Source organism: Phocaeicola sp. GP0067, assembly GCF_031119655.1.
GTDB classification, from domain to species: Bacteria; Bacteroidota; Bacteroidia; order Bacteroidales; family Bacteroidaceae; genus Phocaeicola; species Phocaeicola vulgatus.
This window is the reverse complement of record NZ_JAVHZY010000010.1, coordinates 57672-164260: the sequence shown is the minus strand read 5'-3', so window position 1 is coordinate 164260 and position 106589 is coordinate 57672. Positions and strand designations below refer to the sequence as shown.

79 protein-coding genes and 1 tRNA gene (1 of these 80 only partly in view) are annotated in these 106589 nt (G+C 41.5%); 40 read left to right on the top strand and 40 right to left on the bottom strand.

Going from position 1 to position 106589, the window contains the following annotated elements:
* Positions 1-314: 314 nt before the first annotated feature.
* From hydF to RE317_RS10290, 4 genes are all read right to left on the bottom strand, one after another.
* On the bottom strand, positions 315-1505 hold the full coding sequence (hydF, locus tag RE317_RS10305) for a [FeFe] hydrogenase H-cluster maturation GTPase HydF (RefSeq protein WP_005852935.1): 1191 nt from the start codon (positions 1503-1505) through the stop codon (positions 315-317).
* 63 nt (positions 1506-1568) lie between these two features.
* Complete coding sequence (gene hydG, locus RE317_RS10300; RefSeq protein ID WP_005842339.1) at positions 1569-2987, bottom strand: [FeFe] hydrogenase H-cluster radical SAM maturase HydG; 1419 nt, start codon at positions 2985-2987, stop codon at positions 1569-1571.
* 12 nt (positions 2988-2999) lie between these two features.
* On the bottom strand, positions 3000-4034 hold the full coding sequence (gene hydE, locus RE317_RS10295; RefSeq protein WP_005842336.1) for a [FeFe] hydrogenase H-cluster radical SAM maturase HydE: 1035 nt from the start codon (positions 4032-4034) through the stop codon (positions 3000-3002).
* An 8-nt stretch (positions 4035-4042) separates the two neighbouring features.
* Entirely contained in the window at positions 4043-5509 is a 1467-nt protein-coding gene (locus RE317_RS10290; protein WP_032935130.1) for a 4Fe-4S dicluster domain-containing protein, read from the bottom strand.
* Positions 5510-5889: 380 nt separating this feature from the next.
* Here RE317_RS10290 and RE317_RS10285 point away from each other — a divergent pair, with 380 nt between their 5' ends.
* Both RE317_RS10285 and groL read left to right on the top strand, forming a co-directional pair.
* Complete coding sequence (locus tag RE317_RS10285; protein ID WP_005842331.1) at positions 5890-6162, top strand: co-chaperone GroES; 273 nt, start codon at positions 5890-5892, stop codon at positions 6160-6162.
* A 41-nt stretch (positions 6163-6203) separates the two neighbouring features.
* The gene (gene groL / locus RE317_RS10280) at positions 6204-7841 is read left to right on the top strand and encodes a chaperonin GroEL (protein WP_005842327.1); all 1638 of its coding nucleotides are present in this window, start codon (positions 6204-6206) and stop codon (positions 7839-7841) included.
* Between the two features lie 247 nt (positions 7842-8088).
* Here groL and RE317_RS10275 read toward each other — a convergent pair.
* Positions 8089-8162, bottom strand: a tRNA-Thr gene (locus RE317_RS10275).
* Positions 8163-8314: 152 nt separating this feature from the next.
* Here RE317_RS10275 and RE317_RS10270 point away from each other — a divergent pair.
* The 3 genes from RE317_RS10270 (at position 8315) to RE317_RS10260 (ending at position 11017) form a co-directional block, all read left to right on the top strand.
* Positions 8315-9667: an MATE family efflux transporter gene (locus RE317_RS10270; protein WP_008782062.1), complete on the top strand. Its 1353-nt coding sequence runs from the start codon at positions 8315-8317 to the stop codon at positions 9665-9667.
* Positions 9668-9702: 35 nt separating this feature from the next.
* Positions 9703-10287, top strand: coding sequence for a Crp/Fnr family transcriptional regulator (locus RE317_RS10265; RefSeq protein WP_005842319.1), 585 nt, complete (start codon positions 9703-9705; stop codon positions 10285-10287).
* Between the two features lie 190 nt (positions 10288-10477).
* A complete protein-coding gene (locus tag RE317_RS10260; RefSeq protein ID WP_005842314.1) occupies positions 10478-11017 on the top strand; it encodes a carbonic anhydrase in 540 nt (179 codons plus the stop codon).
* Between the two features lie 123 nt (positions 11018-11140).
* On the opposite strand, the gene RE317_RS10255 is transcribed toward RE317_RS10260, so the two are convergent.
* Positions 11141-12556, bottom strand: coding sequence for a Gfo/Idh/MocA family protein (locus RE317_RS10255; RefSeq protein ID WP_008670726.1), 1416 nt, complete (start codon positions 12554-12556; stop codon positions 11141-11143).
* A gap of 1239 nt (positions 12557-13795) precedes the next feature.
* On the opposite strand from RE317_RS10255, the gene RE317_RS10250 reads away from it, so the two are divergent.
* The 4 genes from RE317_RS10250 (at position 13796) to RE317_RS20985 (ending at position 15755) form a co-directional block, all read left to right on the top strand.
* Positions 13796-14476, top strand: coding sequence for a zinc ribbon domain-containing protein (locus tag RE317_RS10250; RefSeq protein ID WP_008670728.1), 681 nt, complete (start codon positions 13796-13798; stop codon positions 14474-14476).
* A 5-nt stretch (positions 14477-14481) separates the two neighbouring features.
* Entirely contained in the window at positions 14482-14826 is a 345-nt protein-coding gene (locus RE317_RS10245) for a DUF3795 domain-containing protein (RefSeq protein ID WP_032939656.1), read from the top strand.
* Positions 14827-14828: 2 nt separating this feature from the next.
* Positions 14829-15446 carry a DJ-1/PfpI family protein gene (locus tag RE317_RS10240; protein WP_005852953.1) on the top strand — a complete coding sequence of 206 codons (618 nt, stop codon included), beginning with the start codon at positions 14829-14831 and terminating at the stop codon, positions 15444-15446.
* Between the two features lie 102 nt (positions 15447-15548).
* Positions 15549-15755, top strand: a complete 207-nt coding sequence (locus tag RE317_RS20985) for a hypothetical protein (protein ID WP_005842303.1) — start codon at positions 15549-15551, stop codon at positions 15753-15755.
* Positions 15756-16482: 727 nt separating this feature from the next.
* Here RE317_RS20985 and RE317_RS10230 read toward each other — a convergent pair.
* The 9 genes from RE317_RS10230 to RE317_RS10190 form a co-directional block, all read right to left on the bottom strand.
* On the bottom strand, positions 16483-16983 hold the full coding sequence (locus tag RE317_RS10230; protein WP_005852955.1) for an NUDIX domain-containing protein: 501 nt from the start codon (positions 16981-16983) through the stop codon (positions 16483-16485).
* Between the two features lie 118 nt (positions 16984-17101).
* The gene (gene hutH / locus RE317_RS10225) at positions 17102-18598 is read right to left on the bottom strand and encodes a histidine ammonia-lyase (RefSeq protein WP_008670729.1); all 1497 of its coding nucleotides are present in this window, start codon (positions 18596-18598) and stop codon (positions 17102-17104) included.
* A gap of 34 nt (positions 18599-18632) precedes the next feature.
* Complete coding sequence (locus RE317_RS10220; RefSeq protein WP_005840658.1) at positions 18633-19256, bottom strand: cyclodeaminase/cyclohydrolase family protein; 624 nt, start codon at positions 19254-19256, stop codon at positions 18633-18635.
* Between the two features lie 20 nt (positions 19257-19276).
* Positions 19277-20521: an imidazolonepropionase gene (hutI, locus tag RE317_RS10215; protein WP_005852960.1), complete on the bottom strand. Its 1245-nt coding sequence runs from the start codon at positions 20519-20521 to the stop codon at positions 19277-19279.
* 46 nt (positions 20522-20567) lie between these two features.
* Positions 20568-20954 carry a GxxExxY protein gene (locus RE317_RS10210; RefSeq protein ID WP_005852962.1) on the bottom strand — a complete coding sequence of 129 codons (387 nt, stop codon included), beginning with the start codon at positions 20952-20954 and terminating at the stop codon, positions 20568-20570.
* Between the two features lie 17 nt (positions 20955-20971).
* Complete coding sequence (gene ftcD, locus RE317_RS10205) at positions 20972-21874, bottom strand: glutamate formimidoyltransferase (RefSeq protein ID WP_005852964.1); 903 nt, start codon at positions 21872-21874, stop codon at positions 20972-20974.
* A gap of 82 nt (positions 21875-21956) precedes the next feature.
* Positions 21957-23954 carry a urocanate hydratase gene (locus tag RE317_RS10200; protein ID WP_008670733.1) on the bottom strand — a complete coding sequence of 666 codons (1998 nt, stop codon included), beginning with the start codon at positions 23952-23954 and terminating at the stop codon, positions 21957-21959.
* A gap of 261 nt (positions 23955-24215) precedes the next feature.
* Positions 24216-24338, bottom strand: a complete 123-nt coding sequence (locus RE317_RS10195) for a hypothetical protein (protein WP_255323897.1) — start codon at positions 24336-24338, stop codon at positions 24216-24218.
* A gap of 141 nt (positions 24339-24479) precedes the next feature.
* Positions 24480-25697 carry an S-adenosylmethionine:tRNA ribosyltransferase-isomerase gene (locus RE317_RS10190; RefSeq protein WP_008670735.1) on the bottom strand — a complete coding sequence of 406 codons (1218 nt, stop codon included), beginning with the start codon at positions 25695-25697 and terminating at the stop codon, positions 24480-24482.
* Between the two features lie 64 nt (positions 25698-25761).
* Between RE317_RS10190 and RE317_RS10185 the strand changes: the two genes are divergently transcribed.
* Positions 25762-26850: a DUF2027 domain-containing protein gene (locus RE317_RS10185; RefSeq protein ID WP_005840647.1), complete on the top strand. Its 1089-nt coding sequence runs from the start codon at positions 25762-25764 to the stop codon at positions 26848-26850.
* A gap of 27 nt (positions 26851-26877) precedes the next feature.
* Positions 26878-27288 (top strand): PaaI family thioesterase, encoded by a 411-nt coding sequence (locus RE317_RS10180; RefSeq protein WP_005840645.1) that lies wholly within the window; start codon positions 26878-26880, stop codon positions 27286-27288.
* A 79-nt stretch (positions 27289-27367) separates the two neighbouring features.
* On the opposite strand, the gene RE317_RS10175 is transcribed toward RE317_RS10180, so the two are convergent.
* From RE317_RS10175 to RE317_RS10155, 5 genes are all read right to left on the bottom strand, one after another.
* On the bottom strand, positions 27368-27976 hold the full coding sequence (locus RE317_RS10175) for a histidine decarboxylase, pyruvoyl type (protein ID WP_005840643.1): 609 nt from the start codon (positions 27974-27976) through the stop codon (positions 27368-27370).
* Between the two features lie 458 nt (positions 27977-28434).
* Positions 28435-30141, bottom strand: a complete 1707-nt coding sequence (locus RE317_RS10170) for an acyl-CoA dehydrogenase family protein (protein WP_005840641.1) — start codon at positions 30139-30141, stop codon at positions 28435-28437.
* A 41-nt stretch (positions 30142-30182) separates the two neighbouring features.
* Positions 30183-30563, bottom strand: coding sequence for a four helix bundle protein (locus tag RE317_RS10165; protein WP_005840639.1), 381 nt, complete (start codon positions 30561-30563; stop codon positions 30183-30185).
* Between the two features lie 35 nt (positions 30564-30598).
* Positions 30599-31618, bottom strand: a complete 1020-nt coding sequence (locus RE317_RS10160; RefSeq protein WP_005840637.1) for an electron transfer flavoprotein subunit alpha/FixB family protein — start codon at positions 31616-31618, stop codon at positions 30599-30601.
* A gap of 5 nt (positions 31619-31623) precedes the next feature.
* Complete coding sequence (locus tag RE317_RS10155; RefSeq protein ID WP_005840635.1) at positions 31624-32517, bottom strand: electron transfer flavoprotein subunit beta/FixA family protein; 894 nt, start codon at positions 32515-32517, stop codon at positions 31624-31626.
* Between the two features lie 366 nt (positions 32518-32883).
* Here RE317_RS10155 and RE317_RS10150 point away from each other — a divergent pair, with 366 nt between their 5' ends.
* From RE317_RS10150 to RE317_RS10110, 9 genes are all read left to right on the top strand, one after another.
* On the top strand, positions 32884-33144 hold the full coding sequence (locus tag RE317_RS10150) for an NVEALA domain-containing protein (protein ID WP_008670741.1): 261 nt from the start codon (positions 32884-32886) through the stop codon (positions 33142-33144).
* 78 nt (positions 33145-33222) lie between these two features.
* Positions 33223-34287 (top strand): hypothetical protein, encoded by a 1065-nt coding sequence (locus tag RE317_RS10145; RefSeq protein ID WP_005840631.1) that lies wholly within the window; start codon positions 33223-33225, stop codon positions 34285-34287.
* A complete protein-coding gene (locus RE317_RS10140; RefSeq protein ID WP_005852975.1) occupies positions 34284-34862 on the top strand; it encodes a hypothetical protein in 579 nt (192 codons plus the stop codon). Before RE317_RS10145 ends, RE317_RS10140 begins: the two co-directional genes overlap by 4 nt.
* Positions 34859-35680 (top strand): signal peptidase I, encoded by an 822-nt coding sequence (gene lepB, locus RE317_RS10135; protein WP_005852977.1) that lies wholly within the window; start codon positions 34859-34861, stop codon positions 35678-35680. Before RE317_RS10140 ends, lepB begins: the two co-directional genes overlap by 4 nt.
* A 153-nt stretch (positions 35681-35833) precedes the next feature.
* Positions 35834-36376, top strand: a complete 543-nt coding sequence (locus RE317_RS10130; protein ID WP_005845164.1) for a hypothetical protein — start codon at positions 35834-35836, stop codon at positions 36374-36376.
* Between the two features lie 131 nt (positions 36377-36507).
* Positions 36508-37905 carry an efflux transporter outer membrane subunit gene (locus RE317_RS10125; RefSeq protein WP_008670746.1) on the top strand — a complete coding sequence of 466 codons (1398 nt, stop codon included), beginning with the start codon at positions 36508-36510 and terminating at the stop codon, positions 37903-37905.
* A gap of 54 nt (positions 37906-37959) precedes the next feature.
* Positions 37960-39090: an efflux RND transporter periplasmic adaptor subunit gene (locus RE317_RS10120; RefSeq protein ID WP_005852982.1), complete on the top strand. Its 1131-nt coding sequence runs from the start codon at positions 37960-37962 to the stop codon at positions 39088-39090.
* Positions 39091-39094: 4 nt separating this feature from the next.
* Complete coding sequence (locus tag RE317_RS10115) at positions 39095-42211, top strand: efflux RND transporter permease subunit (RefSeq protein ID WP_008670748.1); 3117 nt, start codon at positions 39095-39097, stop codon at positions 42209-42211.
* Positions 42212-42327: 116 nt separating this feature from the next.
* Positions 42328-43521, top strand: coding sequence for a mechanosensitive ion channel family protein (locus RE317_RS10110; protein ID WP_008670750.1), 1194 nt, complete (start codon positions 42328-42330; stop codon positions 43519-43521).
* 118 nt (positions 43522-43639) lie between these two features.
* Here the strand turns inward: RE317_RS10110 and RE317_RS10105 are convergent, their stop codons facing one another.
* Positions 43640-45136 carry a HAMP domain-containing sensor histidine kinase gene (locus RE317_RS10105; protein ID WP_005845177.1) on the bottom strand — a complete coding sequence of 499 codons (1497 nt, stop codon included), beginning with the start codon at positions 45134-45136 and terminating at the stop codon, positions 43640-43642.
* 155 nt (positions 45137-45291) lie between these two features.
* Here RE317_RS10105 and RE317_RS10100 point away from each other — a divergent pair, with 155 nt between their 5' ends.
* The 4 genes from RE317_RS10100 to RE317_RS10085 all read left to right on the top strand — a co-directional run bounded on the left by RE317_RS10100 (position 45292) and on the right by RE317_RS10085 (position 53312).
* The gene (locus tag RE317_RS10100) at positions 45292-47616 is read left to right on the top strand and encodes a TonB-dependent receptor (protein WP_117873585.1); all 2325 of its coding nucleotides are present in this window, start codon (positions 45292-45294) and stop codon (positions 47614-47616) included.
* 144 nt (positions 47617-47760) lie between these two features.
* Positions 47761-48123 (top strand): YkvA family protein, encoded by a 363-nt coding sequence (locus RE317_RS10095; protein ID WP_083829420.1) that lies wholly within the window; start codon positions 47761-47763, stop codon positions 48121-48123.
* A gap of 439 nt (positions 48124-48562) precedes the next feature.
* Positions 48563-51808 carry a TonB-dependent receptor gene (locus tag RE317_RS10090; RefSeq protein WP_008670756.1) on the top strand — a complete coding sequence of 1082 codons (3246 nt, stop codon included), beginning with the start codon at positions 48563-48565 and terminating at the stop codon, positions 51806-51808.
* Positions 51809-51821: 13 nt separating this feature from the next.
* The gene (locus RE317_RS10085) at positions 51822-53312 is read left to right on the top strand and encodes a RagB/SusD family nutrient uptake outer membrane protein (RefSeq protein ID WP_008670757.1); all 1491 of its coding nucleotides are present in this window, start codon (positions 51822-51824) and stop codon (positions 53310-53312) included.
* A gap of 322 nt (positions 53313-53634) precedes the next feature.
* Here the strand turns inward: RE317_RS10085 and scpA are convergent, their stop codons facing one another.
* Both scpA and mutA read right to left on the bottom strand, forming a co-directional pair.
* Complete coding sequence (gene scpA, locus RE317_RS10080) at positions 53635-55785, bottom strand: methylmalonyl-CoA mutase (RefSeq protein WP_005845696.1); 2151 nt, start codon at positions 55783-55785, stop codon at positions 53635-53637.
* 9 nt (positions 55786-55794) lie between these two features.
* Positions 55795-57705: a methylmalonyl-CoA mutase small subunit gene (gene mutA, locus RE317_RS10075; protein WP_005845694.1), complete on the bottom strand. Its 1911-nt coding sequence runs from the start codon at positions 57703-57705 to the stop codon at positions 55795-55797.
* A gap of 285 nt (positions 57706-57990) precedes the next feature.
* Between mutA and RE317_RS10070 the strand changes: the two genes are divergently transcribed.
* From RE317_RS10070 to RE317_RS10035, 8 genes are all read left to right on the top strand, one after another.
* Positions 57991-59661: a putative transporter gene (locus tag RE317_RS10070; protein ID WP_005845692.1), complete on the top strand. Its 1671-nt coding sequence runs from the start codon at positions 57991-57993 to the stop codon at positions 59659-59661.
* Positions 59662-59776: 115 nt separating this feature from the next.
* Positions 59777-61411, top strand: a complete 1635-nt coding sequence (locus RE317_RS10065) for an ABC-F family ATP-binding cassette domain-containing protein (RefSeq protein ID WP_005845690.1) — start codon at positions 59777-59779, stop codon at positions 61409-61411.
* A gap of 39 nt (positions 61412-61450) precedes the next feature.
* Positions 61451-62032 (top strand): RNA polymerase sigma-70 factor, encoded by a 582-nt coding sequence (locus RE317_RS10060; RefSeq protein WP_005852999.1) that lies wholly within the window; start codon positions 61451-61453, stop codon positions 62030-62032.
* Between the two features lie 129 nt (positions 62033-62161).
* The gene (locus RE317_RS10055; RefSeq protein WP_005845685.1) at positions 62162-63148 is read left to right on the top strand and encodes a FecR family protein; all 987 of its coding nucleotides are present in this window, start codon (positions 62162-62164) and stop codon (positions 63146-63148) included.
* Positions 63149-63292: 144 nt separating this feature from the next.
* Positions 63293-66709, top strand: coding sequence for a TonB-dependent receptor (locus RE317_RS10050; protein ID WP_032951797.1), 3417 nt, complete (start codon positions 63293-63295; stop codon positions 66707-66709).
* Positions 66710-66729: 20 nt separating this feature from the next.
* Positions 66730-68265, top strand: a complete 1536-nt coding sequence (locus tag RE317_RS10045; protein WP_005845681.1) for a RagB/SusD family nutrient uptake outer membrane protein — start codon at positions 66730-66732, stop codon at positions 68263-68265.
* Between the two features lie 31 nt (positions 68266-68296).
* Positions 68297-70366: a trehalase family glycosidase gene (locus tag RE317_RS10040; RefSeq protein ID WP_005845679.1), complete on the top strand. Its 2070-nt coding sequence runs from the start codon at positions 68297-68299 to the stop codon at positions 70364-70366.
* A gap of 55 nt (positions 70367-70421) precedes the next feature.
* Positions 70422-73652 carry a glycoside hydrolase family 2 TIM barrel-domain containing protein gene (locus RE317_RS10035; protein ID WP_008782067.1) on the top strand — a complete coding sequence of 1077 codons (3231 nt, stop codon included), beginning with the start codon at positions 70422-70424 and terminating at the stop codon, positions 73650-73652.
* A 186-nt stretch (positions 73653-73838) separates the two neighbouring features.
* Here the strand turns inward: RE317_RS10035 and RE317_RS10030 are convergent, their stop codons facing one another.
* From RE317_RS10030 to RE317_RS10015, 4 genes are all read right to left on the bottom strand, one after another.
* On the bottom strand, positions 73839-75656 hold the full coding sequence (locus RE317_RS10030) for a RagB/SusD family nutrient uptake outer membrane protein (RefSeq protein ID WP_008670400.1): 1818 nt from the start codon (positions 75654-75656) through the stop codon (positions 73839-73841).
* A gap of 12 nt (positions 75657-75668) precedes the next feature.
* Positions 75669-78761, bottom strand: coding sequence for a TonB-dependent receptor (locus RE317_RS10025; protein WP_005845673.1), 3093 nt, complete (start codon positions 78759-78761; stop codon positions 75669-75671).
* Between the two features lie 471 nt (positions 78762-79232).
* The gene (gene rfbB, locus RE317_RS10020; RefSeq protein WP_005845671.1) at positions 79233-80372 is read right to left on the bottom strand and encodes a dTDP-glucose 4,6-dehydratase; all 1140 of its coding nucleotides are present in this window, start codon (positions 80370-80372) and stop codon (positions 79233-79235) included.
* A 48-nt stretch (positions 80373-80420) separates the two neighbouring features.
* Positions 80421-80918, bottom strand: a complete 498-nt coding sequence (locus tag RE317_RS10015) for a metallophosphoesterase (RefSeq protein ID WP_005845668.1) — start codon at positions 80916-80918, stop codon at positions 80421-80423.
* A gap of 57 nt (positions 80919-80975) precedes the next feature.
* On the opposite strand from RE317_RS10015, the gene RE317_RS10010 reads away from it, so the two are divergent.
* From RE317_RS10010 to RE317_RS10000, 3 genes are all read left to right on the top strand, one after another.
* Positions 80976-83030, top strand: coding sequence for an RNA degradosome polyphosphate kinase (locus RE317_RS10010; protein ID WP_008670403.1), 2055 nt, complete (start codon positions 80976-80978; stop codon positions 83028-83030).
* 229 nt (positions 83031-83259) lie between these two features.
* Positions 83260-83421, top strand: coding sequence for a hypothetical protein (locus RE317_RS10005; protein ID WP_008670404.1), 162 nt, complete (start codon positions 83260-83262; stop codon positions 83419-83421).
* A gap of 398 nt (positions 83422-83819) precedes the next feature.
* On the top strand, positions 83820-84431 hold the full coding sequence (locus tag RE317_RS10000) for an outer membrane beta-barrel protein (protein ID WP_229532117.1): 612 nt from the start codon (positions 83820-83822) through the stop codon (positions 84429-84431).
* On the opposite strand, the gene RE317_RS09995 is transcribed toward RE317_RS10000, so the two are convergent.
* The 9 genes from RE317_RS09995 to RE317_RS09955 all read right to left on the bottom strand — a co-directional run bounded on the left by RE317_RS09995 (position 84397) and on the right by RE317_RS09955 (position 93785).
* Positions 84397-84978: a cysteine peptidase family C39 domain-containing protein gene (locus tag RE317_RS09995; RefSeq protein WP_005845663.1), complete on the bottom strand. Its 582-nt coding sequence runs from the start codon at positions 84976-84978 to the stop codon at positions 84397-84399. The genes RE317_RS10000 and RE317_RS09995 overlap by 35 nt on opposite strands.
* Complete coding sequence (locus RE317_RS09990; protein ID WP_008670409.1) at positions 84971-86482, bottom strand: radical SAM/SPASM domain-containing protein; 1512 nt, start codon at positions 86480-86482, stop codon at positions 84971-84973. The genes RE317_RS09995 and RE317_RS09990 overlap by 8 nt, the downstream gene beginning before the upstream one ends.
* Positions 86460-86663 carry a hypothetical protein gene (locus RE317_RS09985; RefSeq protein WP_005853025.1) on the bottom strand — a complete coding sequence of 68 codons (204 nt, stop codon included), beginning with the start codon at positions 86661-86663 and terminating at the stop codon, positions 86460-86462. Before RE317_RS09985 ends, RE317_RS09990 begins: the two co-directional genes overlap by 23 nt.
* 48 nt (positions 86664-86711) lie before the next feature.
* Positions 86712-87857, bottom strand: a complete 1146-nt coding sequence (locus RE317_RS09980; RefSeq protein WP_005853027.1) for an HlyD family efflux transporter periplasmic adaptor subunit — start codon at positions 87855-87857, stop codon at positions 86712-86714.
* Between the two features lie 48 nt (positions 87858-87905).
* A complete protein-coding gene (locus RE317_RS09975; protein ID WP_008670411.1) occupies positions 87906-90107 on the bottom strand; it encodes a peptidase domain-containing ABC transporter in 2202 nt (733 codons plus the stop codon).
* The gene (locus RE317_RS09970) at positions 90104-91018 is read right to left on the bottom strand and encodes a hypothetical protein (RefSeq protein WP_022508140.1); all 915 of its coding nucleotides are present in this window, start codon (positions 91016-91018) and stop codon (positions 90104-90106) included. The genes RE317_RS09975 and RE317_RS09970 overlap by 4 nt, the downstream gene beginning before the upstream one ends.
* A 32-nt stretch (positions 91019-91050) precedes the next feature.
* Positions 91051-91290, bottom strand: coding sequence for a hypothetical protein (locus RE317_RS09965; protein WP_005853034.1), 240 nt, complete (start codon positions 91288-91290; stop codon positions 91051-91053).
* Positions 91291-91324: 34 nt separating this feature from the next.
* Positions 91325-91738, bottom strand: a complete 414-nt coding sequence (locus tag RE317_RS09960) for a DUF3244 domain-containing protein (RefSeq protein ID WP_008670415.1) — start codon at positions 91736-91738, stop codon at positions 91325-91327.
* 163 nt (positions 91739-91901) lie between these two features.
* Positions 91902-93785: a tetratricopeptide repeat protein gene (locus tag RE317_RS09955; protein ID WP_008670417.1), complete on the bottom strand. Its 1884-nt coding sequence runs from the start codon at positions 93783-93785 to the stop codon at positions 91902-91904.
* 351 nt (positions 93786-94136) lie between these two features.
* Here RE317_RS09955 and RE317_RS09950 point away from each other — a divergent pair, with 351 nt between their 5' ends.
* The 5 genes from RE317_RS09950 to RE317_RS09930 all read left to right on the top strand — a co-directional run bounded on the left by RE317_RS09950 (position 94137) and on the right by RE317_RS09930 (position 102989).
* On the top strand, positions 94137-94298 hold the full coding sequence (locus RE317_RS09950) for a hypothetical protein (RefSeq protein ID WP_005853041.1): 162 nt from the start codon (positions 94137-94139) through the stop codon (positions 94296-94298).
* A 170-nt stretch (positions 94299-94468) separates the two neighbouring features.
* Entirely contained in the window at positions 94469-95794 is a 1326-nt protein-coding gene (locus tag RE317_RS09945) for a radical SAM/SPASM domain-containing protein (protein WP_005853044.1), read from the top strand.
* Positions 95795-95811: 17 nt separating this feature from the next.
* Positions 95812-98142: a TonB-dependent receptor gene (locus RE317_RS09940; RefSeq protein ID WP_303266237.1), complete on the top strand. Its 2331-nt coding sequence runs from the start codon at positions 95812-95814 to the stop codon at positions 98140-98142.
* A 201-nt stretch (positions 98143-98343) separates the two neighbouring features.
* Positions 98344-100653, top strand: a complete 2310-nt coding sequence (locus tag RE317_RS09935) for an outer membrane beta-barrel family protein (protein WP_008667794.1) — start codon at positions 98344-98346, stop codon at positions 100651-100653.
* Between the two features lie 29 nt (positions 100654-100682).
* Entirely contained in the window at positions 100683-102989 is a 2307-nt protein-coding gene (locus tag RE317_RS09930) for an outer membrane beta-barrel family protein (RefSeq protein ID WP_005853052.1), read from the top strand.
* Between the two features lie 17 nt (positions 102990-103006).
* Here the strand turns inward: RE317_RS09930 and RE317_RS09925 are convergent, their stop codons facing one another.
* The 4 genes from RE317_RS09925 to RE317_RS09910 form a co-directional block, all read right to left on the bottom strand.
* Positions 103007-103594 carry a cysteine peptidase family C39 domain-containing protein gene (locus tag RE317_RS09925; RefSeq protein ID WP_005845641.1) on the bottom strand — a complete coding sequence of 196 codons (588 nt, stop codon included), beginning with the start codon at positions 103592-103594 and terminating at the stop codon, positions 103007-103009.
* A 120-nt stretch (positions 103595-103714) separates the two neighbouring features.
* Positions 103715-104641: a hypothetical protein gene (locus RE317_RS09920; protein ID WP_008667795.1), complete on the bottom strand. Its 927-nt coding sequence runs from the start codon at positions 104639-104641 to the stop codon at positions 103715-103717.
* Between the two features lie 143 nt (positions 104642-104784).
* Positions 104785-105189: a DUF3244 domain-containing protein gene (locus RE317_RS09915; RefSeq protein ID WP_005845636.1), complete on the bottom strand. Its 405-nt coding sequence runs from the start codon at positions 105187-105189 to the stop codon at positions 104785-104787.
* A 158-nt stretch (positions 105190-105347) separates the two neighbouring features.
* Positions 105348-106589: the 3' portion of a tetratricopeptide repeat protein gene (locus RE317_RS09910; RefSeq protein ID WP_008667796.1), read on the bottom strand. The gene runs 615 nt beyond the window's last position; 1242 of the gene's 1857 nt are visible here — the last part of the coding sequence; its start codon lies off the right edge, out of view — the gene reads right to left on this strand; it ends in the stop codon at positions 105348-105350.

The following is a 106589-nucleotide window of genomic DNA, read 5'->3' as shown; positions in this document are numbered from 1 at the left end:
CTTTCGAGAAGACTACAGTAAAAAGGTGAAAAATGCTGCCGGAAACTTTTCGGTGGCAACAAAGATGGCGCTTACCACACTTAAGAATGAGAAAACAACAAAAGGAAGTATGAATCTGAAAAGACTAAATAAGTTTTTGTAACTGAAGTAAATAGATACAGGACACATCAAGAAGGAAAATCTATGAGCCTTCAGAAACAATGGTAAAAAGACACATACATACCGGTTAAGGGGAATTACGGAACCTTTTACACCACAAACCTTTGAAGATAAATGGTTTGTGGTGATGGAAACAAAAAAGAACAGATGTCTTTTTAATACGCTATCTTATCCAATATCCCGTTCAAGTGTGCAATAGCCACTCCATAATTAGTCATGGGAATCTGTTGCTTACGGGCATTATCAATCCGGTTTAGTACATATTTGCGATTGAACATGCAGGCTCCGCAATGAATGATTAAGTGATAGGGTGTCAAATCCTCCGGAAAGTCTGTACCTGCAACGATATCTATTTGCAACTCTTCACCTATCTTTTTACGCAACATACGTGGAAGCTTTACTCTGCCTATGTCCTCGGTGGCAGGGGCATGAGTGCAGGCTTCTGCTATCAATACCCGTGATTGTGGGGTGAGGCGGTCTATGGCTGAGGCTCCTTCCATATAATAGAGTATATCCCCTTTATATCCTGCCATCAGAACGGAAAAAGAGGTGAGAAGGCTTTCTGCCGGTTTTTGCTCATAAACGGCATGAAAAACTTGGGAGTCGGTTATGATTAGTTTCGGAGGATAGGACAGAGCCTGCAAAGTGGCGGCTATTTTATCGGTTGTACAGCTCATTACCAGACATTTTTTGTCCAATAATTCGCGCATCGTCTGTACTTGTGGAAGAATAAGTCGGCCTTTGGGAGCCTGTATGTCTTGTGGCATGACTAAGAGCACTAAATCTCCTTCTTTAACCAGATCTCCGGTAATGGTCTGTTGTCCGAAATCTGCCGGTAACTTTTCCAGAATAGCTTGAAGTATTTTCTCTATGCCCGTCTGTTCTTTTGCGCTGATAATGAGAGGATTTTGACCGCATTCTTTTTCTATACGATCCCTTGTGGATGCTATGTCTTTTCGGATATCAGCTTTGTTCAGTATCAGGATAACCGGAATATTCCTTTTATTTAACTGCTCCATCCATTGTTTTTCATCCTCGCAATTGCCGTCTTCACAAAGAAGTAAGGCAATATCTGTCCGTTCGATGGCTTTCAACGTACGGGTTATGCGCATTTCTCCCAATTCCCCTTCATCATCAAATCCGGGAGTATCGATAAAGAGACAAGGACCGATATGTTGAATTTCCATCGCTTTGCTGACAGCATCTGTTGTTGTACCGGGAATATCCGATACAAGGGCGGTGTCTTGTCCGGTCAAGGCATTGATTAGAGAGGACTTGCCGCTATTGCGTTTTCCGAACAGGACGATATGTAGCCGGTTGGCAGCGGGAGTGTTGTTTAGACTCATATTTTATTGGGCTTGAATTAGGTTCATTATCTGTATTGAAAAGGTTGCTTGACGCATGAGCGGTTAGAATCTGAAATCTCGTTTCCCTTCTTCTATCTCTTTCAGATTACGAATTGCTATTTCTTTTATTTTCGGATTGGGAATATGTTCCAACTCTTTTTTTATCAGTTGGATTCCTTTGGCTCGTGTATCCGGTGCCGCATAATCTTCCAGATACTCTTTTAGTGTCATCAATGCATTGGGGGCGCAGCAGTTGGCGATTTGTCCCGATTTGACTAATGACATAAAACGGTCGCCTGTACGCCCTGCCCGATAACATGCTGTACAGAAACTGGGGATATGCCCCAAGTCGAGCAGCCAGTTCACTACCTCGTCCAAGGTACGGGTGTCACTGATGTCGAATTGTGCTGAGTTTTCTTCCGGTGTTTCCGGAATGGCATAACCGCCTACGCTGGTCCGGGAGCCTCCGCTGATTTGTGAGATTCCCAGGTTTAAGACTTTGCGTCGGGTTGCAGCCGATTCCCTTGTAGAGATAATCATACCTGTATAAGGAACAGCGATACGGATTACCGCCACAATTTTACAAAATATATCATCTGAAATGGCATCCGGGAAATCTTGCGTGGAGATATCATCTGCCGGACAGATGCGAGGAACACTGATGGTATGTGGTCCCACTCCGAAGGTAGCTTCCAGATGTTCGGCATGCATCAATAATCCTGTAAAGTCATAGCGGTAGGTATTCAGCCCGAATAAAACACCTAGTCCTACATCGTCAATTCCCGCTTCCATGGCACGGTCCATCGCTTCGGTATGATAAGCATATTTGCTTTTCGGACCGGTGGGATGCAGGGATTCGTAATTTTCTTTATGATAAGTTTCCTGGAACAGGATATAAGTGCCGATACCTGCGTCTTTCAGCTTGCGGTAGTTTTCCACGGTAGTGGCGGCAATGTTGACATTGACCCGGCGGATAGCCCCATTTTTATGTTTGATGCTATAAATGGTTTGGATAGATTCCAGTATGTACTCAATAGGATTCCGCAACGGATCTTCTCCTGCTTCCAGTGCCAGGCGTTTGTGTCCCATGTCTTGCAAGGCAATTACCTCCTTACGGATCTCTTCTTGTGTCAGCTTTTTGCGTGCTATGGTCTTGTTCTTCAAATGATAAGGGCAGTAGACGCATCCGTTCACACAATAATTGGAAAGATATAGAGGGGCGAACATTACAATACGGTTGCCGTAAAACTTATGTTTGATTTCCTGTGCCAGCCGGAAAATGCGTTCTGTTAGATCCGGTTGGTCGCATTCCAGCAGTAATGCTGCCTCACGATGGGACAGTCCTTTGAATTGAGCAGCTTTGTCAATCAGTTGCTCTATCAGGGCACGATTGCTTTTGTTGTTGTGAGCATACTCCAAGGTATCCAGTATCTCTTGATGGTCTATGAATTCTTCAGCTATTTTAGAATCTGCTTTATACATGTTTGTTAGGGGTTAGTGATAGTCACCTCTATCTGTCGATATCCGGTAACCGATTGTTTCCAGTTGTTGTGCCAAAGCTCGTAAACCTTCGGCTGCTTCGGCACCGAAGGCGGCTTTGTTATCATACAAGGTGTATTTTTCTCTTTGCTCCCTGGGGGAGAGATTGGGCATCACTACATTAGCTCCTGCCAATATTCCTTTTTCCCGTCCGTCCGGTGACAAGGTGGCAAGGGCGGTGGTCGATGGAATCAGGGCGGACGGGTGCATTAACCGGAAAAGGGATAACAGCTTGAGGGTCATTCCTACACTTCCGGCCGGCTCTGTTCCGAATGGTGTGTCATGATGGGGGATAAATGGACCGATACCGATCATTTGGGGCTGGAATTGCTCTATGAATAACAGATCTTCCACCAGATGTGTCAGGGTTTGTCCCGGAGTGCCTACCATGATTCCTGTTCCGGTTTGATATCCAATTTCTTTTAGCCATTGCAGGCATTGGAGCCGATGCTTTAGTGACATCTCCTCAGGATGTAATTTCCTATAGTGTTCTTCGTTGTGTGTTTCGTGTCGGAGCAGATAACGGTTGGCTCCGGCACGGAAGAAACGTTCGTATGCTTCCCGTGATTTTTCTCCTAATGAAAGGGTGATGGCACAATCGGGGAATTCACAGTGGATGGCGGCAACGGTTTTTTCTATCCATTCATCTGTTAAGGCAGGGTCTTCACCGCCTTGCATCACGAAGGTGCGGAATCCGAGTGCATATCCTTCACGGCAACATTCCAAAATGGTTTCACGCTTTAATGCGTAACGGGTAATGGCGGTATTTCCTTTTCTTATTCCGCAATAATGACAGTTGTTACGACATCGGTTGCTCACCTCGATAAGTCCGCGGATAAATATCCCATTCCCGAAATGTGCCAAAGTGACTTCCCTGGCCTGTTGCTGTAAATACAGTAAAGTGCCGGTATCCTGACAGGAGAGGAGGTTGGCATATTCCTCACCTGTCAGGCTATGGTAGTGACGTAATTTGTCAATCAGTCGCTTCATGCATACCTTTAATATGTTTTTTTCTGTTTTGCCAGTTCCTGTACCAATTGGCGTTTTCCATTGTTGCTGCCGCTGTGCGTACTGGGTCCTGTGATACAACCACCCTCGCAGGCCATCACTTCGATGAATTGTCCGGGAGCTTTGCCCGATTTAGCGTAGGCGCGTAATGTTCCGATATTCTTCTTGTTTAAATCAGATACCTGTATGGCATTGATTTTGTCCGCTTCCATTTTCAGGAATGCCTTTACGGCTCCCATCACGCCGCCGGCTTGTGCGAATCCATGCGCTTCGCGAACGGAAGAGAATTCCATAGCGTATGGCTGTACAATCTCCAGGTTAATCTCGAAAGCATCGAAAATAGAGGAAATCTCTTCGAATGTCATCACAAAATCCACAGCCTCGTCACGTTGAGCTTCTTTACGTTTGGCTACACATGGTCCAACAAATACGATTTTTGCATCAGGATACTTCTCTTTGGCTATACGTGCGGCATAATACATAGGCGAGCCTGTGCCGGAAACGTATTTTTTCATATCGGGGATGTATTTGTTCACCAGCTCGATATAGGACGGGCAGCATGAGGTAGTCATGAATTTCTGTCCTTCTTCCAGTTTTTCTATCAGTTCATGCGCTTCATGTTCTACGGTGGACATGGCTCCTTGTGCTACTTCAATTATATCGGTGAAACCGATTTGTCTGAATGCACCATATACTTGTTCGATAGTTGTGCTGAATTGTCCCAAAATAGATGGCGCGACAATGGCTACCACTTGTTCTCCTTTACGGATGCGTTGCAACACATCGAATGTCTGGGATATTTCAAAAATGGCCCCGAAAGGACAGGCATTCATGCATTTACCGCAATAAATACATTTATTCTCATCAATATGCTCTATACCGTGTTCATCTTTGCTGATCGCTTTGACAGGACAAGATTCCTCGCAGGGAACGGGAATATAGACGATTGCGTGATAAGGGCAGCTTTTGTGGCAGATGCCGCAACTGATGCAGGTATCATGGTCGATCCATGCCTTGCCGGTGTCGGCATGTACATGTACGGCTCCTTTGGGACAATTGTACTGGCAACTGCGGGCGGTACATCCCCGGCATAAGTCGGTGATTTCATAATTGATCTGTACGCAGGCCGAGCATGCTTCGTCTATAACACACATAATGTTGTCTTTGGGCTTTCCATTGTTTGCACGTTCTATAGCACGTGCGGCATATTCGGATAGTGGAGTGAGCTCATCGGTTTCATCATCCATATCCAACCCCAGTAGAGGAAGGGATTTGTATTTCCATACAGCGCGTTCTTTGTGTACGCAGCAACGCCCTGCATGTTTTGAACGTCGGGGGCTGAGTTCTAATGGCAGACGGTCTATTTTGTCTGTTGTCAGTTCTCCGTTTTTCCACAATTTTACAAGTTCTGTCAGCAATCTGTGGCGGACAATCATAATGTTGTTCGTAAATGCCATATAGTTAAAGGGGTTAATTATTAGGTTTTGCAAAGATAGTGATAGTTTGTGTCCTATGGAAATATTAAAAAAAGAAAAATCACATTTTTCTCTTTTTATATTCAGATTCGTTCTGTCGCTGTGGAATGTAGCCGACTGGTTTATATATGAATCTTTGTAGGTAAAAATAATAAATTTCGTAAAAGCAACTGATAATGGCAGGGGAAGAGGAAACCATTTTAGTGAAAGATATGTTATAGCTGTGCCAATTTGGCAGAATAAAACTGTCAATTTCTCCTTTTTCATGTTTGGCACGTTTTTCGCAAGATGTTTTGCGTCACTGCTTAAAGATGACAGATAATTGATATAATTAAAAGTATAACATATAAAAATTAAGAACTATGAACATTAAACCATTAGCAGACAGAGTATTGATTCTTCCTGCTCCTGCAGAAGAAAAAACAATCGGTGGTATTATTATTCCTGATACAGCAAAGGAAAAGCCATTGCAAGGTGAAGTTGTCGCAATAGGTAACGGAACAAAAGATGAGGAGATGGTGTTGCATGTAGGTGATCAGGTATTGTATGGCAAATACTCGGGCACTGAACTGGAACATGACGGTAAGAAATACCTTATCATGCGTCAGAGCGATGTTCTCGCTGTTTTGGGATAATTAAATAGTACATTGTAAATCATTAAATTGTAAATAGAATTATGGCTAAAGATATTAAATTCAACATTGATGCCCGTGACGAATTGAAGAAGGGTGTAGACGAATTGGCTAACGCAGTGAAAGTAACCCTGGGTCCGAAAGGTCGTAATGTGATTATCGAAAAGAAATTCGGTGCTCCTCATATCACTAAGGATGGCGTGACTGTAGCTAAAGAAGTGGAATTGGCTGATGCATTTCAGAATACCGGTGCACAGTTGGTGAAATCTGTTGCTTCAAAGACAGGTGACGATGCAGGTGACGGTACTACTACTGCTACTGTGCTGGCTCAATCAATCGTAGGGGTAGGTTTGAAGAATGTTACTGCCGGAGCAAATCCGATGGATTTGAAACGTGGTATCGATAAAGCTGTTGCCAAAGTGGTTGAATCTATCAAGTCTCAGGCCGAAATGGTAGGTGACAACTATGACAAGATTGAACAAGTGGCTGCTGTTTCTGCCAATAACGATCCTACTATCGGTAAGTTGATTGCAGACGCTATGCGTAAAGTTTCTAAAGATGGTGTGATTACTATCGAAGAAGCTAAAGGAACGGATACTACTATCGGTGTGGTAGAAGGTATGCAGTTCGACCGTGGTTACTTGTCTGCTTACTTTGTAACTGATACAGAAAAGATGGAATGTGTGATGGAACATCCGTACATCCTGATTTATGATAAGAAGATTTCTAACTTGAAGGATTTCTTGCCTATCCTGGAACCGGCTGTACAGAGCGGACGTCCTTTGTTGGTTATCGCAGAAGATGTAGACAGCGAAGCATTGACTACGTTGGTTGTAAACCGTCTGCGTTCTCAGTTGAAGATTTGTGCTGTGAAAGCTCCGGGCTTCGGCGACCGTCGTAAGGCTATGTTGGAAGATATTGCCGTATTGACAGGTGGTATCGTTATCAGCGAGGAAAAAGGTTTGAAGTTGGAACAAGCTACTCTTGAAATGTTGGGTACTTGCGATAAGGTAACTGTTTCTAAAGATAATACTACTATCGTAAACGGTGCAGGCGCAAAAGAAAACATTCAGGAACGTATCAATCAGATTAAAGCTGAAATAAAGAATACTACTTCAGATTATGATAAGGAAAAGTTGCAGGAACGTTTGGCTAAGTTGTCAGGTGGTGTAGCTGTTCTTTATGTAGGTGCCGCTTCTGAAGTTGAAATGAAGGAAAAGAAAGACCGTGTGGATGATGCATTGTGCGCTACTCGTGCAGCTATCGAAGAAGGTATCGTTCCGGGCGGTGGCGTAGCTTACATCCGTGCTTCTGAAGCATTGGAAGGCCTGAAGGGCGATAATGAAGACGAAACAACCGGTATCGAAATTATCAAGCGTGCTATTGAGGAACCGCTTCGTCAGATTGTTGCCAATGCAGGTAAGGAAGGTGCAGTAGTAGTACAGAAAGTACGCGAAGGTAAAGGTGACTTCGGTTACAATGCCCGTACTGATGTTTACGAAAACTTGCACGCTGCCGGTGTGGTAGATCCTGCTAAGGTAACTCGTGTAGCTTTGGAAAATGCTGCTTCTATTGCAGGTATGTTCCTGACTACAGAATGTGTAATTGTGGAAAAGAAAGAAGATAAACCAGAAATGCCGATGGGTGCTCCCGGAATGGGTGGCATGGGCGGCATGATGTAATCTTTGCCCCATAAATGATTAACGGACTCCCTGTTGGCGAAATGTTGACAGGGAGTTTTTTATAGACCATAGTGGATTATCTTCTCAAGTTTTATTTACTCTCTAAATTTCGGCTCATCCGAGAAATTATGTTATGTGAGGAGACTGTGGATCACTCTTAAAAGATTAGTGGGGTTTATTTCAAATTGAACTGTCCTATAAAAAAGGGAGTGTTTCTGAATGTTCAGAAACACTCCCTTTTTGAGTGAGCCTCTTGTCGGATTCGAACCAACGACCCCGAGATTACAAATCACGTGCTCTGGCCAACTGAGCTAAAGAGGCATTGCTTTTTGTTTAGCGGGTGCAAAGGTAAGAATATCTTTTAAAAGAACAAATTTTTTCATAGGAAAAAATAGTTGGAAATTACCAAATGGTAATTTTTACTCCGAAATAACGCTCTATCTTTGCATCCGCTAAACAAAAATGTGAAGTTTATGAAGGATAGTATTGATTTTGGTAGTATGGAAATTCCGAAATTGTTTCGGAAATTGCTGATACCTACTGTGCTGGGGATGGTATTTTCGGCTGTGTTTGTGATAACAGATGGTATTTTTGTAGGTCAAGGGATAGGTAGTGACGCATTGGCGGCAGTGAATATTACTGCTCCTTTGTTTTTGATAAGTACGGGTATCGGACTGATGTTTGGTGTTGGCGCATCGGTGGTGGCATCTATTCATTTATCTCAGGGAAAGTTGAAAACTGCCCGTATCAATGTGACGCAGGCTGTTGTGGTTTCTTCTTTGTTTTTGGCTGTGCTGTGGGGAGTGGTATGTTTGTTTGCTCCACAAGTAGCCGTGTGGTTGGGAAGTTCGGAACGTCTGTTGCCTTTGGCGGTGGAATATATGTATTGGTTCTTGCCTTTTCTGGTATTTAGTGCTTTGCTAAGTTCAGGGATGTTCTTTGTCCGTCTGGATGGTTCTCCTAATTATGCCATGTTGTGTAATGCTATTCCGGCAGTGGTGAATATCCTATTGGATTATGTGTTCATTTTTATTCTCAAATGGGGAATGATGGGTGCGGCGCTGGCTACCAGTCTGGGGTATATTTTGGGGGCCGGAATGATTGTAGTCTATTTAAGTCGCAGAAGAAATGTGATTCATTTTTGCCGGGTGAAACTTAGCAAGAAGAGTATGCGGCTCACTTGGCGCAATGTGAAATATATGTGCCACTTAGGAGTTTCCACCTTTTTGTGCGAGGCAGCCATAGCCTGTATGATGTTTGCAGGCAATTATGTGTTTATCCATTATTTAGGCGAAGATGGAGTGGCTGCTTTCAGTATTGCCTGTTATTTCTTTCCCATTATATTTATGGTATATAATGCCATAGGACAATCGGCTCAACCCATTTTAAGCTATAACTTTGGAGCGGGTGATACCATGCGGGTACGTTCCGCTTTCCGTCTGGCACTGGGAACGGCCGTGACCTGCGGACTTGTGTTTTTTGCGTTAACAGCTTTGTTCAATCATCAGATTGTGGCTATGTTTATTGATCGTTCCTATCCGGCATACGATATTGCTGTGGCGGGACTGCCTTTGTTTGCGTCTGGTTTTATTTTTTTTGCTGTAAACATTGTTTCCATTGGCTATTTTCAAAGTGTAGAGCGGGCACGTCCGGCTATGATGGTTACAGTTTTGCGTGGGTTTGTTTTTATGGTACTTTGTTTATTGGGCTTGCCGTTGCTATTGAAGGTGCCAGGGATATGGCTGGCAGTTCCTTTGGCGGAAATACTTACTTTTTTAGTAATAATGGTAATTTATTATCGTAAACATCAATGGGTTCGCAGATGATTTTTTACTTTTGTAGTAATTAATCGGGTGGATATATGGATGCATTCATACAGAAGTTTTGTGAAAAATATAGTTTGCCGATAGCTTTGAGCTTGCAGTTGTTGGATAATATGGAGAAGTTCACTTTTCATAAAGGGGATTTTCTTGTACAGGAAGGTGGGCGGAACTCAAACTTCTATATTGTAAGTAAAGGAATCTGGCGGGGGCATTACCTTAATGACGGGGTAGATGTTTCCGTCTGGTTTGCTTCTGAAGGAGAGGCCATCTTCTCGTCATGGGGATATGTGGAAAATACAGTTTCGTTGGTTTCTATCGAAGCGATGTGTGACAGTGAACTTTATGGTATTTCGAAGGCAAAACTCGAAGTATTATATGCCGGATCTGTTGAACTGGCTAATTTTGGAAGACGACTGTTCGAGCAGCAGTTTTTAGGGCTTGAAAGTTGGATGATAACGGGAGGAAGCCCCCGGGCCAAGGAGCGTTATCTTACTTTGTTGGAAGAGAATCCGGAACTGTTGCAGTATGTACCTCTGAAGCATATCGCTTCTTATTTATGGATTACTCCACAGTCGTTAAGCCGTATCCGTGCCGAACTGGGGAGAAGGAAAAAAGACCAATGACAATTTTAGCATTTACGGGGTTGGTTCTTTCGTATGGAAACGCATTGTTCTCTTTGCTTTTTCTTGTATGGTTCATCTTTGCCTTGATGGATGGTAGAAAAGTTGGCATCCGATAAATATTTATCTTAAAAGTGTCATCGTATTTTATTTTTGTGTAAGTTTGTAGTGAATCCTAAAAAAACTTATGGCAATGATAGATGATATTTTAGAGTTCAACAAGAAATTTGTTGAGAGCAAGGGATATGAGAAATATATTACCAACAAATATCCTGATAAAAAAATAGCTATTCTTTCTTGTATGGATACCCGGTTGACGGAATTGTTACCTGCTGCTTTGGGTATCAGGAACGGTGATGTAAAAATTATCAAGAATGCAGGTGGGGTTATCTCGCATCCGTTTGGTAGTGTAATCCGTAGTCTGATGGTGGCTATTTATGAGTTAGGTGTAAAGGAAGTTATGGTTGTTGCTCATTCTGATTGTGGAGCCTGTCACATGAATAGTAATGAGATGATAGAACACATGAAAGCACGTGGCATCAAGCAGGAAACCATTGATATGATTCGTTTCTGTGGTGTAGATTTTGGAGCATGGCTGGATGGTTTTGAGGATACGGAGAAATCGGTGAAAGGAACTGTACGGGCTATTATGGAGCATCCATTAATACCTGAAGATATTATAGTGAGGGGATTTATAATTGATTCGGTGACGGGTGAACTGACAAAAGTATAAAATGTGAGTTTTTTATACACAATAATGTTCATGTGATTTTGTGTATTATAAGAAAGGGAGGTATTTCTGCCTGATGCAGAATATACCTCTCTTTTTATTGAAGTCTGTATTTGTTTCAGTTTTTTATTGAGCGAAAGCATGATGATAACCATCCACTTTGTTCCAATTGCCACGGGTAAAGTCGGGTACGGCAACAGGTGCATTTCCGTTTTCTATAGAAAGACGGGTCAATTCGGCCATACAGCACCATTCTGCTAAATCATAAACGTCCATGTCCAAAGGAAGTCCGTTGCGCAAGCAATATACCAGGCGATAATCCATAATGAAGTCCATCCCTCCATGTCCACCTATTTTCTTTGCTGTTTCTTCTAATTCTTGGTGGATAGGATGTTTGTATTGGCTCATCAAAGCTTCTTTTACTTTTTCGGGAACAGCCGAGTGCATACTCAGGTTTTCGTGATCGGGTATGCTGGTGCTGTCAATCTGATCCGGGCGGAAACAATATTGCTCGATGGGATATTTGTTGGCAAAACCTTTGGTACCGGTCAGCTGATACATACGGCTATAGGGACGTGGATTCATTACATCATGCTGTATGTGGATGGTTTTTCCGTTTTCTGTACGGATAAAAGTCATGGTATGGTCGCCGTTTTGGAAATCGGGTGCTTCTTCTTTCTGATATTGTTTTACCAGTTCGGGACCGGTTACAGCTTTGGTGTCCATGGCTACCAGTGTCTTCATGCGGTCACCGCGATGAATGTTGAGCAATTGGCAGGCAGGGCCTAGGCCGTGTGTGGCATAAACGTCTCCACGGAACTCCCGGTTGTAATCCAAACGCCAGTTGTTCCAGTAATAAGGCCAGAATTCTTCCAGATTATGGATGTATGAACCTTCTACATGGAGCACTTCGCCGAAAAGACCTTTTTGTGCCATATTCAATGTCGTCAGTTCGAAGAAGTCGTAAACACAGTTTTCAAGTTGCATACAGTGTTTACGGGTCTTTTCGGAAGTATTGATAAGTGCCCAGATTTCATCCAGCGACATGGCGGCAGGTACCTCGATGGCTGCATGTTTTCCATGTTCCATGGCATAGATACCCATTTCAGTATGGTGTTTCCAGTCTGTTGCAATGTATACCAAGTCGATATCGTTTCGCTCGCACAGTTGTTTCCATGCATCTTCGCTGCCGGAATAGAGGGCAGGGGCTTCCATACCGGCGTTAGTTACAATTTTTTGTGCTTTTTCCGCATTTTCAGGCAATAAGTCGCAAAGAGCGACAATTTTAGTTCCCGGTATGTGCGTCCAACGTTCTACCGCACTGGGACCACGCATGCCCAAACCGATGAAACCTACACGCACAGTGTCAAGTTTAGGAGTTGTTAGTTCGATTACATCCTGTTGTCCCGCAGGACGTTCGGGAACTGGAACTTCAAGAGGCGCATACTCTTTTGTTGCAGTTGTTTCTTTGGGGATTGGGGTACAGCCGGCGAGGCATGATAACGCTATACCGACGAAGAAGGTAGATAGGTTTTTAATCATGGTTCTGTTTAATTGAAATTTATAGGTTAATAGTAGATTGTTGCAAAAATAGGGAATATCGTTGGAAAAACCTCATAAAATCGGCAGATTGCAGCAACTAAAATTGATTATTTCTATTTCTAACTTTTGAGTTTGGTGCAGATATTATTTTTAAAAATCGGTCAAGGACTTTTTGTCTTTCTTTGCCTTCCTTTTCGTCTACATCTTTTGTCCAAAGATTTACACCTGCTTTAAGTTCAATAACTCGTTTTACTTCATTTTAAGATTTCATCAGTCAGTTCTCCGATTTCCCCAAATGCCAAGGCGTAAGCTGTAACAAAAATTTCGTGATAAAAATCCGTTTTATCTCCATAATCTTCTTTTATGAATGGAATTTATTTCTTAATTATTTCAGCACTTGCTCCACTATCATACAACTCCATTATATATTCATAGGTGTCGTGTGCTAAATCTCCATCAATTATTTTTACTCCGTCTGTTGCCATTTCAATTTTATGTTTTTACTATCCCGCTTGCCGATAAATACACGCAATGGATTATTTAAAATACGCAATACGTAAAAAGTATATTGCAAGTGCGAAGAGTTATCTCGTTCTAAAGGTACTAATTCTTTGGGATACAGACGTTGTTTTCCGTGTGAAACTAATATCAACTTACTTTGCTTTCCTTGATTATCTTGAAAAACATAACAAAATTTATGGAACTTCCCTTATGTGGAAAAGCTATTGCCGTTGATTGACTTCTGCCGGAACACATTGAGATTCTCGGAAAGGGTATTTTCAAATAGGTGTGAACGATGTTCCACTTGTGCAATGGTTTAGGTAGAAAGCGAATGAATGGAGAAACGGTTTGGAGACTGCATCTACTAAACAGGATAAAGGACTGAAAATATAGGATGCACCCTAAATTCTATTCTAAAAGTAAATAAAAGCATTAGAAGATAAAAGATTATCAGAAAAATATCCGATTTTTGTAGTCGGATAAAGACAATTATTTCCAAGACATACGAGAAAAAAGAAGCGTTATGTTCATCTTGTAGGTTGGAAACGTAGGAAATCTCGGACTTGGTACAAGAAATAGTATAGTGGTTCTCACGCTATAGCGTGGGCTGTTATTATCATATCTGTGCCAAAGGTTGTCTACGACCTCCAATTTAGACGCGGTAGCATTGCAGTTCCACGCTCTCGCATTTTATAACCGCCTATAAAGGGACTGATAGGCATCGAATAGAATACATATATGGAACAACAGTTTTGTCAAAGTTGTGGTATGCCCCTAACTGATGAAAACAGAGGGACAAATGCCGATGGGAGCAATAGTGAGGATTATTGCGTGTATTGTTACAAAAAAGGTGAGTTTACCCAAGATTTTACAATGAGCCAAATGATTGAGTTCTGCCTGCAATTCTTAGACCAATGGAATGTGCAGACCGAATGTAAGTTGAGTCCCGTACAAGCAAAGGAACAAATGCTTCAACACTTTCCCTACCTGAAACGGTGGAAAGAAAAAGATGAACGGACACTAATGGAAAAGGCAACCCACTTGCTTGCCCAATGTGAAAATGTGACCATTGCATCCATTGATGCTAACGGTTATCCGCGACCTGTGCAGATGTCCAAGATACATGCTAAAAGTTTTAATGAAGTCTGGATGGTGACAAGTGTCGGCTCCATGAAAGTGAATGATTTTAAGGCGAACAACAAGGCGGGGCTTTGCTATGACTATTACGGGGATGGCGTTGCCCTGCGTGGTACGGTAGAAATTATTACGGACAATACTATCCGCAAGGACATATGGCAGGATTGGTTCATTCATCATTTTCCCGATGGACCAAGTGATCCCAATTATGTACTTCTACATTTCATTGGTACGGAAGCCACCTTTTGGATAAATGGCGAATTTTCTCACTCCAACATCTGATATTTATGAGAACGATTGTACCTGATAATAAAAACATAGCCGCTTGCGGTCTTTATTGTGGAGCTTGCCGTAAGTTCTTGGCAGAGAAATGTCCCGGATGTAAACCAAATAAAAAGGCAACTTGGTGTAAAATCCGCTCATGTTGCCAAGAAAACAAGTTTAATACTTGTGCTGAATGCTCCCATGATGTCAGGGAATGCAAGTTGTTTTCCAATTGGATAAGCAAAGTATTTGCATTTCTGTTTAATTCTGACCGTTCCGCTTGCATTAGCTATATTAAGGAACAAGGTGAACAAGCCTTTGCCGAAGAGATGACAAAACGTAAATGTCAAACCATCAGAAGAAAATAAATATGAAGAACGAGGTATTATATCTATTGTTAAATAACTATGCCGACCATGAAGCCGTATTTCTGGCTTCGGCTATTGCGTGTGACGAACGTAGTATAAAAGAAAATCCCAAATACACGAACAAAGTCGTAGCTCCTACATTGGATGTTGTACGCTCATGCAGTGGTTTCCATACTTTACCCGACTATTCTTTTGAAACGATGCCCAATGATTATGCCGCATTGGTACTAATTGGTGGTTTCGGCTGGCTCGACGAACTGGAAGCAGATAAAGTCGTGCCAATCGTTCGCCGTGCCATAAAGAAAGGGATTATCGTAGGAGCTATCTGCAATGCTGCTTCTTTCCTTGCCAAACATGGTTTCTTAAATGAGATAAAACATACGGGAAATGGTTTGGAACAGCTACAATTATGGGGAGGAGGCAACTATACCAATAAGGCAGGTTATATGAATGAGCAAGCTGTGTCGGACAAACGCATTGTTACGGCAAATGGCACAGGTTACTTGGAATTTGCTAAAGAATTGTTGCTATTGCTGGAGAATGATACCCCTGAACAAATAGAAATGTTTTACTGCTTCAACAAAGAAGGATTGGTAAAGCTGTTCAGTCAATTACCTTGATTGTATGGATTTGTCAGATTGGTTCAAAGGTTTTGAGAAAGTATAGCCCGACTCTCATCGGAACAACGAGCAGCCTTCTTTTCGGAATGTAGCAAGAATTGCGTGGATGGTGGTGTGCTTTCCATTTACAGGAAACTCTACAAGGATGCCAATGGAGATATGGATGTTTTCTTCCAGATGGCAAATGAATTGCCGGGAGTAAAAAGCGAGATTGTAGAGAAAGGTCGTGTCTATCATCTTATTGCCTGCCATATTTACATCCTTAAAAGTTACCCAAACCTGCAAAGTGATGCAGATCACGGTAATTAGGCCGGTTGCCACCTCATTATCCTAAAATGAGGTGAATTTTCTAACTCTTTGATTTCAAAGAGGTATATTCTTTTTGCAGAAATACAATATATTTTTAATATTAGTGTATTGCTTGTCGGATAAATTGATTTCACTTATACTGTATTTATAATAAAAAAGCAGTCTTGAAAAGTCAAGACTGCTTTTTTATTATAATGGTAATTCAATTCCCTCAATCAAAAAGTACGGTTTTTATTTAGGTCTATAACCATACATTAATGCGGCATTAATTTCAATAGCCCTCATATATCCTTTGAAAAAACTTTTTACTCTTTTCATCCTGTTACCTTTTTTTTAAAACGTTAAAAACTAATCCTTTGTATCTTTTACTTTGTATCGTACCCCCAAGCACGGAGGGCGTCATTTCCCATATCTTTGAGACCTGCTTTGATGATCTCCTTCAACTTCTTCATAATGTTATCCTTTCTTTGATTAAAAAATAGGGTTGTTTTCTTACTTAATCCCTATACCCCAAGCTTTTACTTCGTTTTCACCCATCATAGCAAGGGCTTTCTTAAAAATACTTTTTACCTTTTTCATAATCTCGTTATCCTTTCTTTTTATGTTTTACAACACAAAATTATGCTGTTTTGTTCTAGATTGTACTCTGATAAAGATAAAATGTATGCAAAAGTGGCAAATTCTTGATGCAAGTCAAGAATTTGCCACTTTTCATTAAAAAACTATTTCAGAAGCCCAGCTTCTGAAATTCATTCTCAAAATTAGGTGTAAATATTTCTTTCCCAATATTGCTTCTGATCTCTTCTAGTGACCAAAAACGGCCGCCATCCAGTTCCTCGCTGGGAATAATGGGACCGTCATAAGTGGTTTTATGTGAGAATACCAATTCTTTTTCCCGGGTGGATTCGAATATATAGCTAGTCAGTAATTCGGGAGTAAAGTCGGTGATGCCCAGTTCTTCTTTTACTTCACGTTTCAAGGCTGTTTCCACATTTTCACCTAAATCTATGTGTCCGCCTACGGCTGTGTCCCATTTGCCTGGTTGGATATCTTTCCAGTCAGGACGCTTTTGCAAATAGAGTTCGCCTTTACTGTTGAATACATGTAAGTGGACTACCGGATGTAGCAATTTACTTCCATTATGACATTCTCCACGGGTTGCAGCTCCTGTTATGTTTCCTTGTTCATCTACTATAGGAAACATTTCTTCTTTATTATCGTAATTCATCTTCGCTATTTTTTTGTTACTGCAAAGATATGAATTCGGGCTCGGATTATATGGATCTTATAGTCTTTAATAGTAAAAAGGGATGTGAGAACTTTATAATCCGAGTCCGAAATGCCGTTTAATAATTTACTTGATGCCGTTTTAAAAAAGCTACTGTTTTATGTATTTCCTTATACATCACAATATCTTCTTTTATAAAAGGTACCTCGTTGCGGTAGTTGGCGAGAAACTTTTCAATAAACGGTGAACTGCGGAGCGGGCGGCGGAAATCCAGTCCTTGTGCAGCGTTCATCAATTCGATGGCAAGTATATGTTCCAGATTATCCATCACTTTGTAGAGCTTGGTGGCGGCGTTGGCTCCCATACTTACATGATCTTCCTGTCCGTTACTGGATACTATGGAGTCGCTGCTGGCGGCATAACAGTACATTTTATTCTGGCTTACCATGCTGGCAGCCGCATATTGGGGAATCATGAAACCGGAATTAAGTCCCGGATTGGCAACCAGAAATTCGGGCAATCCGCGAAGTCCCATAATGAGTTGTGCCACACGCCGTTCAGATATGTTTCCCAGTTCGGCCATAGCAATGGCAAGATAATCATATACCAGTGCCAAGGGCTGTCCGTGGAAGTTGCCACCTGAAATGATAAGGTCTTCATCGGGGAAGATAGTGGGGTTATCGGTAACTGAATTTATCTCGGTCAACAGTACTGAAGCTACGTGGTTGATGGCATCTTTGGTAGCACCATGAACTTGTGGGATGCAACGGAACGAATAGGGGTCTTGTACGTGTTGTTTGGGCTGTGCGATGATTTCACTGCCTTCCAGTATTCTTCGGAATGCGGCTCCGGTTTCTATCTGGCCTTTATGCGGACGCATTTGTTGGATACAGTCCATGAACGGATCGATGCGGCCGTCAAAGGCTTCCAGGGAGATGGCGGCAATGAGGTCGGCTTTCTTGGAAAGACGGAAGGCTTTGAGTATGGCATACACTCCGTTGGCACTCATAAACTGGGTACCATTGAGCAAGGCCAGTCCTTCTTTGCTTTTCAATTTGACTGGTTCCCAACCAAACTCATCAAGCACGCTGATAGCTTCGCAGCGTTTGCCTTTATAATACACGTCGCCTACGCCGATCAACGGAAGGAAGAGATTGGCGAGCGGGGCAAGATCTCCTGAGGCTCCCAATGAACCTCGGTCGTAGACAATGGGCATTACATCGTTATTGAAAAAGTCGATAATGCGCTGTACAGTAATGACTTGTACGCCACTGTGTCCCAAAGAAAGAGCATGAGCTTTTAATAAAAACATCAGCTTCACAATGACATGGGGCATTTCTGCGCCTACACTGCAAGCATGGCTTTTCACCAGGTTCTCTTGCAAAGTACTCAGTTCATCGGAAGAAATATTACGGTTGCACAGGCTGCCGAATCCTGTCGTGATGCCATAGAGAGGGACATCGGATTCCTTGATCTTTTTGTCCAGGTAATCCCGGCATTTCTGAATCCGGTCTTTGGCTTCAGGAGCCAGTTCCAATTTCAGATTTTCATTGATAATACGTTCGATGATGTCAAAAGTGAGGTCACCCGAACCTATTTGATATACATTCTTCATGGTCTGATTCTTTTTTTAACCGCGGAGGTTGGGATTAAAAAATGGTTTTCACATAGTCCAGTATTTTCTGTTCTTCGGCAATGGTCGTCTGTTCTATCATATCGGCCTCTTCACTCATCTCTTTGACGAATTTTTCGTCTTTGATAGAAGTGAGGTTGATACGTACATTCAGCAAGGCTCCCAGAATGGCAGTCCGGGCACACATCATGGACACGCAGGCATCGGTTACAGCGTTGCTGTTCCCTTTTCTGGCTACCACATCAATCATGGGCAGAATGGAATGGACGGTACGTGCCACCTCCATAGGCACTTGGGCGGCATATTTGGTTTCCTTCTGTATGGCTTCACTGCGGATAGCCTTTTCTTCATCCGTTTCTTTCGGAAGTTTGAATGCAGAGAAAACACGGTCGTATGCTTCCGAATCACGGTCTACATCGGTTATCAGCTGGCGGGTGAGTTCTTCGAAACGCACAGAAAGATCTTCCATAATTTCGTTCACTTCTACATATTTCTTGCGGCCTATGGTAAGATTGGCTACCATAGCTGCCAGTGAGGTGGCAAGGGCTCCATTGAGTGCCGAGACACTGCCGCCACCGGGGACAGGATCATTACTGAGTACTTTATTGATAAATTCTTTGATGGTAAGTTCTGTTAACATGGCTATTAGTATTTAATTGGTTAATTTGAATGTAGAATACGTCCTCCTTTGATGGTCAGCTTCACTGCGTTCATACCTGTATAATAAGGTAATATATGGGGGTTGTCGGTTCCCAGTAAAACAAAGTCTCCCTGTTTTCCGGCTTCTATGCTTCCGATGCGGTCGGCGCGTCCGAGGGCTGCCGCACCGTTCAGTGTGATGGCTGTGATAGCTTCGGCAACGGTCAGTTTCATATAGATGCAGGCCAGAGCAAAAGTCAGCGGGATGGATCCGGAGAAACAGCTGCCTGGATTTAGATCGGTGGCAAGGGCTACGGCACAGCCGCTGTCTATCATTTTCCTGCCACGGGCGTAGGGCTCTTTTAGTGTAAAGGCAGTTAGTGGTAACAGAGTGGCTACTACATTATTTTGTGCCAGGGCTTTTATGCCTTCATCGGATGCTTGCAACAGATGGTCGGCGCTGAGGGCCTTCAATTCTCCTGCCAGTTCTGCTCCTCCAAAGCTGACAATTTCATCAGCGTGTAGCTTGGTGCCGAAGCCTAGAGCTTGCGCAGCTTTCAATAGCTTTCGAGACTGTTCCACAGTGAATACTCCTTTTTCACAGAAAATATCGCAATTTTCGGCCAATTGTTTCTGATGGATCATGGGCAACATTTCGTTAATCAGAAAATCAATATATGCGTCACTTCGCCCTTTGTATTCTTCGGGTAAGGCGTGAGCACCTAAAAAAGTGGTGGCGATATCTACTTTCCGGTCGGGACATTCATTGATAGCTTGCATGACACTGAGCTGTTTCAGTTCTGTATCACGATCCAGGCCATATCCGCTTTTTCCTTCCACTGTGGTGACCCCCATCCGGCTCATGGTATCCAGAAACCATTCGGCTTTATGTTTCAGTTCTTCAAAGGAGGCTTCCCGGGTGGCACGTACAGTATTGATAATGCCTCCGCCACGTTCCATGATGCTCATATAACTGTCGCCGTTGAGCCGCCAGATGAATTCGTCGGGGCGAAATCCTCCGAAAACCAAATGGGTATGAGAATCAACGAATCCCGGCAACAATACATTCCCTCTGGCATCAAGCACTTTATAGCCGGGCTTTTCATGGCTTATACGGTTTTCGCCAACATAGGTAATAATGCCGTCGGTTACTCTTACCGTTCCGCAAGGAATGTTGAGAAGTTCGTTCATGGCTTCTCCTTTCCGGGCGGTTCTGCCTTGCGGAGTAACGATGTGGGCATTGATGATAATCAAGTTGTTGCTCATAGTTGTTAGTTTTAATGGAACGCAAATGACGCAAATGACACAAATATCAATGGTGACTGAATATTTTTCTTTTAAATTCAGGATGCTTTCCGAAGTTTAATAGATAGCCTATCTCTATGTCTGTGGCTTTCAGATAGTTTATCAGTTGAAATTCATGTTCGGGACGTAAAGCATCAGCCGCTTTCAGTTCTAATATGATGGAGTTGTTGATCACCATGTCGGCATAATATTCACCCACTTTATGATTTTTATAAAATACATTGATTTGCTTTTGCACTTCACATTTAAAACCTTGCTCTATCAATTCAAAGTAGAGGGCATTTTGATAAACCCTTTCCAAGAATCCATATCCTAATGTGTTGTACACTAGATAAAATGCTTTTAATATTTTATCTACATCTTCTTGACTTGCTATTTGCGTCATTTGTGTCATTTGCGTTCTATTCTATATTATTCCATAATCTGCGCTTCCAGCACTTGTTGCATGGAGAAGTTTTCCAATCCCAGGTAGTAAGAGGCAGTGTCTATCAAGGCCTCCATAGGAACAAGTCCTACGATTTCGCTGCCGATGATGCTTACTCCGTAGCGTTTGGCTTCAAAACGTACCATTTCGAATGCCCGGTAGATAGCGGTTTTGCTATAGTCGGTAAGATTCATGGATACCTGGGTGATACCCCGGTCCTTCAGTTCTACGCCCATGGCCTTGCAATAGCGCAGTCCGCCACCGATAAAACGGATTTTCTTGGCAATGTCATGCGCTATTTCCAGGCTGGGAGTATTGAGATTTATATTGTAGGCCACTAAGGGCATACGGGCTCCGATGGCTACAGTTCCGGCAGTGGGGTGACGTTCCGCAGGACCAAAATCGGGATGCCATTCGGGTTGGTGAATCTTTTCCTTCATTCCTTCGAATTCTCCTTTACGGATGGCAGCGAGATTTTCACGATGTGGTGCACTAGCTGATTTTTCATACAAGAATACAGGGAGATTATATTGAGAGGCCACCCGTTGCCCCACTTCTTTGGACACTGCTATGGCATCTTCCATGGTACATCCTTTGATGGGAATGAATGGAACTACATCTACAGCTCCCATACGGGGGTGCTGTCCTTGGTGATGGTTCAGGTCAATCAGTTCTACTGCTATACCGATAGCTTCTATCACGGCTTCTTTCAAGGCGTCCGGTTCTCCAACAACGGTAACTACCAGCCGGTTGTGGTCTTCATCGTTACTATAATCCAATAATTTTACGCCTGCCTTGGCACGAAACGGAGATACAATCTCGTCTATTTTCTGTAAGTCACGTCCCTCGCTGAAGTTGGGGACGCATTCCATAATTTTTGTCCAGCTCATACTCTTTAGAATTTGGTTTATAGGGAACATCCATGGATGCGGATGAATGAAACAGTTGCATCCATGGTGTTCCGGTTTTTGGTTAGTTGATTCCTTTATTTTTCAATACCTTATTAATAAGGTCATCTTCCGCTATATGCGGCAGGGTGATGTGATAACCATCGGCATGGCTCTCGTTGAATTCCGCCGAAGTTTCCATGGCATGCGGGTTGCGTGCCCACGAGCGGCGTGCCACTCCTCCCATTACATCCCATAACATGGATGAGCGGAGAATACGGTCTACCCGTTCACTGCCGTCGCATACCATTCCGAATCCGCCATTGATGGCTTTACCTATACCTACACCGCCTCCATTGTGCAAAGCGACAAGGCTCATGCCCCGGGCACAATTTCCGGCAAAGCATTGCACAGCCATATCTGCCATTACATTGCTGCCGTCCTTGATATTGGAGGTTTCCCGGAAAGGAGAGTCGGTACCGCTTACATCGTGGTGGTCACGTCCCAACATGATAGGACCTACCTCGCCCCGGCGTACCATTTCATTGAAGCGCAGTGCTATATTCATACGTCCCAGTGCGTCTTGATACAGAATGCGTGCTTGGGTCCCTACCACCAGGTTATTCTTTTCGGCGTCGCGAATCCATATCCAGTTGTCCATATCCTGTCCGCGGCGATCTTTAGGGATACACTCCATAGCGGCACGGTCGGTCTTTATCAAATCTTCCTTTTTCCCGCTCAGGCATACCCAGCGGAAGGGGCCGTAACCATAATCGAAAAGTTGAGGCCCCATGATATCCTCTACATAGGACGGCCAAATGAATCCATCCTTCTCGTCTGTTCCATTGCGTGAGATTTCTTTCACTCCGGCGTCATAAATCGCTTTCATGAAAGAATTGCCATAATCGAAGAAATAAGTGCCCCGTGCCACCAGTTCCTTGATAACATGGAAATGGCGGCGCAAAGTTTCGTTCACCATTTCATCGAAAGTTTCTCTGTCTTCTTTCAGCATACGGGTACGTTCTTCGAAGGAAATGCCTGCAGGACAATAGCCGCCTTCGTAAACGGCATGGCAGGAAGTCTGGTCACTGAGAAGTTCGATGTGGATGTTGTGATGCAATGCATACTCCAACAGATTGACTACATTGCCATGGTAGGCTATGGAACAGGGGATTCGTCGGTCTATGGCATCGGCAGCCAGCCGGTAAGCTTCAGACAAATCGGATGTGATATGCTGTACCCACCCTTGGCGGTGGCGGGTTTCTATGCGTGAATAATCCACCTCGGCTATAATGGCCACTGCTCCGGCTATCTCGGCTGCTTTGGGTTGGGCTCCGCTCATTCCGCCCAATCCGGAGGATACGAAAAGATGGCCGTTCAGGTTGCCGTCCTGCGGCACTCCTAATTTCATGCGGCCGGCATTTAATAGGGTGTTGAACGTGCCGTGTACAATGCCTTGCGGACCGATGTACATCCAGCCTCCGGCGGTCATCTGTCCATAATTGGCTACTCCCATCTGTGCGGCTATTTCCCAGTCTTTCTGGTTGTCGAACATGCCTACCATCATGGAATTGGTGATAATAACACGGGGAGCTTCGGGATGTGATTTGAATAATCCCAACGGGTGGCCGCTTTCTACGACCAGGGTTTGTTCATTCGTCATAACCTCCAGATACTGCTTGATAAGCCGGTATTGCATCCAGTTTTGACAAACTTGTCCGGTTTCGCCGTAGGTCACCAGTTCGTAAGGATAGAGGGCGATATCAAATGAAAGATTGTTGTCTATCATTACTTGAAACGCTTTTCCTTCGATACAGTTTCCTTTATATTCGTCAATGGGCTTTGCTTTCAAGTCACCTTCGGGCCGGAAGCGGTAACCGTAGATTTTACCCCGGGTGAGCAGTTCATCCATCAATTCGGGAGCAAGTTGCTCATGCAGTTCCACCGGAATGTATCGCAATGCATTCCTCAATGCCGTTTCCGTTTGGGCGGGTGTCAAGCGGTAGCCCCGGTCGGGAGCACGGCGGATGCCTTCCGTGAATGTAGGATAGGCAGGTAAATCAGTAGATAGAGTGATAGTCATAGTATGTAAGTGTTTTGTCACAAAGATAGCAAAACGATTGGAATACTATGGGTTTGGAGATATGTTTAGTGACATAAAGTTGTTTTTTATCTATAGACTTGATGTAAAGGTAAACGCACACGGATATAAAAAGCTTGCCATAATGACAAAGTAGGTTGCCTGTTCTTGTGTATAGTAAATAAAGGGGGCGGTAGAAATTTAGTGGAAGCTGGTTCTTATTTTCCCGTTCATATCTTTCTTTGGATTTTTTTAAGTAAGAACCTACCGGCGGAATAAATGAATGTCTATCATATCACAGCCTATTGTATAAGTTTTTTCTTTCTCCAGATTAAGCCTTTTTATACGGATGTATTCTATCTCCATAGCCTTTGGAGTTATCTCCATAAGCTTTGGAGTTAACTCCAAAGCCTTGGGAGATAACTCCAAAGGCTTGCGGAGATAAAACAAGCAGGAAGAAAAGCCTTAGCCATATAGTAGAAAACGATTGGTGATACGGAAAAAAGGCTTTATATCCGTGATGAAGTCTTAGGGTATCAGCAGCGAACTGTCTCCGTAGCTCAGAAACCTGAAATCATGGCCCAGTGCATAATCATAAATCCTTCGCCAGTTTCCTTTCACAAAGGCGGAAACCAATAGCAGCAATGTACTTTGCGGCTGATGGAAATTGGTAACCATCTTCTTGACTATTTTGTATGTATATCCCGGCGCGATGATAATCTGAGTACTGCTATGCAACGCTTCCATTTCGTGTCGGTTCAGATAATCCAGAATCTGTTGCAGTGCTTCCACCGGAGTCAGGTCATTCTTATCTTCGTAGGGCATCCATTGCTGTACATGCAACTCGTCCTGAGTGGCATCGGGATTGTGGCTGATAAGGACGCCGATATAATAAAGACTTTCCAGGGTACGTACTGAAGTGGTTCCTACCGCAATGGCTTCTCCATTATGGGCAATTAATTTTTCAATGGTATGCTTGCTTACAGAAATGTATTCCGTATGCATCTCATGTCCTTCTATCTCTTCACTTTTCACGGGCTTGAAAGTTCCTGCACCTACGTGTAAAGTCAGTTCCTCCCGGTCAATTCCCCGTTCGTCCAGCGCTGCCAGTACTCTTTCCGTAAAATGAAGTCCTGCGGTGGGAGCGGCGACAGAACCTTTTATTTTGGAGTAAACCGTCTGATAAGTTTCCTTGTCGCTTTCTTGTGTCTCACGGTTCAGATAGGGAGGGATGGGCAGTTCACCTGCCACTTCCAGCAGGTCGGCAAAGGTAATTGTGTCATCATCCCATGAGAAATCAATCCAATGGCTGGTTCCCTTGCACTCTCCACGGGTGGCGGACAGGACTATTTGTTTGCCTTTTACATTTACTATGCGGCTCAACGTACCTTCTTTCCATTTTTTCAGATTACCTATCATGCATAACCAGCTGCATTGGCGTGTTTGCTGGAAGTTTAACACATAGTCATTGGGCTGGACAGGTTCCAGGCAGAATACTTCTATTAATGCTCCGGTTTCTTTACGGAAATGCAGACGGGCTTGAATCACTTTGGTATTATTGAATATCATCAGTTCTCCGGATTCCAGATAGTGTGGCAAAGACGTAAAGATGTCTTCGCTCACTTCGCCGTGGCGGTAAACTAGCAGTTTGGACTGGTCGCGCGTGGCAAGGGGGAATTTGGCGATCCGTTCATCGGGTAGCGGGTAGTTGAACTCACTTATTTTGATATGTTTGGTATCTTCCATCTGAATCTATTTCTTTTTCTGCGCAAAAGTACCGATATTTGCGCTAACTAAAAAAGAAAAGAGTATGAAAATAGGAGATAAAGTCCGTTTCCTTAGTGAGGTAGGGGGCGGTGTTGTGACCGGATTTCAAGGAAAAGATATGGTTTTGGTAGAAGATGCCGATGGCTTCGATATTCCGATGCCCATAAAGGAGTGTGTGGTGATTGACACGGATGATTATAATATGAAGCGTAAACCTGTTGCTCCGGCTCCTAAACAGGAGGTTGCCGGTGCAAAGGCAAAAGGAGCGTCAGTCAAGGTGCGTCCGGATGAAGAGGAGGATGAACGTCCTGTCACTTATCGCCCGGCCGAGCGAAAGGGAGGGGATATTCTGAATGTGATGCTGGCTTTTGTGCCACAGGATCTCAAAGCTATTTCTGCAACGGCATTTGATGCATATCTTATCAACGACAGCAATTTCACCTTATACTTTACTTATCTTACAGCCGAAGGTAGTAACTGGCGGGTGCGCAGCCATGGCATGGTGGAACCGAATACGAAGTTTTATATCGAGGAGTTCGAGAAAAGCGTTTTGAATGAATTGGAACGGGTGGCCGTGCAGCTTATCGCTTTTAAGGATAACAAGAGTTTTCTGTTCAAGCCTGCCGTGTCTGTGGAATTGCGCATAGATACAGTGAAGTTTTATAAATTGCATACTTTCCGTGAGAGTATTTTCTTTGAGGAGCCGTCACTTATTTACGATATAGTGAAAAATGATGTTCCGGTAAAACAGGTGTTTGTTTCGGCAGATGATATAAAAGATGCATTATTACAAAAAAAAGTGCCGGAACCGCAGGTAGCGAAGCAGCCCCAGCAGAAAAAGGTGAAGAACGATATCATGGAGGTTGATCTCCATGCTCATGAGTTACTGGATACGACTGCCGGTATGAGCAACAGCGAGATATTGAATTATCAATTGGACGTTTTTCGTAAGACTTTGGAAGAATGCAAGAACAAGAAGGGACAGAAGATTGTCTTTATTCATGGTAAGGGGGATGGTGTGTTACGCAAAGCTATCCTGCAGGAGTTAAAATATAAATATAAAAACTATGAAAGTCAGGATGCTTCGTTCCGTGAATATGGTTTCGGGGCTACCATGGTGATTATTCATTAAGACTTTCTTATTCATATAAATTGTGATATGGCAACATTAAAAGAATTTTTGAAAGCGGATCGTTTTGCTACTTGTGCGGGAGTGGAACTTCTTGAGATAAAGCCGGGGTATGCCCGTGCGTGTATGGAGGTGACCGACCGGCATCTGAATGGTGGAGGAGTATGTCAAGGCGGCGCCTTGTTTACATTGGCCGATCTGGCTTTTGCAGCTGTAGCGAACAGCCGTAAGAAACTTACACTTTCTGTGAATGCCAATATTACTTTTCTCCGTCCTGCTAAGTTGGGTTACGTGTATGCTGAGGCTGTTGAAGTATTTAATCATCATCGTATTCCTTTTGTTGAAGTAAAGATAACAGACGGACAGGGGGAGCTGATAGCTGTATTTACTTCATCGGGGTATCGTAAAGAGTCTGATTTGCCGGTAGATGCGTTAGAATAATTTATAATAGATAAAAGCCTGTTGTTGAAAGAAGGCAACAGGCTTTTAAAATGATGGTTATCAGTGAAGACAAGGGGGCTTATCCTTCTTTGACTTTAGCCTTTCCTATTCTTCCCGGTTCTACGAATAAATATTTGTAGCCTGCGCGTATGCTTGCCAGATGCAGTTTTTCCAAACGCGCACGGCGGACAAGCAAAGCTGTCATTTCATGAATACGTCCGTTAGCATAACCTATCATTTCGTTCTCGGTCGTATCTTCAGAACCGTAAGTGCCTGCTCCTTGGACGATCATAAAAGGTGATTCGGTGCCTGCTTTATCCATCCCGACAGCAATAGCCACATAAATCCACATAGGACCATGAGCAACTACTTTACGTGCTGTGGCTGTGCGGCTTTCGCCTTTTGTCAGTGTCTTGTGGCAACAGCCTTCTATGGATTTGATTTTCTTTCCCAAATCATATACGGTTACTTTGTCATCGGCAGCATCCAAAGGTTGCTCGAACAAAATTGTGTCTTTTTTGTCCGGATAGCTGATGTGATAACATTCATATTCCGGTTGCATTCCTCTAGGTTCGTCATCGCCCACGGAACCTGCTACAAGTTTAACTTCAAGAAATGAGCCGTTCAGGGCGGTTTCATATACCGCATCCGTCAAAGCGGCGTTACTGGTTAATTCTAATTCTTTCATAAGTCAAGGTTTTTAATAAGTTTCTCTCATAACAGTAGGTGGAAAGAAAAGTTCGAAATAGTGTGATAAGGAACAAAAACGGGTGTTAATAGATGAAATAAGGAGATTGGTCGATAACTCTTGTTCCAATGATGATAAAGCTTTAATTTTACTTTTGGAAAAAGAAAAAGTTTGAGAATCAAGATCGGGTAGTAGAAAGGTAGACGGATTATTAGTTTGTCTGGATAGAGGGATTGATATAGTTGTAGGAAGGATATGAAGAGGCAGTTTATAAATACGTTAATAATAAGTTTGTTAGTAAATAAGGTCGGCTGAGGCTTTGTTTATAAGGAAAACGCTCGTTGTGAAACGGGCGTTTTTGATTTTGCATCAGTATGTGTTTAAAAGTAAATCTTATACTATAAACGACGTTCTACTCCGTGAAGAATAGAACGTCGTTTTATAGAATGGAATGAAGTTTACAAACGATAGTCAGCTAAATCATCTGCTTTGAATTTACGGATGAAATTGAAATGCTTTTCTATTTCAGCTTCTGCATAGTTTACATATACATGGGCCGACTTGGCGAACAATTCAGGTGCTTTTGTCGCATCTTGGATAAGAAGATGTGACATGATACATACGGCAGCCATTTCATAAAGACGGCGTGCAACGAAATCAAGTAACTCTTGATTCTGGGCCTCTTTTACCGCATTGGTGCATGCGTCAAATTTGTTGGCCATTTCTTTCACGCGGTCCATTAGCGGTTGCATATCTTCACTGCAAGGAATAGCTTCATAATTACGCAAGGTTGCGATATAAGAACCGTTGGTTACATAACGGATAGCGGCTACAGTCTGCAACTGGGTCGTTCCTTCGTAAATGCTGGTGATGCGTGCATCGCGATAGATACGCTGGCAAGCATATTCCATCATGAAACCTGAACCACCGTGAATCTGGATACAATCGTATGCATTCTGGTTGGCATATTCAGAGTTCATACCCTTGGAAAGCGGAGTAAAACTGTCTGCTAGCTTGGCGTAGACTTTTTGTTCCTGACGTTCTTCAGGAGTCAGTTTGCGTTCGCGGGCAATATCATCCAATGCTTTGTAAATATCCACATAGCGTGAAGTCTGGTAAAGCAATGCACGGCCTGCATCCAGTTTGGCTTTCATGATAGACAGCATGTCATATACTGCCGGGAAATCGATGATGGCTTTTCCAAACTGCTTACGTTCTTTGGCGTATGCCAATCCTTCGTTGTAAGCAGCTTGTGACAAACCTACTGACTGGGCAGCGATACCCAGACGCGCACCATTCATCAATGCCATAACGTATTTTATCAAACCGAGCTTACGGTCACCGCAAAGTTCGGCTTTCGCGTTCTTGTAAACCAGTTCGCAGGTAGGAGAGCCGTGGATACCTAATTTATTTTCGATGCGGCGTACATCTACACCTCCTTCGTTTTTGTCATAGATGAACATAGACAAACCACGTCCGTCTTTGGTTCCTTCTTCGCTACGTGCCAATACCAGGTGAAGATTAGCGTCACCGTTAGTGATGAAACGTTTCACACCGTTCAGACGCCAGCAGTTGTTGGCTTCATCGAAAGTAGCTTTCAGCATTACTGACTGAAGGTCGGAACCGGCATCGGGTTCGGTCAAGTCCATAGACATGGTTTCACCTGCACAAATACGGGGAATGAAACGGCTGTGCTGGTCTTCGTTACCGAATTCATACAGCGTTTCAATACAGTCTTGCAAAGACCAGATGTTTCCGAAACCTGCATCGGCGGCGGCAACAATTTCCGCGCACATGGTGTAGGGGGTGATGGGGAAGTTCAAGCCACCGAAACGACGGGGCATGGTCATGCCGTTCAGTCCGGCTTTGACCATCGCATCCAGGTTTTGTTTGGTTCCTGAAGCATATTCCACACGTCCGTTTCCGCAGTGAGGACCTTCTTCGTCCACTCCTTCGGCATTGGGAGCGATGGTTTCACCTGTAATCTCACCTGTGATTTCCAGAATTTTATCGTAAGAGTCCATGGCATCGGCATAATCCTGCGGTGCATAGTCGAACTCGTCTTTATCTCTATAGTCGCGCTCTTTCAGTTGGCAGATGCGCTCCATCATCGGATTGTTCAAGTGATACTTGAGTTCCGGTATATCGGTATAAAAGTTTGCCATAATTTTTAGTAGTTAGAGTGGTTAATAGTAGCTAAGGGTAGTTAAGTAGTGGGTGGCGATACATTTTTCAACAAGGCTATGCAGTAGGCGTTTAGCAGGCGGCTGATTTCGGCCGCTTGTATGCCTAATTGTTCTTTGTCTTGCAATGTGATGTATCCTAAATCTTTCGACAGGATAATGAAATTGCGTGTTTCTTCCAACGAACCTTGTGAAATGTTATAGAAACGCAGTTTGTCCTTTGAGCTGATTTTAGCATATCCTTCCGCTATATTTGCAGTGATAGAGGCTGCTGCACGGCGCATCTGGTTAACCAAGCAGAATAATTCCTCTTTGGGATATTGCTTGGTTATTTTGTAAATGGCCAATACATACGAATGTGCCTTTTGCCAAACAATCAGTTGTTCAAAGGATTGACTTTTCATTTTTTTCTACTTTGACTACTTATGACTACTACTGACTACTTTGAATTCTTTTTATAATACTTAATCAATTTCGGAACGACTTCTTCCACAGTGCCGTTAATCACATAATCGGCAATGGTGTTGATCGGAGCGTTCGGGTCACTGTTTACAGAGATGATGATACCTGCATCCTGCATACCTGCGATGTGCTGGATTTGTCCGGAGATACCGCAAGCAATATACAGTTTGGGACGGACGGTTACACCCGTCTGGCCAATCTGGCGGTCATGGTCTGCATAACCTGCATCGACAGCTGCACGGCTGGCACCTACTTCGGCGTGAAGTTCTTTGGCCAGTTCGAACAATTTGTCAAAACCTTCTTTAGATCCCATGCCATAGCCTCCGGCAATCACGATAGGTGCGCCTTTCAGGTTATGTTTGGCTTTTTCTACGTGACGGTCAATGACTTTGACTACATAGTCTGTTTCAGGAACAAACTTGGCAACGTCGTGGTTCACCACTTCACCCTTATAATTTTCATCCAGAATCTCTTTCTTCATCACTCCCTCACGAACGGTCGCCATCTGTGGGCGGTGCTCGGGGTTGACAATGGTTGCAACGATGTTACCACCGAAGGCGGGACGAATCTGATACAACAGATTTTCATAGGTGATGCCGTTCTTCTTGTCTTCGTGGGTACCGATTTCCAACTGGGTACAGTCGGCAGTCAGTCCGCTGGTCAATGCGGAAGATACACGCGGTCCCAGATCGCGGCCGATAACAGTAGCGCCCATCAGACAGATTTGTGGTTTTTCCTCTTTGAACAGATTCACCAAAATGGAAGTGTGGGGCAGTGAAGTGTAAGGGAACAGACCCGGAGCATCGAATACATGAAGTTTGTCTACTCCGTAGGGCAATACTTGTTTTTCAATTCCTGCAAGGCCGGTTCCGGCAGCGATTGCCTCAAGCTGGCAGCCTAACTGATTAGCTAATTTACGACCTTTGGTTAAAAGTTCGAGACTCACATCGGCCACTGTTGTGCCTTCAATCTCGCAATATACAAATACATTATTCATAATCGTTATCCTATTGTATGGTTAGCTAACAGTTCGACAATCAATCCTTCCACATCCTGGTCGCTTCCTGTCATGGTCTTGCTTTCTTTTGCCTGGAAGACGATGTTTTCAATCTTCTTCACTTTGGTGGGAGAGCCTGACAGACCGCACTGCTTGGTGTCGCCTTCTACATCGGCCACACTCCATTCAGTGATATTCAGGTAAGGGAATTTTTCATATAGTTCAGCGTAAGGCAGTTCAGAACCGTCTTTAGTGATGGCTGCTTTTTCCTGTGCGCCGAGAGCGCGTTTGTATTTCTGTAACAATTTGGCATTGCGCGGACGGCAGGGAGCTGCACTTCCGTTCACAGTCAGTACAATAGGCAGAGGACCTTCCACAGTTTCTACCCCTCCGTCAATGTGGCGTTTTACGGTGATGCGGCGGGCAGTTTCGTCCACGTTTAGAATTTCTTCGGTGTAAGTAATCTGGCTTAATCCCAGCTTTTCTGCTACCTGCGGACCTACCTGTGCGGTATCACCGTCGATAGCCTGACGGCCACCGATAATCAGGTCACATTCGCCTATTTTGCGGATAGCCGTAGCGATGGCGTATGAAGTGGCCAACGTGTCAGCACCGGCAAAAGCACGGTCGGTCAATAAATATCCATTGTCTGCTCCTCTGTATAAACCTTCACGAATGATTTCGGCAGCGCGTCCGGGACCCATGGTCAGGATAGTTACCGTAGAACCGGGATGTGTGTCTTTCAGTCTGAGTGCCTGTTCCAAGGCGTTCAGGTCTTCCGGATTGAAGATGGCCGGAAGTGCCGCACGGTTGATAGTACCGTCAGCGTTCATGGCATCTTTCCCCACATTGCGTGTGTCGGGAACTTGTTTTGCCAGTACTACAATTTTTAAACTCATATACTTTAATATATTTGGTATTAGTAATATTCTGGCGACAAATTTACTTAAACAATTTGAGCAACAAAAGGATATGAGGAGAAAATATGCACAAAAAGGTGAGGTGTGAGCATGAATCGAGGAGGATACAAATGTTTTTATGATAATTATATTGTAGAATAAAAGCGGAAATGTTTGTTTAAGTGGAAACTTTTTATATTCTTTGTAGAAAGTGATACTATGAAAACATTCACCTCCAAGTACAATCAAGCTAAATGGCCTTCGTGGACGGTCTGTTTCTGATGATAGGGACAGACGGTATCTTTTTCATTATACCTCTTTGAATCATCATAAGATATCCCTATTTCAAACTTTAAAAAATATATTATGAAAAGAACATTTAAAATGGCATTGATTGCCTCATTGGCAGTTGGTGGAAGTTATGTTTTGTATGGTTCTCAAAACAAAGAAGAATTGTCCGATTTAGCTTTGTCAAATGTGGAGGCCTTGACTTTAGGTACGAAGGATTGTATGTATCAACGTAATTCACGTTGTTATGAACTCGTTGTAGGTCCTCCGGGCGAACCTGTTATTATTGAAACAAGTGAGGAAGCGAATTGGGTAAATCGATATACCATTCCTGAGTAATTAGGCATTTATGTAATACGGGACAAAATAAATAGGTATTAGGCATTTGTTTTGTCCCGTTTGAAGAGTATTAAAATTATGATTAAAATAAAATTGTATTATTCGATTGTTACCATCCTTTTTTTAATTTCCTGTGTCAGTAACAAAGGAAATGACTTTTTATCTATTCCCGCCAAACCGATCTATGGCTCTTATTATGATAAAGAAATTATGTCCAATGAGTTGGTTGCATTCTCTTCTCTTGATTGTGGAATTCTTATGGTTCAACGTTGTAAACTTCCTGGTGAACCTATTTGTCAGATTCTAGAGGAACAGACAGGCGAAAGAGTGGGTAGCTTTGGAAGCAGGGGACAAGGGCCTGGAGAATTTATAGCCGCTGAATTTATTGGAAAAACAGAGGGGGACGATACTTTATATTTTGTTAATTTGCCTTCTACTGTCCTATTGTATGCACGGGAGGAAAAGGGTGCTGACTACCGTTATGTAGGAAGTGAAAAAATTAAAGTAAAAGATGGTTGTTTTACAACCCGTTTCTGTCGACTGTCCAATGGTTATAGTGTGGCGACGACTTTGTCTGGGGGTAAGGAGTTTTTCATTCTCTTTGATAGGGATTTTAAAGAAATAAAGCGTTTCGGTAATCATCCGGTGCGGGGAATGACTACTGAAGCAAATGATTTTATGCAGTTGCAGGGGGAGATGGTTTCATACAAAAACAGCTTTTATTTTGCATCTAGATTTTTTGGTTATCTTTGTCGGTATGATATATCGGATGAGGAAGATGTTACTTTGAAGTGGGAAAAAATGCTTGTTGAGCCTGTTTGCAATGTCTATGAAGCAAATCTTGCAAGAAAGAAGAATAACTTGGATGGATTTTATGGATTGACAGCCAATGATAAATATGTTTTTGTGACTTATAGTGGTGAGTTATGCTATAAAGCCTTTGAAAACTATTCAGCCTGTACACCTAAAACTTTGCTGGGTTTTTCCATCGATGGTGAACTGGTAGGCAAGTACGCATTGGAACACCAAAGCATGAGTGTGCTTCTTTCTCAATATACCCCTCAGTTGTACTTGTTAAATTGCGAATCGGAATGTAATGTTGAAATATTTGAGATGGATGATATCCTGAAAGCAAAATTATGAAAATCCTGCTTTATGTGTTGTTGGCTTTTGGGGTATTTTGTTTCTTCTCGTGTAAAAGGACAGAAAAGGAGCAGTTGACTTTTTTGATGAAAGAATGGACTCGAAAAGAAATTCTCTTTCATGATAGAGCTGTCTTTACCATACAAGGCAAAGACACATTAGATAAGTTTCCTTATGCTTCAACATATTATAAAATTGTAACTTATGTAGACTCATTAGGATGCCTTAGTTGCAAATTGCAATTATTGGAATGGATAAATTTTATAGCGGAGGTAGACTCTGTCACATCTAGGAATGTATCCTTTTATTTTTTCTTCCACCCTAGAAATAGGAAGGAACTAATAATGACATTACAGTCAGAAGATTTTATTTATCCTGTATGTATAGATCTGAAAGATACCTTTAATAAACTGAATAAGTTTCCACTGAATGATAAATTTAGGACATTCTTGCTTGACAATACTAATAAAGTGATATTAGTAGGAAATCCTATGCATCATCCTCGGATAAAAGAGATGTATATGGGACAGTTGCGTGATTGTAATAATAAGCCGGAGGTGGAGGGTGATGAATGAACCAGAGGGTAAAAGAAAAGAATAAATGGATAGACCGTTTAATAAACTTTGTATTTTATGGTTGTGTACTTGCTCTGATATGGTTGCTGTTACAAATCACGACCTTTTCTTCGTTCAGGATTCCTACTGCATCCATGCATCCTACTCTGATAAAAGGTGACTATGTAATAGTGAATAAATGGATAGCAGGCGGCAGGATATTTAATGTTTTTAATGCGGTAAAAAACAAGCATATATCAATAAAACGTATTCCGGGAATACGACGGATAAGAAAAAATGATATTCTCATTTTTAATTCACCAGTCGGGCAATATAAGAATCGAATACATTTTGATGTCATGCAATATTATGCCAAACGATGTGTGGGGCTTCCGGGTGACACTGTGGCAATTATCCTGCCTACATTATCTGCCTTAGCCGAGGATAGCCTTACGTTTTCTTTTGATCATAATTACTATGACCTGTTAGGATGGACTGCTGAAAAATTCGGTCCTCTTTATATACCTTGCAAAGGTGATCAAATCCCGATAAATAGTTTGACTGCTACCCAATATGGAAGTGTTATGGAATGGGAGACTAAACAGAAAATAGATTATAAAGATAGCGCATATTTTATAGGAAATCATCGTTTCACAAATTATCAGTTTAAGCATGATTATTATTTTATGCTGGGAGACAATATACACCATTCATTGGATTCACGACATTGGGGATTGGTGCCTGATGATTTCATTGTGGGTGTAGTACAATGGATTTGGTTTTCAAAAGATGAAGAGCAAAATTCAATTCGTTGGAATCGAATCGGTAGAGTAGATTGAAATAAGAGATGCGAAAGGTTATAGTTCTATGCTTGTTCGGATAAAAACGTATAAATGATGCGTTGTGATATATGTTGTATGAAAAGTTTTTGTTAATATTGTCATCATTATGAGTTTGTTTTTGTTGTATGATGAAATAATAACTGAAGAATTATGAAGAAAGTATTGTTTTTATTCGCCTTTTTGCTTCTGGGTATAGGAGCTATGGCACAAAAGGTAATTTATGATGAAACCAACCAGACCGGAGTGCGTACAGTGGTATGCGAGGGTATGAATCTGGGTGTTTCCAATAATATGGACGTATATGTGGCACTCGCTGGATTTCAGTATAAAAGTACCATACGTTATTCGCTGGCTGTTACTATCGGGTCGGGGCATGAGGTGGAAATTCCTAATGACAGTAAGTGTGTCCTGACGTTGGATAATGGAAAGGCATTAGAGCTGCCTACGGTAGCAGGCGGCGCTTCTGTATTGCAGCATGTAGATGTGGAGATGAGTGATGTGTATCAAAGTTTCCGCCGTTTTGCCTATTATAATATAAAGGCTAAAGAATTGAAGAAAATCGGCAAAAACGGTATCGTACAAATGGATATACAGTTATCTCCCGGAAACTATTCCATTGCATTCAACCAGGATGTCTTGGGAAGTATGCTGACCGGCTCTATGTCATTAATAAATAATATGTTTGGGAAATAACTTCTCTTTTCATATTGTATGGTGCAGCCTTTTCTTCTCAGAAGGAGAGGCTGTCTTGTTTTTGAAAGTCAAAGGGTTAAACAAAACGTTGTTTCATGTGTTTTCCTAATGTTTTTTAATGTGATAAACTTATGAGGAAAATACGTAGATGGGGAGTATGGCTCCTTTTAATCATTCCTTTGGCACTGAATGCCCAGCAGCGGGCCGAAAAATTATTGAATGTACCCTTGCCGGAACATTGGCAAGAAGAGGATGCGATGTTTCAACAACTGCTTCCGGTGGATGACCATTGGTGGACTGTATTTCAGGATGCCACACTGGATTCATTGATTCATGTGGCTGTCAGGCAGAATCCGTCTGTCCTTACAGCCTTGAATCGTATAGATATGGCGAAAGCGAATCTGAGGATAGCCAGAGGAGGCTATTATCCGGCTTTGTCATTGGATGCTGGGTGGAACCGCCAACAGACTAGTGGCAATACCGGTACGGGACAGCCTCAATCCAGAGTGGGGTATTATGATGCAACGGTTAATATGAGCTGGCAGGTGGATGTGTTCGGTTCCATCCGCCAACGGGTGAAAGCGCAGAAAGAAAATTTTGCGGCAAGTCGTGAAGAGTACAATGCGACGATGGTAAGTCTTTGTGCAGAAGTGGCGTCAGCCTATTTTAATTTGCGTGAGACCCAACAGGAACTTAGTGTGTTACAGCGCAATGCTTTATCTCAAAAGGCGGTGGTGGATATAACTGAAGTGCGTTATAATACCGGACTGGCTTCCAAACTGGATGTGGCTCAGGCTAAATCGGTTTATTATAGTACATTGGCTTCTATTCCTGCTACAGAATCCGGTATTATTCAATATATGAATGCGTTGGCTGTATTGCTCGGGCTTTATCCTCAGGATGTGACGGCTGCACTGGAAACGGGAAAACCGTTACCCGATTATATAGAGCCGGTAGGGGTCGGTCTTCCCGGACAATTACTTTTACGACGTCCCGATGTACGGGTTGCCGAACGTCAAGTCAATGCACAAGCAGCCTTGTTGGGAGCTTCCAAGACCGATTGGCTTCCCTCATTTTTTCTGAACGGTTCCTTCGGCTATGCTTCACATGATATGAAAGATTTTACTAGACGTAGCAGTATGACATGGAGTATCGCTCCCTCTATGAGCTGGACGATTTTTAATGGTGGCCAGCGTGCGAATAATGTACGCTTGCAGCGTGCACAACTGGATGAAACAATCAATCAGTTCAATACTACGGTTCTTACAGCGGTGCAGGAGGTGGATAATGCCATGAGTAGTTATAAGAATTCCATCAAACAGATTGTAGCATGTCGTGAGATGTTGAATCAGGGGAAAGAGGCATTTAAACTTTCATTGGACTTATATAAACAGGGGCTGAGCCCTTTCCAAAATGTATTGGATGCACAGCGTTCGTTACTGTCATACGAGAATTCATTGGTGCAGGCACAGGGATATTCATTGCTTTGTCTGATTCAGATGTATCAGGCATTGGGAGGAGGCTGGTAGGCTGCGACGGAAAAGCTGTTGAACTATAGAAATAATAAAAACCTAACCCAAGATATGAAAAAAATAATGATAGCTTTCGCATGGACGGTATGTGTGTTGACCGCCTGCGATAAAAATAAACCTTCTCAGACAGAAATGCAGGCATTGCCTGTAGATGTTGCGAAACCTTTGGTGGAAAATGTGACGCTGACCAAAGATTATCCCGGTTATCTGGAAGCGGAATCTACTGTAGATTTGGTGGGACGAGTAAATGGAACTTTACAATCCAAGAATTTTGCACCTGGTTCCCGGGTACGTCAGGGACAGGTATTGTTCGTTATAGAACCGACACTTTATGAAAATTCAGTGAAACAAGCGGAAGCTGAATTAAAAACGGCTAAAGCCAATCTTGAATATGCTGTCAGTAGTTATCAACGTATGAAAGAAGCGATAAAAAGTGATGCGGTGAGCCGTATACAATATTTACAGGCGGAAAGTCATGTGGCGGCTTGTGAGGCTGCCGTAAGTAATGCTGAAGCAGCTTTGAAAACTGCGCGTACCAACTTGAGTTATTGCTATGTCAAGGCTCCTTGTGACGGAGTGGTTGATGTTTCGGCTTATTCTGTCGGGGCGTATATTGGTGGTGCTTTGCAACCGGTTAAATTGGCTACTGTTTATAAGGATAACCGTATGTATTCCTATTTTAATATTGCAGATAACCAATATCTGACATACGAGCTGGCCCAGGAGGCTGCCAGCAAGATTCCTGCGGAAACTCATTTTGTAACCTTGCGTTTGGGAACTGACGGGGCACAGTCATGGAAAGCGAAACTGGATTATCTTTCTCCCAATGTGACATTAACTACAGGTACTCTTCGTTTGCGTGCGGAATTGGATAACCCTGACGGGATGCTTCGTCCCGGATTATTTGTCAGTGTCACCTTACCATACGGTGAAGCGCGGAATGCAGTGTTGGTTAATGATGCTTCTATCGGAACAGACCAGTTGGGTAAATATTTGTATGTAGTGAATGACAGTGATATAGTGAATTATCGGCATATTGAAGTCGGGCAGTTGGCGGATCATAATATGCGTGTTGTAAAAAGTGGCTTGTCACCTTCCGAACGTTATGTCACCAAGGCATTGTTGAAAGTGCGTCAAGGCATGAAAATTAAACCGATAGAACAAACCAATAAACTTCAATAGCCTTATGTTTTCAAAATTTTTCATAGAACGGCCTATATTTGCCACGGTGCTGGCTTTGTTATTCGTGGTGGCCGGACTTGTAACCCTGAATATATTGCCCGTGGCGCAATATCCCGATATTACGCCTCCTACCGTGCAAGTCAGTGCGGTATATCCGGGTGCCAATGCTGAAACTGTAGCTCAAACTGTCGGTATCCCCATTGAACAGCAGGTAAACGGTGTGGACGGAATGTTGTATATGAGTTCCAATTCCTCTGCATCGGGCGCTTATTCGCTGACAGTGACTTTCGAAGTGGGAACGGATATCGATATGGCAACTGTGATGGTACAAAACCGTGTCAGTGTAGCATTGAATTCTTTACCCGAAGCTGTGAAGGTACAGGGAGTGACGGTGCAGAAGCAGTCATCCAATATTGTGATGATGCTTACACTGAGTGGTGACAGTATTTATGATGGCCTTTATCTGACCAATTATGCCAATTTGAATCTGGTAGACCAGTTGACACGTGTACCAGGGGTAGGAGCGGTGGATGTCATGGGAGCCGGTGATTATTCCATGCGCGTATGGCTGAATCCTGAAACCATGCGTATCCGCAATATTACCCCGCAGCAGGTTTATGCTGCCATTCAAAGTCAGAATATGGAAGTGTCTGCCGGTTATGTGGGACAACCCATCGGCAGTTTGGCTGATAATGATTTTCAATATACGCTGAATGTAAAAGGACGTCTTTCTACTCCCGAAGAGTTCGGCGACATCATATTGAGAGTGGAAGACCAGGGAAAAGTGCTCCGTCTGAAAGATGTTGCAAAAATTGAGTTGGGCAGTGCCGGGTATGGAGTTGTTTCCCGCTTGAAAGGGCAACCTACGGCTGCTATTGCTGTTTACCAGTTGCCGGGAAGTAATTCGCTGGATGTTTCTAAACACGTCCGTGCCCGTATGGCGGAACTGGCTGAAACATTTCCGGCCGGGGTGAAATACAATGTGACGTTGGATACTACCGATGTGGTACACGACTCCATTGATGAAGTGATGAAGACCTTTGTGGAAGCGATTATTCTGGTGGTGCTGGTTATCTTTTTTTTCCTGCAAAGCTGGCGGGCGGTTCTTATCCCCTGTCTTACTATCCCTGTGTCCCTTATCGGAACATTGGCGGTAATGGCTGCTTTAGGCTTTTCCATCAATACATTGACACTGTTCGGCTTGATATTGGCTATAGCCATTGTAGTGGATGATGCCATAGTGGTGACTGAAAATGCCACCCGTATTCTGGATGAAGGGAAGCTGGACGCCCGTGCCGCTACCGAGCAGGCTATGGGGGAGATTACCGGACCTATTGTCGGAGTGGTGCTGGTACTGCTTGCCGTATTTATTCCTACTACGCTGATTAGCGGTATTTCCGGGCAGCTTTATAAACAGTTTGCTTTGACCATCGCGGCTTCTACAGTGATAAGTGGTTTCAACTCATTGACCTTGACTCCGGCAGTCTGCGCTCTGTTGCTCCGTCCCACCCCGACGCATAAAGCGCGTTTGTTCCTCTGGTTTGACAAGATGAATGACTGGATGCAGCGGGTTTATGACGCTTCGGTAAAATGGTTGTTGGCACGGCCGGTTATTGCTATCGGTTCTTATATCGTAATCTCAGTCATTGCTATTCTGATGTTTGTAAAATGGCCCAGCACCTTTATTCCTGAAGAAGATGACGGATATTTTATGATTGCCATTCAGCTTCCGGCAGCTTCTTCTTTAGAGCGTACACAGATGGTGGGTAAGCAGATTGATGCTATTTTGTCAGAGTATCCCGAAGTGAAGACTTATTTGGGCGTAAACGGATTCAGTATCATGGGAGGTGGTCAGTTGCCTAATGCGGCTACCTATTTTGTGGTGCTGAAGAATTGGAAAGAGCGTGCGGGTAAAGAGCATACCGCTCAAGCGGTGGTCAATCGTTTTAACGGACAGGCATATGCCATGATACAGGAAGCCCAAGTCTTTGGTATTATTCCTCCTGCTATTCCAGGTATGGGCAATACAGGTGGTTTACAACTCGAACTGGAGGATCGTAAGTCTTTGGGTCCGGAAGAACTGCAAAAGGCGGTTGAGGCTTTATTGGCTAATTATCATAATGAGCCGGCTGTCGCTTCCATGAGCAGTATGTATCAAGCGGATGTACCTCAATATTTTTTGAATATAGACCGGGATAAAGTTCAGTTGATGGGTTTGCAGTTGAATCAGGTCTTTTCTACATTAGGGTATTACATGGGGCAGGCTTATGTAAATGATTTTGTGGAATTCGGCCGTATCTACCAAGTGAAATTGGAGGCTGGCGAACAAGCCCAAAAAGTGATTGATGATGTGTTAAAACTGAGTGTGGTCAATTCGAAGGGAGAGATGGTGCCTTTCAGCAGTTTTACGCAGATAGAACAAAAACTGGGGATGGACCAGATAAACCGGTATAATATGTATTCGGCTGCTTCCATCACTTGTACGCCGGCTGCGGGCAGTAGTTCCGGACAGGCGATAGAGGCTATGGGGAGTTTGATTAAAAATCAGCTAGGTGGTGAGTTTGGATATGAATGGACCTCTGTTGCCTATCAGGAAACTCAGGCAGGTAATACTACTACAATTATTTTAATCATGGCCTTGTTGGTAGCCTATTTGGTACTGGCGGCACAGTATGAAAGCTGGACAAGTCCGGTGGCTGCCGTGATGGGGCTTCCGGTTGCTATTTTGGGAGCGATGTTGGGCTGCTGGGTGATGGGGGTTCCGGTGAGTATTTATACCCAGATCGGTATTATTCTGCTGATAGCCTTGTCTGCGAAGAATGGTATCTTGATTGTGGAGTTTGCCCGTGATTACCGTAAGGCTGGCAATCCTATCCGTGAGGCGGCATACGAGGCAGGGCATGTGCGCTTGCGTCCTATCCTGATGACTTCATTTACCTTCGTGCTGGGTGTGATGCCGTTGTTGTTTGCCACAGGAGCCGGTGCAGGCAGCCGTGTGGCACTGGGTGCGGCAGTGGTGTTCGGTATGGCTGTGAATACAATTTTTGCTACCATTTATATTCCTAACTGGTATGAAGTGATGCAGCATATTCAGGAAAAATGGCTGACTAAGAAAAAATAATTGTTTGGTTTCACCACAGATTGGTCAGATTTATACGGATAACTCGATTTAAAAACTGTATGGATTTGCGTTATCTGTGGTGAATTTGTGTATCTTTGCGACAAACACATGGAAATATGGATACAATCAACAACGATCTTACTAATTTATTGAAACAGATGGGTGTGCATCAGGAAAGCCTGGGCATAACCCAGCGTATTGTCATTATAGCAGGGATTCTGATCATTGCTTTTGTGGCAGATTATTTTTGTAGAAAAATAGTAGTTCCTACTATAAAGAAACTGACGGCAAGGACTCAGGCTACTTGGGATGATTATTTATTCAATGATGCTGTATTAGATAATATGTGTCATCTTATTCCACCTATTATATTGTATGTATTGCTTCCTTTTGCTTTTCCGCATGAACCTGTGACTTTGACATTCATTCTGAAGCTATGCTGGGTGTATATCACGGCTGTAGCCATGAAGTTGATTTGTTCTTTTCTGACTTCCCTCTATACCATTTCAAGCGAACATGAGAAACTAAAGAATCATCCTCTGAAAGGGGTATATCAGATGATAAAACTGATTGTGATTTGTGTAGGGGTGATCATTATAGTCAGTACCTTGATTGATAAAGATCCTGTGAATATTCTTACCGGATTGGGTGCTTCTGCAGCTATCTTGATGTTGGTTTTCAAAGATACGATTATGGGGCTGGTAGCCGGAGTCCAGCTTTCTGCCAATGATATGCTCCGTCCGGGAGATTGGATTACCATGCCGAAATACGGAGCGGACGGTACAGTAATAGAAGTGACTCTTACCACTGTAAAGGTACGCAATTGGGATAATACTATAACTACAGTCCCACCTTATGCATTGGTCAGTGATTCGTTTCAGAATTGGCGTGGCATGAGGGAAAGTGGTGGACGCAGAGTGAAACGTTCTATTAATATAGATATGAATACGGTCCGTTTCTGTACACCGGAACAAATGAAAAAATTTGAAAAACAAGTCTGGATGTCAGGCTTTGAAAAGACAGGAAAGGAGGAGGTGAATCTTTATGTATTTCGTCACTATCTGGAATATTATTTGCGTCATAATCCTCGGGTGAATACAGAATTGATTTTGATGGTGCGTCAATTACAACCTACGCCGCAAGGATTACCCATAGAACTTTATTTCTTCTCAGCCAATAAAGACTGGATTCCATACGAACGTTTGCAAGCAGAGGTTTTTGACCATTTGTTGGCTGTTCTTCCCGAATTTGGATTAAGGGTATTCCAAATTCCTTCAGGATTGGATGTGTTGTCTCTTTCTTCTCATTAATTATTTATAATCTCACTAGCGGAGAGGTACAGGAATCATCACATATTAACATGGATTACATCAAATTTATTGATTGTCAAAATGAATAATCCGTGTTAATATGTGAGAATGTACACTATTATACATGAAGTTCCAGTATAAACCGAGTTCCTTTTTTATAATCAGTGTCCAAAGTCAGTGTACCATTTAATTTATAAGCGATAAGGCTGCAAGTAGGCAACCCTAGTCCGTTTCCTTGCGTTAAATCGCGTATTTCTGCAAATGGCTTGAACAGTTTTTCACGTGCTTCAACCGGAATTCCCGTTCCCGTATCGGTTAGTATGAATTGATGTGTATGGGCGCTTCGTTTTTTGAATTCCAGTGAAATCTTACCACTTTTCGTATATTCTGCCGCATTGTTCAATAAATGGTTTAATATACGTTCCAATTCTTCTGCATTTGTCTTAATATTTACACGTGGAACATTTACCACTGCTTCTACTCCGGATTTGAAGTTTATTTTCGCTTTTTCCATAATACTTTCACACAATGTATTTATGTTCAGTTCCTTTAGCGGATAATGTTCTTCACGTGTTTCTTCCAATGAAATATACGTCTGGATAGCTGTCATCAGTTCTTTCAGTGCCTTGATGTTTTCATGTAATATTGGGGTGGATATTGTTTCCTTTGTTGCTTCATCTATTGTATTCAGACTTGGTTCAATTTGGGCGCTGATATTACCGATAAATTTAGACTTCTGCTCATTGTTTTCATTCGCTATCTGTAGGCTATGTTTCAATTTCTTTACTTGGCGGATATGTTTAAATAACAGGGTAGCTAAGAATAATAATCCGGCAGCCAATATGGCGGATAACACACATAGTGCAATGATAATAATTAGATTTGTGGTAATCTTGTCTTCTTTTTCCTGCAAAGTCTTTTGACTGGTTTCATATTTTTGTTGCAGTGTGTTTAGTTCATTGGCTGTTTTTACTGCTTTTATGGAATCTTGCCATGAAGTATAAAGTTTTCTCATTGCAATAGCCAATGGGGCATTATTATTCTGTTCGGCATATCCCAACATGTCTTTATAGCATTGGTCTATTCCTTTTTCGTCTTTACCGGCAGAGCGCTTTTGGAATAAGATGTTGTAACATTCCAAGCTTTTGTCTGTCATACCGAAAGTTTGATAATAATTGGCTTCCGTCATTAGAAGCTCTTCTTGTAAAGAGTCTGATTTTAATTGGTCTGTATAGGAATGAAGTTGTTTCAATAGTATCTTGCATTGTTCTGTATTTTTTAGATTCGTATACATACGCAGGCGTTCTTTACCCACCATGAAACGTAATTTGTATTCGGGTGATTTTTTTTCTTGCTCATTATAATAAATCAATGCATCCATTTGTCGGCAAGTGGCAAAGGCTTCTTTATATTGCCTGTTTTGAGTAAAGAGCGTACTTATCCGTATTCCCTCTTCTACCGCTTTATTTATTTGCTTTTGTTCGGCATACTGAGTGAATTTTGCCCACTTTGTATTTAACTCTTGAATATTGACATCTGCCGGTTTGGCTGTAGTTTGTCCTTGCCCTGCAGCACAACAAAAGGCAAGTGCTAATGTTAGAAGAATTTTTTTCATTATTGAAACAGGTTTTCTGCAAATATAACCTTTTTTTAAGCAAAAAGTTTAGGGAAGTGCAACTTTTTTTCAGCTTCTAGCGTCTAAACTGTAAAACAATAACTTTTAATCAGGACAGGCCATCTTGTAAAAAGAATAAAATCATAATATTTAAAATGAGAAAAATAGTAATGATAGCCATACTGGTAGTCAGTATGGTACAAGGAGTTTTTGCCCAACAAATAATTATAAAGGGCACTGTGAAAGACGCGACAAGCAAAAAGGCAGCAGAATATGTTAATGTAGTTTTACAAACAGCAGATTCGGTTTTTGTTGGAGGGACTACTACGAATGGCAAAGGCGATTTCTTGCTGAATAAGGTTTATGCAGGCAATTATTTATTGGCACTATCCTGTGTGGGGTATCGTACGCAATTCATTGTATTAGACGGAATTAAACAGAATATAAATTTAGGGGAAATTTTGTTGGAAGATGATGCTGTGGCTATGGAAGGTGTAACAGTTAGTGCTTCCGGACAGATCAGTCATTCGGATCGTAAGTTGATTTTTCCTTCTGAACGGCAAATGAAGGTTTCGACAAATGGAGTCAATCTGTTGCAACAGATGATGCTTCCCCGTATTCAGATAAATCCTATGAATAATGAGATAGGAGTGTTAGGGGGAGGAGAACTTCAGCTTCGTATTAATGGAGCGAAAGCAGAAGTTGAAGAGATTAAGGCATTACAGCCATCAGACATTATTCGAATAGAGTATCATGACAATCCAGGTTTACGTTATGGTAATGCTGAGGTAGTGCTTGATTATATTGTCCGCCGTCCGGAAACGGGGGGAAACTTTGGAGTGGATTTGTCTCAGGGGATGAATGCCATGTGGGGAGAATATAATGTTTTTGGAAAAGTGAACCATAAGAAGTCGGAGTTTGGCGTTTCGTATTACATGGGACCTCGCGATTTCTATGGTATGTACCGGGATAATGAAGAGGAATTCCATTTGGCGGACGGAACGACATTACATCGTATAGAAGAAGGTGAACCGGGGCACGGATCTATGTTTATGAATAATTTAAGTATGAATTATAATTTGCAGCAGACCGAAAATTCATTGTTCAGTGCTACTTTTCGTTTGAGAAGTAATAGCCAGCCGCATTGGGATTATCAGGGAGTATTGACTAATGTTGCCGATTCTGATGATAAGGTGGATATGATAGACCGTACTAAAGAAAGTTGGTCTCGTCCTTCGTTGGATCTTTATTATCAACAGGGATTGAAAAATAAGCAACTTTTGGTATTCAATGTGGTTGGTACTTATAATAAGGAAAAATCACGCCGTTTGTATCAAGAAAGTTTGCAGGATGAGTTGTTGACTGATATTAATAATAATGTATTGGGAGATAAATATTCTCTGATTGGGGAGGCTGTTTATGAGAAGCAATTTTCTAAAGGAAATTCCTTGAGTTTCGGTTTGCGCCATACTCAGTCTTTCGCCAATAATGCATACCGTAACTGTCATTATTATGAAACGGATATGAATCAAGGGGATACATATGTTTATGGTGAATATAGAGGAAAGGTGAAAAAATTGGACTACAGATTGGGGGTAGGCGTTACTCGTTCTTATTATAAACAAAGTGGTGATGATTCGTATGAGAATTATAGTTTTAATCCCCGTTTGGTACTGCATTATACATTACCGGGAAATTCATTTGTTCGTTGGAAATCCGATATCAGTAATGCTTCGCCGTCATTGGGGAATTTAAGTGCAGTAGAACAGATTGTGGATTCGTTGCAAATCAGACGAGGCAATCCGAACTTGAAAGCCTATTTGCGTTATCACACAGAGTTGACATACGAATGGCAGAAAGGTATATTTTATTCTAATCTTTGGGGAGCATATGATTATCAGCCGAATGCCATTATGGACGAGAAGTATCAGGACGGTGACAAGATTGTACAGACATGGGACAATCAAAAGGATTGGCAGAAATTATCGGGGCGTCTGACTTTGCGTGTCGGTCCTATTAAGGATATGCTACAGTTCTCGTTTACCGGTGGGGTAAACCATTATATGAGTCATGGTAATACATATTCTCATACTTATACAAACTGGTATTGTAATGCTGAAGCATCCTTTAATTACAAGCAGTTCTCTCTTTACTGGCAGATGAATACTAACTGGAATAATTTCTGGGGGGAAACCTTGTCGGGGGGAGAGAATATTCAGGTATTGGTGATGTATTACACGCATAAGAATTTGCGTGTGGGGTTGGGCGCTTTCAATCCGTTTACGGATAATTATAAGCAACAGACTGAGAACTGGAATAAATATGCTTCTTACAAAAAAACGAATTATGTGAAGGAGAGCTCGCAAATGTTTTTGGCAAGTGTTTCTTATAATTTCTCGTTTGGCCGTAAGTTTAAGACAGGTCAACGGAGGGTGAATAATAGTGATAACGATTCCGGAGTGATGAGTACCGGAAAATAAACAAGATAATCATTTGAATGAGCTTAAGTTCATGGGGCAAGTAAGTTAAGTAACTTGACTCACGAACATAAGTTGCTTGGCTTACGAAGTTAAGTTCATAAATTTACCGGAATAATAGATATATTACCCTCAACAAAATCATATATGAAAATGAAAAAAAACTTGATTGATTATGAGCTCCTGTGGGAGAAAATTACGGATTACGCAAAGGCCACCGGTAGAACGACTGCTCGTCCTGTACTTCTATTATATTATGTCTTGCGAAGCCCCGAAACTCCCTCTTCGGATAAGATGTTGATTGTGGCGGCACTTTCGTATCTGGTATTGCCGATTGATTTGATTTCGGCTAAGCGGTTACCAATTATCGGCTGGATTGATGAAGCGGTATCTTTGGTTTATGCTTATAAAAAGGTGTGCCGCTATGTGACTCCTGAGATTGAATCAGAAGTGGATAATATATTGGAACGCTGGTTCCCGGAAGGAAAGTGTGAGTTGATAGAAGAATAAATATTGTACTTGTCTTTGGGGAGTAAGGATGGGTAAATGGAGTATTTTAGGAATGGGCTTCGTCGAATTTCGGCGTGGCCCTTGCTGATTGTAGACAAAGGTAAATTGTAACTCTCCCCAAGGAACTTCATTTTGTCTGAGAATATGTGAGGTATGTAAAAGTGTTACAATATGTTTTGAGTCTTATTAATTCCCTATAATTCAATTATTAACATGACCTAAGTTCTCTTAGAACTTAGATAAAAACGCTCAAAAAGAGTTGTTTTGCTGGATTTGGCAAGCAAGAAGTAAGGCTTAATAGAATAAAATTATTTATTATCCAACATTTTATCTGCAATTTCTTTGGTTTTTAATATATTTTCATATCTTTGCAGCAATATTTAATATAAAGTTCTAAGAGAACTTAGCATTTATGAACGTTAAATTAAAAAGTTTTTTTATGAAAAAGAGAGTTTTGTTTACGTTGGCTTGTCTATTCCTATGGACAGGTATGGCAATGGCTCAAGTATCCCGAATTACTGGAGTTGTAGTTTCGGCAGAAGACAATGAGCCGATTGTCGGAGCTTCGGTTCTTGTGAAAGGTACTACCCTTGGAACTATTACCGATATGAATGGCCGGTATAGTATAAACAATGTTCCGGTCAATGCAAAATCTTTGGTAATATCGTTTGTCGGTATGAAAACACAAGAATTGGCTATAAAGGGTGGTGAGCAAAGAGTAGTGATGCAAAGTGATACGGAATTGATTGATGAGGTCGTTGTAGTGGCTTATGGTACACAGAAAAAATCATCTTTTACAGGAGCTGCTTCCACAGTAGGGGCCAAATCCATAGAGAAACGTGCTATCACTAATGTTACAGCTGCATTGGAAGGAAATGCTTCCGGAGTTCAGGTGACTGCTGCCACCGGACAACCTGGTGAATCTTCTTCTATCCGTATTCGTGGGTTTGGCTCAGTCAATGCATCCAATGCTCCTTTATATGTAGTGGACGGAACTATATACAATGGCAGCATAGGTGATATTAATCCTGCGGATATTGAGTCTATGACTATATTGAAAGATGCGGCATCTACTTCTTTGTATGGTTCAAGTGCGGGTAATGGTGTGATCTTGATTACTACTAAAAAAGGTAAAGAGTCAGGTGGAACAGGAGTAAACTTAACCATTAACCAAGGATGGTCAAACAGGGCTTATAAAGATTATAAAAAGGTGGGGATTTATGATTACTATCCTTTACAATGGGAGATGTTGAAGAACTCTTATATTACATCTGGTAAGGATGCTGCAACGGCGGCCTCATTGGCAACATCTAAAATTGGAAGTACATTGAAGTATAATCCTTTTGTTGGTGTCGCGGATGATGCCATTGTCGGAACTGATGGAAAACTGAATTCTTCTGCTGATGCATTGAAGTGGGGGGATGATTTGGATTGGGAAGATGCAGCTTTCAAGACCGGCTATCGTCAGGAATATAATTTGAGTTATAATACAAAAACAGAAAAAAGTGATACTTATGCTTCTGTTGGCTATTTAAATGATGATGGTTATATGATCAAGACTGACTTTGAACGTTATTCTGGTCGTTTGAATTATAATGTGTATCCTACTAAATGGTTCAAGACTGGTTTGAATTTGGGAGTAACGCGTACGGTATCCAATTATTCAACTTCAGATTCGGGAAATTCGAGTTCATATAGTAACCTTACCCGTTTTATTCGTACCATGGCTCCTATATATCCCGTTCATAAACATGATTTGGAAACCGGTGCTTATTTGGATGCTAATGGTAAGGCAACTACTGATCCGGGTGAATATATTTATGATTATGAAGGAACTCGCTTGTCGAATAATGGACGTGATGCGATAGCTGAAACAGAGTTCAATCAACGTGAACTGGTGCGTGTTAATCAGACTGGACATACTTATCTCACTTTGACTCCGGTTGAAGGGTTGAACCTTACAGCCAATTACTCTATCAATAATATTGATTATCGTCGTAAAGTCTATGAAAATCCTTATGTGGGCGATGGCACTGCCGGACCGGGTCGTTTGAACCAAATGTCTACCCGAACGCTGACTCAGACCTTCAATCAATTGATAACTTATAGCAAGTCTATCGGAAATCATAACTTTGACGTTCTTTTGGGACATGAAAACTATTCTTATAAGTATGAGTATTTATATGGCATGAAGACCCAGGAAACAGTTTCGGGCATGTATGAATTTGGTAATTTCGTAAATATCAGTTCACTTAGCTCCTATACGAACACCTATAAAAAGGAAGGTTACTTTGGCCGTATCAATTATGATTATGCGCATAAATACTACGCTTCACTTTCTTATCGCCATGATGGTTCCTCGCGTTTTGCAAAAGAGAACCGATGGGGGAATTTCTGGTCGTTCGGAGCAGGCTGGAGAATTAGTGAAGAGGCATTTATGAAGGATGTGAAATGGGTGAATAACTTGAAATTACGTGCTTCTTACGGTGAAACAGGTAATGATAATATATTGGATAGTGATGGTGATCCTGATTATTATCCTTATCAGACCTTATATGGTTTGGGATATAAGAATGGCTCAGAAGCTGGAGCCTACTTCACGGTGATAGCCAATCCCTCATTGAAATGGGAAACACAGATATCTACGGATATTGCTCTTGAATTTGGCTTGTTTGACCGTTTGACGGGTACTATTGAATATTTTAAGAAAGATTCCAAGGATTTGTTGTTTGATGTTTCCCAGCCTGCTTCTGTCGGAGTAACATCCATTATACAGAATATCGGTAAGGTTACTAATTCAGGAGTGGAAATAGAGTTGGATTATAATGCATTTAAAAATAAAGATTGGAGTGTATCAGTTGGGGCCAATGCTACTTTTGTGAAGAATAAGATCAAGAACCTGCCGGCTACAATGAAAGAAAATGGATATATCAGTGGCTCTAAAAAGTGGTTGGAAGGAAAGTCCATTTATGAATTCTGGCTTCGTCAATGGCATGGGGTAGACCCTCAGACCGGTGATGGTTTATATGTGGCTGATGTAAGTAAATATAATCAAGGGAATATCGGAACAGGGGATGGAAACATTACGCAGAGCCAGTTTGATGAGTATAAAAAAACAGTAGTGACTATTGATGGTAAGGAATTGACCAATTCGTATACTTATGCTAAATACGACTTCAGCGGTTCTTCTATTCCTGATGTGTATGGTGGGTTTAATGTCAGAGTTAGTTATAAGAACTTTGATTTGGCTGCTGTATTCTCTTACCAGTTGGGCGGTCAGATTCTGGATACTAATTATGCTACCATGATGAGTATGACTGAATTTGGTTATGCACAAAGTCCGGATTTGTTAAAAGCATGGAAACAGGCAGGGGATATTACTGAGGTTCCCCGTATAGACAATAGTGCGGCTCATACCACGAATATTGGTCAGTCTTATTCAACTCGTTGGCTTACCAGCTCGGATTATCTTAATTTAAGATCTGTCACTATTGGCTATCAGCTCCCAAAAACTTGGTTGAGCAAAGTGATGCTTAAGAGTGCCCGTTTGAATCTGACTGCGGAAAACTTGTTCATGTTGAAAGCCCGTCAGGGATTGAACCCGATGGCCAACTATTCCGGTGTGACTTATAATGAGTATATGCCGTCCCGTAATATCACGTTAGGGCTTAATGTTTCATTCTAAAAATAAAAGAATTATGAGATCAATTAAAAATATAACATTAGGATTAGCGACAGTTGGAGTAATGTCTCTATCCGGTTGTGCCGGTGATTATCTGGATACCATTCCGTCTACCTCTGTTTCAGAAACGACAATAAACACCTCGTTGGACAATCTTTATATAGCATTGAACGGAATTCATAAAGAGATGGTTTCTCAGGAAAGCGGATATCAGTGTCTGGGCGGTGAACCCGGTTTTATGATGTCACGTGATGCAGAGGCTGATGATATGAATTGGCAGACAAATACATGGATGAAGGCGGCCTATTTAGGATGGCAATGCAATATGAATGAAACGAATGGTTATAATTATAAGTTCTGGCAGATTTATTATCAATGGATTCTGAATGCCAATAAAATTTTGGCGGGTTTGGAGGAAGTTGAAATAACTAGCCAGGAATTGTTTGACCAGATAAAGGGAGAAGCTTTATGTATTCGTGCTTGGGCTCATTTTAATTTGGTCCAGCTTTATGCAAAACGTTATGAAGCCGGCAAGGATAATACACAGGATGGAATTCCTTATCGTGAAAAAGCTGTGGCCGAAGAGCAGGCACGTAATTCCGTAGAAGATGTTTATGCTAAAATCAATAATGATTTGGATGAGGCTTGTATACTTTTGAGTGGAATAAAAGTAAATGATGTCAATCATTATAGCGAGATGGTGGCATGGGGATTGAAGGCACGTGTAGCATTGGCCATGCAAGATTATAATAATGCGGCGGTTTATGCAGGGAAATCTATTTCTTTAGCTGAAGCTGGTGGTCACCGGTTGATGACTGGCAGTCAGTTGAATTGTGGGTTTGCCAATATCACGACGGACACTAAAGAAGCGATGTATGCTGCAATGACTCCCGATGATAAGACTGTCTATTTTTATTCTTATTACGCATATATGTCATGGAACTTTAACTCCAGTGCCATTCGTCAGGGAGTGAAGTGCATAAATGTGGATGCTTATGAAACGATGTCTGAAACAGACTTACGGCGTGCGTGGTGGGATCCGACAGGGGAAGCATCTGTTCCATCATCAAGTTATGCAAAGAATGCTTATCAAAACCGTAAGTTTACTGCCCGTTCTACAGCCGATGCTGTAGGTGATGTCGCATTTATGCGTTTGGCAGAAATGTATCTCACTCAGGCCGAAGCATTGGCTCGTGCAGGAAAAGATAGTGAGGCGCAGGCTGTGTTTACTAAATTCCAGATAACCCGCGATCCCTCTTATGTTTCAAAAGGAAATATCGGTGATGCTTTGGCAGAGGAAATTATGAATAGTCGCCGGGTGGAATTGTGGGGTGAAGGTTTTCGTTTTTATGATTTGAAACGTTTGCATTTGTCTATTAAGCGTGGATCAAATTTTGATATAGCTTTCTGTACTTTTCTTGAAAAGGATAAAGATGCACAAGGTTGGGTGTGGGAGATACCTAAAATTGAAACTGACTTTAATTCACTTTGTACGAAGAACTATTGATAATTCTCTCTAACACATAAATTTTCTCTTAAAGGAGGTGGGCAGAATTTTTCTTGAAAGTTTTGTACCACCTTTTTGCTTGACATAACTTTTGTTTTACAAGACCGATAGCTTTTCTGGTTTTCTTTTTGTATTACTAGGGTTGTCTAATATCAATTTTGTTGATGTTTTTTGGTAATTTAGAAGAAATGGATTTAATTTCTCCTTGGTCTATCGTTATAATCCATTGTCTTGAATAAAGTAAAGAACCTGTAAACACGAAATAAGTGTAAACAGATTCTTTACTATTGTTTAAAATGATAAACTATTCAGGTGAAAAAGCTTATTCCTCTTCGTCCAGTAAAATGTCCATAATCTGAACTGCTGCTTTGGCAACAGAGGTTCCGGGGCCGAAAATTGCTACAACACCTGCCTTGTATAAGAAGTCATAGTCTTGAGCGGGGATAACACCACCGGCGATGACCAAAATATCTTCACGACCTAATTTCTTTAATTCTTCAATAATCTGCGGGATCAGTGTCTTGTGTCCGGCAGCCAATGAAGAAACACCTACTACATGAACGTCGTTTTCCACTGCGTCACGAGCAGCTTCGGCAGGAGTTTGGAACAACGGTCCCATATCTACGTCGAAACCACAGTCGGCATAACCTGTTGCAACTACTTTTGCACCACGGTCGTGTCCGTCCTGTCCCATCTTGGCAATCATGATACGCGGACGGCGGCCTTCCTTCTTTGCAAATTCTTCGGTCAGTTCGCAAGCTCTTGCGAAGTCTGTATCCTTTTTACTTTCTGATGAGTACACGCCTGATATAGTTCTGATTACTGCTTTATAACGTCCTACAATTGTTTCACAAGCATCCGAAATCTCGCCCAAGGTAGCACGGACATGAGCTGCCTCTACAGCCAGTTCCAGCAAATTGCCTTTACCTGTCTTTACACATTCGGTGATGGCTGCCAAAGCTTTGTCTACTTCTGCTTGATTGCGGCCTTCTTTCAAACGCTTCAGATTTTCAATTTGTTCCAAACGTACAGCTGTATTGTCTACTTCAAGGATATCGATAGGATCCTCTTTTTCCAAACGATATTTGTTAGTGCCGACAATTGTTTGGGCACCGGAGTCGATACGGGCCTGAGTACGTGCCGCAGCTTCTTCAATACGCATTTTGGGTACTCCGGTTTCGATAGCTTTCGCCATACCGCCCAAGCTTTCAATTTCCTGAATATGTTCCCAAGCCTTGTGAGCCAGTTCGTTAGTTAAAGATTCTACATAGTAAGAACCACCCCATGGGTCCACGTTCTTGCAAACATATGTTTCTTCCTGAATATAAATCTGAGTATTACGTGCGATACGTGCAGAGAAGTCGGTGGGCAATGCAATTGCCTCATCCAATGCGTTGGTGTGCAGTGACTGGGTGTGTCCCAATGCTGCTGCCATGGCTTCAATACAAGTACGACCTACATTGTTGAACGGATCTTGCTCCGTCAATGACCAGCCCGAAGTCTGGGAATGGGTACGCAATGCCAGTGATTTCGGATTCTTCGGGTTGAACTGCTTGACAATTTTAGCCCACAGCATACGTGCCGCACGCATTTTGGCAATTTCCATAAAATGATTCATGCCGATAGCCCAGAAGAATGACAGACGCGGAGCGAATGCATCGATGTCTATACCTGCGGCTACTCCGGCCCGAAGATATTCCAAACCGTCAGCCAGTGTATAAGCCAATTCAATATCTGCTGTGGCACCTGCTTCCTGCATGTGGTAGCCCGAGATGGAGATGGAATTGAACTTAGGCATTTTTTGTGAGGTATATTCAAATATGTCAGAGATGATCTTCATGGAAAAGGCAGGTGGATAAATATAAGTGTTACGCACCATAAACTCTTTTAAGATATCATTCTGGATGGTTCCGGCCATTTCTTCCAATTTGGCTCCCTGTTCCAAACCTGCATTGATATAGAATGCCATGATGGGAAGTACGGCACCATTCATGGTCATGGAAACAGACATCTTGTTCAAAGGAATACCATCGAACAAAACTTTCATATTTTCCAATGAGCAAATAGACACGCCTGCCTTACCTACGTCACCTACTACACGTTCATGGTCGGGGTCATAGCCGCGGTGTGTCGGAAGGTCGAATGCGACAGACAAGCCTTTCTGGCCTGATGCCAAATTACGGCGATAGAATGCATTACTTTCTTCGGCAGTGGAGAAACCTGCGTATTGGCGGATAGTCCAAGGACGGAAAGTGTACATCATGGAGTACGGGCCGCGAAGATAAGGAGGAATACCTGCTACATAGTTCAAGTGCTCCATGCCTTCCAAATCTTCTTTAGTGTAAACAGGCTTCACATTGATGTGTTCCGGCGTTTTCCAGTCGGCGGTGATGCCATTTTCTTTTTGCCATTCCATACCATTCTGAGGTTGAAATCCGGCATATATATCTATATTTTTAAAATTCGGTTTCATTGTTCTTCCTTACTTAATTCCTAACTTAGCGTTGTATTCTTTCAATGTGTCCAATACGTTGACACGTACATGGATAAAGTTTTCGATGCCTGCGGCTTTCAGCTCTTCCATACAAGCAGGAGCACCTGCAACAATGAAAATAGCTCGTCCGTCCAATGCCTTGAATGCAGGAATAGCATATTCTGCGTATTCATCATCGCTGGAACAGATAACTACGATGTCTGCACCGGCTTTCATAGCTGCTTCGACACCGGCCTCTACTGTGGGGAAGCCCAAATTGTCGATTACTTCGTAACCGGCACAAGCCAGGAAGTTGCATGAGAATTGGGCACGTGCTTGACGCATGGCCAGATTACCGATAGTCAGCATAAATGCTTTCGGACGTTTGCCGGATTTCTCTGTCTGCAAACGAAGTGCTTCAAACTGGCTGGCAGCACGGTCGAAGTTTAATGTGGCAAACGGCTTTTCACAGCTGTCATGATTACCTCCACAACAACATTTGGCTTCTACAGGAGCCTTTTCGCCTGCTTTTTCATTGAAGTTAGGATATTGGTTGGTACCCAGTAGAATTTCTTTGCGTTTTGAAACGGAATCGTGGCGGGCCTTGTTGCTTGCGTTGATCGCTTCCTGTACTTTTCCTGCTTTTACTGCTTCCAGCATTCCTCCTTCGTCTTCTACTTTCAAGAATAATTCCCATGCCTGTGTGGCAATAGAAATTGTTAAATTTTCAATAAAGTAAGAACCCGCGGCGGGGTCAACTACTTTGTTGAAATGACATTCTTCTTTTAGCAATAACTGTTGGTTACGGGCGATACGTTCAGAGAAGTCGTCCGGAGTTTCGTAAGTCTTGTCAAACGGGGTTACGGTGATGGAGTTGACTCCTGCCAAGGCGGCACTCATCGCTTCGGTTTGAGTGCGGAGCAGGTTTACATGTGCATCAAACAAAGTCAGGTTGAAAGTGGATGTTTCAGCATGTGCCACCATTTTGCAGGCACAGAGACAAGTACCGTCTTCCGCTTTGTTCGGACATTCGGGCTGGCGGTTGCATTGAGGATGATATTCTTTTACGATGTCCGCCCATAACATACGTGCTGCGCGGAACTTGGCAATTTCTAGAAAATAGTTGGAACTGATGCCGAAATTGAATTTTATTTTCTTGGCAGCCAGTGCGGCAGGAACTCCTGCTTCTACCAGCTTGCTCAGATATTCGTTACCCCAAGCCAATGCATAGCCCAGTTCTTGTGAAATATAAGATCCGGCATTGTTCAGTTCTATCGCATTGACACAGATACAACGGAATTTAGGTAGCGGAGCCAGTACTTCTACCAATTCTTTGGCAGTAGTGATGAAATTGCTAAGGTCTTTGCCTTTTACCATCATTTTACCCATAGGGTCATAGTTGACGGAGCCTTGCAACTTGGTCAGGTCGTATCCTTTCTTTTGGAAGTAAGCAACCAATAATTTGGCTAATTCCACCGTATGTCCTTGGCAAGTGGAGAAGTTTAACTCAATGCATTCCGCACAGATATCATTCAATAATGTTTCGATATATTCAGGACTGAGGTCTTTCTTCTTTACGTAGAATCCCAATGAGTCAACACCTTTGTTCAAAATATCCAGTGCTTTAGCATTAGCCTCTTTAGGGCATTCTACTTTGATTTCCTGACGCACGAACCAAGTATTGTCGTTTTTCTTCGTGCCTCTTACATAGGGGAATTCTCCGGGTAGTCCTTCAGTTGTTTTCAAACCTTCCAGATCTTCCTGGCGATAAAATGGTTTTACTTTAAAACCTTCGTTGGTTCTCCAAACCAATTTCTTTTCAAAATCAGCGCCTTTCAAGTCTGCTGTAATCTTTTCCATCCACTGTTCCGTAGAAACGGCTGGGAAGTCCGAAAAGAGTTTCTCTTTACTATCTGCCATAGTTTATTCGGTATTAATATTTAAGAATTATATCACATACTTTTTCAATAGTATGGGCAAATATACTAAAACCTTTTAAATAGAATCCTTTTTTTAGCTATTTTCATAAAGGAGAAAGAGAGGTTTCTGTCATTTTGTTAAGTGACGAAAATAAAAGATGTTCTTATTGCAAAGTGGATATTGCAAAATAAATAGGAATCATGAAATAATAGTTTTCAAATTGTTGGGCTGAGTGAGGGGAATTCATTAATTTTGCGGCAATTTATAAAAACATAGTATTATATCATGGACTGGTTACAAAATCTATTATTTGATGAAAACTCAATAGCGCATATCGTGCTGCTTTATTCCTTTGTGATTGCAGTAGGAGTGTTGCTGGGAAAAATTAAATTTTTCGGGGTATCGTTAGGTGTTACTTTTGTTTTGTTTACCGGTATTGTCTGCGGACATTTCGGCTTAACGGGGAATACACAGATACTTACATTTTTACAGGATTTCGGACTGATATTGTTCGTGTTTTGTATCGGACTTCAGGTAGGTCCTTCTTTTTTCTCTTCCTTTAAGAAAGGAGGGATTGCTATGAATCTAGTGGCAATGGGGATTGTCGCATTGAACATTGCCGTGGCAGTGGCTTTGTATTATGGTTTGAACGGCCGGATAGAGCTGCCTATGATGGTGGGTATTCTTTGTGGTGCCGTAACGAACACGCCGGGACTGGGTGCTGCCAACGAAGCGTTGAGCCAGCTGAATTACAGTGGCCCGCAGATAGCGATGGGATATGCATGCGCTTATCCGTTGGGAGTGCTGGGTATCATTGGTTCCATTATTGCTATCCGCTACATTTGCCGGATTAATTTGAAAAAGGAGGAAGAGGATATCGCTAAAGAAGAAGCTGCAAATCCTCATCTGACTCCTCGTATGATGCACCTGGAAGTACATAATGAGGCGTTGGCAGGAAAAACGTTGCTTCAGGTCAGAGACTTCATGGGGCGTGACTTTGTTTGTTCACGTATATTGCAGAACGGTCATGTCAGTATTCCTAATCGTGATACAGTCTTCCATCTTGGTGATCAGTTGTTTGTGGTTTGTGCAGAGGACGATGCGGAAGCCATTATTGCTTTTATCGGTCCTAAAATTGAAGTGGATTGGGAAAAGCAGGATACTCCGATGGTATCCCGCCGTATTTTGATTACACAACCTAAAATGAATGGTAAGCAATTGGGTGAGTTTCATTTCAGTAGTATGTATGGTGTGAATGTGACCCGTGTCAACCGTTCAGGTATGGATATTTTCGCTTCACGTAACTTGACCTTGCAGGTAGGTGACCGTGTAATGGTGGTAGGTCCTCAGGATGCGGTGGAACGTGTTGCCAATTTGATGGGTAACTCATTGAAACGTTTGGATCATCCTAATATCGTGACTATTTTTGTGGGTATTTTCCTGGGTATTTTCTTTGGTAGTCTGCCTATTGCGTTTCCAGGTATTCCTACTCCGGTAAAATTGGGTTTGGCCGGTGGTCCGTTGATTGTATCTATTTTGATAGGTCGTTTCGGATATAAATTGAAATTAGTGACTTATACCACTATGAGTGCCAATTTGATGTTGCGTGAAATTGGTATTGCTTTGTTCCTTGCCAGTGTGGGGATAAAGGCTGGTGCGAATTTTGTGAATACGGTTGTCGATGGAGATGGTTTGTTGTATGTGGGTTGTGGTTTCCTTATTACAGTTATACCTTTATTAATAATGGGAGCGGTTGCACGCTGGCATTACAAGATGAATTATTTCATGTTGATGGGGCTTATTGCAGGTAGTAACACAGATCCCCCCGCATTGGCGTATTCTAATCAGACAGCAGGTAATAATGCTCCGGCGGTAGGTTATTCTACTGTGTATCCGGTGTCCATGTTCCTTCGTATTCTGACTGCCCAATTATTGATATTAATATTGGCAAGCTGATATTGGTAAAAAGTATAAAAACAATAAAGTATAAAACTTGTAGGAGGGGGTGTCAAAAAAATGGTAGCTTGAATCATTTTTTTGACGCACCCTCTTGCTGATTAAAAGAATAAATATGATTTCAGTAGATGGATTGACCGTTGAGTTTGGCGGTACCACCTTGTTTAGTGACATATCTTTTCAGATAAATGAGAAAGACCGTATTGCCTTGATGGGGAAAAATGGTGCGGGCAAGTCTACCTTATTAAAGATCTTGGCTGGTGTGCGGCAACCTAGTCGTGGAAAGGTGTCGGCTCCTAAGGATTGTGTGATAGCTTATCTTCCCCAGCATCTGATGACAGAGGATGGGCGTACTGTATTCGAGGAAGCTTCTCAGGCATTCGCGCATCTTCATGCTATGGAGGCAGAAATAGAAGCCATAAATAAGGAACTTGAAACACGTACCGATTATGAAAGTGATTCATATATGGAGTTAATCGAGAAGGTTTCTGCCATGAGTGAGAAGTTTTATTCCATTGATCTTACCCATTTTGAAGAAGATGTGGAAAAGGCTTTGCTGGGACTTGGTTTTATGCGTGAGGACTTCAATCGCCCTACCAGTGATTTCAGCGGTGGCTGGCGTATGCGTATTGAGTTAGCTAAATTATTGCTCCAGAATCCGGATGTATTATTGTTGGATGAGCCCACCAACCATCTTGATATTGAATCCATCCAGTGGTTGGAGGATTTCTTGGTCAATAGTGCCAAAGCGGTAATTGTCATCAGCCACGACCGTAAATTTGTAGATAATATCACGACCCGTACCATTGAAGTAACGATGGGACGTATCTATGATTATAAAGTGAATTACTCCCAATATCTGATATTGCGTAAAGAACGTCGCGAGCAACAGATGAAGCAATATGAGGAGCAGCAGAAGATGATACAGGAAACCAAGGATTTCATAGAACGGTTCAAAGGAACTTATAGCAAAACTTTGCAAGTGCAGAGCCGTGTGAAGATGCTTGAGAAATTAGAATTGGTTGAAGTGGACGAAGAAGATACCTCAGCATTGCGGTTGAAATTCCCGCCTTCTCCGCGAAGTGGAAATTACCCGGTCATTATGGACGGGGTAGGAAAGACCTATGGTGATCATGTGGTTTTCAAGAATGCCTCATTGACCATCGAGAGAGGGGATAAAGTGGCTTTTGTGGGCAAGAACGGTGAAGGTAAGTCTACTTTGGTAAAATGTATCATGCGTGAGATAGAGCATGAAGGGACTTTGACGCTGGGACACAATGTGCAGATTGGTTATTTTGCTCAGAATCAAGCCTCTTTGTTGGACGAGAACCTCACGGTCTTTCAAACGATAGATGATGTGGCGAAAGGGGAGATCCGTAATAAAATACGAGACTTGCTGGGTGCATTTATGTTTGGCGGCCCCGAAGCTTCCATGAAGAAGGTGAAAGTGCTCAGTGGTGGAGAACGTACTCGTCTTGCCATGATCAAACTATTGTTAGAACCGGTGAATCTGTTGATTTTAGATGAGCCTACCAATCACTTGGATATGAAAACCAAAGATATCCTGAAACAAGCTTTGATGGATTTTGACGGTACATTGATTGTTGTATCTCATGATCGTGACTTTTTGGACGGATTAGTGACGAAAGTGTATGAATTTGGGAATAAAAAGGTAAAAGAACATCTTTGTGGTATCTATGAGTTCCTGGAAACAAAGAAAATGGAAAGTTTGCAGGAGTTGGAAAAATAAATTAGCTTTGTATCTGTTAACTTTGGATTGGATGTGGAGATGCAAACAATTTCTATAGATATAAATAAAGTACAAAAAGGAGACGAGACGGAGTTTCGTCTTCTTTTTAATCTTTTCTATCCTCGTCTGATGTCTGTAGCTTGCCGTTTTGTGCCTGAACATATTGCCGAAGATATTGTACAAAGTGTCTTTGTCATGTATTGGGAGCAGAAGTCCGCTTTGATACCCAATGCCATTCATTCTTTCCTTTATAAATGCACACAGAATAATTGCCTGAATTATCTGAAGCACCAAGCTGTTGTGCTGGGGCATGAGGAGGAGGTACGTCTGGCGGAAGAACGCATGGCCTTTCAGCTGGCAGGATCGGACGCCAACGAATTGTGGAATGAGGTGGTTGAGCGTGATATCCGGAAATTGTTGAAAGCTTCCATCTCTAAATTACCTCCTAAATGTCGTCAGGCTTTCGAATTGTCTTACTTTAAAGAGATGACTTATAAAGAGATAGCGGAGGCTATGCATATTTCATCCCGTACGGTGGAAGAACATGTACAGAAAGCCACAAAATTCTTGAGAGAGGATTTGAAGGAGGTATTGTTCTGTCTGTTGTTTTTGCTTCGTTAATACCTTCATGCAGGCTTTTTCTGGAGTCTGTAAAAAATAAAATGCAAAAAAAGCATTTTTTTTTCTTTTTAACCCCGTAGTTCCTTCTAGGTTAATTGTCTTAATAATGAAAGACAATAAAGAAAGTAAATGAAGGACGAAATTTTAATTCGATATATCAATAAGCATTGTACTGCAACCGAAGAAAAAGAGATTTTAGAGTGGTTGAAAGAGAAAGATAACCGTCAGCGTTTATTTGAGCTGGAGCAAATCTGGGGACTGAAAGCTGAAATGCGTTTTTCGGATAAAGGACGTATGGATGAAGCTTATCGGCAACTGAGCAGACAACTTGGCTTGAGTGGGCAGATAGAGAAAAGAGAGAAACCGATACAGAGATTTACCGTCAGGGAATGGTGGAAGTATGCGGCTGTGTTGGTTGCTGTTTGTCTTTTTGCGACAAACTTGTTCTATATCACGAAAGAGGAACCGGAAGCATACAATACGGTAGTGGTTCCGAAAGGCCAACGGGTTTCTTTATTGCTGAGTGACGGGACAACAGTCTGGCTGAACGCTGAGAGCCGTTTTTCTTATCCGGCTAAGTTCTCGGAAAAATATAGAACGGTCACATTGGAAGGAGAGGGCTATTTTGAGGTGGCACATAATCCCAAATGTCCGTTTACGGTGAAATTGCCGATGTTGAATATCAGGGTGTTGGGTACAAAATTTAATGCAAAAGCCTATTTGGATGAACCGAGTTGGATTACTTTGAAAGAAGGTTCGGTAGAAGTATCAACCTTAGATGACAGAAGTAAGGAAAGAATGTCGCCCAATGACCAGGTATATTACACCGTTAGTGATGGCTTGGTGTTAATAAGGAATTCGGCGCAGGCAAATGTGGATAGTTGGACTACTGGTGACCTGAGATTCGACAATAAGACTTTGAAAGAAATGGCAAAGGTTATAGAACGTCGGTATGATGTGAAAATCAGGATTATGGATAGTTCGCTGGTTGAAGAATATTTCACTTGCCATTTTAGGAAAGACTTGACCATAGCCCAGGCGATGGAATTGTTGAAAGAAACCAGACGGGTGGATTATAGAATTGAAAAGAAAACGGTATACCTATATAAAAAATAACAGTATGTGAAACTTTGAAAAACAACGGATGCCTATGAAGTAAAACCTTTGCAAAAAATGAAGGGTCGAAGACGCACCACCATCTTTCGACCCGGATTAATGAGTAACCTTATAATTTATTACAAACTAATCAATTACAAATGTATGGATAATATTATGAAATGCACGCCATTGGGTGAGCAAAAATCACTATGGCTACGAAAAACATTGTTAATTATGAAATTCTTTGTTCTTTTTCTATTATTGGGAACTGTCCCGTGTTGGGCAGGCATCGCTTATTCACAGAATGTGAAGATGTCTTTGGACATGGAAAATACTACGGTGCATGACGTGATTAATGCTATTGAGAAAAAAGGAAATTTCTATTTTACCTATAATCTGAATCAAGTCAATGTCAATAGAAAAGTATCCATTAAAGTAGAAAATAAAACGATTAACCAAATTTTAGATCGGTTATTTTCAAAATCAGGTATCGATTATAAAATAGAAAATCGTCATATTGTATTATATAAGCAAGCAACTCCCGAAGTAGAAGCTGTGAAACAACAGAAATCTATAAACGGTATTGTAGCCGATGAGCAGGGTGAACCTATCATTGGTGCCAGTGTATTGGAAAAAGGTACTACAAACGGTACGATTACTGATTTGGATGGTCGTTTTACTTTATCTATCGGTAAGGGAACTGAATTGATTGTTTCTTATGTAGGTTATACCACAAAGACCGTGAAAATAGGTAATCAGTCTACTATAAAAATTGTATTAATAGAAGATACCAAGACATTGGATGAGGTGGTTGTAATTGGTTATGGTACACAGAAAAAGTCTGATGTTTCAGGTTCGGTAACATCAGTATCGGGTGATAAACTGTCTAAGATTCCTACTGCAAATGCAGAGATGGCATTGCAAGGTATGGCTCCGGGTTTGTCGGTAAACTTTGGCAGTGGTGCTGCCGGTTCTTCTGCCACTTTGCAGGTACGCGGTGTGACTTCTTGGAAAGATGATGATGGCGAGAACAGTGAAAGTAACGGTCCACTAGTGATTATCGATGGTGTTCCGGGTAATATGTCTTATCTTAATCCTGAAGATATTAAATCGATTTCCGTATTGAAAGATGCTGCTACTGCCGCTATCTATGGTTCACGTTCGGCAGCTGGTGTTATTTTGATTGAAACACATCGTGGTACGATGAATTCAGCTCCGAAGATTACTTTTTCCGGTTATTGGGGGTTGAGTGCCATGCCGAAGCGTCTGGAAGTTTGTAATTCAGCTGAGTTTATTAAAGTACGTAAGATGGCATTAATAAATGCAGGTACGGATGAAAGCCGCTGGCCTAAATATATCAGCGAGTACGAGAGAGACCCGAGTCAGTTTGCTGATACTGATTGGCAGAAAGAGTATTATCAACGTGGTTTTACACAAAAATATAACATTGGTTATACGGCAGGTAGTGCTAATTCCAATGTGTCTCTTTCTGCTTTCTATAGTAAGACGGACGGTGTGACTATTGCTACCGGAGATGAAAAGTTCGGTTTCCGTTTAAACTCTGATGTTACCCGTGGTAAGTTTAAAATGGGTGAATCTGTAAGCTATAGCCGTTGGTCGGCCGATTTGGAATCCAATTCGGGTTTCTCTTCCATTTATCAGGTGACGAATATGGAGCCGTTAGCGTTCCTTTATGATGAGAACAACGATGGTGGTTATGGTGGTGCCATCTCTGGTATGGGTATGTCTGATGCCGGTAATCAGGTTGCTTTTAATAAATTGATTGATAATACAAGCTCTACCGATTATATCGCAGCTTCCGGCTATTTGCAGTACGAGCCGATTAAAGGGCTTATCGTGAAATTCAATGCCAGCCGTAATATGTACTTTAGCAAATCTCGTCTTTTTACACCTACCTATGAGATTGGGGCGGCCAAACGAAACACGATGGCTAGTTTATCTGAATCACGTTCGCAGACAACCAACGATTTGTTGGAATTGACTGCTAATTATGACAAGACCATTGCTGAAATACACAATCTTTCTCTTTTATTGGGACTTTCTCAGGAAGAAAATAAGTATGAAGACCTTAGTGCTTCCGGTTCTGATTTTGAGAATAACAGTATGAGCTTGATGGGACATGCTAAAAGTAACTATTCTGTAGGTGGTACCAAGACCCGCAGTGCCCTCCGTTCTCTCTTTGGCCGTGTGAACTACAACTACATGATGCGTTATATGATTATGGCTTCTTTCCGTTATGATGGCTCTTCACGTTTTGCTAAAGGTAACAAGTGGGGGTTCTTCCCTTCTGTATCATTGGGCTGGAACATTGCTAATGAACCATTTTGGGAAAATTTGAAAGAAACTGTTTCCATGTTTAAACTCCGTTTGAGCTACGGTGCTTTGGGTAATCAGAACATAGGTCTTTATCGATATATTCCTACTTTGAGCTACAATACCCATGCATTGAACTATCCTTTTGATGGTCGTGAAACTTCCATGGGATATGCCATTACAGCTTTTCCATCCAGTAACATCAAGTGGGAAACGACGGTGTATAAGAATATCGGTGTAGACATTAGTTTATGGAACAATAAACTGGAGCTTTCTGCGGAAGCTTATATTAAGAACACCAGGGATATGCTTTCTAGCCGTAACATCAGTTTAGCTACCGGCTATAATTCTTCTATCTTGGTGAACGATGGTAAGTTGCGCACAACCGGTTTTGAAATGCAAGCCATTTATCATGGCAAAGCCGGAGGATTGAAGTATGATTTGGATTTGAATTTATCTCATTATAAAAGTGTGTTGAAATCTATGGCCAATCCTGACTATCTCTATGAATACGGTGCTTTGCGTACTTATGTAGGTGGTGAAATCGGTGAATTCTGGGTATATCAAACTGCCGGAATCTTCCAAAATCAAGCAGAAGTGGACGAATGGAACACAGCTCATGGCTATAAGGATCAAAACGGCAACTGGCAGCCTCTGCAGCCTGTGGCTAAGCCGGGTGATATCCGTTTCATAGATCAGAATGGAGATGGTATGCTTGATACAAACGACCGCGTGAAAGTGGGTAGTGGTACACCGAAGGTGTCATTGGGATTCAACATTAACTTGGCTTATAAAGACTTTGATTTGGTAGCCAATTTCTACGGTGACTTTGGTGCTAAGCGTTATAACTATACTAAATATCAGTTGGAGCGTATGGACCATGTGTTCAACTATGGTAAGAATGCCTTGAATGCTTGGACACCTGAAAATCCTGATACTGATATTCCACGTGCCGTGTCTGGTGACCCTAATAAGAACTCTCGTACTTCCACCCGTTTTGTGGAGAATGGTGACTATCTGCGTCTGAATAACTTGCAGATAGGTTATAATCTGCCGGTTAAATATTGTAAGAAAATGGGCTTGAGTAACCTGCGTATTTATGTAGGCGCTACCCGTTTGTTCACTATTACCAACTACAAAGGATATGATCCTTCAACCGGTTCTTCAGTCGGACAGATGGGATATGACTATGCAGCCATTCCTTTGAGTCGTGACTTTATGATGGGTCTTAAATTCGGTTTCTAATTAAATTTAATACGAAGATTATGAAATTCAAAAACATATTATTATATGCAGCTCTTCTGAGCGGAATGTCTTTTTCCTCTTGCACAGATTTCTTGGATGAAGACTCTAATCCCAATGCTTTATCACCTGGTATTTTCTGGAAAAGTGAAGGGGATATTATGAAAGGATTGACTAGTGTATACGGAGCGTTGCAGCCGAATGCATCTTGGGCGATACCGTTTGAACGCTACATAGTAATAGACGGATACAGAAGTGATGAGATTACCCACAGAGATGATGTGACGAGTTGGATGAATATTTCATCATTCAATGTGGAACCCACTAACTCCGTAGTCAAGACGGAGTGGACTAATTTGTATAAAGGTATTAATTATGCCAATCAATGTTTGACCAACATTCCCACTGTACCTGGTGACTCGGAATCACTCAATGCCTTGAAGAAGCAGTCTATAGCCGAAGCCCGTTTTTTGCGTGCTTACTTTTATTATCGTTTGTATGTGAATTTTGGCGAGAGAGTTCCTATTTATAAGGAGGCATTGGCAGGTACGGATGAAGAGTTCTATCCGCCACAAGCCAATCCGGGAGAACTGGTAAGTCTGATTGAGACTGAACTGAAAGAAGTACAGAGCGACCTTCCCGAAAGTTATGAGGAAAGTGAAAAAGGACGTGTCACGCGTTATACGGCAGCAGCCCTTTTGGGTAAGTTCTATATGTTCCGCAAAGAATTGGGTAAAGCCGAAGTTGAGTTCAAGAAAATCATTGATAAAGAAGGAAGTCTTTTTGGCTTGATGGAGAATTGGGCTGATAATTTTGACGGTATGCACAAGAACAATAAAGAGTCTCTTTTTGAGATTCAGTTTACCGGAGACCGTTCAGGCGGACAGTATGAATATAACTTGTTTACTGTTCATTTGGGACCTATGGCTGGGCTGGATGCATATGAAGAAGCTTATCCTACGGATTGGATGTGTCAGACGTTATTGGCTGATAAGACTATAGACGGTAAGTCTAGCGACCGTGCACTTCATACGCTTATTTTTGACGATCCCGAGTGTCGTCCCTTTTATTATAAGAATGGAAAATCCTTTAAGGATTACCACAAAGAAGGAGAAATCTTCTGGCACAAATATGTTACTTATACCGAGGGTATGAGTGATTATTGGGACTATAGTTTCTTTAATGTTTCCGTTATCCGTTATGCCGATGTATTGTTGCTTTATGCAGAATGTCTAAATGACAAGGGTGAAACAACAGAGGCCATTAACATAATAAATAAGGTTCGTGCACGTGTCAATGTACCGGCATTGCCGCTTACCATGAGTAAAGCCGAAGTCTTGAAACATCTGCAAGACAAAGAACGTCCTTGCGAGCTGGCATTGGAAGGTTCGCGCTGGTATGACTTGGTTCGCTGGGGTATTGTAGAAGAAACGCTGAAAGCTCACAATAAACCGTTTGTTGAGAATTATGTAGATACCAAGCACCAGTTGTTTCCTATTCCTCATAGTGAATTTCTGTTGAATCCCGATTGGGAGCAGAATCCGAACTATAGCAAGTAATCTTGTTTGTATAATTTTGGAAGAACCGTTTATGAAACATTTATTTCCTATATATGGAATGTGTAGCATTCTTTGGCTGGGGGCATGTACCCCGGTCGCTACACAGCCGGAAAAGTCCCTGTTTACGACACAGGAAGATTTTCCCAATTTGTTGAATGTGAAAAATGTACCGGAACAACCTGTAGATGGGGATCTCAATTTGTTCTCTGATCTGGGTGCATGGAGTGGCTATGCATTGCCAGTAAACCAAAGCAGGGCATTTGCGGGTGCCTTCATCGGGCCTATGACGATGCATGGAAGAGGATGGATTGCCCAAACGTTGGCACAGCCTACGTTGGTGGTTAATGGTGAAAAGTACGATTTGGTCCGTAATATGCAGACAGCCAAGTATCTACCTGGAAAGTTGGTACAACATTTTAAAGATGCGCGGTTGGAATTCACTACTGAGTTGTGTTTTGCCACTTCACGCACTGCTTTTGTACGTTCTGTTATTACAAATCTTAGTGACACACCTTTGAATGTGTCGCTGACTTGGAGTGGCGGTGTTTTTGAAGAGAATACTACTGCCACTAAGGTGGATAAGGGCGTTCGGTTCCATTATCCGTTCTACGGTCGCCGTTGGGGAACCAATCGCCAGATTATCACACTGCGTAACGAACCGCCGGTAGACGAGGTGACGGCTACCGTGCTTTTCCATACAGCCGATGAAGTGATGACTGTGGGGAACGACAGTTTGCAAGTTGTTGAGAAGAGTGACTATTTGCTGCAATCCGGCAAAAGTTATACTTCGGAATACAGCCAGACACTGACCTTGAAAGGCGAAGAGGCAGATAAGGAGTATGTTGCAATAAAATCCATACCTTTTGATCAATGTTTTGCCGAGAATGCGCAGCGTTGGAATCAGGGGCTTCAACGGATACTGTCTGCCGACAGTCCTTATATGAAAGAAAACGCTTACAGGAACATTGCTGTGAAAGCATTGATGACGTTGAACTCCAATTGGCGTACTCCTGCCGGTGATATCTTCCATGGTTGTAGTTTCCCTTCCTATACAGGATTCATCGGTGGATGTTGGTCGTGGGATGCTTGGCAAATTGCATCGGGTAATGTGTACTATAATCCCGAAGGGGCCAAGAGTGAAATGCTTTCTTTGTTCGATTATCAGGCAGAGAATGGTATGGTTCCTGATTTTATCGGTTATAATAAGGCACGTAACAATTGGCGCGACTCCAAACCTCCTGTAGCATCATGGGGAGCCATGAATGTCTATAAGGTTACAGGAGACAAAGCGTTCTTGGACGAAATATTTGATAAATTGTATAAGTTCCATCAATGGTGGTATGCTGAGCGTGACCACGATCACAATGGCATTTGCGAATATGGTTCTACTGATGGTACACTGATTGCGGCGGCTTGGGAGAGCGGCATGGATAACGGTGTGCGTTTTGATGACACCCGGATGCTAAAGAATGAGATGGAGAAAGCTTGGTCGATGGATCAGGAGAATATTTGTTTGAATTCCTTCCTTTATGTAGATAAACTGACACTTTCGGAAATGGCTTCTATCTTGGGAAAGCAGGAGCTTTCTGAACAGTTGGCTAAGGAGGCTGAGGTAATCAAGCTGTATGTACAGACTAAAATGTATGACAGCGAGAGTGGTTTCTTTTATGATATTCGTTTGAATGACCGTACACCTGTCAAGGTGATGGGGGCTGAGGGGTGGTTGCCTTTGTGGGCAGGTATTGCTACCCCGGAACAAGCCGAGAGTGTGAAGAACATCATGATGGATGAAAAACATTTCAACTCTTACCTGCCGCTAGGTACTCTTGATGTAAGTCATCCTGCATTGCGTCCTACTTTCGGTTATTGGCGTGGTCCGGTTTGGTTTAACCAGGTATATTTTGGTATAACCGGATTGAAGCGCTACGGATATGTGGAGGAAGCCGACTTGCTGACTCGCAAGTTCATGGCACATGCTCAAGGACTGATGACCGACGGACCGATTCATGAAAACTACAATCCACTGACAGGTGAAGTGTTGAATGCACCCAACTTTGGTTGGTCTTCTGCTTTGATTTTGCGATTGTTGTTGGATCAATGATAGTGGAAGTAAAAATCAGTATGCGGATACTCCGAATTTATTAAAAGATATATTTATGATGAAAATTCGTTCTATATTGACAGGGATTGCCATATCTTTGTCGTTGGCAGGTATGGCACAATCCCAATATGACGGTGCTCCGGTAAACAGGAGCGCTAACGAAACGAGCACAGACAATGTAGAAGTGCGTAAAAACAAATACCCCCGTTCGGATAATGATTGGGAAAATTTTAATGTGCTTCATATCAATCGTCTGCCTTCGGCGGCTAATTTTATGGGATACCCCACTAAAGAATTGGCATTGCAGGGTGATAAATCACAATCTCCTTACTTCCAATCCTTGAACGGAACATGGAAATTTCATTTTGTACCCCGTTCGGATGAACGACCGATGGACTTCTTCCAAAAAGGATATGATGTTTCAGGTTGGGATGATATTAAAGTTCCTTCCAATTGGGAACTTCAAGGGTTCGGCTATCCTTTTTATGTAGGCAGTGGGTATGGTATAAAGAAGAATCCACCATTGATTGCAGTGGAAAACAGCCCGGTTGGCTCTTATAGACGTACTTTTACTATTCCTGCTCATTGGAATAAACGCCAGATTATTCTTTATTTCGGAGGAGTGGCTTCTGCTTTTTATGTGTGGGTGAATGGTGAAAAAGTAGGTTACTCTCAGGATTCCAAAACACCTTCGGAGTTTGATATTACGCCGTATGTAAAACAAGGGGAGAATGAAATAGCCGTACAGGTTTTCAAGTTCAGTGACGGATACTATCTGGAAGATCAGGACTACTGGCGTTTTGCCGGCATACAGCGTGATGTCTATGTGTATGCCCGGTCTGAAACTCATGTGCGCGACTATGAAGTGGTGACCGATCTTGACGGGGAATACAAGAATGCTGACTTTCATCTTTTTGTAGAGTTGGGCAAAGCAGGAGAAGGTAAAATAAAAGGGGCTGAAGTGGAAGTAAGCCTGTTGGACAAAGCAGGCAAAAGTATCTACAATGAGCGTAAGCGTTGGAATGCTGCCGGTCGGGAACTTCATTTTAAAAAGGAAGTGAGAGAACCTTTGTTATGGAGTGCGGAGAAACCGAATCTGTATAGATTGCTGATTGCTTTGCGTGTAAATGGCAAACCGGAACAATACATTTCCCAATACATAGGTTTCCGCAAATCCGAAATCAAACATGCTCAACTGCTGATAAATGGCAAGCCGGTCTATATAAAAGGAGTAAACCGACACGAACACGATCCTTATAACGGTCATGTGGTAGATGAGGCATCCATGCTGCGTGATATTCAATTGATGAAAGAGAATAATATCAACAGTGTACGAACCTCTCATTATCCCAACGATCCCCGCTGGTATGAATTATGTGATATTTATGGTATGTATGTGGTTGATGAGGCCAATATCGAGAGCCATGGCATGGGATATAAGCCCGATCAATGCCTAGCTAACCAGCCCGAATGGGAGAAAGCTTTCATAGACCGCACGGAACGTATGTTCGAGCGTGACAAAAACCATCCTTGTGTCATTATCTGGTCATTGGGTAATGAAACCGGTGAGGGATGTAACTTCGCGGCTACCTATAAATGGGTACATGCCAATGACCGTTCACAGCGTCCCGTGCATTCGGAAGACGGAATAAAGGGACCTTATACCGATATTTTCTGTCCAATGTATAAAAAGATAGATGTATTGATCAATCATTCTCTCTATCTTCCGACCAAACCGCTGATTCTATGTGAATATGCCCATGCTATGGGCAACAGTGAAGGAAATCTTCAGGATTATTGGGATGTGATAGAGAAATATCCCTCTTTACAGGGCGGACATATCTGGGACTGGGTAGATCAGGGCTTGTATGCAAAGACACCGGATGGAAAATTCTATTGGGCATACGGAGGTGACCTGGCTCCGAAAGGTACTCCAAGTTCTGCCAATTTCTGTATGAACGGTCTGATTGCCGCCGACCGTACCTTGAAGCCGCATATCCATGAAGTGAAAAAAGTATATCAAAATATAGCATTCTCTTTATTGGATTATCATGAGGGATGGGTAGAGTTACGTAACAAGTACTTCTTTACGGATTTAAGTGATTTTAATTTTACTTGGAAGCTGGAGGGGAATGGTGAACTTCTGGCTACCGGAACTATTGATAATGTATCCCTGGCTCCTCGGCAGACGGGTAAGTTCAAGACTTCTTTTCCAGCCATACAGGTAAAACCCGGTGTGGAGTATTTCTTGAATTTCTATGCCAGTTTGAAAAATGAGGATGGTCTGCTAAAAGCCGGAACAAAACTGGCTGATGCCCAGGTGAGTCTTCCATTTTATCAGCCGTTTGTTGCTGAGGTTCAGTCTTCACCGGTGATAGCAGATGATGCGGCTTCGTTGTTGACACTTACAGCCGGTAATCTGAGCGTAGGTTTTGATAAGGAAACCGGTGCTTTGACTTCTTATAAAGAGGGAAGTACGGAACTGATAAAAGAAGCTTTACGTCCTAATTTCTGGCGTCCTGTGACGGATAATGATATGGGAAATGGCATGAATAAAACCTTGCGTCCGTGGCGTGATGCGGGGCGTCAGGCAAAACTGTTGTCCATGAAACAAAAGGCGTTGGGTAAAGAAGCCTATGAGGTTGTTTCTCATTATAAGTTGCCTGTAGGAGAGTCTGATTTTATCGTTGCCTATCATTTTTCGGGAAAAGGGTATTTGGATGTGAACTGTACTTTCATTCCGGGTAACGATACATTGCCTTTATTGCCCCGGATGGGGGTTAGTATTACACTGAACAAGCAGTTTAGTCAGATGGAATGGCTGGGACGTGGTCCTCATGAGAATTATATAGACCGGAATACTTCTTCTTATGTAGGTCTGTACAAGGGAAGTGTGGCCGATCAGTATTTCCCGTATGACCGTCCGCAGGAAAACGGTAATAAGACTGAAGTCCGTTGGATGAGCCTGACAGATACCGCCGGACAGGGATTGATGGTTGTCGGACAGCCTTATGTCAGCACCAGTGCCTATCTGTTCCCTACAGAAGATTTAGATGAGCCGGGCCTTCGTAAATCGCAGCGTCATTTATCTGATATCCAGTTCAAGGATATGGTGACATGGAACATTGACCTGAAACAGATGGGAGTGGGTGGTGATACCAGTTGGGGGGCTTATCCTCATCAGCCTTATTTGATTCCGGCTGAACGTATGTCGTTCTCCTTCCGTTTCTGTCCTGCAAAGCAGCATGGAGTATCAGGAAACCGGCAATATTTGAATTTTAAGTAACATAGGTTCGTTCAAAAAGAAAGAGGGCTGATAATTATTGTTTACTTATTTGCGGTAGCCCTTTTGTGAATAATTTAAGGTCAGAAGGGGGATGGTTCAGTGAGTGAAGTATCTCTCTTAAAAAAGCAGCTTGGATAGTGAATTCTATCCAAGCTGTCTTTTTATTTTTTATATTTGTCATACCGGTTAATATCCCGGATTCTGATATTCATTAGCGTTATCAATCAACAATAATTCGGCTGTGGGAATGGGGCGCAAATAGTGAATGTTCTTATCGAATTTTGTGATTTGCGGATTAGCTTTTGTGATACGGCTTTCGAAAGCACGGAATCTCTTCAAGGTCATCCAGCGGTTCCATTCACCAATCATTTCGCGTGCATACTCGTCCAGCAAGAAATCCTGGGTAACTTCCGAAGCTGTGATATCCATACTATGGTCATGTCCTTTACAGGCACGGTTCCGAAGTGTGTTCAGTCTTTCGGCAGCACTTTGGTTGTTGCCTAATCTCCAGTCAATTTCGGCTGATATCAGGTAGGTTTCTCCTAAACGGTAGACAATACAGTCTGCTGAGGAATAAGGTTTGGAGGCATTTGAACCGGCATATAGGCTAGGACAATCTGCTTTCTTCAGACTTGGGAAAAACTTCAGAGGACTTTTTGTGTCGGCATAGTTGTCTTCCAAGTTGAAAATGGCATAGCGGCAAGCGTTTCTTTCGGCTTGTGTATAGGTCTTACGAGATAAATAGACAGCCGTATCTCCTAAAGTGATATCATAGGCAGAATTGCCGACCCTGCTGGTGGATAGACCGTATCTTTGTGCATCGGCCTCGTTCCACGTATATCCGTTCTTGGTACTGTTCGTAGCGTTATTCACATAATAAGTGTCTTTGAAGAAGGCTTTATAGCGGCCGTCTTTCTCTCCATATAAATCAAGCATATACTTGCTGGGTTCCATATAGCAGTTACCTTTTGCCAGTTTGGGAACTTCGTATCCGTTGATGTTCGTAGCGTAACTGGGTGTCATGCCCGAAAGATAGATGCCTGAGGTATTGTTATTGTATGCTTCGGAGTGTTTCCATACACGGTTGAAATAGTTTCCACGAGGATTATAAGCCGTAATGGTAGAGTGGCAGACAATGAAAAGTGCTTCTTCGTTGTTTTTATTGTTGTTCTCATCAAAAACAGCTTCTATATCATCATAAAGCTTGACTCCCAACGAACCGGCGTTCTGAATCAGGTAATCTGCCGCCGCCTTTGCTTTTTCCAAATAGGTTTTGCTTTCGCTGTCCGTCAGGGCGGTGGTATTACCCAGACCGTCTGTATAGGTGGAGAAAGTGAGGCAGGCTTTGGCATATAAATGATAAGCGGCTGCACGTGTCACGTGTCCTTTTACTTCCTGTGTGATAGGAAGATTTTTCATGGCGAATTCCAGATCTTCCAGAATTACTTTATAAAAATCATTAACCGAACTGCAAGGAAGAACGGAAATAGGACTGTTCATAGGCTCCAATGGCAGGTATTTGCCTCCCCATTGCTCTACAATATTATATAAGGCATGGGCACGGATAAACCTTGCTTCGCTGACCAACTCGTTGATTCTTGTTTCGCTTAGACCTTCCACTTTGTCGGCATAATGGACAGCTGCATTACATGCACTCAATATACCATAGAAACCCGCATATCCTTCATTCAACATACCGTTGGAAGCACCGTAATCTTCATAACGGAGTAGTTTGCTCCAGTTACCGTTGGTACCATCGGGATTCGTATCTTGCCAAATGTCTGTTCCACCTTCTGCAACCATTAGATAGGTGTCTTCTGCCTGACCATAAACTATGCGGACCAGGTCAAAGTAACAGTCGTTCACTTTCTTTTCATAGCCTGCCGGGGTAGACCATTCTTGTTCTGTGGAGATGCCGGAGGGATTAAATTCATCCAGGCTGCAACCGTAGGCAGACAACATCATGATTACGGCTGATATAGAGAGTAATTTATGTTTTTTCATCTGTATAAGTTTTTAGAATGAGATATTAACGCCAAATACGTATTGTTTAGACAACGGTGCGTCGTCATCATTTCCTCCCTTTTCGGGGTCGTAGTTTTTCAAATAGTCACATTTTGTAAAAATAAACGGATTGTTTGCAGTAAAGTATACACGCATTCTGTCAATTTTTACAGCATTCAACCATTTCTTGGGGAATGTGTAGCCCAGTGAAATGGTTTTTACTTTCAGATAAGAACCGTCAAAATAGTTAGCCCATTGTTGATACGGGTCCTGTCCGTTTGTAATACTTGCATCCGGACGGGGATAGCGGGCACTTTGATTTTCAGGAGTCCAGTAGTCACATACGGTAGGTGAAGGCGTCAGACCGTCTGTACGATACCATCCGGTCAGACCGTAAGGGATTGTCCAGTCCCACCGGGCAATCAACAAAATGCTCAGGTCGAAATTCTTATAATTAAAATTATTAAGTAAACTGCCCGACCATTTCGGTGTGGCGCTTCCTAGAACATAATAGTCATCCGCATTCAGCTTGTAATCGGGAGTACCATTTTCTGCAATATGGACTTGTCCGGGTTTCTGACTGTATTTGGCTGCTTCTTCTGCTTCGGCTGTACCCCATATTCCGGCATACTTGTATCCGTAATAAGTCTTGATTGCCTCACCGGGAATTAGGTAGTAGTCTCCGAACTGAAGCGGGCCTTCGCTGGTTGTTTTTATCACTTCTTCTTTGTTGGTTGAGAATGCCAGTGTGGTGCTCCATTGGAATTCAGGTCCGACAAAGTTACGGCTGGTAATGCTTAATTCCACACCTGTATTGCGTGTTTCGCCTACATTAGACCATATTTTGAAAGGAGAGGAGCCGTAACCTCCCGTTGCATAGGGCAGGTTTTTCTCGAATAAAATATCTTTGGTGTCTGTCCGATACCAGTCGAACGCCACGTTCAGTCTGTCACTGAATAATCCCAAGTCGAATCCCAGATCTGTCATATAAGATTTTTCCCATCCCAGACTCTTGTTGGCGATGGATTGGGAATAACCGCTATAAGGGACTCCTACATCTTGAAATCCGATAATGCCTGTGCGGCTGTAATCTAATGTGGCGTATTCTGAAGCACCGGCATTACCGGTGACACCGTAACTGGCGCGTAATTTCAGATTGGAAACAGCTTTTACATTCTGCATGAAGGGTTCATCACTGATGCGCCAGGCAATAGCTCCTGCGGGGAACATATCCCACTTGTTTCCATCTGCCAAGATGGATGAACCGTCCCAGCGGCTGCTTAATGTCAATAGGTAACGTCCTTTATAGCTATAGTTGATACGGGCGACATAGGACATTTTTTGGCTACCTACATAAGAAGAAGAAACTGTGGGTGTACCGGTTGCAGCACCTAAATTATGGTATAGATAAGAATCCGTATCAAATTTGTTGGCAGTGGCGGTCGCTTTTTCTTTTTGGTCTTTTGACCATTCAGTGACTCCGGTTATTGTGAAATCGTGATCCTCTTTTATTTTGAAGTTATATGTCAGGATATTCTGCCATTTATAATTATAAGTGAAGGTGTTGGGGATAGTGGCTTGCACTAGCCCGCTTTCCAGTCCCTGATATGATTTTGTGCCGGTATACTTACTTTCTTTCATATTCCGGAAATATCCGCCAAGCAGACTCTTGAATGAAAGTCCCTTTAACGGGGTCAATTCTACATAAATCTGTGGGGCTACGCTCAATGTCTTTACATTATTTACATATTGGTCTTCTCCCATATCGGCCAGCGGATTCATGTTGCCGTCTCCCAACGGGTAGTCTACCAGATTGCCGTCTTCATCATAAGGAGTACCCAATGGCGGCATACAGAGAATACGGTTCCATATACGGCTGTAACGCTTGTCATTTTCAGAATACATGGCATATAGGTTTAGTCCGTATTTTACCATTTCATTGGCTTTAAAATCTATTTTGGCACGTGCCGAGTAGCGTTCCAGTTCGTCTCCTTTCAATAATCCTTCCAAATTGTAATATCCTAAAGAAAAATAAGAGGTGACCCGGTCATTAGAATAAGATGTGCTTAGATTGTAGCTATTGGTGATACCGGTTTGTGAAGCTAAATCAAACCAGTCCACCCATTGATTGTTGTCTATATATTTTTGCATATAGCTGGGAAAAAGATTCCCGTCATCGGCCGGGCTGTTCCAGGCACCTACCGTTCTTTGTGCTTCTCTGCGGAAATTAATGTAATCCTCTCCACGATTTACTTCGGGGAAGCTGGAGATGACATTCCAACCATAGTAGGCATCCAGATCAATGGAGAATTTATCTTTTTTAGGAGTTTTGGTGGTGATGATGATAACTCCATTTGCTCCGGCAGCACCATAAACAGCTGTAGAGGAGGCATCTTTCAGTACTTCAATAGAAGCGATATCATTCGGATTCAATTCATCGTAAGAGCCTTCCATTCCGTCAATGATGAATAACGGGCTATTGTCACCATTGATGGAGCGTGTGCCACGTAGGGTCATGTTCACTCCGGAACCGGCTTCTCCGCTACTGCGAGTGATATCCAAACCTGCCACCTGTCCTTGAATAGCTTCTAGTACATTGCTGGTTGGCATTCGGACAATATCCTCACTTTTTACGGAAGCAACAGCTCCAGTCAAATCTCTTTTTTTTACAGTACCGTATCCTATCACCACCACTTCATCCAATGTCTGGGTATCAGGCTGCATTTTGATATTCAATTGTGTGTTTTTGCCAATGGTTATTTCCTGGGTTTTATATCCTATATAGGATATTTCGAGAACATTTTTTCCGGCAGGAACTTCCAGTGCATAATTCCCGTCAAAATCCGTGATGGTTCCTATGGTGCTTGCACCTTTGATTATGACGGATACCCCGATTAAAGGTTCATTGTTCTCATCAATAATTTGACCTTTGATGGTACGTCCTTGCAGGATCGATTGAACCGATTCATTTTTCACTATGTTACTTGACTTTGCATGCGAATAGGCAACCGGTATGCATAGGACTATTGACAATCCTAAAATAAGGGGACTACGCATAAGGCTGCTTTCCCGGTTTTGTTTTGGATTTTTCTTCATGTTTTTCATTTTTGCTTCTTTATTAATTCACTATTTGTTTTTAAAGGTTGATTGTTATATCAAGTTGTTGAATCAGTTTGGTTTCAATCGTAAACTTATTATGTTAGATTAATCTTTTGTTTTCTTTCTTTTTTTCATGTTTCTGCCTTTTAATACTTTGGAGATTTGTTTGTGTTTTTTTGTTTTATTTCTTTATTCTTGCTATTTTATGATTTTATATTTATAAATATTAAAATGATTTCTTTATTTTATTTTTAGTGCACTGTTTGTGTTATAATTATCTTGTAGGTGCAAAAATATACGAAAGGAATCGAAGATAAAAGTGAATATGCTATGTTGTTGAACATATCTATATCAAATTCTATTTTATTGTTTTATTATAGCTGAAATCTGGTGTTGGAAATATTAAGATAAAAAAGTCCCCGGATAAGAACGCCTTTCTTATCCGGGGACTTTTTTAAATATTATAAGATGTATTCTTTATCGGTTTTTATACATTCTTTCATAATACTTTTGGTAATCGCCACTTGTTACATTTTCCACCCATGCTTGATTTTCCAGATACCATTGGATTGTTTTTACAATACCTGTTTCGAATTTTGTTTCAGGATACCATCCTAATTCATTAGTGATTTTGGTAGGATCGATAGCATAACGTTGGTCATGTCCCAAACGGTCTTTGACAAAGGTGATTAATGATTCGTTAATCCAGTCGATAGAAATCTCACCTTTATCGTTCAACTCTTTTTTCTTCAAGATTTTGCGATATTCGGGAGTTTCCGTCATCATCCGGTGAATAGTGGCTATGGTAAGTTTTACTATCTCTATGTTTTCTTTCTCATTGTGTCCGCCTACATTATATACTTCCCCTTCGCGACCTTTGCGCAGAACCAAATCGATGGCTTTGCAATGGTCTTCTACATATAACCAGTCGCGTACATTCTTTCCGTCACCATATACGGGAAGTTTCTTTCCTTCCAAAATGTTTTTAATGATCAGCGGAATCAGTTTTTCGGGAAAATGGTACGGACCGTAATTATTGGAACAGCGGGTAATGGTTACCGGCATTTTGTAAGTATCACGATAAGCCATGACAATCATATCAGCGCTTGTCTTGGAGGCACTATATGGGCTGTGCGGACATAAAGGAGTTGTTTCAGTAAAGAAACCTTCTGCTCCCAGGCTGCCGTATACCTCATCTGTAGATACCTGGTGGTAACGTACATCTTTACGCCAGGTAGGATAACCATTCTCATCTTTTCCCGTCACCCAGGCACGGCGGGCCGCATCCAGCAGGTTTTGAGTTCCCAAAATATTAGTTTGCAGAAACAATTGTGGGTTTTCAATACTGCGGTCTACATGGCTTTCTGCTGCAAAATTCACGATGTAGTCAAACTTGTATTCTGAGAATAGTTGGTCTGCCAAATCACGGTCGCATATATCTCCTTTTACGAAGAAACAACGTTCATTATCAATGTCTGATGCAATAGTTCCCAGATTGCCGGCATAAGTCAAGGCATCCAGTACCACCACCCTGATGTCGTCATGTTTGGCCAGGATGTATTTTAAATAGTTGGCTCCGATAAATCCGGCAGCTCCTGTAACGAGATAAGTCTTCATATTGTTTTTGATATTAGTGCGTGCAAAGTTCGGAAAGATTTTTTAATCTTACAACTTATCCGCCAGTTCTATTACTTCTAAATCTTTAAATTCTCCATTATCGATACAAAAACGTACCAATGTTCTCACTTTATGAAATCCGGAAATACCTGCTGCTCCCGGGTTGATGTGTAACATATCCAGTGTCTTGTCATATTTCACCTTTAATATATGCGAATGTCCGCTGATAAAAAGCTGGGGAGGTTTCACCAGCAGGCTGCCGCGGATGGAAGGATCATAGTTGCCCGGATATCCGCCTATATGCTTTATCAACACCTCGGCACCATCTACGGTGAAGCGGTTGGTTTGAGGATAAAGTCTGCGTATGTCCTGCCCGTCAATATTTCCATATACAGCCCGGAAGGGGCGGAAAGCGGACAGTTTCCGGGCGACTTCCACCGAGCCGATGTCTCCGGCGTGCCATATTTCATCACAATTCTCAAAGTATTTCAAGTATTTGTCATCCCAAAATGCATGAGTATCCGATAATAATCCGATTCTTGTCATAGTTTTTTTGTTTATTATCGACAAAGGTACTATATTTGGAACAAATCTAAGCATAATATGGAGAGCAAATATCATTATTTCAAGCGTGATATCAGTTGGTTGTCTTTCAACTATCGCGTGTTGTTGGAGGCGGATGACGACTCCCTTCCGTTGTATGAACGGATTAACTTTATCTCTATATATTCTTCTAATCTGGAGGAATTCTACAAGATTCGTGTAGCGGAACATAAAGCCATCGCTTCCGGTGGCCAAAGTGATGATATGACACAGGAAGAAGCCAGACACCTGATACATCAGATAACCGAAGCTGTCAATAGCCAGATGGAAGACCGTATCCGCATTTATGAGCATAAGATTGTTCCGGCTTTGCGCAGGCATCATATTATTTTTTATCAAAGTAAACAGGAGGTAGAGCCTTTTCATCAGGAGTTTATCAGTAATTTCTTTAAGGAAGAAATTTTTCCCTATCTTCAACCTGTTCCGGTATGCAAGAATCGAATCAAGACTTTTTTACGTGACAACCGTTTGTATCTGTCGGTACGCGTGACGCGCAAAGACACGGGGGAAAAGGAATACTATATTATCAAATTGCCTTATAGCAAAGTTCCCCGTTTCATAGAACTTCCCCGACAGGGAGAAAACTTTTACCTGATGTATATGGAAGATATTATAAAGGCGAATATCAACCGTATGTTTCCGGGCTATGATTTGGATTGCAGTTATTGTTGCAAGATATCTCGTGACGCCGATATTTTCGTGGATGATGCAACCAGTTCCGAAGTAATGGTGGAACAGTTGCGTAAAAAGGTGAAAAAGCGTAAAATAGGTGCTGTATGCCGTTTTGTGTATGACCGAAAGATGCCTGCGGATTATCTGGAGTTTCTGGTCGATGCATTTGGCATCAATCGTGATGATTTGGTTCCGGGAGACAAACACTTGAACTTGGAGGATTTGGCTCATCTGCCTAATCCCAGTAAGGAACTTTGTACCCAATTGAAACCTCGTCCCATGACATTGAATTGTTTGGATGAGAAAGAATCCATATTCCGTTATGTGAGCAAGAAGGATTTGATGTTGCATTTCCCTTATCATTCTTTTGAACATTTCATCCATTTCCTGTATGAGGCCGTTCATGACCCGTCCTGTAAGGAGATCATGATTACCCAATATAGGGTGGCGGAAAACTCGGTTGTTATCAATACGCTGATTGCTGCTGCGCAGAATGGTAAAAAAGTAACTGTTTTTGTAGAACTTAAGGCCCGTTTTGACGAAGAAAACAATTTGGCTACCGCCGAGATGATGAAGCGGGCGGGGATACATATTATTTTCAGTATACCGGGATTGAAAGTGCATGCCAAGGTGGCACTTGTACTGCGGTATAACAAAGAGGGAAAACAGACTCGCAGCTATGCTTATATCAGTACCGGAAATTTCAATGAGAAGACTGCCCGGATATATGCTGATTCCGGTTTGTTCACTTCCAACGAGATTATTGTGAATGATCTGTATACTTTATTCCGGGTATTACAGAAAGAAGTGACTGAACCCAAATTCAAGCGTTTGTTGGTAGCCCGTTTTAATCTGCTGCCGGAACTGAGAAGACGTATCGGATATGAGATAAATATGGCAAAGGCGGGAAAAGAAGCGCGGATTATCTTGAAAATGAATGCGCTGCAAGATCCTGCCATGATAGATGAATTATATAAGGCTAGTGAGGCAGGAGTGAAAATAGACTTGATAGTACGTGGTATCTGCTGCTTGATTCCCAATCAGCCTTATAGCAGAAATATCCGTATCACTCGCATTGTGGACAGCTTTTTGGAACATGCCCGGGTGTGGTATTTCCACCATGGAGGAAAACCGCTTCTGTTCATGGGTTCGCCGGACTGGATGAGGCGCAACCTGTACCGGCGTATAGAGGCCGTTACCCCCATTCTTGACGAAGATCTGAAACAACAACTGATAGATATGCTGGCTATTCAGTTGAAAGATAACAGAAAAGCCGGTTGGGTGGATGAAAATCTGAATAATGTGTTGAAAAGGAATCCGGAAGAAGAACCGGTACGGGCGCAATATGCTTTTTATGAATACTTGAAGGGGAAGAATAAATGAAGAATATGAAATAACATATTTTATCTTATTTGAAATGATTATCCGCAATCATACCACCGGATGATAAATGGAAATTTATAAAACGGGGGGATGGAATGCGAACTACACGGACGAAGCGGACAAAAACGGACTTAAAATTTAAATTTGTACTTGCAAACCCAATGACAGGTAAAGTAAAAAAATCCGTGTTCCATCCGTCATCCCATTCTATAAACAAATATTTTGTGGTATGATTGAGGATTATCATTTCATATATTCCCAATGGAATGGACTTTTACATATTTGTCTGCCCGAACCACCGTCCACGACTCCGGAAGTAATGCACCGTAAGTTCGGGCTGAAAAATCCTTCAGATGTTTCAGCCCAATCCCAAGGAGGATATAGCGGATAGTTTAGTTTTGACACATCCGGTTTTAACAGGTCTGTTTGTAAAAGATATGTAAGATGCGGCGATGCATGATACATAATGATTATCCGCCATCATACCACCGGATGATAAATGGGAGTTAATGGATGGAACGCGGATTTATTTCGTTCTATAAATTAAAATTGGAACACAAATGATACAAATTAATAACAGTACAGCATGGATATAAACCTGCCGGAGGTTAGATTTGTGTCATTTGCGTTCCGGTTTAACCGATAAATAATTGATATTGTTATGAAAAAATTATATATAACTTTCTGCCTCTTACTGGTTTCTCTTTGCATACATGCACAGATGATTAGTGGAATAATAGTGGATAAAAAAAACAGCCACTAGAGTTTGCCAATATAGTGTTGTTTTCTTTGCCTGATTTTACTTTTTTACAAGGTACTATCAGTGATCAAACCGGAGCTTTTAATATAAAATCAAATGAAACAAAAGGAGTATTACCAATTTCTTCAGTTGGCTATTCCACTATTCTTCTACCTTGCACTAGTTCAAATATGGGAACAATACAACTATATTCAGATGCGCAACTATTATACTCTCGTCCATATTATGCTCAGTTGCGAAGTAATGTAATGTATATTAATCGGTATACATATGAGGGTGGTAATCCATTTTTATTACCTTCTTTATCTCATAATATAACTTTAGGAACAACTTATAAATGGGTATACTTATCAGCCGGATATCAATATGTTAAAGATGCGATTATTTCTTTTAGTGGAGCTTATTCAGAAGATGATCCTACGATTGCTTTAATTAATATGATTAATGCACCAGACTATGATAAGATTTTTGCCTCGCTGGTTTTATCACCTACTATGGGGCTTTGGTCTCCACAGAACAAAAGAATCGTATGTAATAAAAAACTTAGTTTGACGGCTAAGGGGTTCAATCTGCCCCTATGGAATAATTGGACTTGGCTTGCTCCATTCATTTCCGTCTTAGCTGTGTTACCATTTCCCTGAACCAGGGATAATTTAGCCAGATATATTCATACCAGCGGTTCAGTCTTCTTTTCCATTTCCTACTCCACGGATATAACTCCCACCATTTTAGTTGAAAATCCGTTTTCTGCATAAATTCGTGGGTGGGAAACAGAGTAAGAGTTATTCCTCTTATCCATAATGTTTTCATTTGGTTTTCCCAATATTGCATAGGGCCGAATCCCGGCTCCCAAATAATGAAGCGGCCTTCATGAATGCCATAACAAACCACATATCCCGGTACTTCGAAATCATTGATGGCAAAAAGTATGGCAGGAAATTTTCTGGTGGACAATTGTTCCATGTTCTGCAAGCAGATTTCCGCTTCCATTCCTGCACGTATAGCTGCCTGTTTCATACCCATCAACGTATATTTTCCATCTACTTTACACCATTCGGCTAGTGTGCGTGCATCTTGTTGACCGCCATAGTATTTCATGACAGTGAGCAGACAGGCCACTTCCATGGGACATTCGTCACTGGAACGGACAAATGATTTTTTTATTCTGTCAAGTTCGTCTTCAGTCATAACTTAATTTATTTTTCATGGCAGGAGCAAAACAGCAACGCGGATCGGGAAAATCCCAACAATCCTTTCCATAAGCTTTTATGATATCACTCCAACAACGGTTCTGATAACTGAAACAGTCTTCAAAAAGACGGCATTCCCTGCATGGACTCTCTTTGTTGATATCCTGACGTGACAAGGAACAAAGGTGCAAGGCTTGAGGGGAATGCCAGACTTCTTTCAGACTTTGTGTGGTTACATTCCCTATGATAAATTGTGGATGCCAGTAAAGTTGCTCGCATACAGTCACTTTACCATCAGGCAATATAAACATATGAGTGGTCAATGCAGAGCATTCGCTTCCTTTGAAACACCGGCTTCCACCCCAGGTATCTTGATAGTTTTTATCGGTTACTTCTTTCCCTAAAATCACGGGAAAGGAAACCTGTGTGAGAAGAGGGCGTATTTGGTTGAATACCTTTGTAATTTGCGCTTTAGTAGGTTTCAAATGCGAAAATACATTATACTCTTTGTATATGGAATTACTGGCGGGGATAATACGCCAGTCGCGTATATGCTTCAGATGAGATAATTCATGCAGTAATTCCGCCAAGACATTCACTTGGCAATTGTAGTTGGTCAGCACAGATGAAATCTGATAATTCAGTCCGCTGTCATCCAGTAATTGCAGGCCGTGAAGCATCTCTTTGGCATAGTTCCCGTTTACTCCCAGCGAGGCGGTCAGTATTTCGGAATGAATGGCATCCAGTGAAATTTGAACAATTCCCTGATACCCTGTTTCCTGTACATCTTGCAATAGTTTTTGGGTTACAGGCATTTTGGTCGATATGAATTCGGGGGCAATACCCCGTTTTACCAATTCTTTTAATATGATTTTCCAGTCTTTATGCAGGAATATTTCACCACCTATCAGATTTACTTGTTGTACTTGCAGGTCTGAAGCTTCCTTGATCAGCTCCATCATGCGTTGGGTGGTGAGTGGGGATTTTATTTGCGTTGATGTATCTGCATAGCAATACTTACAATGCGTGACACATTGGTTGGTCAGCATGAATGTGAGGAGCAACGGACCGGAATACAGCCTTCTTGTAGTAAGATCCAGTTTTTTCCAGACAAAAGAATTTGCTTGCAGCCGGTCAAAACGCAATGCTTTGCCTGCCTTTTCCGCTTCAATCAATATACGTTTGGGAAAATAAATTTCTCCCTGCTGGGAGGAGGTATAAATGGGGGTCGGATTATCAATGAAGTCCGATACCCATTTGATCATCTCCTCCTTGCTCCGGCAGAAGAAGTCGCACAGCAGAGGGAGAGTTGTCTGCAAAGGTCTGTCATACGTGAAAAAACTCAGCATGACAGCTTGCAGCGGGTGAATAAAAGTATGCCAGTTCCGGGAGCAGTCGGTATCTGTCCCCGTACTGGAGAATAATGCGACCCTGTGAATATCATGTCTCAGATGATAATGAGGGTTCAGCACATATACTTTATTCATTTCCGGTATTTTCATCTTGTGTTTTTGTAGGATCGACGAATCCGCCTGTATAGCATCCCAGGCCACATTTGGATAACTCCTTGTCATCTATGCCACCTTGTACGTCCATCAGTTCGTTCAAGTCCAGCACTTGTTCTTCATCTTCGGAATAGCGGGTGTATTCCGGTTGCTTGTTGTCGGGGTCTTCTTTTTTCATATTCTTCTTTGTTTAAGTTGGTTATTCTCTGTAGTGAAAAAAACGGTGTTACTCCGTGGTGGAAAACAATTCATACACGGGTGCGAAAATCCTGCTCAGTATGCTCCGGCTCGAAGTGATGATCTCCGCCCGGCCGGACATGTCTATTTCATATTTTATTTCCTTTCTGTTGGTTGTCACCAGTCCGTCCGGAAAGTCCACTTCCACGGCATAACTTTTATTGTAAGGCACAAAAGAGACGGAGGCGATTCTTCCCGGCAGTACGCCATACGAGTGGGTGGGGTATTTGTTCAGTTCGATATTTACTTTGTCACCCACGGCAATTTCCGCCACTTCGTCTTGTGAAAGAGTGATGTGCCCGAGGGGATTCCCCTGTTGCTTGGAGATAACGGTGCACAGGGTGTCTCCTTCATTTACCCGGGCGCTCATGCCCCATGTCTTTCCCCATACCACTATGCCGTCGTGATGGCTTTTGATGAGGTACTTCTTGTCCCACGTGCGGAGGCTGTTCACCATGTTTTCGTAAGCCAGTTCCAGCATCCGGAGGTTTTTGGCAGTCTCCATCCGGTGGTTTATATCCAGTTCAAAGAGTTCGCGTTTCACATTCAGCACCGCCATGGCATCTGCCTTACCGGTACTTTCCAGTATCCGGAGTTCTTCATCCAGGTATTTTTTCTTCTGCGGATAGATATCAAACTCCTGATACATCACGCACGTACGCACGGCTTGGGTGAACTGTTCGTAGGCGGAAGACATTTCACCCATGATGAGGTCAAAGGGATAGTCTTGCAGGTACTTGATGTCGTTGGTGCGGTAGTACCATTCTATTTTGGTCAGTACGCGGCAAAATGTTTGTACGTCTTCCAGTAGGGCAGTATTTTTCAGTATGCCCAGCGTGTCGTTCTTTTGTACAGGTGATTGGTTTTCCACAAAAAAGCGGTCTATCATTCCTGCCTGATTGGCAGTGATCCATTCCGCACTTCCCAAGTCATCAATGGTTATCGTTTTTCTTATTGTGTCAGGATACTTAAATAATGCCGTGCCTGCAATAAGAAAAACAATCAGTCCATATACGATGTAGCTTCCCGTATGGATCAACCATTCGGGCATATCTCCCAGCATATCATTGTTTTCGCGGCTATATACTTCTACCTTTTCCGGTCCGTCCGTATTAGGTTTATAGATTTCCTCCATACCTTATTGCTATTATTTTTTAATTCTCAATTCTCGTTTTTTAATTTCCTAAGCGCTCAGTTCCAGCTGATTCTTCACCAGCCTATAGTAATCGCCCTGCCGGGCAATGAGTTCTTCGTGCGTGCCCCGTTCCGTTATCTCCCCTTCTTTCAGTACCACTATCTGGTCGGCATTCTTTACGGTGCTCAGGCGGTGCGCCACGATGACCACCGTTTTGTCCTTGAAGAATCTCTCCAGATTTTCCTGTATCACTTTCTCATTGTCCGTATCGAGCGCATTCGTCGCTTCATCAAAAAACAGGTAATCGGGATTACGGTAAATGGCGCGCGCTATCAGGATGCGCTGCTTCTGCCCTTGGCTCAATCCTTGCCCCGTGTTACCTATTTTGGTGTTATACTTTAAAGGCAAGGATTCGATGAACTCGCGTATATTTGCCATCTCTACGGCATACAGCAGGCGTTCTTTGTCTATCATGCTGCCATCCGGCGCTATGTTGTTGGCAATGGTATCGCCGAATATGAATCCCTCCTGCATCACTACTCCACAATGTTTGCGCCACTCCTTGAAACTGATTTTTTGTAGCGACTGATTGCCTATCATCACCGCTCCTCCGGTGGGAGGATAGAATCCGAGCATCAGTTTTATCAGCGTTGTTTTCCCACTGCCGCTGAGGCCCACGATGGCGGTAGTCTTTCCGGCTGGTATGTCCAGCGATAGCCCTTTGATGATGCGTTTCGATTTTTCTGATCCGTAAGTAAAGACTACATTTTGCAATTGAATCGGGTCTTTGCCTGATATTTGGGTATCCTGGTCCATGCCTTCTGTCTCTTCATCGGGCTTGCCATGTATTTCTCCGAGACGTTCCAGGCTGAGCTGCGCGTCCTGCGTGTCCTGCATGAAGGAAACGAATTGGCTGATAGGCCCTTGCATCTGTCCGATGATGTACTGTATGGAAAGCATCACACCCAGCGTGATGCTTCCATGTAGTACGGCGGTGGCAGAGAGAACTGTTATCAGTACGTTTTTCACTTCGTTGATAAGTACGGCTCCCACCTGCTGCCACTGCCCCAGGTTGAGTGAACTCATATTAATGCGGAAGAGAGAAGCTTGTATGTTTTCCCATTCCCAGCGTTTTTGCTGTTCGCAGCCCAGCAGCTTGATGTCCTGCATACCGTAGATGAGTTGCATCAAATTATTCTGATTGACGGACATCTGTTCAAAGTTCTTCCTGTTCAAGTCGGCCCGCTTGCGCATGAACAGCTTTACCCAACCCATATAGGCTGCGCTGAACAGAATGAAAATGAGGAATATTTTCCAGCTGTATATGGCCAGTACGATACCGAAGATGACTACCGTGAGGGTAGAGAACAAAATATTGAGCACGGACTGGGTGAGGAAACTCTCGATGCGGTTGTGGTCTTCGATGCGGCGTATCAAGTCGCCTGCCAGTTTGCTGTCAAAGAACCTCATGGGCAGCCGCATCAGCTTGGAGAGGAAATCCGAGATGAGCGACACGTTGACGCGCGTACTGATGTGGAGCAGTATACAGCGCCGGATCACCTCAATAAGTGTGCGGCTGAATACCAGCATGAGTTGTGCGGCCAAAATGAGCTGTATAAAATTCAGATTCCTGTGCCCTATGCCTTGGTCTACAATAGTTTGGGTGAGAAAAGGGAAGACCAGTTGCAGCAAACTGCCTGCCAGCAGGCCGATGATGAGCTGCATCATCGCCTTTTTGTAGGGACGTACATAGTGAAACAGATACCACAAGGACAGTTTTTCATATTTTATGGGTTCCGCTTCATAAAATTGCGGGGTAACATCCAGCAAGAGGGCAATTCCTTTTTCTATTCCGCCTTGTGTGGTACTGATCCAGCATTTTTTCAACTCCTGTTCCTCATATTTCAGCAATCCGTAGGCAGGGTCGGCAATGTAGAACCAAGTTTTGCCCCTTTTCTTTTCTATTTTATAGAGGACCACGAAATGTTCCTGGTTCCAGTGGATGATGCATGGCAGTTTTGACTGTTGTTTCAGTTTTTCCATTGAAGTGCGTATACCGGTGGCGCGCAGCCCTATGCTGGCTGCCGCTTCACTGATACCTAGCAAGTTTACTCCCGTGCGCTGTATGTATGATTGCTCGCGTAACTGCTGTACGGAGAATGTCTTTCCATAATATTTGGCTATCATTCTCAGGCAGGAGGGGCCGCAGTCCATGCCGTCCAACTGTTTGTAGAATGGAAATTTGCTCATAATTGTCTTTTTTGTTTTACTCTGTTTATCAGCCAGTCGGCTATTTCGTTCATCCTTTCACTTTCGCTCTCAAAGAAGGCGCACAGGTGTTTTTGCCGTTCTATGATGTATTCCCGGTTTGCCAGTAGATCAATGATCTGCCTGTCCAGTTTCACGGGGGTAATTTTGTTTATTTCCTGTGGCGTGAACTCTGCCATGGGCACATGGGCAAAGGTGCATTCCGTCCAGTGGGTTATTCCTCCGGTGATAAGCGCCATGTCGCACAAGGGCAACAGGGCTTGCAGGCGGGGCAGGCGGTAAATGGCTATATTGGGCGGTAATGAAAACAACCGGGTTTCCACCTCTCCATGATTGGTCAGCAGGATGAATTGATATTGCGGATGGATGCTCGCACTCTGCTTTATGGCTTTGTAGAATGATTCCGTATGTGAGGGGGTGTTCACTTTTCTTTCTTCTTCCTCGTCTTCCAGCAAGCCTATAATAACAGTGCGTGAACGGTCTTCTTTTATTTCCGTCAGTTTGTCGATGAAATCGTCGTCTTTTGCACCTTGCGGCAGCAATTTATAAGGAATAGGCGGCAGGGTGACGACAGGCATTTCCGGCATTAGGTCTATCTTTCTGTCAGTTTTGTTTATGGCTATAAACAGATAGTTTATGTCATATTCATTATATACTTGCTGCTTATCTTGCAGTTGATAGTCCAGCAATGCCAAATGTGGCGTAAACCATCGGAAATCATGTGGATAAATGATGCGTCCTATTCCTTTCCGCAGCAAACCGGTAGTGAAAACGGAGTCGGAGGTATCGGTATAATAGACCTTGTTTCCCCGTTCACTAATCAAGCATGCCAGTCGGGTGGTGGGACATACATTGCCTGCATCCGGTTTTATATCAAAAAGAAATTCAAACATGACCCGTTTTTCTCATCACATTTCAATTCGTATTATCCTACTACTTTAAAGCCTAATGACGTATATAGATTTTTGCCATCATAATAATATGTTCCTAAGAATTTATCGAAAAGGATGCACACTTCCAGTTCATCGCGCATATAGGCAATGTACTCAAAGAGAGTGGAACGTGACATATCCATCTTTGCTGCAAATTCCTTGGATGTGCCTGTGCACTTGTGCCGGATAAGAAAATCCATATAGAGGATTTTCTTAAGGTCTACTCGTTTCATGGTCTTTGTAGTTTTTTAGGGTGAATAATTAGGGTTATCTTTTAAAAGCTCCAACCAAGTATTTCCCATCTTCACTAGTTAGTTCTAATGTATATTCTCCGGATGGGAAACTGGCTATGGAAATGATAATATAGCTTGTTTGTGCTTGGGGCACTAACTGTTCATACATCACTTCTCCTGTTTGATTACCGGTGATGGTAATTTGTATGTCACAGTCCGGAGATGTGTTTTCAATGTAGATGTTCTGGCCATCGGTGCAGGCTGTGATGGGAATAGATGGCAGGCTTCGTGTTGCTACTTTATCATGAACTTCTTCCCAATTCCCATGCATCGTGATTTCTGTACTATTACAAAAAGAATACACTTTCTGCACCGATAAACCACTAAGCAATATGGTGAATAATACCATACGCAAACTCCAAATATTTAATTCTTTAGTTGTTTTCATAATAATATTATTGATTGATTGTTATGCTGTAAAGTTATGGATTTAGAATGAAAAACAGATAGACCGGATATGTACGTTATATGGACAATTAAAAAAGAGATAATATACTAATAATTAGAATATTACCTCTTTGTGCGAATGCGGAATGTGGACAGTTGCTTCCCTAGAACTCCCATAGCCACAGATCCAGTGTCTGTCCTTTGCCGAATGCTCCTATCTTTTGAGTGATACGTTCTTTCAATCTTAATTTTCTTTTAGATACCGAAGTCGATTCTATCCCCAGCAAATCAGCTATTCCCGGATTGGCTATTCCCAACTTGATGAAGCAGCATATCTGCAAATCGCTTTCTGTCAATGAAGGTACAAGAGTGGAAAGCCTTACTATATAATTATCGAATAATAGATTCATTGTTTCCTTTACCTCTTCCCATTGCTCGTCTTTCATGTATTGGGGCTTTGTCTTTAGACGGTAAAGAATATCTGTCTTTTTTATCAGTTGGTTACACAGGAATCTTTCACGATCATGCAATCGTTGGTTTTCTTCTCCTAAAAGTCCCAATCTTTCAAGTTCTTTGGACTTTTCATTCAGCGAAGAAGAATATTTATCAATATGTTGCTGCAACATTTTATTCTCTTGTTGCAGGGCTTCATTTTGGCATTTTATTTCAGATAGTACATTCTTTTGCTCCTCCAACTGTTCCTGTGCATCTTTATTCGCCTCCATTTGTTCTGCCAGCTCCTTCATGCGGCTTTGGTTACGACTGATTATTCTCTCATTCTCTTGTCTTTTTAAGGTATTCAGCTGTATTTCTTCTTCATTCCTTTGTATGATATGCTCTTTGCGGATTAATTTTCGCTGGTATATATAGATAAGGATAGCTATCAGGCAGAATACCACTACCAATGTGATTAGTACATTACGGATGATAGTATTGTTTTCTATTTTTAGCTGGTTCTTTTCATTCAATAGTTTTTGCTGGTTATACTTTTCCTGCATATCCATAAGCTCTTTATTCCTATTCAATATCTCAATTGAATCCTGATAAACTATCATACTATCACAATACTGACTCATTTTTTCATAGTCTTTTTTCTTTTTACTTAGATGGTATAAATCCTGATAAGCAGCACAAACTGTTTCTATACGATCAGTAGCTAATGCTTTATTCAGATAATAATAGGCAGAATCTGTTTTATCAATACGTCTATATATATCACCAATAACCAAGTAACTTTGTTCTAACCCTTTCTCTAGGGGTAATTCAATTGTTTCTTTTAGTCTTAAAGCTTTTTGGGCATAAGATAGGGCGGGCTGATAATCTTTTGTTTCGGTATATACTCCTGCTAATTGGTTCGTTCCGTTTATTAATACCTTATAATTATGTAGAGTATCAGCCATCTGAATTGCTTTTTTATAATACTTGATGCTATTATCAAAATTAAATAATACAGAATAGACCTTTCCTAAATAGTAATATGCAGAGCATATATAATCCTTGTTCTCGGATAACTGGGCATAGTGCAAGGATTGTTTGAACATTTGCAATGCGTATTCATTCAGCGAATTATATAGGTATATATTTCCTATACTACTATAAATCAAATGTGCCAGTTGATAGTCTTTCGTCTTTTCTACTTCCTCTATCGCCTTTAAATAGGATTCTTGCGCTTCTTGCGTTTTATCTGCTTTTCCATATAATACACCTTTATAATATAGGGTCATAGCTTTTCGCTGGGCATTTCCCTTTTTCATGAAATAATCGTATGCTATATTAATTAAGGTGGAATCTGTGACTTCTTCTATGTAATTTTTGTATTTAGCTTGGGTTAGTAATAAGGCCCATGTAGCATTTTGCAATTTATCCGAAGATGCAGGCATTTGCATTTCTTGCAATATGTGTAATGCACTATCCGGGTATTCATACATAATGTGTTCCGCCTTCACCAGTGGAGGCAACAAAGTTTGTAAAGTATCCTTTTTTTGTTTGCACCCTGTAAGAAGTATGCTTAGTATTACCATCCAATTTATAACCCTCTTTTTTCTCATAGTTATTATGTCTTTTATATATAATGGTAGTAAATGTAGGTATTATATATGAGATGTGAAAGGAAAGATGTTGAATTCTTATAAATATGTTACAGGTGTAGTCTGTCTTCTCTTTTTATTTCCTAAAATTTTCTATTAAATTTCAGCAGCTTTTTGTTGGAAATGTTTTTTGGATCCTATTGAATGCGAACAGAATACGCTTCTTTGGGATGAATAGTAAGCTTTTTTGTTTTAATGCAAAAAAAGTTAAAAACATTCTTTTTTTTATTCAGTCCGGAATTGTCGGACTAGGCATAATTACATTTGCAATACAGTTAGAAATAATTCAGTATTAATTAAAAAAAAACTATTATGGAAAAAAGTACAGAAAAAGATTTAGCTGAATCTGTAGTAAAAGCTATTGAAGAGGATGCTATAACTGAAAGTGAGATGGAGACAACAGAAGGTGGGCATAATGGAAATTGTGGATGTGTTCCAAAACCAGACCATATGAAGCAAGACTCGGGTTTATAGTTGTCTTTTTAAAAATGTTTTTGATAAATATTTATCTGATTAAGATAAACTAAATTATCATTGTGTAAAAGACGGTGTGTCAGAAGTAAATTGATTAGCCTTATATGGCGTGATTTTTTTTACTAGCACACCTCTTTTTATTTTATTGATGTATAATTAAAAATGTGGCTATGGTAGAAAGTGATTATAACTATTATACTCCCTACGAGGGAAATATTATTTGCATGAATGGAGTAACTGGTACAGTATTTACTGTGACGAAGAATGAATATGATTTGATGAAAAAAATTATGCAAAATGCAGATTTGCAGGGAATATACTCTGAGTTAACTCATAAACTGATAAAAACTCGTTTCCTGACTACCAATATGGATGACGAAAAAGAATATTTGAAAGCATTGAATAAACAAGTGAACAATGATGGCACATGGCACCTAACGCTTAATCCTACACAAAATTGTAATTTTAGATGTTGGTATTGTTATGAAAAACATCCTAAAGGCTATATGCAACCGGAAACGGTGAAACGAATAAAGTGTTTGGCCACTCATATTTTTGAAAAAGGAGATACTAAACATTTCGTTCTTTCTTGGTTTGGTGGAGAACCTTTACTTTATTTTGAAAAGATTATCTATCCTCTATCAATTTTTATAAAGCAACTTGCAGAAGAACATCATGTCAAATTTTCAAATTCAATAACCACAAATGGATTTTTTTTAACAGGTAGCGTTATTGAAAAATGCAAGACTATCGATTTGAAAAAAATCCAAATCACTTTAGATGGTGATAAAGAATCACATGACAAGATTCGTAATCAAGGAGGGAAACCATCATTTGATAAAATATTGCAAAATTCTATAGCATTGTGCAATAGTTGTTCTGACGCTGTTATAAAATTGAGAATCAATTATAATACTGATAATATTCAGCATGATTTTAGTGAGGTACTTCGTGAAATACCTGAAAATTTGCGATCTCGCTTTTTTATACAATTTCAAAGAATATGGCAAACATATCAGAATGAAAGTAATGATGAAATAGTTAAAAGATATCTTGATGAGAATTTTTTTAAATTGAAAAAAGAAGGGTTTAATTTGTCTGTTAATACAAATTATAATAAATTTGGTGGAATATCATGCTATGCGGATCGAATAAACTATGCCAATATAAATTATGATGGTAATGTATATAAATGTACAGCCCAGGATTATACTTCGGAAACGGCATTGGGGTTTCTTGATGAAAATGGACAGATAAGATGGGATAAAGAAAAAACACAAGGTATAGATAAACAGGCTTTTTTTGATAATCAGGTTTGTCTTAATTGTAAATATTTGGCTATATGTGGAGGTCCTTGTTTTTATGCTTGGTGGAAATGTGTTAGGAATAAAAATAATATTGAATGTCCGAACAAAAAAGACAAACTAGATATAGATCTTCCTCTTTTTATACGGGAGTATTATCTTGGTCGTTTGAAGAAAAAATATTGTAATTAAATTATAATTTTAGATATATGAAAATACTTGTTTGCATAACCTTTATTCTAGGTAGCTTTTTAACTCTGTATGCTCAGGGAGAAGCAGGAATTTCCGGTAAGGTATCAGATGTCAAAGGACAGCCTGTTTCTTATGCCAATATCACATTGCAGCGCGTTGATTCTACATTTGTCACCGGATGTACTTCAGATGAGAAAGGTAAGTTTGTCATAAGTAAGCTGGAAGCAGACAATTACTTGCTTCAAATCTCTTTTGTGGGCTACATCACCCAAGTAATCAGACTGGATAATTTGAGCCGCCCGTTGGATATAGGTACTATCCAACTTGCTGATGAGGCAATAATGCTGCAAGGGGTTACTGTAAAAGCATCGAATGTGATGAAACGGGTAGACCGACAGATAATTTTGCCTACCGACAAACAGGTAAAATCATCTACTTCGGGGTATGAATTGTTGAGCCACATGCAACTGGCGGGATTGAAAGTGAATAGTATTGAACGAAAAATTACTACGGTCAGCGGAGGAAGTGTGCAGCTGCGCATTAATGATATTGTAGCAAGCACAGCTCAGGTACAAGCATTAAGACCGGACGAAGTCTTAAGAGTGGAGTATATTGATAATCCAGGAGTGCGTTATGCAGATACTGAAGTTGAGGCTGTGATTAACTATATAGTCCGTCGGGCAGAGTCGGGCATATCCGGGGGTGTTAGCTTTACAAATGCTGTGACTACTGGGTTTGGGGATGATAATGTGTATATTCGTGCAACTCATAAATTGTCACAATTCGGGCTGAATTATTATTTAAGTTATCGGGATTATGATGACCGAAAGGTGGATGAAGAGCAAATGTTTTCTTTTACCGAAGCAAAGGAACGTCAGCGTGAACTGATTGGTATCTCCACTCCTTTCAGTTACCAAGACCATTCGATTGAGGCAAGTTATAATCTTACAAAACCAGAAAAGTATATATTTAATGCTGTCTTTACGGAAAATATTTATAATTCACCTCATGGAGATTATGGACAATTGATAAAAGAAACGGAGCAGAAGGATTTATATAATTACACACGTTCCGAATATAATTATCATTCTCCTTCACTTGATTTATATTATAAAAAGTTTTTGCCTCACGACCAGTTTCTTGCCTTAAATGTGGTAGGGACTTATATAGGCTCTGATTATGAACGTGAATATAGTGAAGCATATAGTGAGGCCGGTGCGCCTGTGTCTTCTTATGATTATGGTACGGACGGCTCCAGATATTCATTAATTGGTGAGGGCATCTATCAAAAAACATTTGATAAAATAACTTTGACAGGTGGGATTAAATATATGCAGGCATATACCCATAATCGTTATACAGGTGATGTAAATGAATCTGCGGAAATGCATAATTCAAGTCTTTACGGTTACGTACAGGCGCAAGGGAAATGGGCGAAATTAAATTATTCATTGGGTATAGGTGCATCTCGTCAGGATTTTGATGAATCGGAGGAAGGGTTTACTTTCTATATGTTTCGTCCTATGTTGTCACTTTCTTATCCTGTTTTTAAAGGGGCAAGTCTGCGATATAATTTCACTTGCTCACCTTCTGTCCCCAGCCTGTCAGCATTGAGTGATATTCGCCAGCAAACAACGGATTTGGAGGTAAACAGAGGAAACCGGAATTTGAAGCCTTATCGTTCATACATTAATCGTCTGCAATTATCATGGGGGAACAAGAGAGTAAGTTTCCAGCTAAGTGGAGGACATCGCATTAGCAAAAATCCTATCATGGAACAGATAGAGTGTGTATCTCAACCGGACGGGAGCTATATTATTGAGTATGGAATAGACAATCAGAAACGCTTTACTCAATGGAATGGAAGACTTTATACTAATATAAATGTGATACCGGATTTATTATCTATTAGTTTGTATGGTGGGTTCAACAGTTTTGAGAGCAAAGGAAATTCTTATTTACATCACTATACAGCTTGGTATGTTGGTGGAGACGCTTCTTTGAACTATAAGAATTTTTCTTTATATGGGTCTATAGGAAACCGATATAATTCACTGTACGGAGAATCAATAGATTATGGAGAAAAAAAATCTGTTATACAATGTTCTTATAAATGGAAAAATATGAGTGCCGGTATTGGAGTGCTGTATCCTTTTACTCCTGCTGGTTGGAGTGCCGGTTGGAAACTGATGAGTGAACGGGTGCAGAAAAAGAGTTGGACTTACATCAAAAATAATGCAAACATGGTGGTGCTGACATTCTCTTGGATTTTTAATTCTGGACTAAAACATAAGACAGAGGAAAAGTTAATGAATAATGTGGATCGTGAAACTGGTATTGCAAGATGAATAAGATAGGAAATATGCCGGATAAATGATGAAGGAGGTGGTGAAGTATATAGAAACTTATTTGGATAAATAATCATAAAAAGAAAATGCAAGGAATTATGATCAAGGTAATAGCTTCTATAATAAACCGATAGAATGTGCCGTTGATTATTCTATAGCTTTGTAATATAATGTGTTTTTGAAACTTTAAAAATATAGAATATGAGAGCGAATATACTTTTTTGTTTATACTTCTTTATGGGGTTGGCAGTGCAGCTGCAAGCACAGGTTACGGTAACAGGTAAAGTAATTGATGAGCAACAACAACCTGTCCCTTATGCCAATATAGTGTTACTTTCTTTGCCCGATTCTGCTTTCGTGGCAGGAAGTATCAGTAATGAAGAAGGCGCGTTTAGTCTCAATGTCAAAGAAACAAAGGATGTGCTTCGCATCTCATCTATTGGCTATGCTACTGTTTATCGTCCATTAGATAACAGAAGTACAGATCTTGGAATTATCTGTCTCGCTTCAGACACACAGATATTGGCTGAAGTTGTGGTAAAAGCTGATATGCCTGTTACTCGCATGAGAGGCGACGCACTGGTGACTAATATACAAAATAGTGTACTCTCTAAAGCCGGATCAGCAAGCGATGTATTGGGAAAAGTACCGGGTGTAATAAAAGAGAGGAATTCCTATGAAGTGCTTGGCAAAGGAACACCTCTTATTTATATCAATGGGCGGCAGGTACGTGATGATTCGGAATTGGATCAACTAAATTCGGAAGATATTAAGAGCGTAGAAGTTGTTACTAATCCCGGTGCACGTTATGATGCAACTGTAACTGCCGTTATCCGTATACAGACTATCCGGCGTGCCGGAGATGGTTTCGGCTTCGATCTCCGTTCCAGTTACTATCAGAGCCGGAATGTAGACTTGATAGAGCAATTGAATGTAAACTACCGCCATAATGGACTTGATATTTTTGGTATATTCCGTTATTTAAAGAACGAATATATCATGAAAAATGATATTGTACATACCTTGGAGTCTGATTCTTTATGGAAATATCAGAATTTATTGGATGGAACTGTAGTAGACAAGTCTTTACGAGGTGAAATAGGAGCTAATTACAGCCTGAATGATAAACATTCACTGGGATTCCGCTATACTCTTACTTCCCGTCCAAATACGAAGTCGGATGTATTTACCTCTAATGATATTACAGCCAACAATCAGTTTTATGACCACTTGGAAAATCAAGAGTATTCTTCTACTTCCGGTAAGCCTACTCATCAACTAAATGTTTATTATAATGGTACTGTGGGAGATTTGAATATTGATTTTAATACAGACTATTATACTAATACTTCTACAGGAAAAGGTCTTTATCACGAAGTCAGCCAAGAGCAGGAGAGTCGTGATGTGCATACACTGAGTTACATCAGAAATAAATTGTTAGCTTCTAAATTGGTACTCTCTTATCCGTTGTTTGGAGGTAATCTTTCGTTGGGTGGAGAATATACAGATACTCGTCGCAATGACGAATACCGTAATCCGGAGAAATATGTGGAAAGTACCATCAGTCGTGTAGAGGAAGATGGATTGAGTGGCTTTGCCGAATATAGCCGTCAGTTCCCGATAGGTAACCTTTCATTGGGTGTAAGATATGAGCATGTAACTTTTGATTATTATAAGGATGGTGTGCACATGGATGAACAGAGCCGTATGTATGGAAACTGGTTTCCTAATCTTTCTTTTTCAAGAAAACTAGGTTCTGTCCGGACACAGTTGAGTTATACTGCTAAAACGCAACGACCTACTTATAGCCAGTTAAGCAACAATGTCACCTATGTAGACCGTTTCACTATGCAACGTGGTAACCCATTGCTGGAGCCGTGCACCATTCACGATATTTCATTGGTCGGTACATGGCGTTTTTTACAGTTACTTGTCAGTTATCAGCAGTGGCGTAAGGAAATCATTTATTGGGGAGATCCGATAGATAATGGCAATTCAATGATGATGACTTACCTCAATTATCATAATCGTCCGACTTTGAATGTTTCTTTCTCTATTTCACCGGCTATTGGCTTTTGGCATCCTAACCTAAATATCGGCGTGAAGAAACAATGGATGACAATAGATGGCATAGAGTTTAATAAGCCTCGTCCTACAATAAGGTTCAACAATACATTTGAACTTCCTGGTGATTTTCTTGTCAGTTTGGATGGGCTTTTTATGGGAAAAGGAAATTATCAGAATTTGTATCAGTTCAAAAATTATGGTACAGTTGACATCTCTGTCCGTAAGTCATTTTTAAGGGATGCCTTAAGTCTGGAACTTCGAGGGAACGATCTTTTTCATGGTTCACGTAATTATTGGCAAACATATTTTGGCAGTATTATTTGGGAGCAGACTAATCAATGGGATACTCGTGAATTTTCTATTACTTTGCGCTATAAGTTTAATACAACAAAGAGCAAGTATAAAGGGACAGGAGCGGCAAATGATGAGCTAAGACGTTTGTGATAATTTCAAAAAAATAAAAAGTATAGAACATGAGGAAAGTGATTTTACTACTCGGATTAGTGTTACAAGTGATTATTGTTGACGCACAGAGTGTTTCCGGCTCATTAGTTGATGAAAAAGGAAATCCTGTCAGTTTTGCTAATGTGGTATTGCTATCTTCCAAAGATTCATCTTTTGTGCAAGGTACAATTAGCAATGAACAAGGAATTTTCAGCATAGACCAAACAAGCGGTAACAATATACTCAGAATTTCTTGTCTTGGCTTTATTCCGGTGACAAAAGCCTATGCTCAATTTCCGGTAACGATTGTGATGCATGAAGATGTTAATCTGTTGGGGGAAGTCGTGGTAAAGGGGAATCGCCCGTCATATAAACTTACTGCTGAAGGGTTGCAGACCCATGTGCAAGGAACAGTACTTAGCAAAATGGGTACGGCGGAGGATGTGTTGAAGCATATACCGGGACTTCAGAAGAAAAATGATGCGTATGAGGTATTTGGAAAAGGGAGCCCGATAATCTATGTGAATGGAAGATTGCTGCGTGATTTGTCGGAACTGGACCAGCTGAAGTCAGAAGATATTAAGAATGTAGAACTGATTACCAGCCCCGGTGCAAGATATGATGCGTCTGTGAAAGCAGTGGTGAAGATTACTACCCGCCCCATAAAAGGGGAAGGATTTGGATTTGATGTGCGTTCCGGTTATAATCAGTGGGAGTATGCCGGTTTCGTGGAACAGTTGAACTGGAATTACCGGCGTGATAAATTGGATGTGTTCGGCACCGTGTATTATAGAAAAAGTGAAGGGTTTGACGAAAGTCGGTTTACTCAAGATGTGCATGTTGATACGCTTTGGCATCAGGACAATTATCAGTTCGCAAAAACGAATCAACAGGCATTTACCAATATCGCAGGTGTGAACTATGCATTCGATGAAAATAATTCAATCGGAGTAAAATATACATTGAAAGCCAATCCGGATGCCCGCTATCACACTATATTTAATTCGGATGTATATGCCGATGGCACGCATTATGACTATCTGGCGAATGATATCAATGCCACTGCGTATTATAATCCCTCGCATTCGGTAAATGTTTATTATAAGGGGATGGCGGGAAAAACGGAGATTGATTTTAATGCGGATTATCTGTTTGACAAAAACGGAGACAATACGATACAACGTGAAGAAAGCAGCAATAAGGAAGATAGGGTTGTCACTTCTACCAATACATTGAGAAGTGAACTCTTTGCTGCCAAACTGGTGCTGAGCCGTCCGCTGCTTGGAGGAAATGTCCTGATAGGGGCTGAATACAGTCATACAGAGCGGCAGGATGATTATGTGAATCCGGAAGGTTATGTGCCGACTTCATTCAGTGAACTGAAAGAGCAGAATATCAGTCCGTTTTTAGAGTATAGCCGCAATACCCCCATAGGGCAACTCTCCGTGGGGGGACGTTATGAGTGGGTGAACTTTGATTATTATGAGGATGGGAAATATATGGAAGGACAAAGCCGGAATTTCAGTAATTTCTTTCCGAGTGTTTCATTGGGTTCTGAAATAGGCGGAGTGCAGTTGCAGCTTAGTTATGCGGCAAAGACGCGTCGTCCGTCCTACCAGCAGTTGAGCAATAATGTGACGTATGCCAATAGGTTCACGCTTCAGTCCGGCAATCCGTTATTGGAACATGAGGTGGTGCATAACGTTTCTTTGATGGGGGCATGGAAGTTTATGCAGTTTAGTGTGGATTATAATGACAGAAGAAATGCAATCATTTACTGGGGGGAACAAATGGAGTATAATCCGGCGGTAACGCTTATTTCTTTCAAAAATCTTCATAGCTTGAAGTCTGTTTCGGCATTCTTGTCATTGGCGCCTAAGTTTGGAATCTGGTCGCCGCAATTGAATTGGGGAGTACAGAAACAATGGCTGGATCTGGAGACTACCGATGGATTGCTGAAGATGAACAAACCGATGTTTACGGGGGCTTTTAATAATACGTTTAATTTTAATCACGGCTGGATGGCTTCGGTGGAAATGAATTATCAAAGTAAAGGCGATATGGAGAATTGCTCGGAAACCAAGAATATTTTTTATGTGGATGCCGGGGTTACAAAGTTCTTTTGGGGGGATAGGATGTCTGTGAAACTGAGTGGTACGGATTTGTTCCATGGCATGAAGTCGGGAAACCGTATGTATTATAACCGGGCATCTTCTTTGCAAATTAATAATTATGATAGTAGGAAAGTGATGCTGACGGTACGCTATAAATTTAATGCTACGCGTAATAAATATAAGGGTAGTGGTGCCGGAGAGAGTGAGAAGGAAAGATTATGAGTGCCACTTTTCACATTTCATTTGTTCTTACCCAGCTTATATACCATTTGGCGGAATAAAGGTACGTTTAACCATATATATTCGTACCAATGTTCTACCTTTCTTTTCCATAGTTTGCTCCAGCTATATATTTCCCACCATTTTAGATGGAGATTTGCCGAATTCATAAAATCTTGTGTGGGAAAGAGGGTCAGGGCTATTCCTTTTATCCATAATGTTTTCATTTCGTCCGCCCAATATTGCATAAGTCCGAATTCCGGTTCCCAGATAATGAATCGGGATTCATGAATGCCGTAACAGACTACATATCCTGGTACATTGAAATCATTGAGAGTGAAAAGGATGATGGGAAGTTTTCTTTGTGTTAATTGATGAATGTTTTGCAAACATATTTCGGCTTTCATGCCGGAATATATAGCCCCTTGTTTCATTCCTGCCAAGGTAAGCTTTCCATTTATTTTGCACCATTCGGTTAATGTATGTATGTCCGTTTCTTTTCCGTTGTAATATTTTATAACAGTGAGCAGGCAAGCTACCTCTACAGGGCACTTAGCATTGGAACGGACAAATGATTTCTTTATTTTATCAAGTTCGTATTCTGTCATAACCCGGTTTGTTTTATAAGAGAAAACTCATGGAGCGGCCGCAATCACTTAAAAAAAGAAATTCATTGGAGCGATTAACGTTCATTTGGACGTGGAAGTAGGTATGAACGCTGAATTACTTTAATAAGTGTGCGGCCGGAGTCTGCATGAGTTATATCTGTTACGTCCTGCTCTTTCTATTAACATATCGGCTATTTTGTTTATTTCCCGATTCTTACGCTCAAAGAAATCGCATAACTCTTTCGCCTTTTGTGTTAGTGTTGTTTTATTTTGTAATGCATATTCTATTTGTTGCTCCAATTTCATCGGAGTTATGTTTATCATATCTTTAGGCGAATATTTCAGTACCGGTATTTGAGCAAAGGTACAATCCAGCCATGCGTCAGAATGTGAGTCGGTCAAAGCCAAATCGCATAATGGTAATATGGTGTTAAGGTTCAGCGTGCGGAATAATTCCATGTTGTCGGGCAATTCAGACGATTGATATACATTTGGTATGTCGGTCAATAATATGAATTGGTACCGGGGATTTCTGATGGAACTTCTTTTTATAACTCTATAAAAATCTTCTAGAATCTTTGAATTTTTATTTCCTTTTCCTAATAATCCGACAATAATATTTCTTTCTTTGTCTTTTTTAATATCCTGCAATCTCTTTGTCAATGTTTCCAAACGTGGTCCGGAACCGGATGACAGGTAGGGAGTGGGTGGCAGATAAAGTATAGAAATATCTTTGTCCTGTATGTTTTTTTGGTCAGGCAACTGCATGGCTATGAAAATATAGTCAATGGCTAGCTGCCGATAGAGGGAGGCATGTGCTGCATGCCGACAATCCAGAAGCGTTAGGTCGGGCTTTAACCAACGGAAATCATCTGGATAAAGTACGCAGTTGCTTATTCCTTTATCATATAGTACAGGCGTAAAAGCAGGGTTTGAGGTGTAGGTATAGTATACCTCTTGTTTCTTTTCCCGCAATATCCCTGCTAATTTGATGGTTAGCAATAACTGGCTTTTGTCCGGTGCTATGTCAAGAAGGAAATTCAGCATATATTATTGCGTTAATATGGATTTGTTTAATGAACTTTTTGGACAAATTATATTCATAGAAATTGGAACTTTCATGTTCCAATTTCTAATGAATCAAGTTAGTGGTTTAAGTATACTTTAGTTGGGTTATGAAAACAGGTCTGTCACTCTTGAGTGAAATATCCCGTTAAATGTCCGGAAGGTGTACCTGTTATTTCTAGTTTATATTCTTCTGCAGGGAAATTTGCAATAGAAATTGTGATGTAAGCGCTCTGTACTTCAGGAATATCATTTTCATAAACGACGCCCCCTTTTGCCATATCTGTGATGCGGATGGTCATATCACGGTCGGGTGACGCGTTCTTGAGGGTAAGGAGATAGCCATCGGTAAATACAGTTATGGGGCAATTGGTAGCAGCACTTCTAATAGGATCATCCCATCTGCCATCCAATTCTACATCTTTAACAGGAGTTTCTGTTGTATTGGCTTGTACAGGCAAAATACCTATTAATGTAGTTATGATAATAACTATACTCCATATCTTTTTCTTTATACTTTTTAACTTCATGACTTTATGTTTGTTTTAATTGTTTTGTTTGGGGCAAAGTTAGAGGATAAATCTTAAAAACGTGCAGATATCATGTGGACAAATGGAAAAAGGTAATAAGTTAATAACTAGCTTATTACCTTTTTTTATAGGAGGACGATATAGACAATTGTTTATTTTTAGTATTCCATAAGCCATAAATCAAGGCTTTGATTTTCGCCTAATGAACCTATTTCTTGTACGATGCGTTCTTTTAATCTTAATTTTCTTTTGGACACAGATGTGGGCGAGATGGCTAACATATTGGCGATGTCACCGTTGCTGAACCGTAGTTTTATCAAACAGCATATTTGTATATCACCGTCTGTTAAGGAAGGTATCTGATGACATAGTCTTTTAGTATAGTTATCGAATAATAAATCTATTTTTTCTTTTATTTCTTGCCATAGTTTGTTGTCTATATACTTTGTTGTTTTTAGCTTATTGAATAATTCTGTCTGCTTAATGAGTTGGTTACATAAAAAAGCCTCGCGTTTATGTAGATACTGGTTTTCTTTTGATAGCTGTTCCATAGCTTCCAGTTCTTTCGATTTTTCTTTTAATGACTGGGCATAATTGCTTATATGATTTTGCAGGTTATTGTTCTCCAGTTTCAGCGTTTCATTCTGTTGTTGTATTTCTTGTCGTATTTTATTTTGTTCTTTCCATTGTTCTTTTATCTCTAGGCTTCCTTCCATTTGGATCGTAAGTTCTTCTATCCGCATTTTGTTGCGGTTTATCAATGTCTCATTTTCATGTATTTTCATAGTGAAATAACGAATTTTTTCTTCTTTCTCCGATATCTCTTGTTTTTGAGAAACTATTTTTCGTTGGTATAGATAGTTTGTTATTGCTATGATGAAAGACAAAATGATTAAGGCAATGAGCACATTGCGTATGATCCGGTCTTTCTTTATTTGTGACAGATTATTTTCATTGATTATTTTTTGCTGATCATATTTTTCTTGCATCTCTATTAATGCTTTATTGCGTTCTGTTTTACCTATTGAATCTTGATAGAACCATAGCTTATTACTGTATTCTACTGCCTTTTTGTAATCTTTTTCTTCTTGACTAATATAATATAGTGCTTGATAGGCGCTACGGGCTGTATGGATATTAGGTGACAGGCAAGCTTGGTTTAGGTAAAAATATGCAGAATCGTACATTTTTAAATAGCGATAAGTATCTCCCAATGAAAATATTCTTTGATCAGTCTTTTTTATTTTAATACAATCTTTTGCATACTGAAGAGCCTTTTTATTTTCTCCTGTTTTAAGAAATAAAAAACTGCTTTCGTTCATGGCGCTTGCCAATATGGTAGGATAGTTATTCACTTGTCCTATTTTTATAGCTTTTTCATAATATTCTATCGCTTTATT

Excerpts from the sequence above, each read along its gene's own strand:
- hydF (WP_005852935.1), bottom strand. The coding sequence starts at position 1,505 with ATGAGTCTAAACAACACTCCCGCTGCCAACCGGCTACATATCGTCCTG.
- hydG (WP_005842339.1), bottom strand. The coding sequence starts at position 2,987 with ATGTATAAAGCAGATTCTAAAATAGCTGAAGAATTCATAGACCATCAA.
- hydE (WP_005842336.1), bottom strand. The coding sequence starts at position 4,034 with ATGAAGCGACTGATTGACAAATTACGTCACTACCATAGCCTGACAGGT.
- RE317_RS10290 (WP_032935130.1), bottom strand. The coding sequence starts at position 5,509 with ATGGCATTTACGAACAACATTATGATTGTCCGCCACAGATTGCTGACA.
- RE317_RS10285 (WP_005842331.1), top strand. The coding sequence starts at position 5,890 with ATGAACATTAAACCATTAGCAGACAGAGTATTGATTCTTCCTGCTCCT.
- groL (WP_005842327.1), top strand. The coding sequence starts at position 6,204 with ATGGCTAAAGATATTAAATTCAACATTGATGCCCGTGACGAATTGAAG.
- RE317_RS10270 (WP_008782062.1), top strand. The coding sequence starts at position 8,315 with ATGAAGGATAGTATTGATTTTGGTAGTATGGAAATTCCGAAATTGTTT.
- RE317_RS10265 (WP_005842319.1), top strand. The coding sequence starts at position 9,703 with ATGGATGCATTCATACAGAAGTTTTGTGAAAAATATAGTTTGCCGATA.
- RE317_RS10260 (WP_005842314.1), top strand. The coding sequence starts at position 10,478 with ATGATAGATGATATTTTAGAGTTCAACAAGAAATTTGTTGAGAGCAAG.
- RE317_RS10255 (WP_008670726.1), bottom strand. The coding sequence starts at position 12,556 with ATGATTAAAAACCTATCTACCTTCTTCGTCGGTATAGCGTTATCATGC.
- RE317_RS10250 (WP_008670728.1), top strand. The coding sequence starts at position 13,796 with ATGGAACAACAGTTTTGTCAAAGTTGTGGTATGCCCCTAACTGATGAA.
- RE317_RS10245 (WP_032939656.1), top strand. The coding sequence starts at position 14,482 with ATGAGAACGATTGTACCTGATAATAAAAACATAGCCGCTTGCGGTCTT.
- RE317_RS10240 (WP_005852953.1), top strand. The coding sequence starts at position 14,829 with ATGAAGAACGAGGTATTATATCTATTGTTAAATAACTATGCCGACCAT.
- RE317_RS10230 (WP_005852955.1), bottom strand. The coding sequence starts at position 16,983 with ATGAATTACGATAATAAAGAAGAAATGTTTCCTATAGTAGATGAACAA.
- hutH (WP_008670729.1), bottom strand. The coding sequence starts at position 18,598 with ATGAAGAATGTATATCAAATAGGTTCGGGTGACCTCACTTTTGACATC.
- RE317_RS10220 (WP_005840658.1), bottom strand. The coding sequence starts at position 19,256 with ATGTTAACAGAACTTACCATCAAAGAATTTATCAATAAAGTACTCAGT.
- hutI (WP_005852960.1), bottom strand. The coding sequence starts at position 20,521 with ATGAGCAACAACTTGATTATCATCAATGCCCACATCGTTACTCCGCAA.
- RE317_RS10210 (WP_005852962.1), bottom strand. The coding sequence starts at position 20,954 with ATGACACAAATGACGCAAATAGCAAGTCAAGAAGATGTAGATAAAATA.
- ftcD (WP_005852964.1), bottom strand. The coding sequence starts at position 21,874 with ATGAGCTGGACAAAAATTATGGAATGCGTCCCCAACTTCAGCGAGGGA.
- RE317_RS10200 (WP_008670733.1), bottom strand. The coding sequence starts at position 23,954 with ATGACTATCACTCTATCTACTGATTTACCTGCCTATCCTACATTCACG.
- RE317_RS10195 (WP_255323897.1), bottom strand. The coding sequence starts at position 24,338 with ATGGAGATAACTCCAAAGGCTATGGAGATAGAATACATCCGTATAAAA.
- RE317_RS10190 (WP_008670735.1), bottom strand. The coding sequence starts at position 25,697 with ATGGAAGATACCAAACATATCAAAATAAGTGAGTTCAACTACCCGCTA.
- RE317_RS10185 (WP_005840647.1), top strand. The coding sequence starts at position 25,762 with ATGAAAATAGGAGATAAAGTCCGTTTCCTTAGTGAGGTAGGGGGCGGT.
- RE317_RS10180 (WP_005840645.1), top strand. The coding sequence starts at position 26,878 with ATGGCAACATTAAAAGAATTTTTGAAAGCGGATCGTTTTGCTACTTGT.
- RE317_RS10175 (WP_005840643.1), bottom strand. The coding sequence starts at position 27,976 with ATGAAAGAATTAGAATTAACCAGTAACGCCGCTTTGACGGATGCGGTA.
- RE317_RS10170 (WP_005840641.1), bottom strand. The coding sequence starts at position 30,141 with ATGGCAAACTTTTATACCGATATACCGGAACTCAAGTATCACTTGAAC.
- RE317_RS10165 (WP_005840639.1), bottom strand. The coding sequence starts at position 30,563 with ATGAAAAGTCAATCCTTTGAACAACTGATTGTTTGGCAAAAGGCACAT.
- RE317_RS10160 (WP_005840637.1), bottom strand. The coding sequence starts at position 31,618 with ATGAATAATGTATTTGTATATTGCGAGATTGAAGGCACAACAGTGGCC.
- RE317_RS10155 (WP_005840635.1), bottom strand. The coding sequence starts at position 32,517 with ATGAGTTTAAAAATTGTAGTACTGGCAAAACAAGTTCCCGACACACGC.
- RE317_RS10150 (WP_008670741.1), top strand. The coding sequence starts at position 32,884 with ATGAAAAGAACATTTAAAATGGCATTGATTGCCTCATTGGCAGTTGGT.
- RE317_RS10145 (WP_005840631.1), top strand. The coding sequence starts at position 33,223 with ATGATTAAAATAAAATTGTATTATTCGATTGTTACCATCCTTTTTTTA.
- RE317_RS10140 (WP_005852975.1), top strand. The coding sequence starts at position 34,284 with ATGAAAATCCTGCTTTATGTGTTGTTGGCTTTTGGGGTATTTTGTTTC.
- lepB (WP_005852977.1), top strand. The coding sequence starts at position 34,859 with ATGAACCAGAGGGTAAAAGAAAAGAATAAATGGATAGACCGTTTAATA.
- RE317_RS10130 (WP_005845164.1), top strand. The coding sequence starts at position 35,834 with ATGAAGAAAGTATTGTTTTTATTCGCCTTTTTGCTTCTGGGTATAGGA.
- RE317_RS10125 (WP_008670746.1), top strand. The coding sequence starts at position 36,508 with ATGAGGAAAATACGTAGATGGGGAGTATGGCTCCTTTTAATCATTCCT.
- RE317_RS10120 (WP_005852982.1), top strand. The coding sequence starts at position 37,960 with ATGAAAAAAATAATGATAGCTTTCGCATGGACGGTATGTGTGTTGACC.
- RE317_RS10115 (WP_008670748.1), top strand. The coding sequence starts at position 39,095 with ATGTTTTCAAAATTTTTCATAGAACGGCCTATATTTGCCACGGTGCTG.
- RE317_RS10110 (WP_008670750.1), top strand. The coding sequence starts at position 42,328 with ATGGATACAATCAACAACGATCTTACTAATTTATTGAAACAGATGGGT.
- RE317_RS10105 (WP_005845177.1), bottom strand. The coding sequence starts at position 45,136 with ATGAAAAAAATTCTTCTAACATTAGCACTTGCCTTTTGTTGTGCTGCA.
- RE317_RS10100 (WP_117873585.1), top strand. The coding sequence starts at position 45,292 with ATGAGAAAAATAGTAATGATAGCCATACTGGTAGTCAGTATGGTACAA.
- RE317_RS10095 (WP_083829420.1), top strand. The coding sequence starts at position 47,761 with ATGAAAATGAAAAAAAACTTGATTGATTATGAGCTCCTGTGGGAGAAA.
- RE317_RS10090 (WP_008670756.1), top strand. The coding sequence starts at position 48,563 with ATGAAAAAGAGAGTTTTGTTTACGTTGGCTTGTCTATTCCTATGGACA.
- RE317_RS10085 (WP_008670757.1), top strand. The coding sequence starts at position 51,822 with ATGAGATCAATTAAAAATATAACATTAGGATTAGCGACAGTTGGAGTA.
- scpA (WP_005845696.1), bottom strand. The coding sequence starts at position 55,785 with ATGAAACCGAATTTTAAAAATATAGATATATATGCCGGATTTCAACCT.
- mutA (WP_005845694.1), bottom strand. The coding sequence starts at position 57,705 with ATGGCAGATAGTAAAGAGAAACTCTTTTCGGACTTCCCAGCCGTTTCT.
- RE317_RS10070 (WP_005845692.1), top strand. The coding sequence starts at position 57,991 with ATGGACTGGTTACAAAATCTATTATTTGATGAAAACTCAATAGCGCAT.
- RE317_RS10065 (WP_005845690.1), top strand. The coding sequence starts at position 59,777 with ATGATTTCAGTAGATGGATTGACCGTTGAGTTTGGCGGTACCACCTTG.
- RE317_RS10060 (WP_005852999.1), top strand. The coding sequence starts at position 61,451 with ATGCAAACAATTTCTATAGATATAAATAAAGTACAAAAAGGAGACGAG.
- RE317_RS10055 (WP_005845685.1), top strand. The coding sequence starts at position 62,162 with ATGAAGGACGAAATTTTAATTCGATATATCAATAAGCATTGTACTGCA.
- RE317_RS10050 (WP_032951797.1), top strand. The coding sequence starts at position 63,293 with ATGGATAATATTATGAAATGCACGCCATTGGGTGAGCAAAAATCACTA.
- RE317_RS10045 (WP_005845681.1), top strand. The coding sequence starts at position 66,730 with ATGAAATTCAAAAACATATTATTATATGCAGCTCTTCTGAGCGGAATG.
- RE317_RS10040 (WP_005845679.1), top strand. The coding sequence starts at position 68,297 with ATGAAACATTTATTTCCTATATATGGAATGTGTAGCATTCTTTGGCTG.
- RE317_RS10035 (WP_008782067.1), top strand. The coding sequence starts at position 70,422 with ATGATGAAAATTCGTTCTATATTGACAGGGATTGCCATATCTTTGTCG.
- RE317_RS10030 (WP_008670400.1), bottom strand. The coding sequence starts at position 75,656 with ATGAAAAAACATAAATTACTCTCTATATCAGCCGTAATCATGATGTTG.
- RE317_RS10025 (WP_005845673.1), bottom strand. The coding sequence starts at position 78,761 with ATGAAAAACATGAAGAAAAATCCAAAACAAAACCGGGAAAGCAGCCTT.
- rfbB (WP_005845671.1), bottom strand. The coding sequence starts at position 80,372 with ATGAAGACTTATCTCGTTACAGGAGCTGCCGGATTTATCGGAGCCAAC.
- RE317_RS10015 (WP_005845668.1), bottom strand. The coding sequence starts at position 80,918 with ATGACAAGAATCGGATTATTATCGGATACTCATGCATTTTGGGATGAC.
- RE317_RS10010 (WP_008670403.1), top strand. The coding sequence starts at position 80,976 with ATGGAGAGCAAATATCATTATTTCAAGCGTGATATCAGTTGGTTGTCT.
- RE317_RS10005 (WP_008670404.1), top strand. The coding sequence starts at position 83,260 with ATGATTGAGGATTATCATTTCATATATTCCCAATGGAATGGACTTTTA.
- RE317_RS09995 (WP_005845663.1), bottom strand. The coding sequence starts at position 84,978 with ATGACTGAAGACGAACTTGACAGAATAAAAAAATCATTTGTCCGTTCC.
- RE317_RS09990 (WP_008670409.1), bottom strand. The coding sequence starts at position 86,482 with ATGAAAATACCGGAAATGAATAAAGTATATGTGCTGAACCCTCATTAT.
- RE317_RS09985 (WP_005853025.1), bottom strand. The coding sequence starts at position 86,663 with ATGAAAAAAGAAGACCCCGACAACAAGCAACCGGAATACACCCGCTAT.
- RE317_RS09980 (WP_005853027.1), bottom strand. The coding sequence starts at position 87,857 with ATGGAGGAAATCTATAAACCTAATACGGACGGACCGGAAAAGGTAGAA.
- RE317_RS09975 (WP_008670411.1), bottom strand. The coding sequence starts at position 90,107 with ATGAGCAAATTTCCATTCTACAAACAGTTGGACGGCATGGACTGCGGC.
- RE317_RS09970 (WP_022508140.1), bottom strand. The coding sequence starts at position 91,018 with ATGTTTGAATTTCTTTTTGATATAAAACCGGATGCAGGCAATGTATGT.
- RE317_RS09965 (WP_005853034.1), bottom strand. The coding sequence starts at position 91,290 with ATGAAACGAGTAGACCTTAAGAAAATCCTCTATATGGATTTTCTTATC.
- RE317_RS09960 (WP_008670415.1), bottom strand. The coding sequence starts at position 91,738 with ATGAAAACAACTAAAGAATTAAATATTTGGAGTTTGCGTATGGTATTA.
- RE317_RS09955 (WP_008670417.1), bottom strand. The coding sequence starts at position 93,785 with ATGAGAAAAAAGAGGGTTATAAATTGGATGGTAATACTAAGCATACTT.
- RE317_RS09950 (WP_005853041.1), top strand. The coding sequence starts at position 94,137 with ATGGAAAAAAGTACAGAAAAAGATTTAGCTGAATCTGTAGTAAAAGCT.
- RE317_RS09945 (WP_005853044.1), top strand. The coding sequence starts at position 94,469 with ATGGTAGAAAGTGATTATAACTATTATACTCCCTACGAGGGAAATATT.
- RE317_RS09940 (WP_303266237.1), top strand. The coding sequence starts at position 95,812 with ATGAAAATACTTGTTTGCATAACCTTTATTCTAGGTAGCTTTTTAACT.
- RE317_RS09935 (WP_008667794.1), top strand. The coding sequence starts at position 98,344 with ATGAGAGCGAATATACTTTTTTGTTTATACTTCTTTATGGGGTTGGCA.
- RE317_RS09930 (WP_005853052.1), top strand. The coding sequence starts at position 100,683 with ATGAGGAAAGTGATTTTACTACTCGGATTAGTGTTACAAGTGATTATT.
- RE317_RS09925 (WP_005845641.1), bottom strand. The coding sequence starts at position 103,594 with ATGACAGAATACGAACTTGATAAAATAAAGAAATCATTTGTCCGTTCC.
- RE317_RS09920 (WP_008667795.1), bottom strand. The coding sequence starts at position 104,641 with ATGCTGAATTTCCTTCTTGACATAGCACCGGACAAAAGCCAGTTATTG.
- RE317_RS09915 (WP_005845636.1), bottom strand. The coding sequence starts at position 105,189 with ATGAAGTTAAAAAGTATAAAGAAAAAGATATGGAGTATAGTTATTATC.